This is a genomic window from Shewanella woodyi ATCC 51908, assembly GCF_000019525.1.
Classification (GTDB): domain Bacteria; phylum Pseudomonadota; class Gammaproteobacteria; order Enterobacterales; family Shewanellaceae; genus Shewanella; species Shewanella woodyi.
Map to the genome: position 1 here is coordinate 5,651,808 of NC_010506.1, position 115,343 is coordinate 5,767,150.

The following is a 115,343-nucleotide window of genomic DNA, read 5'->3' on the forward strand; positions in this document are numbered from 1 at the left end:
TTATGCACCCGCCTTAGAAGTAATAATGGTCTTAACGCGCGCAATGTTGCGACGCACGATTTTAAGCTGATGAGTCTGAGTCAACTGACCAGTGGCGTGTTGCATACGCAGATTAAACTGCTCACGCAGCAGACCAAGCAGTTCAGCGTTCAATTCTTCAACGCTCTTTTCTGTTAGTTCGCTCGCTTTCATTACATCACCGTCTTAGTTACAAAGGTAGTCTTAAGAGGTAGTTTGGCAGCAGCAAGAGCGAAAGCTTCACGAGCTAACTCCTCTGATACACCATCCATCTCATAAAGAACCTTACCTGGTTGAATCTGGCAAACCCAGTATTCAACGTTACCCTTACCTTTACCCATACGCACTTCAAGAGGCTTAGAGGTAATTGGCTTGTCAGGGAAAACGCGGATCCAGATTTGACCTTGACGTTTAATGTGACGTGTCATCGCACGACGTGCAGCTTCGATCTGACGCGCAGTCAAACGACCACGACCAACAGCCTTCAGACCGAAATCACCGAAGCTAACTTCAGTGCCGTTCGCAAGACCACGGTTGCGGCCTTTGAACATTTTACGAAACTTCATTCGTTTTGGTTGCAGCATTGCCAGCTCTCCTATTTACCGCGAGGCTTACGCTTCGGCTGCTGTTTCGGCTCTTCGTGTGCAGGTAGCACGCCGTCTAGAACTTCACCTTTGAAGACCCAAACTTTGACGCCAATCACACCGTATTGAGTGTGACTTTCTGCAGTCGAATAGTCGATATCAGCACGCAGTGTATGCAAAGGTACACGACCTTCACGATACCACTCAGAACGCGCAATCTCAGCACCGCCTAGACGGCCGCTAACTTCAACTTTGATACCTTTAGCACCAAGACGCATTGCATTTTGTACTGCGCGCTTCATAGCACGACGGAACATAACACGACGCTCTAGCTGCGAAGCGATGCCTTCGGCAACAAGCTTTGCATCTAGCTCAGGCTTACGGATCTCAGCGATGTTGATTTGAGCTGGAATACCAGTCAGCTTAGCAACTGCGTTGCGTAGCTTTTCAACGTCTTCACCTTTCTTACCAATCACAACACCTGGACGGGCAGTGTGAATAGTAACGCGAACACTCTTTGCTGGACGCTCGATAACAATCTTAGAGACTGAAGCTTGCTTAAGGTTCTTTTCAAGAAACTTACGCACTTCCCAGTCACTAGTTAAGTTATTGGCATAGTCTGACTTGTCAGCGTACCAGGTCGAGATCCAAGGCTTAGTGATACCCAGACGGATACCATTAGGATGTACTTTCTGTCCCATTGCTAACTCCTAGCGATCTGATACAACCACAGTAATGTGGCTGGTACGCTTGATTATGCGATCAGCACGGCCTTTGGCACGTGGCATGATACGCTTCATAGTTGGACCTTCATCGATCATAATGGCTCCAACTCTTAGCTCGTCAATGTCAGCACCTTCGTTGTGCTCAGCATTAGCGATTGCAGAGTCCAGTACTTTTTTAACAAGTACTGCAGCTTTTTTAGGGCTGAAAGTTAGTATTTCGAGAGCCTTAGCAACAGGCAGTCCACGGATTTGATCTGCAACCAAACGACACTTTTGAGGCGACGTACGGGCAAAACGATGTTTAGCTAAAACTTCCATCTTATTCCTCCCGTATTAACGCTTCTTCGCTTTCTTATCTGCAGCATGGCCGCGATAAGTGCGAGTTGGTGAAAATTCACCAAGCTTGTGGCCGATCATTTCGTCAGTTACGAACACAGGTACGTGCTGACGACCATTATGGACAGCGATGGTCAACCCAATCATATTAGGGATGATCATAGAGCGACGAGACCAAGTCTTAATAGGCTTTTTGTCTCCCGCTTCCATCGCTTTCTCTACCTTCTTCAGCAAGTGCAGGTCAATGAATGGACCTTTCTTGAGAGAACGTGGCATGGCGAATCCTCTTACTTTTTATTGCGACGACGTACGATGTACTTGTCGGTGCGTTTGTTACTACGAGTCTTATAACCCTTAGTTGGAACACCCCATGGAGAAACAGGATGACGGCCACCAGAAGTACGGCCTTCACCACCACCATGTGGATGGTCGATTGGGTTCATTGCAACACCACGAACTGTTGGGCGTACGCCTCTCCAGCGTTTAGCACCTGCTTTACCTAACTGGCGTAGCATGTGTTCGGCATTACCAACTTCACCCATTGTCGCGCGGCAATCAACCGGTACTTTACGCATTTCGCCAGAGCGAAGACGTAGAGTAGCGTATTCGCCATCACGAGCAACAACTTGTACATAAGTACCTGCTGAACGAGCGATCTGAGCACCTTTACCAGGCTTCATTTCAACTGCGTGTACAACACTACCTACTGGGATGTTGCGTAATGGCAAAGCGTTACCCACTTTGATTTCAGCATCGATACCAGACTGGATCTTATCACCAGCTTGCATGCCTTTAGCAGCAAGGATATAACGACGCTCACCATCAGCATACAAAACAAGTGCGATGTTAGCTGTGCGGTTTGGATCATATTCCAAACGCTCAACCTTTGCAGGGATACCGTCTTTGATACGTTTAAAATCAATGATACGGTAATGCTGCTTGTGTCCACCACCTACGTGACGAACTGTGATACGGCCAGTATTATTACGGCCACCACTTTTTGACTTCTTAGCCAACAGGCCAGCAAAAGGTTTACCCTTATGCAGGTCAGTATTCACCACTTTAACTACGTGACGACGACCGGCAGAAGTTGGCTTACACTTAATAATTGCCATGATAATTCTCCTTTGCTTACTCAGCGCCGACGAAATCGATTTCAGCACCGGCAGCTAGAGTAACATAGGCCTTTTTCCAATCTACACGACGACCCATACGGGCACCGGTACGCTTGGTCTTACCTTTGTTAACTAGAGTGCGAACTGAATCAACTTCAACTTCGAACAATTGAGCTACTGCAGCCTTAATTTCAGCTTTAGTTGCGTCGATAGCTACACGGAAAACTACCGTGTTGTCATTTTCTGCACAAACAGTACTCTTTTCAGAGATATGTGGTGCAAGAATAACTTTTAGCAAACGTTCTTGGCTTATCATCCCAGCATCTCCTCGATTTGCTTAACAGCATCGGCAGTTACTAGTACTTTGTTGAACGCGATTAGACTTACTGGATCGATACCAGCTACGTCACGTACGTCAACTTTGTACAAGTTGCGAGCAGCCAAGAACAAGTTCTCGTCAATTTCTGGAGTAACAATCAACACGTCTTCCAGGTTCATTTCAGCCAGTTTAGCTTTAAGCTCTTTAGTTTTAGGAGCTTCAACACCAAACGACTCAACCACGATTAGACGGTCTTGACGTACCAACTCAGAGAAAATGCTTTTCAGCGCTCCGCGGTACATCTTCTTGTTTACTTTTTGGCTGTGATCTTGAGCTTTAGCAGCGAATGTTACGCCACCGCCACGCCAGATTGGGCCTTTAACAGTACCAGCACGTGCACGGCCAGTACCTTTTTGGCGCCATGGCTTTTTGCCAGAACCAACAACTTCTGCGCGAGTCTTTTGAGCACGAGTGCCCTGACGCGCGTTTGCAGCGTATGCTACAACTACCTGATGAACCAGTGCTTCATTAAAGTCACGGCCGAAGGTAGTTTCGGAAACTTCAAGAGCACTTTGTGCGTCTTTCAATACCAATTCCATTACTATCTCCTCAGACCTAAGCTTTAACGGCAGGCTTGATGATCAGGTTGCCATTTGTGGCTCCCGGAACAGCACCCTTAACCAATAGCAAGTTACGCTCTGCATCTACACGTACAACGTCTAGATTCTGAGTGGTAACACGCTCTGCACCCATGTGGCCTGACATTTTCTTACCTTTGAAAACGCGACCAGGTGTTTGGTTTTGACCGATAGAACCGTTGGATCTATGTGCCAGTGAGTTACCGTGTGTCATATCTTGTGCATGGAAGTTCCAACGCTTAATACCGCCTTGGAAACCTTTACCTTTAGATTGACCTGTAACATCAACTTTCGCTACGTCAGCGAAGATATCAACATTTAGCTCAGCACCAACTTCAATGCCTTCGCCTTCATCATCTGCCAAACGAACTTCCCACAAACCACGACCGGCTTCAACGCCCGCCTTAGCAAAGTGACCAGCTTCTGGCTTAGTGATGCGATTAGCTTTTTTAGTACCAGTAGTCACTTGAAGTGCACGGTAACCGTCAGTCTCTAAGGTTCTCACCTGAGTTACGCGGTTAGCTGCGATTTCAATTACTGTTACTGGGATAGAAGCACCATCTTCAGTGAAGATGCGTGTCATACCCACTTTACGACCGATAAGACCGATAGCCATCTCTCAAACCTCTTCTAAGCTCAATTAACCCAAGCTAATTTGAACGTCAACACCAGCTGCAAGATCTAGACGCATAAGTGCATCTACAGTCTTCTCAGTTGGCTCAACGATATCAACAAGACGCTTATGAGTACGAAGTTCGTACTGATCACGCGCATCTTTATTAACGTGTGGAGAAGTCAAAATGGTATAACGTTCTTTACGCGTTGGTAGTGGAATTGGACCACGAACCTGTGCGCCTGTACGCTTAGCAGTTTCAACGATTTCCGCAGTAGACTGATCGATCAAACGATGATCAAATCCTTTTAAGCGGATACGGATTCTTTGGTTCTGCATTGACCAGAGCTCCTAAAATGGACACATAAAAAATCACCCTCTAGCTTCTTCTATTTAGAAAAGCAGAGCGAGATGATTTAACCGTTCGACTCACAATCGGAGTCGCTGTATTTTTTAACGTCAAACCTTAAAGGTAGACAAAGTATTTCGCCTAATGGTTAAGGCGAGGGGCTATTATACTGATTTCTATTACCAGATCAACCCCGTTGTTTGAATTAACAACAAGTGTCATTAACTCACTATTTAGCTGGCGGCATTATACGAGTATTTACTGAATATACCAGCTTGTTTTTATTTATTTTTACGCATTCGTCTTCTCTACACATAAATAGTTCAGACATATAATTTAGGCATAAAAAAAGGAAGCCGAAGCTTCCTTTTTGGATGTTTAGTAAAGAGTATCGCGATTAAGCGATGATCTTAGCTACAACACCAGCACCAACTGTACGACCACCTTCACGGATTGCGAAGCGTAAACCTTCGTCCATCGCGATTGGGCAGATTAGCGTTACAGTCATCTGTACGTTATCACCAGGCATTACCATCTCTACGCCTTCTGGCAATTCGATAGTACCGGTTACGTCAGTTGTACGGAAGTAGAACTGTGGACGGTAGCCTTTGAAGAATGGAGTGTGACGTCCACCTTCTTCTTTAGACAGAACGTAGATCTCTGACTGGAAAGTTGTGTGTGGAGTGATTGAACCTGGCTGTGCAAGTACTTGACCACGCTCAACGTCTTCACGCTTAGTACCACGTAGAAGAACACCACAGTTCTCACCAGCACGACCTTCGTCAAGAAGCTTACGGAACATCTCAACACCAGTACAAGTAGTCTTAGTAGTATCTTTGATACCAACGATTTCTACTTCTTCACCAACTTTGATGATACCGCGCTCAACACGACCAGTTACAACTGTACCACGGCCTGAGATTGAGAAAACATCTTCGATTGGAAGAATGAATGCACCATCAATTGCACGCTCTGGCTCTGGAATGTAAGTATCTAGTGCTTCTGCAAGCTCAAGAATCTTAGCTTCCCATGCTGCGTCGCCCTCAAGAGCTTTAAGTGCAGAACCTTGGATAACTGGTAGGTCATCACCTGGGAATTCATACTCAGAAAGAAGTTCACGAACTTCCATCTCTACTAGCTCTAGAAGCTCTTCGTCATCAACCATGTCACACTTGTTCATGAATACGATGATGAAAGGTACGCCAACCTGACGAGAAAGCAGGATGTGCTCACGAGTCTGTGGCATTGGACCATCTGTAGAAGCAACTACTAGGATCGCGCCGTCCATTTGAGCAGCACCAGTGATCATGTTTTTAACATAATCGGCGTGACCAGGACAATCTACGTGTGCGTAGTGACGTGATGGAGTGTCATATTCGATGTGAGAAGTATTAATTGTAATACCGCGCTCACGCTCTTCTGGAGCGTTATCGATCTGTGCGAAGTCACGAGCTTCACCACCGTAAGTCTTAGTCAATACAGCTGAGATAGCTGCTGTAAGAGTAGTTTTACCATGGTCGACGTGACCAATTGTACCTACGTTTACGTGCGGTTTACTACGTTCAAATTTTTCTTTAGCCACGATATATTCCTTTCTTTTCAGAAATGCTCGGCTTATAACCGAGCAATAGCAATTAATTTATTTACAGTTATGAAGTCCGGGCTATTAGCCTCGTGCTTCCATAACCGCTTTTGCAATGTTCTGCGGTGCGTCAGAGTACTTCAAAAACTCCATTGAGTAAGAAGCACGTCCCTGAGTTGCACTGCGCAAATCAGTTGCATATCCAAACATTTCAGATAGAGGTACTGTAGCGTGAACAAGTTTGACGCCGGCAATGCCGTCATCCATACCTTCGATCAAGCCACGACGACGGTTCAAGTCTCCGACCACATCACCCATATAATCTTCAGGCGTTGTGACTTCAACTTTCATGCAAGGTTCTAATAGTACAGGATCAGCTTCTAAAGCGCCCTTCTTAAAGCCCATTGAACCTGCAACCTTGAAGGCCATTTCGTTCGAGTCCACATCATGATATGAACCATCAAACAAAGTAACTTTCACATCCAAAAGAGGGAAGCCAGCGATAACGCCACTCTTCATCTGCTCTTGAATACCTTTATCAACTGCTGGGATGTATTCTTTTGGAACAGCACCACCAACAATCTCGTTGGCAAATTCGTACCCAAAGCCCTCTTCTTGAGGCTCTAGTTTCAACCAAACATGACCGAATTGACCCCGACCACCTGATTGACGAACAAATTTACCTTCGACTTCTACACTTGAGCGAATAGTTTCACGATAAGCGACTTGTGGTTTACCTACGTTACACTCAACACTAAATTCACGACGCATACGGTCGACAATAATATCAAGGTGTAACTCACCCATACCCGAGATCAGTGTTTGACCAGATTCTGGATCTGTTTCAACACGGAAAGAGGGATCTTCAGCTGCAAGTTTTTGCAACGCAATACCCATCTTCTGCTCATCGGCTTGAGATCTTGGTTCAACGGCTATCGTAATAACAGGCTCAGGGAAATCCATACGCTCTAAGATGACTTTACGACTCATGTCACAAAGCGTATCACCTGTAGTTACGTCCTTAAGACCAATAGCTGCCGCGATGTCACCAGCGCGAACCTCTTTAATCTCTTGGCGGTCATTAGCGTGCATCTGCACCATACGACCTATGCGTTCCCGCTTTTCTTTAACTGAATTGTAAACAGCAGCCCCGGTCTCCAATACACCCGAATAAACGCGCATAAAGGTTAACGTACCGACAAATGGGTCTGTTGCAATTTTAAATGCCAACGCAGCAAAAGGAGCTTCATCGTCCGCTGGACACAAAACTTCTTCCTCTTTCTCATTGACGCCACGGATTGCGTGGACCTCAATAGGAGATGGCAAGTAATCAACAACAGCATCGAGTACCGCTTGCACACCTTTGTTCTTAAATGCAGAACCACAAGTAGCAAGGACTATCTCGTTAGCTAGAGTACGTTGACGCAATGCAAGCTTGATCTCTTCTTCTGATAGCTCACCTTCTTCAAGGTATTTATCCATCAGATCTTCAGAGGCTTCAGCTGCAGCTTCAACGAGATATTCACGCATTTCAGCCGCTTTATCAGCAAGCTCAGCAGGAATATCTTCATAGACGAATGTCGCACCTTGATCAGCTTCAGACCAGTTAATAGCCTTCATCTTGATAAGGTCGATAACGCCTTTGAAATTCTCTTCTGCACCAATATTCATTTGAATAGGTACACAAGTTGCTCCCAGACGGTTACGGATCTGCGAAATCACACTGTCAAAATCAGCACCAGCACGATCCATCTTATTGACGAATACGATGCGAGGAACATGATACTTATCAGCCTGACGCCAAACAGTCTCAGATTGTGGTTCAACACCGGACGAACCACAGAAAACAACTACAGCACCATCAAGTACACGCAGCGAACGTTCAACTTCAATTGTGAAGTCAACGTGACCTGGAGTATCGATGATGTTGATACGGTGCTCAGAATATTGAGCCTCCATACCACGCCAGAAAGTGGTTGTCGCAGCTGAGGTGATAGTAATACCACGCTCCTGCTCCTGTTCCATCCAATCCATGGTGGCAGCACCATCATGAACTTCACCGATCTTATGAGACATACCGGTATAGAACAGAACACGTTCTGTCGTTGTGGTTTTTCCTGCGTCAACATGAGCACAGATACCGATATTTCGGTAGCGCTCAATCGGAGTTGTACGAGCCACGTTTAAACCCTCTTAACTAAGGCAAACGCCTTAGAGATGTAGAATATGGAGCTGGCTATTGCCAGCTCCATCAGATTACCAGCGGTAATGAGCAAACGCTTTGTTTGCTTCTGCCATACGATGCACGTCTTCGCGCTTCTTAACAGCAGTACCTTTGTTTTCTGAAGCGTCTAGCAATTCACCGGCTAGACGTAGAGCCATAGATTTTTCACCACGCTTACGTGCAGCTTCAACCAACCAACGCATACCCAACGCGTTACGACGAACTGGGCGTACTTCACATGGTACCTGGTAAGTAGAACCACCAACACGACGAGATTTAACCTCAACTGATGGGCGAACGTTTTCCAGGGCTGCTTCAAGGATCACTAGATGATCTTCGCTTTTCTTTTCAGCGACAGTATCAAGTGCCTTGTAAATAATCTTTTCTGCAGTCGACTTTTTGCCGTCCTGCATAATGACGTTGATGAACTTAGCCAACAACTCACTATTAAACTTTGGATCTGGTAGGATTTTACGTTGTCCTACAACGCGACGTCTTGGCATAACAATTTCTCCGTATGCTTCAGGGACCCCAAAACTGGAATCTCAATATTATCTAGCTTGGCCTTACTTAACGGAAAACGTTAAGACTTAGGACGCTTAGCACCGTACTTTGAACGACCTTGACGACGTTCGCTTACGCCAGCACAATCTAAAGCGCCACGTACAGTGTGGTAACGCACACCAGGTAAGTCTTTAACACGACCACCACGGATTAGGATTACACTGTGTTCCTGCAGGTTGTGGCCTTCACCGCCGATGTACGAAGTTACTTCGAAACCGTTAGTTAGACGCACACGAGCTACTTTACGTAGTGCAGAGTTAGGTTTTTTTGGTGTGGTTGTGTATACGCGAGTACAAACACCACGTTTTTGTGGACACGCATTCAACGCAGGCACATTAGTCTTGTCGACTTTTGGCGCGCGAGGCTTACGTACCAACTGGTTTACAGTTGCCATGTATAGCTCCGAATCAGTTGATAAACTCAACAGTAAGGTGTGAAAAATCTATATCCCACAGGTGTGGGACGCGAAATTTTAGAAAGGTAATGCTCATCTGTCAAGAAATAGACAAGTTTTAACCAATATAAAGTAAAAAAAAGGCGCTAAACGCGCCTTTTTTACAATCTATTTACTTTTGAAGTACTAAATTAATCAGAACTTCCAGCTAGATTGAGTAGATCGGCAAGGTTCTGCTCTGCTTCACTCGCGCTAATAACTGGTGCTGCTTCGGTATCTGTACCTGTTGCAGTTTCAGCGTTACGCTTCTGATGGTATGAGTAACCCGTACCAGCAGGGATCAGACGACCCACGATCACGTTCTCTTTAAGACCGCGTAGCTTATCACTCTTACCGCCTACTGCCGCTTCTGTCAGTACGCGTGTGGTTTCCTGGAACGATGCTGCTGAGATAAATGACTCAGTAGCTAGAGACGCCTTGGTAATACCAAGAAGCTCACGCTCGAAGGTTGCTGGCTGCTTACCTTGTGCTTCAAGTTCGCGGTTAGCGATCTTCACACGTGATACTTCAGCTTGCTCACCTGCTAGGAACTCACTGTCACCTGCGTTGGTGATCTCACACTTACGCAGCATTTGACGAATGATAACTTCGATGTGCTTATCGTTAATCTTTACGCCCTGTAGACGGTATACGTCCTGAACTTCATTAACGATGTAGTTAGCTACTTTATGAATACCACGTAGACGTAGAATATCATGTGCAGCTTCAGCACCATCAGCAATAACCTCACCACGTTCGACTTTCTCACCTTCGAACACGTTTAGGTTACGCCACTTAGGGATCATCTCTTCATAGTGATCACCACCATCAGCTGGTGTGATAACTAGACGACGTTTACCCTTAGTCTCTTTACCGAACGAGATTGTACCTGAGTGCTCAGCAAGAATTGCAGGCTCTTTAGGCTTACGCGCTTCAAACAAGTCGGCTACGCGAGGTAGACCACCGGTAATATCACGAGTCTTAGACGATTCTTGTGGAATACGCGCTAGCGCGTCACCAACGTTAATTGGTGCGTTATCGTCTTGAGCAACAATCGCGTTACCAGGTAAGAAGTATTGCGCAGGAACTTCAGTTCCAGGGATCATCAGATCGTTGCCATCGGCACCGATTAGACAGATCGCAGGACGCATCTCTTTACCCGCACTTGGGCGTTGACCCACTTCCATTACCACGATAGAAGATAGACCAGTTAGCTCATCTGTTTGACGTGTCATAGTGACACCTTCAATCATATCAACGAACTTGATACTACCTGCTACTTCAGAAACGATTGGGTGAGTATGCGGATCCCAGTTAGCGATAATTTCGCCAGCTGCAACAGCATCATCTTCCAACTTCTCAAGTACAGTACCGTAAGGAACCTTATAACGCTCTTTCTCACGACCAAGCTCATCGATAATCGCAAGCTCTGAAGAACGAGAAACGATAACCAACTTGCCTACGCTGTTTGTAACGTACTTAGCATTGTGCAGCTTAAGAGTACCAAGGTTCTTAACTTGAACATTGTTCTCAGCTGACGCTCGAGATGCAGCACCACCAATGTGGAAGGTACGCATCGTAAGCTGTGTACCAGGCTCACCAATTGACTGAGCAGCAACAACACCAATAGCTTCACCTTGGTTGATGATATGGCCACGAGCCAAGTCACGACCGTAACAGGCAGCACACACACCGAAGTCTGTATCACAGCTAATTACTGAGCGAACGATCATCTCATCGATAGAGTTCTCTTCGACGATGTCACACCATGCTTCGTCAAGCAGTGTATTGCGTGGCACAAGTACTTCTTCAGTACCAGGCTTAAGTACATCTTGAGCAACAACACGACCAAGAACGCGTTCACGTAACGGCTCAACAACATCACCACCTTCAATAAGTGGTTTCATTGTCAGACCTTCGAACGTGCCACAATCTTCTTCGATGACAACTAAATCTTGTGCAACGTCTACTAAACGACGAGTTAGGTAACCAGAGTTAGCCGTCTTAAGTGCCGTATCCGCTAGACCCTTACGAGCACCGTGAGTAGAGATAAAGTATTGAGATACGTTCAGACCTTCACGGAAGTTAGCTGTGATCGGAGTCTCGATGATAGAGCCATCCGGCTTAGCCATCAGACCACGCATACCCGCCAACTGACGAATCTGTGCAGCACTACCACGAGCGCCCGAGTCAGCCATCATATAGATGCTGTTAAACGACTCTTGCTCTTCCTCTTCACCATCACGGTTAATCACTGTCTCTGAAGACAGGTTAGCCATCATCGCTTTAGAAACTTTCTCGTTCGCACTTGCCCAGATATCGATGACCTTGTTGTAACGCTCACCAGCTGTTACTAGACCTGATTGGAACTGCTCTTGAATTTCAAGAACTTCCGCTTCAGCGTCAGCAACTAGCGTGTACTTCTCATCTGGAATAACCATATCGTTGATACCTACAGAGGCACCCGACACAGTTGCATAGTGGAAACCGGCATACATCAATTGGTCAGCAAAGATAACAGTATCTTTAAGACCTAGTTGACGATAACAAGTGTTCAATAGCTTAGAGATCTGCTTCTTACCCATGTTCTGGTTAACCAGATCATAAGATAGACCTTTCGGCAAAATGCGAGAAAGCAGTGCACGACCAACCGTAGTATCAACGATACGACGTGATTCAGTGCGCTCACCGTTCTCAGCAATTTGAGTCTCTGTTACACGTACTTTAATGCGAGCATGGATAGCAGCAACTTTAGTACGGTAAGCCTTCTCGACTTCGTCGATAGACTCAAACGCCATACCTTCACCTTTACCGTTTACACATTCACGGCTGGTGTAGTACAGACCCAATACAACGTCCTGTGACGGTGTGATAACCGGCTCACCGTTTGCTGGTGATAGGATGTTGTTGGTAGACATCATAAGCGAACGTGCTTCTAGCTGAGCTTCCAGCGTTAGCGGCACGTGAACAGCCATTTGGTCACCATCGAAGTCGGCGTTGTATGCCGCACAAACCAAAGGATGAAGCTGAATTGCTTTACCTTCAATCAATACTGGCTCAAATGCCTGGATACCTAGTCTGTGCAGCGTTGGTGCACGGTTAAGCATCACTGGGTGTTCACGAATCACATCATCTAGAACATCCCAAACTTCAGGAACTTCACGCTCTACCATCTTCTTAGCAGCTTTGATCGTAGTCGCTAAACCACGGCCTTCTAGCTTGCCATAGATGAAAGGCTTAAATAGCTCAAGTGCCATCTTCTTAGGAAGACCACACTGATGTAAGCGAAGTGTTGGACCTACGGTAATTACCGAACGACCAGAGTAATCCACACGCTTACCTAGTAGGTTCTGACGGAAACGACCTTGCTTACCTTTGATCATATCGGCCAAAGATTTAAGCGGACGCTTGTTAGAACCCGTAATAGCACGACCACGACGACCGTTATCTAGCAGGGCATCAACAGACTCTTGCAACATACGCTTTTCGTTACGTACGATGATGTCTGGAGCAGCTAGGTCTAACAGACGCTTTAGACGATTGTTACGGTTGATCACACGACGGTAAAGGTCGTTAAGATCAGAGGTAGCAAAACGTCCGCCGTCTAGTGGTACTAGAGGACGTAGATCTGGTGGCAGAACCGGTAGCACTTTAAGGATCATCCACTCAGGCTTGTTACCTGACTGGAAGAATGCCTCAATAAGCTTAAGACGCTTAGTGATCTTCTTACGACGAGTCTCAGAGTTAATTGATGGCAACTCTTCGCGCATCATATCAATCTCTTTTTCAAGATCGATAGCACGTAGCAATTCTAGAACTGCTTCAGCACCCATCTTAGCTTCAAACTCATCACCGTACTCTTCCAATGCATCCAGATAGTTTTCTTCTGTTAGCATTTGGCCACGTTCAAGACTGGTCATGCCAGGCTCGATTACAACGAAAGATTCGAAGTAAAGTACACGTTCAATATCACGAAGTGTCATGTCTAGCATCAAACCGATACGAGACGGAAGCGACTTCAAGAACCAAATGTGTGCAACTGGGCTAGCGAGATCGATGTGACCCATACGCTCACGACGTACTTTAGTCTGTGTAACTTCAACGCCACACTTTTCACAGATCACACCACGGTGCTTAAGACGTTTATACTTACCGCATAAACATTCGTAATCTTTTACTGGACCAAAAATACGCGCACAGAATAAGCCTTCACGCTCAGGCTTAAAGGTACGGTAGTTAATGGTTTCTGGCTTCTTAACTTCACCAAATGACCAAGAGCGGATTAGATCTGGCGACGCTAGTCCGATCTTAATGCCGTTAAACTCTTCGGTCTTGCTTTGCTGTTTCAGAAACTTTAATAAGTCTTTCACGTTTCTCTCCTGAAGGAGTTAAACCGGGTGCCCTGCTATTGCAAGGCACCAATTTATTGCCAAACTAGTGTGTCACTAGTTTTAGTCTTGATCCAACTCGATATTAATACCGAGTGAACGGATCTCCTTCAACAATACGTTGAAAGACTCTGGCATGCCTGGTTGCATCTGGTGGTTACCGTCGACAATATTCTTATACATATTGGTACGACCGTTAACATCATCAGACTTAACAGTTAGCATCTCTTGAAGCGTATAAGCGGCACCGTATGCTTCTAGTGCCCAAACTTCCATCTCACCGAAACGCTGACCACCAAACTGAGCTTTACCACCCAATGGCTGCTGAGTAACAAGACTGTAAGAACCCGTAGAACGAGCATGCATCTTATCATCAACCAAGTGGTTAAGTTTTAGCATGTACATGTAACCAACAGTTACCTGACGCTCAAACTCATCACCGGTACGACCATCAAACAATTTGCGCTGACCAGTAGTAGGAAGACCAGCTAATGCTAGCATCTCCTTGATCTCTTTCTCTTTCGCGCCATCGAATGCTGGAGTCGCAGTCGGGATACCACCTTTAAGGTTCTTAGCAAGACGAACCACTTCATCATCAGTAAATGAATCGATATCGACGCGCTGCTGCACCTCTTCACCTAACTCATAAACTTCTTTGATGTAGCCACGAAGTTCAGCAAGTTCACGCTGTTCTTCAAGCATTGCAGCGATCTTATCACCGATACCTTTAGCTGCTGCGCCAAGATGCACCTCAAGAACCTGACCGATGTTCATACGCGATGGTACACCAAGTGGGTTCAGTACGATGTCGATTGGGTTACCATTCTCATCGTAAGGCATATCTTCAACAGGGTTAATCTTAGAGATAACACCCTTGTTACCATGACGACCCGCCATCTTATCACCAGGCTGGATTGTACGCTTAACTGCTAGGTAAACCTTAACAATCTTAAGTACGCCAGGTGCTAAGTCATCACCTTGAGTGATCTTGCGACGCTTAACTTCAAACTTCTTATCGAAGTCAGCTTTAAGCTCGTCATGCTGCTCAGCAAGCTGCTCTAGTTCAGTCTGCTTACCTTCGTCATCAATGCTTTGAGAAAGCAGTTGTGAACGTGGAATAGCATCCAATTGAGCTTCGTTGAAGCCAGCACTCAGTAGAAGGTTACGTGCACGTCCATAAACACCCTCTTCGAGGATCTGGAACTCTTCAGTCAAGTCTTTCTTAGCTTGACGAACATGCATCTCTTCAATTTCAACAGCACGCTTATCTTTCTCAACGCCGTCACGGGTAAATACCTGAACGTCAATGATAGTACCTTTAACAGAGTTAGGTACGCGTAGAGAGCTGTCTTTAACATCAGAGGCCTTCTCACCGAAGATAGCACGGAGAAGCTTCTCTTCTGGAGTCAGCTGAGTTTCACCCTTAGGTGTCACCTTACCAACCAGAATGTCGCCACCCTTAACTTCAGCACCGATATAAACGATACCTGATTCATCTAGCTTAGAAAGCGCAGATTCACCAACGTTTGGAATATCAGCTGTGATCTCTTCACTACCCAACTTAGTATCACGAGCGATACATGAAAGCTCTTGAATGTGGATAGTGGTGAAACGATCTTCTTGAGCTACACGCTCAGAAATAAGGATCGAATCCTCAAAGTTGTAACCGTTCCAAGGCATGAACGCGATACGCATGTTCTGACCAAGAGCCAAATCACCCAAATCGGTAGATGGACCATCAGCAAGAACGTCACCAGTCACAACTGGATCGCCCATCGCACAACAAGGACGTTGGTTAATACAGGTGTTCTGGTTAGAACGCGTGTACTTAGTCAAGTTGTAGATATCGATACCAGCTTCGCCTGGACGTAGCTCAGATTCGTTAACCTTAACAACGATACGACTTGCATCAACATAGTCGATGTAACCGCCACGCTTAGCAACGACAACAACACCAGAATCAACAGCAAGTGTACGCTCAATACCTGTACCTACTAGTGGCTTATCAGCCTTTAGTGTTGGTACAGCCTGACGTTGCATGTTCGCACCCATCAAGGCGCGGTTAGCATCATCGTGTTCTAGGAACGGAATAAGTGATGCTGCAACTGAAATGATCTGCTGTGGCGATACATCCATATATTGGATATCTGCAGCACCCATAAAGGTTGAATCACCTTTATGACGACAAGCGATAAGCTCATCCATCATGCGGCCATTTTCGTCTAAGTCGACGATAGCCTGTGCAATAACGTAACGGCCCTCTTCGATTGCTGATAGGTAATCGACCTGATCAGTAACCACACCATCAATAACCTTACGGTAAGGTGTTTCAAGGAAACCATAAGAGTTAGTACGCGCAAAACTTGCTAACGAGTTAATTAGACCAATGTTTGGACCTTCAGGGGTCTCAATTGGACATAAACGACCGTAGTGAGTTGGGTGTACATCTCGAACTTCAAAACCAGCACGTTCACGGGTCAAACCACCTGGACCAAGAGCCGAAATACGGCGCTTATGTGTCACTTCTGAAAGTGGGTTGTTCTGATCCATAAACTGAGACAGCTGAGAAGAACCGAAGAACTCTTTAACTGCTGCAGAGATTGGCTTAGCGTTGATAAGATCTTGTGGCATTAGCTCATTAAGATCACCAAGGCTTAAACGCTCACGTACGGCACGTTCTACACGAACTAGACCAACACGGAACTGGTTTTCAGCCATTTCACCAACACTACGGATACGACGGTTACCCAAGTGATCGATATCATCAACTTCATCATTACCATTACGGATAGTGATGATGTTCTTCATTACAGCAACGATATCTTCTTTAGATAGAATGCCAGTACCTTCGTCATCATCGATACCGAGACGACGGTTGAACTTCATACGACCTACTTTAGATAGATCATAACGCTCTTCACTGAAGAACAAGTTCTGGAATAACGCTTCTGCAGCATCTTTGGTTGGTGGCTCGCCAGGACGCATCATACGGTAGATCTCAACCAACGCTTCAAGGCGGTTAGTTGTAGAATCAATACGCAATGTATCTGACATATAAGCACCATTATCAAGCTCGTTGATATACAGTGTGCTTATCTCTTTGATACCAGCCAAAGAAAGCTTAGCAAGATCTTCAAGTGTCATCTCTGCGTTAGCAGAAACCAATACTTCGCCAGTATCAGGATCAATATAGTCTTGACCTGAAATCTTACCAACGATGTAATCTACTGGCACTTCAAGCTCAGTGGTATTGCTCTTCTCAAGTTGACGAATATGACGTGCAGTAATACGACGTCCTTTCTCAACGATGATAGTACCTTCAACATCTTTAATGTCGTAGCTGGCAGTTTCACCACGTAGGCGCTCTGCAACAAGGTCCATCACTAATGAATCTTTCTTGATCTTAAAGTTAACGCGATCGAAGAACAGATCCAAAATATCCTGAGTAGAGTAGTCTAGTGCACGTAGGATGATTGAAGCCGCAAGTTTACGACGACGGTCAATACGTACAAATAGTGCATCTTTAGGATCGAATTCGAAATCTAACCAAGAACCACGGTAAGGAATAATACGTGCGTTATAAAGCACCTTACCTGAAGAGTGGGTCTTGCCGCGGTCATGATCAAAGAATACACCAGGTGAACGGTGTAGCTGAGAAACGATAACACGCTCAGTACCATTGATAACAAAGGTACCGTTTTCAGTCATCAGAGGGATATCCCCCATGTAGACTTCTTGCTCTTTAATGTCTTTGACTGTGCCAGGTGCTGCTTCACGGTCATACAGAACCATACGCAATTTAACGCGCAATGGTGCAGAGTAAGTTACGCCGCGGATTTGACACTCTTTCACATCAAAAACAGGTTCGCCTAGCTTATAGCTAACGTACTGTAATTCTGAGTTACCAGAAAAACTTTTGATGGGAAAAACGCTACGGAAAGCGGCTTCAAAACCACGCTCACCTGTAGGATCTTGATCGGTGAACTTTTTAAATGAGTCCAACTGTATAGACAAAAGATAAGGAATATCCAAAACCTGTGGACGTTTACCAAAATCTTTGCGAATACGCTTCTTTTCAGAATAGGAGTAAACCATGGGTTTCCTCTGATTGCGAGATGTGACCAAGACTGAACCAACCTAAATGTTGAGACAGCACGTTTGCCCATCACCGTTGATGGCAAGAACCTAACCAGTAATCTCTGCTAGGAACTGCAAAATCTGGCGATAAACGGTGAATAAAAAATCGCCTGCGCATACAGCGCAAAAAAGGCCGACGGTTAAAAAACCGCCAGCCCTCGCCTGATTGCTCAGGCTAGTAAGTTAAAATTTAACTTACTTGATTTCTACTTCAGCACCAGCTGCTTCTAGCTCAGCTTTAAGAGCTTCAGCTTCAGCTTTCTCTAGGCCTTCTTTAACTGCTACTGGAGCAGATTCAGCCATAGCTTTAGCTTCTTTCAGGCCAAGACCTGTAGCGCCACGAAGTGCTTTAATTACTGCAACTTTGTTTGCACCGAATGAAGTCATCATAACGTCAAATTCAGTTTGCTCAGCAGCAGCAGCACCGCCTTCAGCACCGCCAGCAACAACAGCAGCTGCAGCAGATACGCCGAACTTCTCTTCCATTGCTTCGATTAGTTCAACAACTTCCATTACAGACATTTCTGCAAAGGCTTCTAAGATTTGGTCTTTAGTGATAGACATAACAAAAAATTCCTAATGTTCTGAATTTAGGCAGCAAGTTTAAACTTAAGCTGCTTCTTCTTTTTGATCGCGAAGTGCGGCCAGTAGACGTACAAATTTGCCAGCAGATGCTTCTTTCATAGTCATCATCAACTGAGCTAATGCTTCGTCGTACGTTGGCAATTTCGCTAAACGATCAATATCGGCTGCAGGGATTACTTCCCCTTCAAAGGCTGCTGCTTTAATTTCAAACTTCTCTTGTGCAGTTGCGAAATCTTTAAGAAGACGCGCTGCAGCACCTGGGTGCTCATTAGAGAATGCAATTAAAGTAGGACCAGTAAACGTATCGCTTAAGCACTCAAAATCAGTACCAGCTACAGCGCGTTTAACTAGAGTGTTACGAACAACTTTAACGTAAACTCCGGCTTCACGAGCTGCTCTACGCAGTCCGGTCATTTCACCTACAGTTACACCGCGTGAATCGGCTACAACTGCAGATAAAGCACCTTTGGCAGCTTCGTTGACTTCAGCAACAATCGCTTTTTTGTCTTCGAGTCCTAATGCCATTGGCTTTACTCCTGGATTCTATCTAGGGAATTCCCTAGCAATTACCATGCTAAACACCTAAATGTTTAGCGACTTACGGTGCTTATCCAGTAGAAAAAATCTTTCTGGGGTCCGACACCGTCTACGTAGGAGATTAAGTTAACCTTTAGGTAACACCTACGGTCTTGGACGGAAGCCTACTTTCATCACTCAGTGACGAAATAGGCCCCAACCCACAAAGTGCGCGCATTATAATTTAATACGCCCGCTTTGTAAAATTTATAGCGCTTTAGCCAGAGTAGCCTGGTCAACCGCAACACCTGCACCCATAGTGGTAGAGATGCTTACTTTCTTAAGGAAAACACCTTTAGCTGAAGCTGGCTTAGCCTTCACAAGAGCACCGATTAGGGCTTCTAGGTTTTCTTTAAGTTGAACAGTTTCAAAATCCACTTTACCGATAGTAGTGTGGATAATACCGTTCTTGTCTGTACGGTAACGAACCTGACCAGCTTTAGCGTTCTTAACAGCTTCAGCAACGTTAGGCGTTACAGTGCCAGTCTTAGGGTTAGGCATTAGACCACGTGGGCCTAAGATCTGACCAAGTTGACCAACAACACGCATTGCATCTGGAGATGCAATAACTACGTCGAAGTTCATCTCACCAGCTTTAACTTGTGCAGCAAGCTCGTCCATACCAACTAGCTCAGCGCCAGCAGCAGTTGCCGCTTCAGCGTTAGCACCTTGGGTGAATACAGCAACACGAACTTCACGACCAGTACCGTGTGGTAGTACAGTAGCACCACGAACGTTTTGGTCAGATTTACGTGGGTCAACACCAAGGTTAACAGCAACGTCAACACTTTCTACGAACTTAGCAGTAGCTAGTTCTTTTAGAAGTGCAACAGCTTCATTGATATCGTAGTTTTTAGTTACTTCTACTTTTTCGCGGATCAAACGAGCGCGTTTAGTTAGCTTTGCCATTATATTAGTCCTCTACTACCAAACCCATTGAGCGCGCAGTACCTTCAATTGAGCGAGTCATCGCTTCAATATCAGCACCAGTCATATCAGCCGCTTTAGTTTCAGCAATTTCCTGAACAGCGCTACGCTTGATAGTTCCCACTTTCTCAGTGTTAGGACGGCCAGAACCAGACTTCAGACCAGCTGCTTTAAGCAGTAGGAAAGATGCAGGTGGCGTCTTAGTTTCGAAAGTGAAAGAGCGATCACTATATACAGTGATAACTACTGGAATTGGCATACCTTTCTCGAACTTTTCAGTACGAGCGTTGAATGCTTTACAGAATTCCATGATGTTAACACCCTTCTGACCCAATGCAGGGCCGACTGGTGGCGACGGGTTTGCAGCACCGGCTGCTACTTGTAGCTTGATGTAACCATCAACTTTCTTAGCCATGAGTATTTCCTCAGTATGGGTACAAACGCTATTGACGAAATGTCAGTTAGCTCCCCGAAAATAATGGGTGCAGATTCTATAACAAATCTGCACCCAGTCCAAATGTTTTTTGTACTTAATTTAATCAGCTTTTTTCGATCTGACCGAAGTCTAGTTCAACCGGAGTAGAACGACCGAAGATCATGACAGAAACCTTAACGCGGTTCTTCTCATAATCAACCTCTTCAACAGTGCCGTTGAAGTCAGCAAAAGGACCATCAGTAACGCGTACGACTTCGCCTGGCTCAAAGATAACGCGATGCGTTGGAGTCTCAGTAGTCTCTTGTAAGCGTTGAAGAATAGCGTTCGCTTCTTTGTCAGAGATAGGTGCAGGACGATCTGATGTGCCACCGATGAAGCCCATTACACGTGGAATGCTCTTCACTAAATGCCAGCTTTCGTCATTCATCTCCATCTGTACTAGTACATAACCTGGAAAGAATTTACGCTCACTTTTACGTCGCTGACCGGCACGCATCTCTACAACTTCTTCTGTAGGGACGAGTATTTCGCCGAAATACTGCTCCATGCTGTGCATCTGAATATATTCATGCAGAGTCTTAGTTACACGGCCCTCATAACCAGAAAATGCCTGGACTACGTACCATCTTTTTTTAGCTTCAGTTGCTTCAGTCATTCGAAATGCCTATACGCCTGTAATAAAATTAACAATTCTCAGTAGTACCGCGTCCATTCCCCAAAGGATTAACGCTAGTACACCGGTCGCTGCTAATACAATAAATGTTGTATTTAGCGCTTCTTGACGCGTAGGCCAAACTACCTTACGTACTTCTATTTGTGCTTCACGAGCAAAAGTTAGCGCCTGCTTGCCCTTTTCAGTTTGTAATGCAATGAATCCAGCAATAACAAAAGCTACTACCACACTGATTGCACGAACCAAAACACTGGCTTCGCTATACATCTGGTTGCCTACAATAGCGGCAGCCAATAAAATAACGACTAGGGCCCACTTTACGATATCCAGAGAGTTACCCTGGCTTTCAGTATTTGTTGTCATCGATTAGTTCCGTTACTCACTACGACCTGAGCTTGCGTTTAGCTGATGGTTATAAGGAAACTCATCAAGCCACTATAGTTCCGAGCCTACACTCTCAATTGCTAAATGTAAGCTCAGAGGGTCAAAAATCGGCCATAGATTGTATTCTTATTCTAGCTACGAAGCAAGAATACAAGCGTTGTCTTGGTCAGAATATCCGTAAAAAAACAAAAAAGGAAGCCGAAGCTTCCTTTTTGGATGTTTAGTAAAGAGTATCGCGATTAAGCGATGATCTTAGCTACAACACCAGCACCAACTGTACGGCCACCTTCACGGATTGCGAAGCGTAAACCTTCGTCCATCGCGATTGGGCAAATTAGCGTTACAGTCATCTGTACGTTATCACCTGGCATTACCATCTCTACGCCTTCTGGCAATTCGATAGTACCGGTTACGTCAGTTGTACGGAAGTAGAACTGTGGACGGTAGCCTTTGAAGAATGGAGTGTGACGTCCACCTTCTTCTTTAGACAGAACGTAGATTTCTGACTGGAAAGTTGTGTGTGGAGTGATTGAACCTGGCTGTGCAAGTACTTGACCACGTTCAACGTCTTCACGCTTAGTACCACGTAGAAGAACACCACAGTTCTCACCAGCACGACCTTCGTCAAGAAGCTTACGGAACATCTCAACACCAGTACAAGTAGTCTTAGTAGTATCTTTGATACCAACGATTTCTACTTCTTCACCAACTTTGATGATACCGCGCTCAACACGACCAGTTACTACTGTACCACGGCCTGAGATTGAGAAAACATCTTCGATTGGAAGAATGAATGCACCATCAATTGCACGCTCTGGCTCTGGAATGTAAGTATCTAGTGCTTCTGCAAGCTCAAGAATCTTAGCTTCCCAATCAGCTTCGCCTTCAAGGGCTTTAAGTGCTGAACCTTGGATAACTGGTAGGTCATCACCTGGGAATTCATACTCAGAAAGAAGTTCACGAACTTCCATCTCTACTAGCTCTAGAAGCTCTTCGTCATCAACCATGTCACACTTGTTCATGAATACGATGATGAAAGGTACACCAACCTGACGAGAAAGCAGGATGTGCTCACGAGTTTGTGGCATTGGACCATCTGTAGAAGCAACTACTAGGATCGCGCCGTCCATTTGAGCAGCACCAGTGATCATGTTTTTAACATAATCGGCGTGACCAGGACAATCTACGTGTGCGTAGTGACGAGTAGGAGTGTCATATTCGATGTGAGAAGTATTAATTGTAATACCGCGCTCACGCTCTTCTGGAGCGTTATCGATCTGTGCGAAGTCACGAGCTTCACCACCGTAAGTCTTAGTCAATACAGCTGAGATAGCTGCTGTAAGCGTAGTTTTACCATGGTCAACGTGACCGATAGTACCAACGTTTACATGTGGTTTATTACGTTCAAATTTTTCTTTAGCCATGGTATTGCCCCAATCAGAGATCTTGGTGATTAAACCGCGTACAACAAAAAATCCGATGCATTTAAAGGCATCGAATCGATTAATTTTTTTGCGTAACTAGGAATTTTAACAGGTTGGCGCTGAAAGGGTAGTTTTTAATAACCTAACCCCTTTTCAGGGGGCACTCTTTATTGAGTGCATTCAGCGAATATTGGAGCGGATGGCGGGAATCGAACCCGCGTTATCAGCTTGGAAGGCTGGAGTAATACCATTATACGACATCCGCGCAACCTACTAAGGTTACCTAACTACTTAGAATATGGTGGAGGGAGAAGGATTCGAACCTTCGAAGGCTGAGCCGTCAGATTTACAGTCTGATCCCTTTGGCCACTCGGGAACCCCTCCAGGGAAATGGTGCCGGCACCAAGAGTCGAACTCGGGACCTACTGATTACAAGTCAGTTGCTCTACCAACTGAGCTATGCCGGCGTGTCATTTCGGTAGCGGATATTATGGAAATGTCGGCATAAGTGCAATAGCTAAATTGAAAAAAAATGAAAATAATCGTTTTTTAATGTTTTTTCGGTTACAAAATCAGCTCTACGTTTATTATTCCACCACGAAAACGTCAGCAGCAGAAACATCGAGTTCAAACTCGTGTTTATTATTGTTCATGATTATCCGTTAGTGTACTGTGCCTCCTCACAGGAGAGAAAACTAATGAAATCCGAAAATCAAATTCACACTGCACTCTATCTTGCGTTTCAACGATCGCAGTGGGCCGAATTAAGAGAATCGGTACCTCTTACATTAAATGAGCCTGAGCTTGCTAATCTTAGAGGTATAAACGAAAAGCTATCGCTTACTGAAGTTACCGATATCTACCTTCCTCTTAGCCGTTTACTTAACCTGATTGTCGGTGCTAAACAAAAACGAGGACTCGTACTTAATGAGTTTTTAGGAAGAAAACCACCTAAGCGCCCCTATATCATCAGTATTGCCGGTAGTGTTGCAGTTGGAAAGAGTACAACGGCACGTATACTTCAAGCGCTTTTAAGTCAGTGGCCAGAACACCCTAGAGTTGATCTTGTGACGACTGATGGTTTTCTCTACCCATTAGCAGAGTTAAAGCGTAGAGGTCTACTTCAACGTAAAGGTTTTCCTGAAAGCTATGATATGAAGTTATTAGTAGAATTCATCTCCAACATAAAAGCAGGAGCCCCTTATGTAGAAGCTCCTCTCTACTCTCATGTTAGCTATGACAGAATCACAGATGATCACCAGGCGATTGAAAGCCCGGATATTTTGATCATTGAAGGGTTGAATGTTCTTCAAACAAGCCAAGATGCAGCAGTGGGGACACAACAACCTTTCGTGTCAGATTTCGTCGACTTTTCTATCTATGTTGATGCCCAAGAACAACTGCTGAAAAAGTGGTATATAGATAGGTTTTTACAGTTCCGCGGGGGGGCATTTAGTGATGAAAACTCCTACTTCCACCACTACTCTAAGTTGAATGACAAAGAAGCAAAAATCACTGCGGCAAATATTTGGGATAGTATCAACGGCCCCAACCTAAAGCTCAATATAGAGCCCACTCGAGACCGTGCCCATTTGATCTTACAAAAAGGCGATGACCACTTGATGAGTCAAGTGCTACTTCGTAAATAGCGTTAACAGAAGTGTCTATTCGGCACTTCTTAAGCTTATCTCACCACCAACAAAAGACTCTACTCCCTTATCAGTTTTCAATAAGATGGACCCTGTTTTGTCGATACCTTTGCAAACTCCATCAATACGCTGCTCACCCATTAAGAGTTTTACATGCTTACCATCAAAGATGTCAGCCTCTTTCCAGCGAATTAAAAATGCCGATAACCCCTCTTTTTCAAATAAAGTAAGATCTTCATTGAGCTGGCGCTGCAATGAGATTGTTAACTCGGTTTTACTCGGCACGACTCTGCTTTGAGAAAGATCACTCCATGGTTGATCAATCTTATCTCCTTGGGCACGAGACATAGACATATTAATCCCGATCCCAATAACCAGATGACACTCAGTATCGGCCTGACCATTCATCTCAACTAACACACCGGCTAATTTTTTATTATCAAGATAGATATCATTTGGCCACTTCACACCTAGGCCATGGATCCCGAAATTATTGAGCACTTTAACCAAAGAGCAGGCAACCACCAGACTTAATCCAGTAGCTTGAGCCATCCCTTGGGATAAGTTCCAGTACATAGAGCAATATAGATGGCATCCATAGGGAGAAACCCAAGTTCTTCCACGGCGACCTCGTCCTGCCGATTGATACTCAGCAACACAGATATCACCGGAAGATAGCTCCTCACAATGCTTAAGCAAAAAAGCGTTCGTACTGGGGATCTCATCGTAATAAAAACAACGTTGTGTAACAGCCTCTTTTAATAGAGTTTCATCTATCAAAGAGAGTGAGTTAGCTAATTTATATCCCTTTCCTTTGACGCTAAACACCTCGACACCATACTCCTCTAACGCACTAATGTGGTTAGCGATGGCAGTTCGAGACACCCCAAGCTTTGCAGCTAAAGCTTCACCAGAAACAAACTGCTCAGAATCGAGTACAGACAAAATCTCACGTTTACGCTGCCATTGATCAATCATTAATTAACTCCCTTTCACCTTGTGCGCCAATTACTCTGGGTTCAGCCTCTAGAGTGACAGAAAAGAGGGTATAGATCTTCTCAATAATGTATCTTGCCAAACACATTACATCATCACCTGTTGCCCCCCCCTTATTAACTAAAACAAGAGCTTGCTGTTCATGTACTGAGGCTTTACCAATAGCGAAGCCTTTTAGACCTGCGTTATCGATCAACCAACCCGCCGCTAATTTTGTGCCACCATCAACAGGGTAGCCAACAATAGTCGGATATTGTTTTTGCAGTGCTAAATACCGTTCAGTGCTAATGATGGGATTTTTAAAAAAGCTTCCTGCGTTTCCTAACACCTTAGGATCGGGAAGCTTTGACATACGAGTTTCACAGATACAGTTAAATACCTGCAATGGTGTAACAGTTTCAATATCAAACCGAGCTAAGGGACCATAGTCTAATTTAGGCTGCCAACGCTTACTCAGCTTAAAGCCCACGGAGGTAATAACAGCTAAACCCTTTAACTCTCTCTTGAAGATCGAGTCTCGATAACCAAAATCACACTCTGCTGCGTTGAATCGTTTCAACTTCCCATCAGTAAGGTCAAGATATTCAACCCAGTCACAAACATCAACAAACTCAACACCGTAGGCACCTATGTTTTGAATCGGTGCGGCCCCGACAGTCCCAGGGATCAAAGCTAAATTTTCTAAACCTGAAATACCAAGCTTAAGGCAGTACTCAACCAACTCATGCCAATTTTCACCTGCCTCTACAGTAAGAAGGTAACAACTGCTGTCTTCACTAACCTCAACACCTCTCGTTAAAATACGTACAACCGTACCGAGATAATCTTCGGTTAATAAAATATTACTCCCACCACCAAGCACAAAAAATTGCTTACCAGCTTGATGAAGTCCAAGGCAAGTTTCAACCAAACCCCCTTTGGAATCAGCATTAATAATTGAGACACAAGCATGCTCAATAGCAAAAGTATTGTAAGCCTTCAAAGAGTGGAGTTGTTCAGCAGACATAAAGAGATAGCTTCAGATCTAAAAATACTATTGTAACGTATTTCGCTAAGAGAGAATATTCACAGAGTCATTTAGAAGAACTATGCGGTTAGAATCCCCAAGAAGCAGCTATAGAACCCGTTCTCACTAATAATACCAATCAGTATAAGAAGTTGATCTACTCAGAGTGTCTTTTCGCAAACTAATTCAAGGCGAATGGATGAGATAATGGTTATTCCCTTGTGAGTTCATTCAACGCAGAAGTAGGCAGCCAAAAACACTCCTTTCAGGCGAGTTTTAGCGGTGCTGATACAGTGTTAACGAGCTTAACCGTAGAATAACTATGCTCTTCACTCGTTGCCTTGCCTCAGAACCGCTAAACTCTCCCTGAGCGATCAAATCTTTATACTGATTGGTATAAATACATGGCTATCGCCATATGAACGACCAACGGCCGCCAAAAATGGCGAAAATGCCATTAGTCCATGGACATAATTAACCGCCACACTGCGGTAGCTGCTTTGGACTGCATGTGAAGTAAGCATTGCACGTACGTGCTTAAGTAGAATAAGTCACCTGATATCGTTTCCGGTAAGTTCGAGCTAATGGCTATTATTTAAAAAGCCCCAAACGCAAATCCTCTTCTATGCCATCCATTGCAGTCAAAGATAAGTACTTCCTGTACAAAAAAGCCATCTACTCTTCTCATATACAGCGGGCTAGTTTCTTCACTGTTAAATCAGGGGGGGCCGTATGGAAATGACCTACTCTCACATGGGGGTGAAAGTAAGCTGTTTTGAATACGCAGTATTCAGGCTTGCTTGAACGCGGAGAAGCTTGCCTTCGTAGCGGGGGAGCCCGCTCAGCGGTGGGCGACCGCCATGGATGGCGGAAGTGTCGAAGTAGCTATTTTGTCATCTGCAACAAAGGCGCCTTTCAATGTCCAGCTACGCTAAAGCTTCGCGCTCATAAACACATCGCTAGCGCGATATTCGCCCTACTCCACATGGCTATTGAACCTCACTAAGTTCGGACTCTTCATTTCCCCATGTTCGAGTGGTCATCCTTCCAGGCTAAAAACGAAAAAAGCCCTAGCGTTTTCTGCTAGGGCTTTTTCGTGTATTAGGCGCCTGGAAATGACCTACTCTCACATGGGGAGACCCCACACTACCATCGGCGCGATTGCGTTTCACTTCTGAGTTCGAGATGGGATCAGGTGGGACCACAATGCTATTGTTTCCAGACTAATTGGGTAAACTTAGAAAGCTTTAAATAATTGTCTCAAACTTAAATCAAGTTCGTATTCTTTTGTGCTTATGAAGTAATCACACTAGCTACTCATAAAACCCATCTGGGTTGTATGGTTAAGCCTCACGAGTCATTAGTATCAGTTAGCTCAACGCCTCACAACGCTTACACACCTGACCTATCAACGTCCTAGTCTCGAACGGCTCTTTAGAGGAATTTAATTCCTAGGGATGACTCATCTTAGGACTCGCTTCCCGCTTAGATGCTTTCAGCGGTTATCGATTCCGAACGTAGCTACCGGGCAATGCTATTGGCATAACAACCCGAACACCAGCGGTTCGTCCACTCCGGTCCTCTCGTACTAGGAGCAGCTTCCTTCAATCATCCAACGCCCACGGCAGATAGGGACCGAACTGTCTCACGACGTTCTGAACCCAGCTCGCGTACCACTTTAAATGGCGAACAGCCATACCCTTGGGACCGACTTCAGCCCCAGGATGTGATGAGCCGACATCGAGGTGCCAAACACCGCCGTCGATATGAACTCTTGGGCGGTATCAGCCTGTTATCCCCGGCGTACCTTTTATCCGTTGAGCGATGGCCCTTCCATTCAGAACCACCGGATCACTATGACCTACTTTCGTACCTGCTCGACGTGTATGTCTCGCAGTTAAGCTGGCTTATGCCATTGCACTAACCGTACGATGTCCGACCGTACTTAGCCAACCTTCGTGCTCCTCCGTTACTCTTTGGGAGGAGACCGCCCCAGTCAAACTACCCACCAGGCACTGTCCTCAACCCCGATTCAGGGGCCAGAGTTAGAACATCAAAGCTACAAGGGTGGTATTTCAAGATTGCCTCCACAAGAACTAGCGTTCCTGCTTCAAAGGCTCCCACCTATCCTACACATGTAGGTTCAATGTTCAGTGCCAAGCTATAGTAAAGGTGCACGGGGTCTTTCCGTCTAGCCGCGGGTATACGGCATCTTCACCGCAATTTCAACTTCACTGAGTCTCGGCTGGAGACAGCGTGGCCATCATTACGCCATTCGTGCAGGTCGGAACTTACCCGACAAGGAATTTCGCTACCTTAGGACCGTTATAGTTACGGCCGCCGTTTACCGGGGCTTCGATCATGAGCTTCTCCGAAGATAACCCAATCAATTAACCTTCCGGCACCGGGCAGGCGTCATACCGTATACTTCCTCTTGCGAGTTTGCACAGTACTGTGTTTTTGATAAACAGTTGCAGCCACCTGGTATCTGCGACTCCCAACAGCTTAGAGAGCAAGTCTCATCACCGTCGGGAGCGTACCTTCTCCCGAAGTTACGGTACCATTTTGCCTAGTTCCTTCAGCCGAGTTCTCTCAAGCGCCTTGGTATTCTCTACCCAACCACCTGTGTCGGTTTGGGGTACGATTCCTGCTAACCTGAAGCTTAGAAGATTTTCCTGGAAGCATGGCATCAACTACTTCAGTCCCTTAGGACCTCGTCATCAACTCTCAGCCTAATGTTCACCCGGATTTGCCTAAGTGAACAGCCTACAGCCTTAAACGCGGACAACCAACGCCGCGCTAGCCTAGCCTTCTCCGTCTCTCCATCGCAGTTAGCAGAAGTACGGGAATATTAACCCGTTTCCCATCGACTACGCCTTTCGGCCTCGCCTTAGGGGTCGACTCACCCTGCCCTGATTAACATTGGACAGGAACCCTTGGTCTTTCGGCGAGGGAGTTTTTCACTCCCTTTATCGTTACTCATGTCAGCATTCGCACTTCTGATACCTCCAGTGTGGGTTACCCCTTCACCTTCAACGGCTTACAGAACGCTCCTCTACCGCTTGCACCCAAAGGTGCAAACCCGTAGCTTCGGTGTATTGCTTAGCCCCGTTAAATCTTCCGCGCAGGCCGACTCGACTAGTGAGCTATTACGCTTTCTTTAAATGATGGCTGCTTCTAAGCCAACATCCTAGCTGTCTAAGCCTTCCCACATCGTTTCCCACTTAGCAATAACTTTGGGACCTTAGCTGACGGTCTGGGTTGTTTCCCTTTTCACGACGGACGTTAGCACCCGCCGTGTGTCTCCCGAGTAGTACTCATTGGTATTCGGAGTTTGCAAAGGGTTGGTAAGTCGGGATGACCCCCTAGCCTTAACAGTGCTCTACCCCCAATGGTATTCGCTCGAGGCGCTACCTAAATAGCTTTCGAGGAGAACCAGATATCTCCCGGTTTGATTGGCCTTTCACCCCCATCCACAAGTCATCCGCTCATTTTTCAACATAAGTCGGTTCGGTCCTCCAATTGATGTTACTCAATCTTCAACCTGCCCATGGATAGATCACCGGGTTTCGGGTCTACACCTTGCAACTAAACGCGCAGTTAACACTCGGTTTCCCTACGGCTCCGCTATTCGCTTAACCTCGCTACAAAATGTAAGTCGCTGACCCATTATACAAAAGGTACGCAGTCACGGTCTCAAGAACCGCTCCCACTGCTTGTACGTATACGGTTTCAGGTTCTATTTCACTCCCCTCACAGGGGTTCTTTTCGCCTTTCCCTCACGGTACTGGTTCACTATCGGTCAGTCAGGAGTATTTAGCCTTGGAGGATGGTCCCCCCATGTTCAGACAAGATGTCACGTGTCCCGTCCTACTCGTTTTCACGTAAAGTTAGTTTTCATGTACGGGGCTATCACCCTGTGCCGCTGAGCTTTCCAACTCATTCCACTAACACCCTCTACGCTTAAGGGCTAATCCCCGTTCGCTCGCCGCTACTAGGGGAATCTCGGTTGATTTCTTTTCCTCCGGGTACTTAGATGTTTCAGTTCCCCGGGTTTGCCTCATTAACCTATGTATTCAGTTAATGATACTTACTTATGTAAGTGGGTTTCCCCATTCGGACATCGTTAGCTCAAATGCTTGTTACTAGCTCGCCAACGCTTTTCGCAAGTTACTACGTCCTTCATCGCCTCTGACTGCCAAGGCATCCACCGTATACGCTTAGTCACTTAACCATACAACCCAAATAAGTTTCACAAGAAAACAAACTCTACCAAGCGGGTAAGCTCAGTCGTTGTATCGCAACTAATGGTGTTTACTTTCGCCAAAAGAATACTCATGAATTCATTACCCTAAGGTAAATCGTTCGGCACTTGATTTAAGTGTTTGAGAACTCAATTATTTATTTCGCATTAATCGTTAAATTAATACTATCAGCTTTCCAAATTTTTAAAGAGCGGGCTTAAAAAAGCCAAAGATAAAGTGTTAGTTTATCTTTGGCATCTCTATCCATGAGCAGTAAATGGTGGAGCTATGCGGGATCGAACCGCAGACCTCCTGCGTGCAAGGCAGGCGCTCTCCCAGCTGAGCTATAGCCCCATTTACATGCAGTTGAGAATATATAACGTGACCAAATCGAGTAAGCCAAGACTTAAAAGATTTGGCGAAGCCAATTCGAGTGAGACAAGGCTTGTAGTGAGGACGTTTAGCCTGCTAAACGACGAACTACATAACGCAGTATCACGAAGAATTGGTGGGTCAGAGTGGACTTGAACCACCGACCTCACCCTTATCAGGGGTGCGCTCTAACCAGCTGAGCTACAGACCCATTTATACTTGTTTCTTCACTCAATCACTGCGTTGCTTTTCATCGTTCAGTCGTCGTGTAGTAAACTACACGTCCTCCCTCACTCTTCAAGCGTCTTGTGCTAGAGCGAATTAACGTCGTCTAAATAGACACGTATATTTCTCTTTCTTTCTATCAAGTAATCTGTGTGAACACTCAAGCACACGGATGTGCTGTGTGCAATAAACGCACGGATGCAGTTTATTGCCAACTCAGGTATCGAGTTAGTCGTATAGGTAAGGAGGTGATCCAGCCCCAGGTTCCCCTAGGGCTACCTTGTTACGACTTCACCCCAGTCATGAACCACACCGTGGTAAACGCCCTCCCGAAGGTTAAGCTATCTACTTCTGGTGCAGCCCACTCCCATGGTGTGACGGGCGGTGTGTACAAGGCCCGGGAACGTATTCACCGTGGCATTCTGATCCACGATTACTAGCGATTCCGACTTCATGGAGTCGAGTTGCAGACTCCAATCCGGACTACGACCGGCTTTCTGGGATTAGCTCCACCTCGCGGCTTCGCAACCCTCTGTACCGACCATTGTAGCACGTGTGTAGCCCTACTCGTAAGGGCCATGATGACTTGACGTCGTCCCCACCTTCCTCCGGTTTATCACCGGCAGTCTCCCTAAAGTTCCCACCCGAAGTGCTGGCAAATAAGGATAAGGGTTGCGCTCGTTGCGGGACTTAACCCAACATTTCACAACACGAGCTGACGACAGCCATGCAGCACCTGTCTCACAGTTCCCGAAGGCACCAATTCATCTCTGAAAAGTTCTGTGGATGTCAAGAGTAGGTAAGGTTCTTCGCGTTGCATCGAATTAAACCACATGCTCCACCGCTTGTGCGGGCCCCCGTCAATTCATTTGAGTTTTAACCTTGCGGCCGTACTCCCCAGGCGGTCTACTTAATGCGTTAGCTTGGGAGCCCAGTAACTAAGTTACCAAACTCCGAGTAGACATCGTTTACGGCGTGGACTACCAGGGTATCTAATCCTGTTTGCTCCCCACGCTTTCGTACCTGAGCGTCAGTCTTTGTCCAGGGGGCCGCCTTCGCCACCGGTATTCCTTCAGATCTCTACGCATTTCACCGCTACACCTGAAATTCTACCCCCCTCTACAAGACTCTAGTTTGCCAGTTCCAAATGCAATTCCCAGGTTGAGCCCGGGGCTTTCACATCTGGCTTAACAAACCGCCTGCGTACGCTTTACGCCCAGTAATTCCGATTAACGCTTGCACCCCTCGTATTACCGCGGCTGCTGGCACGAAGTTAGCCGGTGCTTCTTCTGCGAGTAACGTCACAGCTAACGGTTATTAACCGTTAACCTTTCCTCCTCGCTGAAAGTGCTTTACAACCCGAAGGCCTTCTTCACACACGCGGCATGGCTGCATCAGGCTTTCGCCCATTGTGCAATATTCCCCACTGCTGCCTCCCGTAGGAGTCTGGGCCGTGTCTCAGTCCCAGTGTGGCTGATCATCCTCTCAGAACAGCTAGGGATCGTCGCCTAGGTGAGCCATTACCTCACCTACTAGCTAATCCCACCTAGACTCATCTAATCGCGAAAGGCCCGAAGGTCCCCTCCTTTCCCCCGTAGGGCGTATGCGGTATTAGCAGTCGTTTCCAACTGTTATCCCCCACGACTAGGCAGATATCTAGGCATTACTCACCCGTCCGCCGCTCGACAGCAAAGTAGCAAGCTACTTTCTGTTTCCGCTCGACTTGCATGTGTTAGGCCTGCCGCCAGCGTTCAATCTGAGCCATGATCAAACTCTTCAATTAAAGTTTTTTGTTCTCATCCGATTAAGAATGAAGAACGGCTCAATGAATTATACTGTTTACATAGTGAACCGAACTAAGTTCGATTCTATGAACACTCATTCATCGAGTAATATTTTTGATTGCTTACATCCCGAAGGACAAGAAAGCAATTTCGAATAACTCAACACCTGTGAGTGTCCACACAGATTACTTGATAAATTGTTAAAGAGCGTTGCACTTAATTGTGCTGCCGTTGACGCTAGGTCGTTGGCTTGAGGAGGCGTATTCTACACTCTCCGTGGTTGGCGTCAAGCGCTTATTTTAAGAAGTTTTTCAAGCGATGATTTCTTAAACAGAAGAGATAAATACTCTTATATGTAAGCCACATCTACGAACCACTTAAACTGCTTTCTACCTGATGAATACGTTTCACTGTTTCATCACACTGTGACCGTTACTTTAGGCTAGAAGCCTGCTGCGCCGTCTCAGTGGTTGCGCATTATAGGGATGCCAGAGAAGAGCGCAAGCCCTATTTTCAACATTTATGCTCACTCGATGAACTTTTATACATTCCCCCTCTGTTTTGTCCAAATAAAAGCCATTTCTATACTTTATCTATATAGAAACCTTACTCAAGGAGTCGCTCAAGTTCATTTTTTCGGCAATAGACTAGTGTAATAGTAAATAATTCATTACCATATACCTGCTATTAACAGTTATTTATCAATTCTTCAGAGATCATATATATGCAAAAGCCATTTCTTATCGTTTTGATTATCGCAATAGTAGGCGCATTTGCGTTTACTCAGTTCGCAGACCTAAATGCCGCTATCGCCTTCTTCACTGGTGCAATTATCGCAAGTGTTGTATTCGCACTTCAGGGCAAATCATCTCCAGCTGCTAACAATGCTACAAGTGTTGAGCAGTATACAGGCCCTACTATGACTCTTTATGTTGGCAACCTGCCATACCGTGTACATGAAGGGGAAGTAAAAGAACTATTCGGAAAATATGGGCCGGTAAACTCAGTTCGTTTGGTACGAGATCGTAAAACTGGTCGTCGTAAAGGATTTGGATTTATTGAGATGTCAGAAGCTGGCGCCAAGAAAGCCATGAACAAACTTAATGAATTCGATTTCCAAGAACGTACATTAAAAGTGAGAGAAGCTAAATCACAAGATGCTGATAAAAGTGAACGCCAGGAAGCTGGAGCTTAATTTTTATTTAGCTTATACCCAAACAACTTCAAGATGCAGGGTTCAGCATGTCGAGAAGTGACAGAGTTCAAGGCATGAAATAGTAGGACTAGTTATTCTAATTCAATATTTCATAACACAGAAAAATGTTGCTTCTCGCCAAGCCCTTCGGGAGTTCCCATAGAATCACTGCACTGCGTTAGTGATATCAATAAGGGAATAACCATTATCCTCAATCACTGCCTTGTTCAGCTATCCTACGGGAGCTCTGAAACGAGCACCTTGAGGTAGCTTGGGTGTATTTAAAATCATTAGCCTGTTTGGGCTTTCGAGTATGTTGAAAAACCAAATTCGGCTAATAACTTTTTAAGCCCTTCACCAACCTCCGACGTATATAGTGCAATCATCTCTTTAGAATGACCTTTTCTTTGACGCTTATTTAGCGTGCTCTCTTCTTTTATCAAAGTAGAAACTCGCGCCGCAACCGCTTTTCCTGAGTCGAGAAGCAAAACCCCATCACCTAAGTACTGTTGGATCTCATCTTTAAGAATAGGAAAGTGAGTACAACCTAATACCAGTGTATCTATACCCGACACTTTAATAGGAGATAGTAGTTGTGCAATCTCACCTTGCAGTATCTGCTTACCGGATGCTTTTCTCTCTGCAAGTAGCACAAGTTCCGATGAACCATAAAGTTCAACCTGACAGTTAGCCGCAAACTCTTGAATTAAACTGTGCGTATAACTTCTTTTAATCGTGCCAGGAGTCGCAAGTAATCCTATATGCTTTGCTTGAGAATATAGAGCGGCGGGTTTAATTGCCGGCACAACACCAACCACAGGAATGGTTAATGCCTCTCTCAATACAGGCAAAACTAAAGTGCTCGCGGTATTACAAGCTATTACGACTAATGAAGCACCAAGTTGCGCAACAGTTGCTGTTATCAGGGCTTCACATCCATCGATAAGCTCTTGCTCCTCTAATTCACCGTATGGAAGACGCGCATTGTCGAACAGGTAGCAGTAGTTTTGATCAGGTAACACTCTCCTAATTTCATCTAGGATAGATAAACCTCCTACACCTGAATCAAAAACTAGTATGGGTCCTGACAATTCCACTCTCCGCTATTAGTGATGGTCGCTATATTAGAATTTTCACACAAGAATCTGGAAATCGGAAGCTAGAAACTGGACTTCCTTGCTCTCTAGTATAATAATTCGGCCCCAAATCAAACCAAGGGTGATCAATAAATGAATTTAGCAGCAATGGATCCTAATACCTATGATGCGCAACTCGAAGAAAAACGTATCAAGCTGGAAAACATATTCACTGACTTTGATACACCGAATTTAGAAGTATTTAGCTCTGAGCAAGCCCATTATCGTATGCGTGCAGAGTTCCGTATCTGGCATGATGGCGAAGATATGTACTACTACATGTTTGATAAAGCACTTAATAGTAAGGTTCGCTGTGATCAATTTTTGCCTGCCAGCAAATTGATCAATGAGATGATGCCTGCGCTTATCGCTGAATTAAAGCCAAACCCTTTACTTAGACACAGACTGTTCCAGATTGATTTCCTCTCAACCTTAAGTGGTGAGATTCTAGTTTCTCTGCTTTACCATAAGCAACTCGATGAACAGTGGGAAACAGAAGCAAAATCTCTGAAAGAGAGATTAGCCAGCAAATTTAACGTAAATATTATTGGCCGCGCACGTAAACAAAAGCTGATCTTCGATAAGGACTTTGTGGTTGAGTCACTACAGGTGAATGGTGAACAGTTACAGTATCATCAGATAGAGAACAGCTTCACTCAGCCTAACGGCAAAGTATCGGTTAAGATGCTCGAATGGGCCATTGATGTCACCAAGAACAGTTCAGGTGATCTATTGGAGCTCTATTGTGGTAACGGTAACTTCTCTATCGCGCTGGCACAAAACTTCGATCGTGTGCTGGCCACTGAGCTTGCTAAACCTTCTGTTGAATCTGCACAGTACAATATCAAGATAAACAAGATTGATAACCTTCAAATTATCCGTATGTCAGCAGAGGACTTTACCGATGCAATGGCGAAAAAGCGCAGCTTTAGGCGGTTAGAGGGGATCGATTTAGATAGCTATAACTGCAACACCATCTTTGTTGACCCGCCACGTGCAGGTATGGACCCAGATACAGTAAAACTCGTACAAGGTTATGAGCGTATTGTTTACATCTCATGTAACCCTAATACACTTATCGACAATTTGGTTGAGTTAAGCAAAACCCATAAGATCACCCGCTTTGCGCTATTCGATCAGTTCCCATATACAGATCATATGGAGTCAGGGGTTTTCTTAGAGAGAAAATAGAGCAGCATAGATAGCTAATTAAATATAGAGTTAGCGACCTAGCACTCAATAAAAAAGGGCCTTAAAGGCCCTTTTCTATATCTCTGGATTACTTATCCATCTTATGCTGTAGCGCTTCAGATCCCTTAGCGACCATACGAAGCTGTATCACCAATCTGTCAGCTAATATCTTACGATCCACTCGCTTCATATCCAGTGCTGCCGCTCCGGCATTAAATACAAGTGTAACTAAAGCTTCAGCCTGTGCACGGGCAAGTTCAGGACTTCGTTTTGCCGTCGCTTCGGTATAGTGAGCTAGCTCTGAGATAAAATGCTCAATTTCACGGGCAACCGCCGCACGAAATGGAGCCGAAGTACCAGAACGTTCGTGTAGCAAAATCCTGAAGACGTTTGGATTAGACTCAAGCACTTCCATAAAAGTATCAACAGAGATCCGAATAACACTCCCACCGGCTTCAGCGCGTTGACGCCCTTTACGCATCATCTGACGTAGGGTCAAACCACCTTCGTCGACCATAGTAAGGCCCAGCTCATTCATGTCCTTAAAGTGACGATAGAAAGAGGTCGGCGCAATTTTGGCTTCGCGTGCAACCTCACGCAAGCTCAGACTTGAGAAACTCCGCTCAGCATTCAGTTGATTAAACGCTGCATCGACTAATGCTCGGCGTGTTTTCTCTTTCTGCTGTGCTCTAATGCCCATCATAGCGGTTCCGCAAATTAAGTGTGAACACAAGATCATACATTTTTTGCTACCAAAACACAGCCCTTAGATCACCTTTCTACCTTGACCAATCCCGTTTCAGCAGCTAAATTAGCGTACAGATGTACGCTCAAAGTTTAACTGGATAATAATAATGACGAAACCTCCACTCATCTGGACAAATGTAGCCCTTTTCACTATCACCTTTCTTGGTGCAGCAATACTCGTTCCTTGGTACGGTCTAACCTATGGTTATGGCATTTTAGAATGGCTTGCCTTTATCGGCTTCGCTTTTGCCAGTGGCCTCTCAATCACGGCTGGTTACCACAGACTCTGGTCCCACAAAACCTATAAAGCGAAAGCACCTGTTCGCTTTCTTTATGCTTTAGGCGGCGCCTTAGCCCTACAAAATAGCGCACTACATTGGTCATCAGATCATAGAGTGCACCATAAGCATGTCGACAATAATGACAAAGACCCCTACTCAGCCAAAATGGGCTTTTGGTATAGCCATATCGGTTGGATGCTCAGAGAGTATCAGGCTCAGCGGTATCACGACTATAAAAACGTCCGTGATCTACAAAACGATAAAATAGTGATGTGGCAGCACAAACACTACCTAGCGCTGGCGTTAATAATGAATATCGGTCTACCCGCTTTTATTGGCTGGCTCAACGGTGATATGTTAGCCATGTTATTGATGGCTGGACTGCTAAGACTGGTTGTTGTACACCACTGTACTTTCTTTATTAATTCACTGGCTCATGTGTGGGGTAGCCAGCCATATACTGATAAAAACACAGCCAGAGACAACGGCGTAATTGCGCTGCTCACCTATGGTGAGGGGTATCATAATTTCCACCACATCTTTGAGAATGACTACCGTAATGGTATTCGTTGGTGGCAGTACGACCCAACAAAATGGTTAATAAAAGCCTTAAGTTGGGGCGGACTTGCTAAAGACCTACGTGTAACACCGCAAGAACGTATAGAGAGTGCCAAGCTACAGATGCAACTTAAGCGGACGCAAAACCGTATCGCCCTGCTCCCCAATGGCGATGAACTACTCGAAAAGCTACAAGCTGAATATGAGCTTCTTAAGAGACACCTTGCTGATTACTATCTGGCTAAAAAAGAGTTACTTGAAGCTAAGCGACAGCAACTGGCGAATCAACACCTCATGCAAAAAGTGGATGAGTTAAAGCTACGCTTTCAAACACAACAGAAGAACTGGCAACTGTTAATGGCGTCATACGCATAGTACCTGTCGTATAATACCAAGTTGTATATGAGGGCTCCTATTGATAAAGAGTCCTCATTTTTCTCTAAATTTCCCCGTCCTTATCACTGTGTTGCAAACAGAACACTTGTCTTGATTGAAGTGGCCTAACGATAGGTCTATTATGGCTGATTAACCGAATCACTATGGACTTTGTGCCAATGCTACAATCAGAAATCAAGCTTACCGAGTACAGTCATGGCGCTGGCTGTGGTTGTAAAATCTCTCCAAAAGTCCTCAGCACAATACTGGCGTCTCAGCTGCCCCTTTTTGAAGATCCAAACATTCTGGTCGGTAATCAAACGCGAGATGATGCTGCCGTCTATAAGCTTAATGACGAGACAGGCATAATTAGCACGACCGACTTTTTCATGCCAATTGTCGATGACCCATTTACCTTTGGTCGTATTGCAGCCACCAATGCCATCAGCGATATCTATGCCATGGGTGGCACTCCAATGATGGCGATCGCCATTTTAGGCTGGCCAATAAACACCTTACCAGCAGAGGTCGCACAACAGGTCGTTGACGGCGGACGTCAAGCCTGCGCCGATGCGGGTATTATGCTCGCTGGCGGCCACAGTATCGACTCACCAGAGCCAATATTTGGTCTAGCGGTATCGGGCCAAATTCCATTGAGTGAGCTTAAGCAAAACGACACGGCTAAATCAGGTGATAAGCTTTACCTAACAAAGCCATTAGGAATAGGCATCTTAACCACAGCTCAAAAGCAGAAAAAGATCGCTCCAGAAGATACTCAGATAGCTGTAGATGCCATGTGTCAGCTGAATAAAGTTGGGGCTTTAGCCGCTAAGATCTCAGGCGTGAATGCGATGACAGATGTTACTGGCTTTGGATTAGCTGGCCACCTTATCGAGATGTGCCAAGGCGCAAAACTCAATGCTCAAATATCGGTTCCTACATTACCTTTGCTACCAAAAGCCGAAAAATATCTTGAGTTAGGCTGCATTCCTGGCGGTACCCATAGAAATTTCGAGAGCTATTGTGAACATTTACCTCAATTAACTGATATTGAAAAAGCCATTATCTGCGACCCTCAAACCAGTGGCGGCCTACTCCTATCAGTCTCAAGTGACGCTGAAGCAGAGCTCACGGCTTTGCTCAAAACCCACGGTATCACCGCTAACTGTATCGGAACTCTGACACATTCCGAGCAACCCACCTTAGTGGAACTGATCTAATGAGCAGGAACATCATCCCTAAAACGACCTATCAAGAGATCATGCTCAGCGGACATCCGATGATAGACGTTAGGGCACCGATAGAGTTCGACAAGGGGGCATTCCCCTCGAGTTCGAATTTTCCTCTGATGCAGGACAGTGAGCGTCAGCGTGTAGGAACCTGTTATAAAGAGCAGGGACAAGATGCCGCTATCGCATTAGGCCACTCTTTAGTGAATGGGAAGGTGAAGCAGCAAAGAGTTGATGCCTGGCTAGCGTTTATCAAACAGCACCCAGATGCATATCTCTACTGTTTTCGTGGCGGCTTACGCTCTCAACTTTCGCAGCAATGGATCAAAGAAGCTGGTGTTGATATCCCCTATGTCGAAGGTGGCTACAAAGCCATGAGACAGTACCTCATTGAGGTGATAGATAACGCACCAGCCAAGCAGCCAGTGTTTATCCTTAGCGGGATCACCGGCAGTGGTAAAACAGACTTCCTCCTGCAAAGATCTGAGGCGGTCGACCTTGAAGGTTATGCACACCACAGAGGCTCAAGTTTTGGCCGCTACCATGAGGGGCAACCGACTCAAATTAACTTTGAAAATCAGCTTGCTGTCGCTTTACTTAAACATCAAGAGAGAAAAGAGCAGTGTCTACTTGTCGAAGATGAGAGCTTTTTGATTGGACGTTCGGCTATCCCTAAAGCATTTTATGAAGGGATGCAGAACGCCGATATTTTAGTACTCGAGGAGCCAGAGGAGACTAGGCTAACCCGATTACTCAATGAATACGTACACAAGATGCACTCAGGTTACGTGGAAAGATTAGGTGAAGAAGCGGGTTTCACGGCCTTTAGCGAGTACTTAAGTCAGAGCATCACCAGTATTAAGAAGCGACTCGGTAGCCAGTTGCATGATGAGTTTCAAACCATCATCTCCAAAGCATTGAATATGCAATTACAACAAAATGACACTCAAGGTCATCTTGAATGGATATCACTGCTGCTTACTCGATACTACGATCCTATGTATCAGTATCAGCTCGAACAGAAACAGGAAAGGGTCATCTTCAAAGGCTCACATCAAGCGATGCATGAGTGGTTAGATCACTATCGAAACAGGTAAATAGCTCAATCGAAATAGGTAACAAGCTCAACAATAGCCCTCATTTAAGGGCTATTTTTTTAGCTTTTTAACCCAAAAGTGACATGCAGACTGCCGAAACACTTCGTTTCTCAGGCAGATAAATAGCAACACTAAAAGATTACTGCTAGCAAGTATCATAAACAGAGTAGGAATGTCCCACGTCAGTAACTGCAGTACGACTATCGCCAATATTGCCGATGTGATCATAAAGAGTGCATTAAGAATATTATTAGCAGCAATTACCTGAGCACGCTCAGACGCTTTAGCTTTAGACTGAATAAAACTATACAGGGGAACGATATACACACCACCACTGACTCCAATCATAAAGAGATCAAACATCAAACGGTAATGCTCTGCGCTCATCACAAAACTGCTAGCTTGATACAGTGACTCAACCCCAGCAGGTATCGCCAACACAAAGTCGATACCAAACAGAGTTAGGCCACATAAGCCTAATGGGACAATGCCAAGTTCAACTTTCCCTTTAGAAAGGCGCACAGAGATAAAGGAGCCAGCAGCAATACCAACTGAGAAGAGTGCCAGCAATACCGACACAACACTGGGATCGGAAAAGAGAAACAAGCGGGTAAAATTAGGAAACTGAGTCAGATAACTAGCACCAAGAAACCAGAACCAACTGATACCTGTAATAGCCGCCCAAATATCGCGCTGCTGGAATGCCCATTTAAGCGTTTGCCAGTTTCCTTTCCTAGGCTGTTTATCCGCATCGATATCTGCGGGTAAATCGGGGATATTCCAACTGGCAAGCACACCGATTGCTGCAAAAAGAACAACTAACCCCGCACTAATACCGACTCCTTGGTCACTGGAAACCAAAACACCGGCACCAACAGTGCCACATAAAATGGCAAGAAATGTACTCACCTCCACCCAGGCATTACCACGAACTAGCTCCTCCGGCTTCAATGTCTGAGGCAAAAGTGCATACTTCACAGGTCCAAAATAGGCAGATTGCGTTCCCATCAGAAAGAGTAAAAACAGCATAGCGAGATAGCTTTGACTGAAAATCGCTAACGCAGCGAACGACATGAGTACAAGTTCAACCAGCTTAATCCGCCTGATAAGCCAAGCTTTATCTTTAACATCAGCCAGTGAGCCTGCATGGGCTGAAAACAGCAGAAAGGGAAGAATAAACACGGCCGCAGCGATATTAACAAACAAGTTTATCGACATAGGTAACTGATCGACACTGGCATAAGCCACCATCAGAAGCAGTACGTTTTTATACACATTATCGTTTAATGCACCTAGGCATTGAGTAACAAAATAGGGGAAAAAACGTCTGCTAAATAACATCAGCCTTAGGTGTGCTCCGCTCTAAAATAGCTCATGAGTAACCTAGGCTCTCCCTCACCAAAATAATCGGTTTCAAAACCTTGTTCAGTAAAGCCAGACCTTAGGTAGAGGGCTTTGGCTGGATTGTCGGGAGCCACAGTTAAATTGATCTGATTAATATCACTCGCCAACGCATTAATAAGCTGCGATATCAGTTTTGACCCAACCCCTTTTCCACGAGCAATATCCGCTACAGCAACCGATAAAAGCCAGCAGACATTGGGTTTATCGCTTGTAGACGCCAGTAGATAACCGACAATATTACCTTGATTATCTTTCGCAACCCAAAAGCCATTCGGCCAGCAGTCCAGTGCTTGCCTAAAGAAAAAGTCTGGGTAGGAGTGGCCATGAAAGCAGCTTTGCTCTAACGCATCAATGGCTCGAAGATCCGACTTATGCGCCAGAGATACCTGAACGAAATCACTCATTAATCAGGATCTGATCCCACTCCAGTTGAGGGGAACCAACCACGATAAAGTTAGGATTTTCTAGGCTTTCTCTTTCGTTATAGGTGAGTGGCTGCAAGCTGATATCCATAATCTGACCGCCAGCCTCTTCTACGATGATCTGCGCAGCGCCAGTGTCCCATTCGCCTGTCGGGCCGATGCGTACATAACAATCAGCTTTGCCTTCGGCAATGAGGCAGCTTTTCAGAGCGGCTCCACCGAGCACAATAAGATCGCAGTGCTTAGAGTGGCTAAACAGTTTAAGGACAGATTTTGGATCCTGACGGCGGCTCACGGCCAACTTTAAAGCGGGATCTTTACTCTGAGGAAGTTGGTGACTCATAATGCGGACTTCAGATCTCTCGTCACGCTTATAGGCACCTAAACCCGCTATCGCGTAGTAGCAAACTTCAGTCATCGGTACATAAACAATCCCCATGATAGGGCGATTATGTTCAACTAACGCGATAATCACCGAGAAGTCTCCACTGCCAGCGATAAACTCTCCAGTGCCATCTAAGGGATCAACTAACCAGTAGCGATCCCAGTGCTGACGTGTCGAAAAAGGGATGTCGGCATCTTCCTCAGATAAAACGGGAATATCCGGAGTTAACGATTGCAGTGCTGAGGTGATAATATTGTGCGCGGCAATATCAGCCGAAGTGACAGGTGTGTTGTCTGACTTGGTCTCTTTCTCAAACGTCCCTTTAAGATAGATATCACGGATCTTCTTCCCCGCAACCATAGCGATCTCAATGGCCTGCTCTACATAATCTTCTGGCTTCATAACTGCTCCAACAGCCTATAACTACTTACAGATTTAAAAAGAGTAAATTTTCTTGCTACACCATTACAGTTTTAGGTATTTCAAAGCTAAAAACAAGGCACTTACGCTTCGAGATTCAGAAAAATCCTCCCTCTCTAGCAAACTTTGCCACTTCTCGATCGGCCAAGGGGCTAGCTCAATAGGCTCTGGCTCATCCCCTTCGAGTTGGCTTTCGTAGAGATCTTCAGCAATGAAAATCTGCATCTTACTGGCAAAGTAACCGGGAGCTAGACTCAGTTCCATCAGGTGGGTTAGCTTTTTAGAACCGTAACCTATCTCCTCTTGCAGCTCACGATTAGCAGCCTCATGGGCCTCTTCACCGGGATCAATCAAACCTTTGGGGAAACCTAGCTCGTAGGAGTGAGTACCAGCGGCATATTCACGACCCAGCAATAAAGTGTCGCGATTCAACACAGGGACGACCATCACAGCGCCACGATTATTGCCCTTCATTCTCTCATAATGGCGCTCAACCTGATTAGAAAACTTCAGGTGCACCTGCTCAATTTTAAACAAACGACTCTGGGCAACAATCTCTGCGCCTAAAATCTCTGGCTTCTTGTTATTCATGAAAGTCCCTGACTAAAATTGATATTTCAGTATAATCTTACTACATATACTCAAATTTCTTCAAAGAACGCAAATTGAATTAAGATAATAAAAGAGATGTTCACTGCATGCGTTTCAACAGCTGCTGATGACAAACTCAAATAACCCCACAAAAAAAGGATTTGAACACGTCATATGTTTCCCTGGAATGAGATAGATACAGTCTTACTCGATATGGACGGCACCCTACTCGACCTTCATTTCGATAACCACTTCTGGTTAAACCTGGTACCGCAAGAGCTCAGCCGACAAAGGGGTATCGATACTGAAGAAGCCATCAAGCTAGTTGAAGCCGCCTACGAAAAAGTATTTGGCACCTTGGAGTGGTATTGCCTCGATTACTGGCAGAATGAGTTACAGCTAGATATCTTAAATCTGCATAAAACCTTAGTAGACAGAATCCAGTTAAGACAGGACAGCATGCCCTTTCTTAAGGCCCTTGGCGCAGAGAATAAATCCCGCATCTTAGTCACCAATGCCCATCCCAACAGCCTAGCCTTAAAGCTCGAACATACAGATCTAGCACTTGGGCTAGATCAGATGCTTTCAAGCCATGAAACCGGGTACCCCAAGGAGCATCCGTACTTCTGGCAGCATCTCTTTATGCAATTCTCCTTGGACCCATCACGTTGCCTGTTTATCGACGACAGCGAAGTGATTTTACAAGCGTCCAGAGATGCAGGTGTTGGCCATCAACTCGGGATCACTAACCCAGACAGCCAGAAACCCCATAAAGTATTTAGCGACTTTCCCGCTATTGGGGATTATCACCTTCTGCTCGATGACCTGTTAGCAAAATAAGCTTTTGGCGTTCGAATGAACGCCAATGACATTTTCTATACATAACGCTCCCTTTGTTTTCTACCAAATAATAAAACGATTTTTCACCACAGAGCGCTTCACGGAGATCTCGGAGAAAAGCTGGAGTTTGCTATTGATTTTCTCCGCGGCACTCCGTGGTAAGCAGCTTTATTTGTCTATTTGTTATAATGATGCAAAATTCTCAACTACGTTGGTTGTATCGTCCTTACTAGGTGATAAAAACTACCTAAATTTAGTAAGATAGCTAAAACGCAACCAGTAGTTGACAAAATAACAACTGAGCTTGCTAGTCTGCAACCACCTAGTTTTCTAAGCTGACGACTCAATTAAACATCAGGGAAGTATCTTATGATTTTAGCGGAAAAGATTATCAGGTTAAGAAAACAACTAGGTTGGTCGCAGGAAGAATTAGCCGAAAAAATGGCTATATCTCGACAGTCAGTATCTAAATGGGAGAGCGCTAATAGCATTCCAGATTTAAATAAAATTATTAAACTGGCCGACATTTTTGAGGTTTCAACTGACTTCCTACTTAAAGATGAATATGAAGCTAATAGCTACAACGATGAACCTAAACCATCAAACCTTAATCAAGTCAGCTTAGAGCAAGCCACACAGTACGTTAACAGCAAAATACAGGAAGCAGCACTGATAACGAAAGGCGTTATTTTATCTGTTTGCTCTGCCATACCACTATTCTTCTTTCTGGCAATGGCAGAGACCCAACGAATGGGTATAACCGATGATGCAGCGACCACTATCGGATTGGTATGCGTGCTGATGTTAGTTGCAACAGCAGTCAGCTTTTTTATAAAAACCAACCAATTTAAAAATGAAACCGCTGCGATTGAAAACCAAGATTTTGAGCTAGCTTATGGCGTCCACAGTATTTTTAGTGAGCGACTAGCAGCATATCAACCTAGGTATAACCGCAGCTTATTCATCGCCATTAGCCTGTTTATTTTCAGTTTTGTACCATTGATAGTCGTTAACCAGTTTTTTGATACTTCGGGAATGGTGCTAATGATGATAGCCGTCCTACTGTTAATGGTATCAGCAGGGCTATTTTTCATCATCCCAGCATCAACAAAGCTCGATGCATATAACCATATTCTGCAAGATAAGGGAGCAGACACAGAGCAAACCAAACGCAACAAGCGTGCAGAAAAACTAGCCGCTTTTTATTGGCCATTATTAATAGCAATCTTTCTAGGATGGAGCCTTTGGACCATGGACTGGGGCACCACTTGGATCATTTGGCCAGTAGGCGCAATACTCTTCGCCGCCTTAGTGGGTTTAATGGAATTGCTAGAGAAGCCTCAAAACAACTAAATCAACCAATTTCAGCAAGAGCGTGGCTCCACCTAACGTTAATGGCGTTCGAATGAACGCCAATGACATTTTTATCCGTTAGCCGTCATCCCAAACTCCCTCTTGTTGGTAATAGTAGGATCTAGCTTGATAGCTTTTAGCTAAGTTTGTATTAAGTTGGGTTATTGAAGGTCATACCTACAATTGGTACCTATCGCTTGCAGCGTGCTTATGTGCAGCTACTTCTACGAGACGGTGAGTGAAGCAGGGCTTCAAGCTTACGAACGAGAAGCATGGATGCTGAACTGGCACTTAGATAGGGATATCGTTGTAAAATATATCCCTATACGCTCTGCGATTTCATCCTTGAAATCGAAGCTCGTAGCCGCACCTACACCTGTTCATTTGTCTCTTCGATTTATCTTTACTTGGTAGGGTTCCATAACTGATTTTTGCCCCAAAATTGGTTAGCATTCAAATGAAGGCTGATTACATTTCTTGATTAATATTCAGTTGTTTTGTTATTTGGTGGTCTGTTTGAAGGTCTCACCTTCATTACTGTTTATTGCTTGCCGCAGGCTTATGTGCAGCTACTTCAGTGACACGACACGAGTATATCCCTATAGTCTCGGCCGTGATGTCTGATGTGAATGGATTCACAAATGCCGTGGTGACATGGATGTCATAGAACGGCCATGTCACGGATGGTCACTGCCGCATCTACACCTGTTTATTTGTCTCTTCGATTTGGCTTTATCTCTTTATGCATTAGTGACAGTAATTTGCCCTATGCAGTACTGACCTTTTTGTAATACTTTTCCTCATCAGTTAGCAAGGTATGGGTTCCGTCTAGCGACAACCTTTTAGTTAACCAATGTTTGCACTTTTATACAGTAGTATCGGTTTAGTGCGGTAAATCTCTAAGTTTTTGCGCAATCAGTTCACGGTTTGTTGTTGAGTGAAAATAAAAATAGATGTAAATTCAAGTAACTAAAAACGCGCTGGCTCGGTTTGCAGGAGATACGAGGCAAACAAAGTGTGCGACTAAGTTTTGTCCTAGAGTGTATTGGATACAATCTTAAGCGTAAGTGTTTAATAAGCTGTTATTAATTAACTTTTCAGGTATTTTACTGTGCACGCTTTCTCAACATGGCTTGGCAAAACGCGCAAGCCGTATATACAAATGTTAGCAGCCTTAGGATAGTCATGCTCAATACGGATAGAGTTTATTCAAATGATAAACATAGTGCTTTTAGTGGCACTGTAAAATGGAAGCCTGTTAAATCTATTTGGTTTTTGACTCATCTCTTAGCAACTATTTTAATTGCTCCATTTGTTTTGTCTTTTTCCGCCTTTTTTGTCTTTTTAATCCTTACAGCTATTACATTATGTTTTGGGCATTCGCTAGGAATGCATAGATTGCTAATTCATCGCTCATATGAATGTCCTAAATGGATGGAGTATTTGTTTGTATATTTGGGTGTGTTAGTTGGAATGGCAGGCCCAATAGGCATGATGATTCAACATGACCTTCGTGATTGGGCGCAAAGACAAACTCAGTGTCATGATTACTTATTACATGGCTCAAAAATACTAAAGGATGGTTGGTGGCAATTAAATTGTGATCTTGTACTAAACAACCCTCCCGAATTTAATATAGAAGAATCGGTATCCTTAAATAAGTTTTATCAATTCATAGAAAAAACGTGGATGCTTCAACAATTAGTCCTAGCCATTCCTTTATTTCTTATTGGTGGTATACCTTGGTTAGTTTGGGGCGTTTCTGTTCGAATTGTAATATCTGTCGGTGGTCATTGGCTCATTGGTTACTTTGCCCATAATAAAGGCGATAAAACTTGGGAAGTTGAAGGAGCTGCGGTACAAGGCCACAATATTAAAGTAGCGGGTTTCCTTTCAATGGGAGAAGCGTGGCATAACAATCATCATGCTTATCCGGGTTCCGCAATGTTAGGCTTGTACAGTGACGAACCAGATCCAGGGTGGTGGGTTCTAAACGCTTTACATAATCTAAGAATCGTTAAAAACATTAAATTGCCAAAGCAGCTACCAGCTAGGTCAGAATTAGTCAAAGTTTCTGATAATATTGACAGTCGAGTTGAACGAGTGCCTGAGGACTGCGAAGTCGCAAAGTTTATACGAAAAGGCAGCTAACACATATGAGCCTCCCGCCAGTCAATAGGCGAGCTTAACTAGTTTGGCTGCTTGTGCAGTCAAATTTAAATCAATCAACAAATTCATCCACTTCGCATGTCGGTGCGCTGTCAAATCATCGTTTACAGCAAACACATATAGAGGCTCTCTTATTACGATCTTATCGCAGCCTGACGCAGTCCAATCCTTTGGAATATCAGGGGCACTAGACAGTTATCGGTTAACCCTAAGATGGCACTATTCAAGTCTCAGGTGCTTATAGCACAGTTAGTTTCAGGCTCATTTAGGGGGTAAACGACTTTGTTGATTGTATTAATTAATGCGCGCCAATAAGGTGTCTAATCAAGTCTATGTAGCTTAAGTCGCACTTGGCATAGTGATGATGGTGAGAAATTATTATTTCATTAGCCACATCATTCACAGTCATGCTCGCTTCTCTTTTTAAGAGTATCTAGTTAGACGTTCAGCTCACCTTATTGCGCGACTTATCCTTTCAAAAATCGTTGTTCATCAAACACCGTTTTGTTTTTCAGCATGAAGTAGACACAACGTCCAAGCTTATGAGCTAGCGCAGATAGTGCTTTGGCTTTGCTCATCCGTTTTTGTAATCGGTTAAGATAGTTACGCGCTTTATCATTACCACGAAGGTAAAGCACTGCCGCTTCAGAGAACGCCCATTTCAAGTGCGCATTACCGATTTTATTGCCGTTGGTGCCGTAGGTTTTACCAGCTGACTCAGCTTTGCATTTCACTAAACGAGAGTATGAGGCAAATTTTTGAACTGATTCAAACCGAGTGACATCACCGATTTCATAAAGGATAGTCAGCGATAAAATCTTACCAATACCTGGAACGGTTTTAAGTAATTCAAGATAAACGGGATTATGGTTTTTGGCTTGTTTCTCAATAAACCATTCAACCTGAGCGAGTTCCTTGGCATAGCAATCGAGAAGTGCCATGTCTAAGTCTATATTTCGCTGTACGATAGGGTCTTTATATTGTTGACGTAATTTTTGTCTTGCGGAAATGTTTTTAAGATTTAACTCTGTCGCAGGTAAGTTGTACTGGCTGTTTGTATTAACAACATGAGCTTTGAGCATGGCACCGTGACGGACTATCTTCATTCTGCGACGTAGTAGGTCGCGGGCAGCACGCATTTCGTTAGGGTAGTTGTAAGCGATTGGGAAGTTACCACCACGAAGTAGCGACGCTATTTTAAAGGAGTCGATTTTATCGTTTTTGGTTTTACCTCCGTGAATAGCCTTCATATACAGGGCATGGCCTAAGACAAAGTCGATGCCAAGTTCAGCACACCAATCAGAGACCCAATACCAGCAGTGCATGCACTCAACGCCGACTATGACATTACCTATATATGGTTCAAGTATGCGCAACAGGTCACCTTTGTCTGCATCAATCTTTTTATGTACAGCAACTTTCCCTTTAGAATCAATAATGCAGACATAAAGTAAGCGCGCATGTAAATCAATTCCACAGTAGTATGGATGTGAGTTATTATAAAATCTCATTGAGCTTTCTCCTGTTGGTTTCGTCACCTTCAGCATACTGCTAATGCGGTTTGCTAGGGAGGAGGCTCAATGATTATCAAGCTAATTAATAAGGACAAAAAACAGTTGGCTGTTTTCGTTCCTCAACATTTTAGCCAACAATTTTTTGCACATTATTAGGGCGTTATGTGAACAATCAAATAAGGAGAATTAGATGTTCAAATGGATTACTTTAAGCCTTAGCTTTTTCTTTTCCACATTAGTATTAGCTAATAGCACAGAAGTTAAACTAGAGCATTTTGCCAAAAACTACTTTGACTTATGGGTTGCAACACAAGCCCCCGATGCATCCAAAGAGGATATTGAAAACTATTTAGCTTTACTAACTCAAGATATTGGTCATCAACACCTACCTTATGATTCTGATGACATTCGACAACCTGATGGCAAAGAAAATATGAGAAAAGGTATGCTGTATTACCTTGGAGGGCATACTGAACATTCAGCAACTCTAATTTCGATTACAGTAGGTTACAATGTTGTCATTATCAAATATGACACCGTATCTAAAGGTATTCATCCTCAAACAAAAACAGAAGTTAGATTTTCTTACGATACAACTGAAGTTCTTGAAATTGAAAATGGAAAAGTATCAGTTATAAGAAAATATAGTGAGTAAGTTCACATAACAAGCGCAATCAGCCGACTCGCTACGCTCTCGGCTGTTGCGGCGTTACGGCTTATCTGATCGCCATAGCTCCCTTAATGGCAGCAGTCATTTTCAGAGCTTAAACTCTAACGCATTTTTGTCCAAAAACGTGTTTGATCACTTGAAGTAAAATCGAAGAGATACTTATGTCGAAGCCCGAGTCAGGTGTAGATGCGGCAGTGAGCTTCGACAGCAGGGCGAAGTTACACGAAGTGGAACTCTTTGAGCGAGAAATAGGGATATCGAACTGGCCGGTAAACATGGACGTTGTTTGAAGTCGTAGAGCCCACAGGGCAGAAAATGTTCCAAACATTTTTTCTGCATTTCCTCCATCCTTGGAGGTCAGATATGCTTGCGGAGTGTCGCAGAAGTGTTTGCACATCGGCCTGCTGCAAGCAATAAACACCAATTCAGCCATGGCATTCAGCAAACTAGCCAAATACCAAACTAGCCCAATGGAACTAGTAAAACTAACCCCAAAAGATACTTCAAACTTGCTATCCGGCAAGTAAGCTAAAGGGGTAAACGTCCTTGATAACTAATCGGATAATAACCTTGGCTATCTTTCTTACCCAAGAAGGCTAACGCTTTCTTCAGATCCGCTGGTTGTGAAGCGGTCTCTTTAATTTTGGCGCTTACCTGAACCATCTTCTCAGCTTTTACTAACACAGTGCCATCAAAGCCAAGCTGATTCATCTGCTCATCGGAGCGAACTTTGACGTTGCCATCTTCACAGCTCAGTCCAAGCTCGATGTCACCTAGTGGATAGTTGCCAAACTGGTTTTTGACCTGAACAGTATTAAGAAAAAGCTTGCCGTTTAGTTGCTCACATAAAGGAATACCTTGCTGGAGCGTATCCACAAACAGACTGATATCACCGCTGACTTCAGTGCGGAACGGTAAACGGGTATTACCTAGCAGAAAGCTACTTGGCGCCTCAAATCTTAACCCCTCGGCGTCAATACCTGAGCCAGAGAGCGACACTAACCCCTTGCCATTAACCGCCGTTCCACGATTACCGATAACCAGATCTAAATTCGCCTTACCTAAAAAGAGCCCCCAAGGGCTTAACTGCCACTGAACCAGCTCAAGCTGTCGTCTCTGGATGCTCAAGGTTTCAATTTTTCCTGACCAGATCGTTCCTGAAACACCAGATACACTGATATTATTTGGCAATGGGGCCAGTTTTACGGCAACACTGGCTGGAAACAGTGCGATGATAAACCCTAAGTAGATCACCACACCCAAAATAATCTTTTTCGTTAAATTCACTACTACACCTTAATAAAAACCATCAGCTCTTTATTGTTAAAGCTGGCTTACTGTGAAAGCTGGATTCGGCGAACCTTCACTAAACCAGGTAGATCCGACTCAGCAAGGTCAATACTATCAAGCGATAAACCTTTTCCCTGCACCAGATCATTGAGATAGGCTAACAAGGCATCAAATGGTACATCATCCATCCAGATCTGTATCTTATTTCCTTGAGGCTGCATACGTGTGATCTCAAGACCATAGGTACCTGCACTCTGATTCACGGCTGCACTCAAACTTCCTCTGAAACTGGTTTTATTGCCACTCTCTTTCAAACCAGCAATCTTATTCGCTGTCTGCTTGACATAATTTAAGGTGTTCTGCTGCGCCTGTAGGCCACGTTCAGCATCGAGCTCTGCATTGGCGATCGGCGTCCAGATCCCCCAATAGAGAATCCCTACCACGAGAAACACACCACATGTACCAACGAGTTGTTGTTCACGTAGCTCTAAACCACTCCACCAAGCTTTTAGATTATCCATCTTATTTGCTCCTCAGCGTTAAGGTGCTGGTCACTGAGTCTTCACCACTGTTCATCGCTCCTGAATCAAGCTGATAGGAGGCTGACACTATCGTCTTAAACTGCTCAACCTGGGCATAACTCTTAGCGATGACCTGCATTCTCAGTTCATTGCGGACGCTGTCAAAACGCAAGGTCGTAGGCTTTAGCTCTGGCACTTGAGTAAAGGCGGGTTCTAAGCCTTGAAGCATAGTGAAAAACTCACTGCCACCACTGCCTCCCTGCATGCTTCGCAGCTGTTTCTCCATCTGAGATCTCAGGTTTACAATTCTCGAACTGCCGGGCACCGCTCGCTTGTAGATAGCTTCACTTTCCGCTTTCAGTCTCGCCTGCTCTGTATTCATCTGATGAATATTGAGCCCTTTATTAACTAAACCAAGTACTAAGGCAACACCAATCACAATGGCGACATTACGCCAAAGCAGTAAATTTTTACCGTATTCACGCTTAGGGGTATAAACACCAGATAACAGATTCAGGGGAGCTGAAAGTATCCCTTTAGCCAGTACTAACATAGGCAGCTCAAGGGCTTGAGGCTTGATATCTGCACCAGCAAAGGCCAGTTCACTGTGTCCGGCAACGGTCACAGGTGTCTCTTGCCCTTCTGGTAACAATCTAGGCAGTAGCGTATCTAACCAGTCTTGAGTCAAACTCACACCAGAACCTTCACCGGTTCTAACCAGATACTCTTGGTTAAACTTAATCGCTGCCCACTGGCACTCATCAAGAGGAAGAGCTAAGCAGTCAGGCACAACATTCTTAACTTTAAGCCCAGCCTCATGTAACCAGCTTAACCAATCCTGCATCTGCTGATGTGCAACAACGGCAACACTCAGCTCGCCATCGGTACGTGGACCGGGGACAAAATGAAGCTCATCGACGTTTTCAGCTAGCGACTCCTCTAACATAAAAGGAAGCGCTTGAATGGCTTGGCGTTGCCCTTTTTCTGGCAACTCCACAGAGGTCAATGTGATCGCAGATGATGGCACCAACACATCCACAGGACGGTTACCGGCACGCTCAGTTAAGCTACTTAATGCACTGGCATCTTTTAGCTCACCTGAAGCGATGATCTCCTGCTCCTGCTCGGACCAAACCAACCAAGAGCATGCTTGATCTGAACTTGTTCCTAAGCGAATAAATAATCTTTCACTCACATTCATTCTCCACCTATCTTATGGCGCTACGGCGATAAGATCTCATTATTTTTATTCTGTTACTCAACAAATATAAAGTGGGCTATTTCTGCCCACCAAACTGTCGGGTTAATATCTCGAAACTCGAGCCGTCAGTCTTGATGATGCTCTCTAAACGGAACATAGCCGTATCGACCTTTGCCCCCGCTTCAAGACGGAAATATTTGCTATCAACCACAAAGCTCGATGATAACGCTGCGTCAGCAGCTAATAATCCTGCAACCGATGAGTTCTCTTTAAAATCTTCAATTTTTTCAAAACCATCGCCTGGGCGCTGGTTAATAATACTTTCTGCTTCACTGACCGACATCTTGTCATCAAACATACCTGCTAACAGTGCAGCTTGCTCTACCTCAATCGTATTCACGTTCAACAGCTGCTGTGTATTACCCGGTATCACACAGATATAGGGCAATAATTTAAGATAGATATCCTGAGAATACCCCATAACCGCTCTTAACTCACTGCGGTGACTCATCAAGGTATTTGCAGCACGATAGGGGACATTGCGCGACTCATATTCGGCATCTTCAGCGCCGAAAGGACTCGCAGTGGTATCCTCATCGAGATAATCTTTCAGGGTATGGGTCAACCGCTCGGCTGAAAACTCATCCATACCTAATGCCATTAATAAGCCCTGATACTGAATCGCCGCCAGTGGCAATTTAGGCTGACCGTTGCCATCTAGCTGGCCTTTAGTGTCGATAGACAGCGAGTTTAGGTTAAAACAAGCGCGCATATCGCTGATCTTACCGCCTATCTCACCGTGCTCAGCTGGAAAAACAACATCTGCTTGTGCCCAGTATTGTTGGCGGTGCACTCTGCCCTCAGCGTCTTCGAGATCTTGCTTTAATACCTTTTTGGTCAACTCTTCAGCTGAGAGTGCATACCAGTAAGCTTGATCGTATTGAGCCAAGTTTAATGTGCGGCGCATTGAGAGATGGTTACGGCTATTAATATTGGTTGCGATAACGGCCACCAGAGCCACAATCAGCAGCACCACAATCAGCGCAACGCCCCGCTGCTTACGGGGTAGCTTACCCATTAACCACCACCCTTTTCACGGCCATTCTCATCTTCACCGTTGTTAGTTCCACCGCCGTTATTACTACCGCCGCCGCTGCTACCACCGCTACTACTGCCACCGCCGGTGTTATTACTGCCGTCTTTATTATCGCCGTTGTTATTGCCGCCATTACTACCATTGTCATCGCCAGAACCCGCTTTGGCGCCAACTGGCAGTAAAAACTTACGCTGGATCTTGCCTACTCCCTCAAGTTCAATCTCCATGGCGATAGCCTTAGGTAGATTGGCTGCATCGACCTTTCGCTCCCATTTGTCTTCGACAAAGAAGGAGTATTCCACCGAGATCACATCGCGCATCACTATGGTTTTTATCGGATCGCTACCAAACTCAGGTTCTGGATAGGGGTAGTACCAACGCTCAAGATTATTTTCACTAACCACATAGACAACCGACTGAATGCTTCCTCTTGGTAAGATCCCATCGGGATTGAGCCAACCTATCCGAAAAAACACTAGGGCTTCTGATTCAGAATCTAAAATATCTGAACCCGTTTGAAAAACCGTTGTTCCGCGGCCACCCTCAAGTAAACGAGGAGAGCGTGCCACCATCTGACCAAAATCTCGCTCTAAAGCGCCAAATCCTTGCTGCATCGCCTTAAGCCTATTAGAGAAGTCCTTGGTTACTTCATCATTGCGCATCACATTTTGCAGCACGGCATTAGAAGCAAGGCCCAACATAGAGAAGATGGCGATGGCGATGATCATCTCAAGCAGGGTAAAACCTGCAGTTTTATTTATCTTGGTTGAGCACATAACTACTTACCTGAGCGACAATACGTTCATAACGTTCATCGTCACTGACACTGACTCGGATCATGCGAAACTTATCGTCTGTGGTCTTCACCACCTCTTTGCGCCAGTACCACTCTTTACCGGCTAACTCTGCTTGCCCATCTTTCTTACCAAGATCGGGAAATTTGGCCTCCAATCTGGCATCAACCATCACATTGTCGGCAACCCATTGAGCGTAAGTACGCTGCTCTAAAATGGGCATATTCGCCATCTGCTCACCTAAGCTTTTAGTGATAGAGACGGCAGCGATTGAAAACACGGCAAGCGCCACAATCACCTCAAGCAGTGTCATCCCTTTCGCTTTGCGGGAGCGAGAAGAACCAATAGAGGAACGAATATTAGTGCTCATCGAAACCATGGTCTCTCCCCTGAGTCATACGTCCCAATGCATCACCAACCACTAACGCCTCAACCTCTTTGCCAGTTTCATCTTCACTGACAAACATCAGCTCAAAAGCACTCATTTCTCCACTTGGAAACAGCAAGATCTGTGGCTCAGGAAACTTCTTCTTATCTTCCTCGGATTTTTCAATCAAAGGCTCCTCAAACCAGCTATCTTGCTCTTCATCATCTTGCACCAAAGGTAAACCATCGAGTACCAGATCGATCCTTACCCCGGGCTCCATCTCCCGCTCACCTAAGATCCTGTCTTGAGTCAGCGGTTTCCACTTGGCTTCGTCATAGACGACATACTTATAGCTATCATCTTCGATCACTATGCCAATAAAGTGTCCACTGAGTACCGTCTCATCCAGTACCATCTCAGTCGCTGCCATAAACTGCTGAGCCGTTTTCTCCAGCTCACGTTTTTTATCGGCGCCACTCATACTCATGGTCACAGCAGAAGCGGCCAGTCCCATTAAGAGAATGACCAATAACACTTCCATTAAGGTGAAGCCTTTTTGATGAAGAGTTCTCATCAAGTAGTGGCTCTCGGCGACGTCATAGGATCGGGATAAACAGAGATTCAGTGATTACTGAAAGTTCTGTAGATTCCAGTTTCCGATATCATCTTCCGTACCAGCCTGACCATCAGGACCTGCACTGAAGATATCAATTTTACCGTTCTCACCTGGGCTCAATAGCAGGTAGTCATTTCTCCACGGATCTTGTGGCAGACGCTTCACATAGCCATCTTCGCGGTAGTTACGTGGCTCAGGTGAACCAGTAGGCTTTTGAGTCAAGGCTTCAAGCCCCTGCTCAGTCGTTGGATAGATGCTGTTGTCCAACTTATACATATCCAAAGAGTTCTCTAACGCCACAATGTCTGAGATAGCTTTTTGAATATCGGCTTTATCCTTGTTGCCCATAAGGTTAGGTACAACCATAGAGGCCAGAATACCCAAAATAACGATCACAACCATCACTTCGAGTAGGGTAAAACCTTGCTGTTTTTTTCTTGCTTGCATGAACTACGTCCTCTTAATAAAACTGGGCTACACCATAAAGATGATGCAGAAAATATAGGGGCGACTAGCCACTAATCATGTTATTCAACTCTAAGATTGGCTGCAGAATTGCCAGCACGATAAACAGTACCACAGCGGCCATACTCACCACTAATAGAGGCTCAAAAACACCCAAAGCGATATTCACATTGGACTCAAACTCTCTATCTTGGTTATCGGCAGCGCGCTCAAGCATCTGCTCTAGCTGTCCACTCTTTTCACCCGAGGTGATCATATAGAGCATCATAGGCGGAAAAAGTTTCGTATTCGTCAGTGCAGCGCCTAAGCTGGTTCCTTCACGAACTCGCGCTGTTGCTTCCTCTACTGCCGCTCGAACTTTCACATTGACTAAGACCTCACTGGCGATACGCATCGCATCGAGCAGAGGCACAGAGCTGGCAGTTAAGATACTTAAAGTACGAGCAAAACGCGCCGTGTTTAATCCCTTACTCACCCTGCCTATAACAGGAAGTGTCAGTAGTAGAGAATCGTATTTCATCCTAAATTCAGGCTTAGTGAGCATACGCTTAAAGAGTACAAACAGCGCAAAAGCAGCGCCTAAAATGATAATGCCGTAGTCTCTGATAAAGTCTGAAGAGGCGATAAGCAGCAAGGTTGTCCAGGGGAGCTCCTGGCCCATATGCTCAAATTGACCAACAACTTGAGGCACTACCGCCGCAAGCAAGATAGCGATAACACTGATAGCGACAACGGTAAGAACCACTGGGTAGATCATCGCCTGAGTCATCTTGCTCTTTAACTGTTGGCGACGCTCGGTGTAATCGGCAAGTCGATTAAGTACAACTTCTAGGTGGCCAGATTTTTCACCGGAAGCCACCATAGCGCGGTAGAGATCGTCAAAGATATGGGGGAACTCGGCCATAGAGTCGGCTAAGTTATAACCCTCAACGACACGGGAGCGAACCGCCATGATCATGCTGGCGAGCCTATCTTTCTCACACTGCTGACCAACGGCTTTTAGCGCCTCTTCAACAGGTAAACCAGCCGCCACTAAGGTAGCAATCTGACGGGTAATAAGGGCGAGTTCAGCGACAGAGATCCCACGTTGAAACAGGCTTTTACCACCGGTTTTCGCCTTGGTCTCCTTCTCTACAACTGGCACAATCTCCAGCGGCATCAGGCGCAGTTCTCTTAACTGACCACGGGCATGACGCGCCGTATCAGCTTCCATCACACCTTTCTGCTGCTTTCCCTTATTATCTAATGCCTTATATTCAAACGCTGGCATAGCCTATCTCCAAATCTGAACAAAGCAGCAAAAGAGTGCAAATTTGTTTATCTGAAAAATCCATATTCACAGCCAACATGCTACTCCTCACGAGTAACACGTAACACCTCTTCCAAGGTCGTTCGACCTGCAAGAACTTTACTCATACCATCGTGTCGAATACTCGGCGTGCTCTTACGTATGTGTTTCTCGATGGCAAGCTCGCCTCGTCCAGTATGGATGAGTTCACGCACATCATCATCGACCACTAACAGCTCATGGATACCAGTACGACCACGATAACCGTTATGGCCACAGTTCTTACACCCTTCGGCGCGATAGATAACCCGAGTATCGTCAGCTGACATACCGAGTAGGTCGCGCTCACTTTGATCCGGTATATGCTCAGACTTACAATCTGGACACAAGGTTCGGATCAGACGTTGGGCTAGTACACCAAGTAGACTCGAGGAGACAAGGAAAGGCTCAACTCCCATATCTTGTAGTCGAGTGATCGAACCTGCTGCTGTGTTGGTATGCAGTGTCGATAACACCATATGACCAGTTAATGATGCTTGAACCGCAATTTGCGCCGTTTCTAAATCTCGAATCTCACCTATCATCACCACATCAGGATCTTGACGCAGAATCGCTCTCAATCCACGGGCGAAGGTCATATCAACCTTAGTGTTCACCTGAGTCTGGCCTATCCCCTCAAGTTCATACTCGATAGGATCTTCTACAGTCAGAATATTGGTATCTTTAGAGTTAAGCTCAGTTAAGCCCGCATACAGGGTGGTACTCTTACCTGAACCTGTTGGACCGGTCACCAAAATAATGCCGTGAGGCTTACGGATAAGCTCTTCAAACTGAACCTGCACATTGTGAGTCATGCCCAACTGCACAAGATCTAGGTTACCAGCATTCTTATCCAGTAGACGCAGTACCACACGCTCACCATGGCTAGAAGGCATAGTAGATACACGCACATCCACTGCTCGGCCAGCAATTCGCAATGAGATACGGCCATCTTGTGGAACGCGCTTCTCAGCAATATCCAAACGCGCCATCACCTTGATACGAGAAACCAGTAGCGATGAGAGTTTACGATTAGGTTTAAGCACCTCTTTCAAGACACCATCGACACGGAAGCGAACCACTAACTGCTTCTCGTAGGTCTCGATATGGATATCCGATGCTTCCTCTTTGATCGCTTCAGAGAGCAGAGCGTTGATCAACTTAATGATCGGTGCATCGTCATCACCCTCTAACAGATCTTCCGTTTGAGGTAGCTCTTCGGCCAGAGTAAACAGATCCATCTCGTTACCAATATCTTCCATCAGCTGCTGAGCTTCAGAAGAGTTAGCTTGATAAGCCATGGTTAGTTTAGTTTCAAACTCTGGTGCAGCCAGTTCAACAAGAGGCAAGTTACGACCTGTGTAGCGTCTCGCTTCGAGTAAAGCTGTAACAGGAGACTCGCTGGTGTGAAACAGGGTTAGCTCATCATCACGCTTATCGAGCACCACCTTGAAGCGGTGGGCATAAGCAAATGGCAGGCGCTCCTTACTGTTAGAGTGAAACACCTCATCGGTTTCACTCTCAGCGGTTAAGCCAAGCTCATCACTGACTTGAGCGAGTTCATCAATTTGTGTTGCTTGTGTCTCACTCATCATGACTATCTTCGCTGGCAGTATCGGTATCAGTCTCTTTATTATCTGAGATAGATTTCAGGGTAGAGTCTGTTTGACGCATCTTAGTCTCTAAACCTTTGCCCTCTTTGTAACGCTCAAGAATATCGTTCACTTCAGGAGGTAGGTAATCTGCTTGATTCCACTCTTCAAGAACAGGTACTTCGCTGTTTGGCATTAGGTTAATACCACGCTCCTGCTGCTCCATCTGTAGTGCTCTGAAATAGTTATATTTACGACCTGCGATGCCTTCCATGGTGATGCCATCACGAATAATCGTTGGCTTAATAAACACCATCAGATTTTTCTTTTTCTTACCGCTTGATGAGGACTTAAACAGGTGACCAATGATCGGGATATCACCAAGGAAAGGTACCTTCTGCACACTCTCCTGCACCTCTTCATTAATCAAGCCACCTAGCACAACGATCTGCCCCGAATCAGCCATCACAGTAGTGGTCAAACGGCGCGTAGCAAAGGTCACATCGACACCTGTTTTACCGTTAATGCCTGACACCTCTTGCTCAATGGTCAGCTTAACCGAGCTACCTTCGTTAATTTGCGGCACAACCTTGAGCTTAACTCCCACCTCTTTACGCTCAACGGTTTGGAATGGGTTACTGTTGCCGTTACTTGAGTTTTGCGCGCCCGTTAAAATAGGCACTTCATCACCAACAATAAATGACGCTTCTTGGTTATCTAGTGTCGTGATTGAAGGTGTCGCTAAAACATTTGATTTGGTATCGCTAGAAACAGCTTGGATCAGTGCACCGAAGTCACCCATGGCCACGCCCCACGCCATACCATTAACCTTGCCTAACGCTTGAGCTAGCAAGGTAATATCACCGGGAGTATCTGGATTATCGGTACAGGTTTGATTGTCGCCTGAACCACTACAGGTTTGAGAGGCTTTTTGATCTCTAGCATTCCAAACACCAGCACCAATCTCGCCGATAGTCGGGCCTAAATTATTAAACTGAGTACCACCACCTGCTGCGGTTGCCCACTGAACACCGAAACCGACATCATCGCCCTCTGAGACCTCAACGATAATCGCTTCAACCAAAACCTGTGCACGGCGAATATCTAACTGGTTAATAACACTTTCAATGGTACGCATCTGATCTGGCTCAGCACTGATCACCAAAGCGTTGGTGTCATCATGGGCCATAATGTTGATCTCATTACGGCGCTTCTTACCACCGGCTTGTCCACCGCCGCCATCTTTGTCGTTGACTAGCTTCTCAGCAAAACCTGTTAACACCTCAACCAGATCTTCGGCTTTAGCGTATCTGAGATAACGTACCTTAGTATTACCTGTGCTGGCTTGCTCGGCATCGAGTTTTTTCACTAACGAAACCACACGTAGGCGGCTCTTCTCGTCACCGCTAACGATGACGGCATTCATACGCTCATCAGCCACCACTTTTGGTGCCTGGCCAGGCATCTGAGATTTATTTCCGGTAGAGCGATATAAGGTATCGATAATGCGCACTATCTCGCCTGCAGAGGCGTATTCGAGTGGCACAACCTGAACTTCAGTATCACCTTGCTTATCGACGCGGCGAACAATCTCAACCAACTTATTCACTACGGCAGCACGGCCAGAGATCATCAAGACATTGGATGGGTCATAGTTAACCACGTTACCGCCACCGGCATTATCATTAAGCTGACGAAGTAGCGGAGCAAGCTGCTTAGCTTCTGTGTTGTAGAGGGCAACAATTCGCGTCACCATCTCATCGCCTAAGCCGGGAGTTTTATCATCGGCCACACGAATAGCGGCTGTTTTTGCATCTTTATCTTTGATGACCTTGATGATGTTGTTATCCATCTCGACGACGGCATAACCATAAACCTGAAGTACATTGAGGAAGAATTGATAATATTGCTCATCGTTGAGCAGATCGTAACTGCGGACATTGATTTTACCGCGCACAGTAGGATCGACAATGATAGTCCTATTAAGGTTCTTACCAACAATGTTGATAAACTCTTGAATATCAGTCCCTTTGAAATTAGCCGCATACTGCTCAGACCAAGCAAGTTGAGGAGCAAGTAAAGATGCCCCCATCACTAAACTTGCGATTAACTTCCTGCGAATATTCTTCTTATTCATTTTAACTTCCCATAAAGCTTAAGCTGTTTGCCACATGCGTCCCCGACGATAAACTAGGGTAAGCAAGTTTGCTCCTATTCACGAGCACTTGGCCAGGTTGGCGTGCGGCGAATTCTATTATTTCTTATATTAACTTTTTCAGATCTTATACAGGTACTAAGGGAGACTGAACATTATCTCGACCAGCTGCCCGTCACGCTCCACCATCAAAGATATCTCGGTAAGCTCTGGCAACTGTGCCATCACCTCTAATGCCTGAGTCATCTCAGTAAGATCATAACCATTGATCGACTTTGCCAGATCATTAGCTCTAAAACCCGCTTGTTTAAACAGATCTCTGTCTTTTCCTGCATTTAAGCGGTAACCCTGAAGCTGACCTTCCCTCTGTACCGGGGAGATAGCTAAGTAATCTGTCAGCTTACTCGGATCGGCAAGGAGTTCATCTCTGGACTCCAAGATATCTTGGGCAACTTGTCTATTTTGGCGCTGATCAACTTTGCGCACAGACTTGGCTTGCTGAAGTTGTTTGTTAGCTTGACCGTTAGTCTCATATTTAAGACCGTCTAACATCAAGGTTTCATACCGACCACTGTTGGTTATTATGATGCGATCTGCGTACACCTCTTTGAGTGATGCGGAGGTACCCTTAATCTTATCGCCTAAGCTATAGGTATTTTGACTACCACTCGATGCGATAACTGCTAAGCCTTTTTGCTGTGCAGTCGACGCCACAACACCCGTCAATTGAATCGACAGTGAGGTCTTAGGCGCATCGGTGATCTGCTCCTCTACAGGTGCAACTTTAGGTTGACTAGAGGCTTCATCGGCCTTGCCAAACAGAGACAGTGCCTGCAGTTGAGCAACACTGACACTCTTACCCGCACTGACACTTGCAGGGGTAGGACGCCAGTTTGTGGTTGGCTCGGAGGTAGGAACTAACTTCCATGTAATTTGAGCAAACAGGTAGAGTACAATAATTAAACCGACCCAAAAAACGCTTGTGCTCAGAGGCTTATGCGGGATGTCCGCCGCCTTGCTTATAACTTTATCTAATAAATCCATATAATGTGGACCCTATATACAGGCCTCTGTTCTGATTACGATAATTTAGCGAATACTGACTCATGCTAACCTACACTGTTAACGGCAACAAGCCCACAACATTAGCTTTATTGGCGAAAAGAGCCCAAATATGCTAACTTTACGCGCCATAAAAGGGTGTGAGGCCGATCGCTATAATAGGTTATTGCCAGCATGATTAGCGATTTTAATCTCCAGCTTGTGAGCTCACCCATCTTTAATATCCCTATGGAGACTCAATGAGTAAGTCTGCCGATGAAATTACCTCTATTCGCCTAGACAAATGGCTTTGGGCCGCACGTTTCTATAAAACTCGTGCTATCGCGAAGGAGATGATTAATGGTGGTAAAGTTCATTACAATGGCCAACGTGCTAAATCCAGCAAGCTTGCTGAAGTGGATGCTGTCATCAGGTTAAGACAGGGATATGACGAAAAAGAGATTGTCATAAAAAAGCTGTCAGAACAGAGACAAAAAGCGGCAATTGCACAAACTTTGTACCAAGAAACACCAGAAAGCGTAGCGAAACGTGAAACCTATGCTGAAGCCAGACGATTAAATGTGCTAAATAACCCCGCGCCTGACCATAAGCCGGATAAAAAGCAGCGCCGGCAACTAATCCGCTTCAAAGAGAGCTAATATCGAGCTCACCATTGAAGTCACGATTAAAGGCCATATATTAAGCAATATCTGGTAACAATATAAGTTAACCGACTCGCGCTATACGAATAGTGCTATAGCAAATAGTTTTATACCGAATCACATTGTGAGATTGAGATCTAAATGAGTAAAGACAATTTACACCGCTACCTGTTTGAAAATGCCGACGTCCGTGGTGAGTTGGTGCAGCTTGAGCAGAGTTACCAAGAGGTACTCTCGGCTCATAATTACCCTGCGCCAATCCAGAATCTGCTAGGTCAGCTGCTTGCAGCGACTTCACTATTGACCGCCACACTTAAGTTTAACGGTGATATCAGCGTTCAACTACAAGGTGACGGCCCAGTCTCTCTGGCTGTGATCAATGGCAATAACCTACAACAGCTTCGTGGTGTCGCACGCTTCAAAGGCGAGCTAAGTAGCGATGGCGATCTGCAGCAACTGTTTGGTAAAGGCCATATGGTGATCACCTTAACTCCTACCGAAGGTGAGCGTTACCAAGGTGTCGTAGCACTAGACAAGCCCACATTAGCGGGCTGTCTTGAGGAGTATTTCGCTCAATCAGAGCAGCTTCCGACCTCAATTACTCTGTTTGCCAACGGCAAACAAGCGGCAGGTATGCTACTACAGGTACTGCCAACAGAGGGCGATCATAACGCTGAGTTTGAACACTTAGAGCAGCTTACTGCAACCGTCAAAGCTGAGGAGCTGTTTGAGCTAGAAGCAGAAGAGGTACTACACCGCTTGTATCATCAAGAGGAGGTTCGTCTATTTGAACCTGTAGCAGTCACCTTCTCATGCACCTGCTCTAGAGAGCGCAGTGCATCGGCAATACGCACAGTATCAAGAGAAGAGATTGAGTCTATTCTGGCCGAACAGGGAAAGATTGAGATGGGTTGTGAGTACTGCAACACCAACTACAGTTTCGACTCTATTGATGTGGCAGCTATCTTCAGCAACACACAAGCGCCAGAGACTAAGCAGTAAGCTACTCAGTAACATTCAATAGTTATACCAATCAGTATAAGAAGTTGATCTACTCAGAGTGTTTTTTGGCAACCTAGTTCAAGGCGAATGGATGATAGAATGGTTGTTCCCTTGTGAGTTCATTTAACGCAGAAATAGGCAGCCAAAAACACTCCTTACAGGCGAGTTTTAGCGGTTCTGATTCTGCGTTAACGAGCTTAACCGTAGAATCACTATGCTCTTCACTCGTTGTCTTGCCTCAGGACCGCTAAACTCTCGCTGAGCGATCAAATCTTTATACTGATTGGTATTAATAAAAATGCAGCTCAATGAGCTGCATTTTTTTATCTGTCTTTAGCTAAATCGGTTTAAAAGATTAATAAAGCACCATAGTCAGGTAACCCAGAACCAGTACGATCATTGAGGTTAAGGCATAAGGCACCGGATAACCAACCGCAGGCATATCACTTTGACATGCGTCCTGAGCCCCCTTCATCGCAGGAGTACTGTTACGTCCGCCAGCACAGGCTCCCGCCAATATTGCAGGATTCATTTTGCGGAAGTAGAGACCATATATCCAAGCAAGCAGAGGAGGCACCAATGCCGCCGTTAAGCCCAGTGCGGCTATCTTAATCACCACAATACCTTGGAATGATGCCAATATCTTTGGTCCAACCGTTGCCGCTAATACCGCGACAAACAAGCTCAGGCCGATATCTTGCAAGAAACTACGAGCTCCCTCACTCATCGGGCCGCCAAATGCAGGGTTACGTGTACGCAGGAAGGAGAACACGATACCAGTAAGCATACAGCCAGCCGAAGTACCGAGCGCAAATGGAATTCCCCCCAAAGTCACACTCATGTGGCCGCAGACATAACCAATCAGTAAAGAGAGCGCGAGATAGAAGGTCTCTGTGAGTGTGCTTTCAACAATGGGATTGCTATTTAACCTCTTCGCCGCTTGTTGAACACACCAGTCAGACCCCGCCACTCGGATCACATCTCCCATCTCAACCACAGATTGCGGTAAAACAGGGAGCTGATGCCCTTGCCTGAACAGCGCCTTGAGATAGATACCAAATCCGACCTCTTTACTAATCTCTTCGATGGTTTTTCCAATAAATGCCGACTTACCTAAGTGAATATCTGCCACTTCAATATCGACATTGCGCGCACGCGGCTCATCGACCTCGACACCCACTCTCGACTCGCCACCTTGAATCAGCTCATGGTAATCACCTCGAATCCCGATAATATCGCCTAGCTCAAGCTTAGGATTATCGGCTGCATCAATCACCTCATCACCACGAACCAGTTTAAGGATTGCCGCATGAGGGTATTGATGAAACAGGCTTTCAACACTTTGCCCCACAAGCTCTTGGTGCTCAACTCGATAGGCACGAATATCTAAAGGCAACACACCCAGGTTAGAAAAACCGTTAGTGCTAGGCAGCGCCTCTGTGTCTCCGCCAGCCCCAAACTCAGCTTCAGCATCCTTACCAGCTTTAACGGGATCGATTCCGAACATGGCAGGCAGATACTTGATAAGTAAAATAATAAATACGCTTGAAAGGATATAACTAATGGCATAACCCGCAGCGATATTGGCACTGACCTGATCGAGTGTCATGCCTGCAGGTGCTTTAAATGCCCCGGACGTAATAGCAGACTGAGCCACTCCCATCACAGCAGTTACGGTATAACTACCTGATATGATCCCCGCTGCATAGCCAGGCGCTAATCCCAATAATTTGGCTCCGAAGAAGACAATAAGAAAATTACTGAACACCACGATAAGACCGATAACCACAAAATCTAAGCCTCCCCGCGCTAATCCAGAGAAAAACTGCGGCCCAACCTTCATTCCGATGGCGTACATAAACATCATCAAGAAGATATCGGAAACTAGTCCCGGCGCATCGATCCTCAAACCATAAACTGAGAATGCCGTGAGCGCGATACCAACTCCCACTACGAGTGTGCCCGCGGTCGAGCCTAGGTTGATCCCCTTAATGGAGATCTTCCCTAGGGGATAACCGATAGCGATACTCAGGAAGAGAAATACGAAGGGGTTGTGAGCAATATAACCAAAGATAAAACTAAACAATTCTGAAATATTCATAATCGTTTCCCGTAGGCCTATATTATCCATATAGGCTAAAACCAGAGCGATTTATGCCACTGCACTCCTCGCCCTGTCCACCATATCTAAAAGCAGTTCACCAACAGATGATCTCAGCCTAACCGTGATTGAAACCTGCAGATTCCGCTTCATCACTGCTATGTGAAATAGGATGTTTTGCAAAAAAGTCGACACAATGCTGCAGATCGGCCACCAAGAGATCGGCTTGATCCCGACTAAAGCCATGACGAACTAAGATACGCATAATCACTAAATCTTCCCGCTTTGGCGGCATCGCATAGGCGGCAATTTGCCAACCACGGGAGCGGATCCGATCGGAAAGGTCAAATAGGTTAAAGCCTGGTTCAACCCCCTCTTTCAACGACCAACTCATGGCAGGAATACCACCTTGGCCATCATAGATAATGTCAAACATCCCCATCTTCTCGATCTCTCCTGAGAGGTAGATCGCAGTGTCATAGCAAGCTTGATGTATCTTGCGATATCCCTCTCGGCCTAAACGCAAAAAGTTGTAATATTGCGCCACGATCTGACCGCCAGGACGGGAGAAGTTCAATGCAAAGGTCGGCATATTGCCACCTAGATAGTTCACATTGAAGATAAGATCTTTATCCAGTGCTGACGCATCACGCCAGATCACCCAGCCCACCCCTAACGGGCTCAAACCAAACTTATGTCCGGAAGCATTAATAGACTTAACTCGAGGCAAGCGGAAGTCCCACTCAAGGTCTGGATCGCAAAATGGTGCTAAGAAACCACCACTGGCAGCATCAATATGCATGGGGATATCTAAGCCAGTGTCTTTTTGTAGCTGATCTAAGGCTTCATGTACCGCCTTAACTGGCTCATATTGGCAGGTAAAGGTAACACCAAGTGTGGGCACTACACCTATGGTGTTTTCATCACAGCGTTTAATCACCTCTTCAGGCGTCATGATGAGGCGATCACCCTCCATCGGGATCTCACGTAGCTCAATATCCCAGTAGCGAGCAAACTTATGCCAACACACCTGCACTGGACCACAGATTAAATTTGGCTTATCCGTTGGCTTACCTAGCTTTCTCATCTTTTCACGCCAAGCCCATTTCAGCGCCATTCCACCTAACATGGCGGCTTCACTCGAACCCGTTGTGGAGCAACCTAAGGTGTTCTCCGCATCCGGTGAGTGCCACAGATCTGCCAACATATGCACACAGCGAGCCTCAAGCTCAGCCGTCTGAGGATATTCATCTTTATCGATCATATTCTTATCGATACATTCATCCATCAGCTTGTGCACTTCATCTTCGACCCAAGTCTGACAAAATGTCGCCAGATTCTGTCGCGAGTTACCGTCCATCATGAGTTCATCGTGAATAACCTGATAAACATGGCGAGAGTCATGTTCCTGTTCAGGCATTTTGTACTTTGGCATAGATAGGGCCAGGTCAGCTGACGAGTAGATGTCATCGAGAAGGTCATCTCTAACCGTATCCTTGGAATGAAGAGGCATAAGGTTAACTCCGTTGAATTAAAACAAATTTAAAATTCTAGGTTGACGCTGCAGACGCCAAAGAAGGTATATAGAAAAGTCTTCGTACGAGCTAAAACGATACTATTCCTGCTAGCAGAGCTCGTCAATCTAGTGAAGTGTAAAGTTTGATTAATTAAAAATAACCATATACAACAGAGCTATAGACCAGTTCTAGGCATGCAATATGCACTCTTGTTAGAGTCCAAAACAAAATTTCAACCTTACGACTGACACTGCCTACCTTAATGACACTTTACTGACTAATCTTTTTTACCATTTTCACAAACTTCCTCACACATTCTTTTGCGCTTACGTTACAATCGTGACATAGCGCAAAGACGCACATTGATAAGAATTAATAAATCAAGCTGGCAAAGACTGGCACTCAATTCCGACCTCAATCATGGAGACCTTACTAATGGCGGATGGAACACCTCGTACTCACCGTAATCCTCAGGCAGCACAACTCATCGAAATCGCGCTATCACGCGGAGAAGGTGAACTCACAGCCAACGGAGCACTCGTCGCTAAAACCGGAGAACGCACCGGACGCTCGCCTAACGATCGATTTATTGTTAAAGAGCCGAGCTCTGAAAATGATATCGACTGGGGCTCAGTTAATAAGCCTTTCGAGCAGGAGGCATTTACTGCACTGTGGAACCGAGTTGAGGCCTATTTAGGTGACAAAGAGCTGTTTGTCTCTGAACTGGAAGTAGGTGCAGATGATGCACATTACCAGCCTATTCAGGTCACCACAGAAACCGCATGGCATCAGCTTTTTGCCCGTAACCTCTTTATTGTTCCAGAGGAGTTTAACTCAGCAGATAAGCCCGTTTGGCAGATCATCAATGCCCCTGGTTTTGAGTGTGTTCCCGAGCGTGATGGTACCCACTCAGATGCAACAGTGATCCTTAACTTTGCTGAGCGTAAGGTACTACTTGCCGGACTTAAATATGCCGGTGAGATGAAAAAGTCCATGTTCTCTGTACAGAACTTCCTCCTACCAGCAAAAGGCGTGCTCCCAATGCACTGCTCGGCTAACGTAGGCAAAGAGGGCGACACCACGCTATTTTTCGGCCTTTCAGGCACAGGTAAAACCACACTGTCAGCCGATCCTAAGCGCTTCTTAATCGGTGACGATGAGCACGGTTGGGCACCTGGCGGCGTCTTTAACATCGAAGGCGGCTGTTACGCTAAATGTATCGACCTTAGCCAGAAAAACGAGCCAGTGATCTGGAATGCAATCCGTTTCGGTACTGTACTTGAAAACGTGGTGATGGATGAGAACCGCATCCCGGATTACACCAACTCGACATTGACCGAAAACAGCCGTGCAGCTTACCCGCTTGAGCATATCGAGTTACGTAAAGCGGAAAACCGCGGTGCAGAGCCTCACGCAGTTGTGTTCCTAACCTGTGATGTCTCCGGTGTGTTACCTCCCGTTTCTATCCTAACTAAAGAGCAAGCTGCTTATCACTTCCTCTCTGGCTACACTGCAAAGGTAGGCTCTACTGAGATGGGCTCTAGCTCTGCAATTCAGTCAACCTTCTCTACCTGTTTCGGTGCCCCCTTCTTCCCACGTCCGGCAGGAGTTTATGCCGAGCTACTGATGAAGCGCATCGAGTCTTTCGGCAGCCAAGTGTACTTAGTTAACACTGGCTGGACAGGCGGTCCACACGGCGTAGGTAAACGTTTCGATATTCCCACAACTCGAGCGATTGTCGATGCCATCGTTAGCGGTGAGCTAAAAGGGGTTGAAACTGAGCACCTTGAGAAGCTTAACCTGCACGTTCCTGTTGCTGTGCCAGGTGTTGAGACTCAGCTGCTTAACCCTGTCAACACATGGGCAGATAAGGCGCAATATGCCGAGTACGCTCAGCAGTTGGCCGATAGCTTTACGGCTAACTTTGAGAAGTATCAAGTACCAGATTCGATCAAGCATGCCGGACCTAATGCTTAATAAGGTCTTTTTATTAGGTTACTTGTGATCTGATAGTTTGTTGATTTTTGTAAGATGAATCCCAGTTTAGCTTAGGTTGTGCTGGGATTTTTTATGCCTATGGTTTGATATTATTCATACGTGATGTTTAAGAGTGATACTTGGCTAAGAGTTTTGAACACGTTACTTCATTGTAATTTATCGCTTCCCAGCGGGGTATGTGCAGGCACTTCTGTGAGACGCTGTAAAGCTCTACGGTTTCAAATAACGTCCATGTTAAACAGCCAGTTCGGCGTCCCATCCTCTCGTTCGGGTCGTTAAGGGGTTACTCTCCAACTTGGCTCTGTTTGAATATGGTGACCAGATATGGTGTGGATGATATCAGTAGCGGCTTGCTGTTTTAGTCGCGGAAAATATTCAGCCATATAGTGTCGATGGGCAGCTTCACTTTCCCAGTAGGTTGTTACAAGATAGCGATCGGACTCATCATTAAACTGCCAGAGTTGCCCTCCTAACATGCCTTCAACCTGTTGCATGCCTGGATTCCAAAGCGTTTTCTGCTCTTGAATAAACTCATCAAGCTTGTCGGGATCTATGTAGCAGTCTGCGATGCGAATAAACCCACAGCTAGCTTGATTTTTACCTCCTTGATTAAAAGCTGGAATGCAGATCACAGCTGACAGATAGGAGACTGAGATATGGCTATAACTGCCAACTTGATTGGCTCTCTCAGCAATGGGGTCATGGGCAGCACTCATAAAATCTTTCACGCTCTCCATGTCTGTCCAACGAGCTAGAATGACAGCTATATTGGTTTCTTGCTCCCAGCCACCAAGTTGGGAGATAAACCCCTCACAATGTGCAGTCTCCAACCAAAGGCGCTGACCTTTCGAGAAGATATTCCTCTTGGCTTCGACAACCTCACACCGTATATATTTAGCTATCATATTTGCCTCCCAAATGGGGCTCCCTATGGTAAGGAGCCAATCAGCTAATTTGTCGGTTGGTCACAGGGAAGATCAGACATAAGATCACAAGCCTCACCACTAATAACAATAGGAACCTCTAGCTTATCATACTGATTTTCATAAGTTACTTTAATACTTAAACCCTCTATTGGTAAACCTTCAAGCGCTAATTGAGCATGTTTAGCAAAAGGGTCAATCTCCTCAACAATTAGAGCAGGGCCAGCTTGATCATTTAAAGGCCAAACTTCAATATGACCAGAATCAGCCCCTTCCACACTCCATCTAACATCCAAGGTTTGGTACTTATCATGAGAGTAACTTCTGATCCCTTTTAATTTGGGGGCAGCGCCTCTTGGGTTTGGTACCTCAATCACTCGGCTAGCACTCCCAAAAGTATTGCTAGCAAGCAGGTTTAATGAGATAAACTCAGGATCGGCGGGCAGAGTCTCCCCCTGCGTCACTACATCAAAAGGAGATACCGCGAGATCTATTTGACCAGCCTCATTGCCCAACTCAACATCTTCATACAACCTCGCATCAGACATCAAATGGATATCTAATTTAGGATCACCATCAGGCATCCTATCTTCACTGCATCCATCTTGTCTCGGATGGCCTGTCTTAGCATCCCAGTAATAATGAATAATATTAGCCGTATGCCTATGTGTTTTTGTGATTAAGTCGTATTCAAACTCAGGGGTAGTTTTCGCAAAGATCTTTGCAATATAGGGAGCTGGGTCTTCAGGGTTAACTCCTCCTTCAGCCACCACCTCTATGGTAAAATCATCATCGGTATTATTGGCGGCCACTTGAAGCTCACCAAGATAAACCTGACCATTGGCATTGAGTACAGCACTAAAGTTAACCTGTCTCCCACTCGGAATTAACAGCCGCCTGCTTGAATTACTCGGAATTGATACCTGAGTGGAAGCTCTCAACCCCGGCCTTGAATTTGAAGCCATATCTGCATTAAGTCCAACTTTACATTCGCCACTCACCTCACCTGTGACAGTAAGATTAATAACTCTGGTCTCCGGAGCGACATCGACATTCCACCAGCTAAAGTGAGGGACACTCGCCCGTAAAGCGAAACCAGTTGGTGATCTTTTCGAATCCACCACCTCACCATACCCGTAGTTCTGCCAGAGACCGCTATCTTCCTCTAAATGCCATAACTCGATCCTGTCTCCAGTTACAACTGCGCTGCCATCGACATGCTGAGCGACATAGATGGGCAGCTCAATAACCGCCTCAACTCCGGGAGCTAGATTCAACTTATCTCCCCCCTGCTCAAAGTGAAACTCAGTCGTCCCATAAGTGGCAATTGGACTCGTTTCATCAAGCCCTGGATATAGCCCCTCAAAGTTACCGGGAAACAGCTTTAATCCATCGGGGTTGGCAGTATTCAATGGGGTAATGGTGACATAAACTTCCCCACTCACTCTATTTCCATCCCCATCAACAAGCCCGTTTGCAGGCAACATAAGATAAGCCCCATCGGTCGTAAAAAGCTCAGCTTCCCCCTCAGCTTCAATTACTATAGGTAATTGACGCTGCAAAACTGGTAGCTGAAATTGATTCTCTCCTTTCTCTGCAAGGTCTTGAATCACCTTAACCTGATTGCTATACCCCAGCTTTTTACTGGATAAGATAAGCGGAAAGTTTAGCTTGCCATAATCGACCTCAAAATGAGCTCTCCCTTCGCTATCAGTCTCCACCTCCAAAACAAAATCTTGGCTACTTAAGGTCAACTTCACCGCCTCTAAGGCTCGATAGTTCTGATCTATGATGAGCACAGATAGTGAGGTCACTTCACTAGCTGGGTTTGCAGGAGGCTGCGTGGGGGTAGATGGTGCTGGTTCAAGCTGCTTTGAATCATGACAGCCCCCTAAAAGGGCCATGAAAATGAGTAAAACAGTTAAAGACAATAATCCTTTCATCTTGTACTCCTATCTATTATCCGAGGAGTAACCATGCTGCAGTGAACGTATTAAAGCTTGAAACTAACTTGAAACAAGTTGATTTAAGGTGAATCTGTTTATTTTTAGAGCGTTATTCTTTATCTTGATCTTTAAGAAGAGTTTTCGGTCATAACCTTTATCTATGATTTACACCTTTGGGCACTGCCATCTAAATACTAAAACACATCAGTTATATGTAAACGATGGACTCATTTCACTCGAAAACAGACAGTTTTTACTTCTGCAACTTCTAGCTAAATCTGGTAATCAGGTGGTGTCCCGTGATCACCTGCTTGAAAATTTATGGCCAAAGCAGATAGTCAGTGATACCTCCCTATCTAGGCTTATCTCAGACACCCGAAAATTGATTGGTGATGATGGCAAGTCACAACATATCATCAAGACCTGTCGTGGTGGTGGCTTTATGCTAGTCCCTCCCATCACCATGAGCGATACAGAGCAGCCAACTCTAACATCTAGAAGAGGTATCGCTGTTTCAGTCTCGCTCCTAGGCTTATTGCTGTTAGCACTCACCTACTTAGGCTATAACGCGATTCCTCAAAAGTCAGACAACTACCAGCTTATTATCACCATACAACAGCAGTTAGATATCACTAAAACCGCTTTTATCGCCCAAACAAAAAGGCGTAATGAGCTCGGAAAAACGCTAGGAATTGAAGCTGGAGGAGATATTTTATGGGAGCAAGTGTTTAGCGCCGCATATCCAGATCTGACCAAACGACAAAAGTTTATCTTCGATCAGATCCGCGGGATCACCCAAGGAGCCATGTACAACGGCAATCAAGCTATCGCAGATATTTTACAGCAAAACCCAGATCTGAAAAATCAGATTGCGAGCCTTGGTCCACTACTAAGTCACCTAAACTACTGGCTAGCAAAATACCAACAAGTATTTCTGCAAAGGGAGGATATGTGCCTCCTCTATGTTGGTAGAGAAGATGGCGTTCCCTTCCCCAGTAGAGTCGATAAAGATGTCGCCGATTGGTTAGCGGCAAATAAATCTTAGCCCCTAGGTTTCCCATCTCTAAAAAGTTAAACAAGCCTATCATAAGGTAAAGCAGACTTGACTTTATGTTTTGGTTAAATTATCTTCACAGGTAAAGGGTGCTTTACATCATATGTATCCACCTAATTTGAAGAACATCGCTAGAGACTTATGGAGAGAGACAATGAAAACGATTTTAAATGCGATCTGCTCTAAGGGCCTACCTTCACGGGATATTAGAAATGCCAATAAGGTAAACATACTCGCGCTACTATGGGCGTTCAGCCTAATGCTCACCTCGTACCTGTCCACACAAGCATGGTTTACTGAAATCCCGATCGCTATCGCCTTCCTGCTCCACACAGGGATAGGCATAACCATGGTATTTTCCTACCGACACTTTCTTATCGAACTCGATGAGATGGAGCGCAAGATCCAGCTAGATGCTTTAGCACTTTCTGTCGGCGTGACCATTATCAGCTTCTCAAGCTATTCAATCTTAGATAAAAATGGCATCCTTCCGGAGTTAGATTCGGCCTACCTTATTGCACTTATGGCATTAACCTATATGGTCGGCATTATCAGTGGCAGACTTAGATACCGCTAGCCTTAGGATTTTAGAAAGATGAAAAACCGCTTAAAAGTGCTCCGCGCTGAACAAGACTGGACCCAAGCTGATTTAGCCGAGAAACTCGATGTTTCCCGACAAACCGTCAACGCTATTGAGAAGGGAAAGTATGATCCCAGTTTGCCGTTGGCGTTTAAATTAGCCAGGCTTTTTGATACTCCGATTGAGGCCATTTTCGATGATGAAGTTAGGATAGATTCAGATAAATCTATGCTATCTCTCACAAGTTAGGGCTCTTGTCAGATAACAAGTTTCAAATATCTTTTTGGTTGAGTTAGTTTTGTATTTAATTACTTTTAGGTAAGCATGGCTTCATTGATGTTTATTGCTTGCAGCAGGCCTAATGTGTAAATACTTCCGTGGGACACTATAAATATGTCCCTATACGCTCGACGGTGGCATCCTTGCCACCAACGCCCACAGCCGCATTCACACCCGAGTGTTTATCTCTTCGAATGAAGCCAATTGGCTACGACCCCTTTGTTTTAAACCCTATTTTCAAGGCTACTTACCAACGTTTAGTCGCGGCCGGAAAACCAAAGAAAGTGGCCATTATTGCCTGTATTAGAAAAATGGTTGTAACGTTAAACTCGATGCTAAAAGATGGTGTAATGTGGGAAGCGCCAAAAGCTCAAATTTAGCTATTGACGCCATAGTCTCTTGTTAAATGCTGGTAGCCTCTGACTCTTCAACTGCTTTTAGTGTTTTTCCACTCTCAGTCTGCCAATGATGACGCCCATTAATCGCATAGCCAGCTATTATTGCAGCAGCCTGTGATGGGCTAGTGAAAAGACGATCTCTGGTAAACCGAAGAATACCGTCACTACCTTTTACCACTGCACCTGAATCAATTAATTCTGCACGAAGTTTTTGATAGCCTGTTGAAAGACTATCCCTAATTTTATCAGCTACCATTGAACCGGATAACACTACGATACCCTCATCAGTTAACACTGCCTTTGCGGATATTCCCTTAACCTTTAAGCTAAAATTGCTGTTATTTGAAGCAAGAGCACTTTCTTCATGCGCTTGATTTTCAAGCGACTTAGGTACCTCATGTTGAGCTAATGACTCTAGTGCTTTGTGACCAATAACACCTAAAAGTACCCTGATATTTGATAGGAACTCTTCCATGGCATCACGATCACCTCGTGGTAATACAGGCTGTTGAGGTTCATTACCATTTAGAACAACGTATCTCTCTGCTGATTTAGCAAATTGCACTAGTCTAGATTCAAGGTATTTGACATGAGATTTAGTTAGATTTTCATCTTTATTTGTGAACAAAACTACTTCATTCCAGAAGTCTTTGGTAGCAACATGGCTTTGTAAACGATCCAGAACATTCTCTGCTTCCCCAATATAAACAGCTGAGTTTCCAGAAGTTTCATCCACTCCAAAAAGAAAATATACACCCGGCTTTTTTGACTCTTCCCAGTCAGACAAAGACTTCACCTGAGTTCGAGGTGCAGATATTGCTTGTCCAGTCCAGTTAACAATTTCAGCATGCCTGATCCCGGAAATCGAACCATCATCTAGATATATTCTAATTGTTCTACCAATACTCATATAGTTCTCAATTTTTCAATAAGGCATTTAACGCCCACAGCAGCGGCGCGTTCACGCGTCCGACTGGCTGTGCTTGTTAGCTGCTGTTTACTGAATTGGTATTATATTAAATAGCTCATTTAACCTGGACTCTACCCTAGCTCTAAGCTCTTTATCTTTTTCACACTCTGCCATAAAGCTTTCCATCGCGCATATAACATCATTTGTGAAAGATCGCACACCAATAACAACGAGGGCTGAGTTAATCTCAGGTTTGTAAGCATGCCGACCGCCATCGTGATATACAAATTTTATTGTAGTCGTATCTTTTTCATGCAGTTCTGAGGTGGCGCCATATGTATGTAGGAACGAACACCTAGCCGCATAAACATCTTTGCCATTATATTTGTACGTTTGTTCTGGATGGCAACGTAGGTAACGATCAACCCAAGTAATAAAATCAATTCTCGTAACTCTAGCTTTATCGATTGGGCGAGAAAGGCTAGCTAATGAGTCTATTGATATAAAACACATAGCGAGACTTGGTGTAATTAGCCCTGATTCATCGCAAACTCTAATCTGGGAAGCAAGATTAGGAATTGCACTCCAATTTAGATCGTCCTTATTCAATAATTTCTCCGATACTCTTCTACTGGGAAGCTAACATTTGTATACACGACTTGCGCGTTTTGCCAAGTTCTCTCGGGAAAGCGTGCACGGGCATCAACACTATATACCTCATTAATACAACGTATTGAGACATGCATAGCTAAATTGTATCCCATACACTCTCGGACAAAACTTAGTCGCACACTTTCATCTTACGAGAATTCGAAAGCCACCCACAACAAATCAATAACATAGCGCTAACTAAACAAGCTTTCAACTTAGCCTGCCATTAAAGTTGTCAACTCGTCGATCTCACTGCCACTTAATCTGCTTTCGGCCAGTTAATGTGGTTATTTATCGACAAAATAATGGATTTCAGGCAGGGCTAGTAAGCTCAACCTATTGAAGAAAATTGAATTAAATGAAGAGTGATGTATGTGGGGGAAGTTAAGTTACACCTGACGATTAACCATCTTCAAGATACTTGCAACACTGGGCAAAGTGTCGTCGACGCTTTTGAAGGTGCTCACAAAAAGATGTTAATTCTTGCGTGTTGCCAACAGGGCCGTGAAACAGTTCGCCAAACTCTGAGGTGAGCTTTATCCAGTTGTCCGATGAAATATGTAACCTCGTCAGTATCTTTGTGCTGTTAGCAGAGATAGAACCTCGCTTATCATTACGGATAATTCTACCTGTTTCATCAACCAATTCTAAGTAATCTTTTAGGGCAAAATTGATGCCTTTAGGTTGATTAAGCCGCTCATCTCCAATAAAGGGCAGTAATTGAGTAGGTTGCTCACCTTTCAACGCAGCATTTACTCTAAGTTGTATACTCGTGTGGTCTGAACTCTCAAGCGTATCAGCCATTTGGGCTCGAATAGGGTTGAGCTCAACATAAGCCATACAGGCCAGCACCGCAGCTTCATCAAGCAGAGCCTGACTCTTAAACCTTCCCTCCCAGAAACGGCCTGTACACTTGTCCTCCTTATTAGCCATACGAGCAATTGGCTCATTAAGACACCTCATAAACCAAGATATATCACATAAGCGTGAGCGGTAAATGCCAACAAGGTGTTTTAACTTAGCAACTTGATACTCTTCTATCACTTCACCCTTAGCAAACCTTTGAGTCAACTCGGTACCGTTAAACAGTTGATGCCACTGCTCTACTACCGTTCTATCTGACCATCTATTCACTGTTTCAATGTCAATATACAGCACGACATGTAGATGATTCGACATCACCGCATAAGCCGCTACATCAATAGCAAAAATATCACCTAACTTGAGTAGCAGAGACTCAACCCAATCACGCCTATAATCATAATTCTTTCCCGTAAGCTCATCATTTCCAAATAGACAGGCACGGCGTGTCACTCTTGAGCAACAATGGTACCAAGACGTGTCTTCAATGCTCATTTGTGTTCTTCTGGGGCGGGGCATATTAACTTCCTACTTCTACCAATAACCAAAGTTTAGTAGGCGGATGAAAAACGCACAATTTATTGTGGGTGGCCCTATTTATTCTCGCAGCAAAGCGCCCTAGTAGTGAGCTTGTGAACGACCTCGTAGGCACGCAGGCCGCCCTAGCTGGGCGAAGCCCGCCCTGCTACGTAATCACTCTGACCAAACTGCAAATTCATTTCCACTTGGATCGCTAAAGTGGAATCTTCTTCCACCTGGAAATGAAAAAATAGGCTTAATTGTTTTACCACCTGATTTTTCAATCTTTGCTTGAGTTTCCTCTAGCGAATTACTATAAAGCACAATTAGCGGGCTTCCATTCTGAGTAGAAACAACTAATTCTGATTTAAAAAAGCCTCCATCAACGCCCTGCCCCCCAAAGCTACAATAATCTGGGCCATAATCCACAAATGACCAATCAAACACCTCACTAAAGAAGGCTTTTGTTGCTTCAATATTTTTTGCGGGGATTTCAATATAGTTAATTTTATTGTGTTGAGTCATTTCGGTAGTTTCATCCTTTATCTCACCTAAATTATTTGCGCTTGTGCTAGCAATAAATAAAGACAGCACCAATGCTAGAATATGTTTCATAAACCATCCTGATCACATGAAAAATATGAGGCTGAATTCCAAATAGAACTCTCAATAAGCGCTATCAGAACATCCATAGAAAACATTACAAAGTAAGTCATTACTAATTAATAAACTAACGACTCAGCAGTAGATAATCAACACTCTCCAAAACCGTTTTTTGCTTTTCACTGGCAGCGAAGCGCCCTAGCAGTGAGCTTGCGAACGATCTCGTAGGCACGCTGTGCCGTCCTAGCAGGGCGAAGCCCGCTCTTCTTCCAAGATAAAAGCATATTTATGTGAACAACAGCTCAAAAAAACAGGTTGAAGCTAGCTCAAGTCGTTATTACACATCAATATAAGTGAATAATCACTTAAAAATAATAACTAAAAATGCAAATGAATCGTCGTAAATTTCTCTGTGGCAGCTTAGGTGCCAGCCTATTAACCCTTGGTTGTAGCAGTTCAAACACAGCTACAGAGCTACTATCTAGCAGTTCAACCAACAGTAATGGCATTGCCGAAGACCAGCCTATCCCGCTTAACTTCAATGAGAACCCGCTAGGTATAGCGCCTAGAGCTCAACAAGCGATCAACAAGGCACTGCCTCAAGTTTGGCGCTATCCAGATAAAGCTCGCAGTGACTTAATGGCAGGCTTAAGCCAGTCGCTATCATTGAGCAACTCACACCTTATTTATGGTAATGGATCTTCAGAGGTCCTAAAGATGGCACTCGATGCATTAGCACAAACCAATTGCCAGTTGGTTATGCCAGATCCTAGCTATGGAGTGATCATCGACTATGCACAGGCACGTGGGATCCCTGTGGTCAAAGTCAAACTCGATAGCCAATGGCAGACAGACTTAGCAGAGGTGCAAGCTAAAGTTGAAGCACATAAGGGACCATCCATTGTTTATCTATGTAACCCTAATAATCCAACTGGAGTTTTGCTCCCCCAAAGCCCTTTGAACCAGTGGTTAGATAAAGCCTCATCTCAACTGAGTTTTATTATCGATGAAGCCTATGTCGAATATGTTAACCAGCCTGAATTTGTCTCTGCCGTTGCGCGGATACAGCAGGGGCAATCCAATATTGTCGTGTGTCGTACCTTCTCAAAAATCTATGCCCTAGCAGGTTTGCGTGTCGGTTATGGCATAGCACATCCAACTCTCATTAACGCCATGCAAGCTCAGGCAAGTATTGATAACGCTAACCTACTGGGTTGTGTTGCCGCAACGGCTTCACTAATAAGCCCCGAGTGGCTCGAATTAAGTCTTAAATCGAATCATCAGGCTAAAGAGTTGGTTTATCAGCAACTGGAGAGGCTGGGCTTAGATTATCTGCCAAGCGAGACCAATTTTATTTTCCATAAAGTAACAGGAGATAGTCAGCAATATATGGAGCGCATGGAGCAGGCTGGTATTTTAGTCGGACGCCCTTTCAATCATGGTGAGGGCTGGAATCGTTTGTCCATTGGTACTCCAGCTCAAATGCAATACTTCTGTAAAACCTTGGCAAAATTCCGCCAGCAGGGCTGGATCTAATCACTGTCCAAGTGATGTTTGCTTACTCTCTTAATGAAACACCAGCCACATAATGGCTTGGTGTTTCACATCATCTTAAATATACATCTCCAACTCGAGAATAGCTTAGCCTCCTGCTAGAGTCCGAATGCCAGAAACTTCAAAGAAATGTCTATTTATGTAAAGCCCCTTTATTTTTTATCACATTTATATTACTTATTTATCTAGTTATCGGAATTAACACTATAGAGTTAAGCCCGCTGTCACTAACTGTATGAGTTTGTCCGAGGATGAACAGTAAATGATCAAGACTCAAGGGATATAAGATGAACCTCAATACCAGAAGCTTGCTTTCACTCCTGCTATTTGTAAGTTTAGCCATGCCGCTCCAAGCCGCTGTTAAGCCCTACTCTAAAGTGGGCAGCTCGCCAATCCAAGCAAGTATAAAACCCTACACAGCAGGGTTAATCATGCGCGGAAAATATGATGGTACCAAGTGTGAAACGCCTAGAGGTAATATGGCGGCGGGTTATTGTCAGGTTTACTGGAAAGATATAGAACCTGTAAAGGGACAATTTAACTGGAGCGTAATCGATAGGGCTGTCACCGCAGCCAAAAGTTACAATGCTGCACAGGGCCTCACTGACAAAGATGGCTACAAGGTGATGATACGTATTCGTACTGGCGTGTACGCCCCAGACTGGGTAAAGAGTGATCCCAACGTAGGCAAGATCTCATGGCAGTTCAAGAACTCAAGCCCTAAACAGACCTTCCAACTCCCCCTATTTTGGAATACACCCTATCAAAATCACTATGAAAACCTGATGCAAGCAGCTGCTAACCGTTATGACAATGAGCTAAGTATAGGCGGAGTTGCGGCATCCATGTGTATGACTGTTCACACTGAAATTATGTGGAACCGTACAGGAAGAAAGGAGGTTCGGGCCGCTAATATGTCAACCATGCGCGCCCTTGGCGATAAGAGCTATACCAATGAGAAAGACTATGCCTGCCTGCAACGCCAAATACAGATCCATTCGAACACCTGGCAAAAAACACCAACCCTGTTTGGAAGCCACCTGTACCAAGTTTACAACTACAGTAACGGTGGTAAAAGCAGCGATTACAACAAAACTAAACAGCTTTTTAATGAGTGCCGCTCAAGTAGTAAGTTAGGTAAACGCTGCGTATTGGGTAATAACAGCCTGCGCCACGATGAGGTTAACAACGACGGCTCAGTCAATCAGCTGCTTTTTGAAATTGCTCAAGCAGGCGATCCTGTCTATTTCCAAACCAATGTATTTAAGAGTGATCGTAAAAAGCGCTTTGGTGTCGATGAGCTAAAAGGTGCCATGGATAATGCCGCTAACTGGGGAGCGGTTGCAGTAGAGATACCTATGGCTTGGGATTGCAGTGATTACTTCAATAAAAGTGGTTGTAGCTCAGCCACGGTTAAGCAACGTCAGGGTGAGTTCCACAGCTATCAAAACAGATTGAAAGACAATGTTGTCAGAATAAGCCCCGTAAAAGAAACCAAGTAAAAACGGACAAGCTGTTACCTTACTTAACAGCGCTCAATAGAGCGACCATGAATGATAAACATGGACGCTCTAGTTCCAGATACAACTCCAAATTAGCTCTTTGACTTCATTACTATTTTACCAGAACAATCTGGCTATAAATTTATCTCTCAGCCCCTAACCTCAACATTACATATCGCATCCTCCCTTATTGATGAAGGTTTCAAAGTAAGCAACCACTCACATTATTCTCTTTTATTTTTGTCGTATTTATAATATATATAGATAATCGACGGAATTAGAAGTCTGCAGTTGAGTCCGTTGTTACTAAAAATAAGCTTGCCTAAAGGGCAACACTAAATAACAAGACTCATGGGGATACACTATGAACCTCAGCACTAAATCATTGCTTTCACTGCTGCTATTGGCAGGTTTAAGCACTTCAATCCAAGCTGCAATTAAGCCCTACCCTTCAGGGTTAATCATGCGTGGAAAATATGACGGCACTAAATGCGAGGCACCACGAGGCAATATGGCTGCCGGATATTGTCAGGTCTACTGGAAAGATATTGAGCCAGTGAAAGGCCAATTTAACTGGAGCGTGATTGATAACGCTATAACCTCAGCTCAGACCCACAACTCAGGAAAAGGCGTTTCCAATAAGGATGGCTATAAGGTAATGATCCGGATTCGTACTGGCGTCTATTCACCAGACTGGGTTAAGAATGATCCAAACGTGAATAAGATTACTTGGTACTTTAAAGATACCAGTGCTAACCAAACTCACCAATTACCCCTATTTTGGAACTCCCCCTACCAAAACCATTATGAAGATCTAATGCAGGCAGCTGCCACTCGTTACGACGATAATGACTCTGTAGGTGGTGTAGCGGCCTCCATGTGTATGACTGTACATACAGAGATAATGTGGAATCGAACGGGTCGTAAGGAGGTACGCTCAACGAATATGTCAGCCATGCGCGCACTTGGTGGAAATCGCTACACCAATGAAAAAGACTATGCCTGCCTGCAGCGCCAAATACAGATACATGCTGACAACTGGCACAACACGCCAACCCTATTTGGTAGTCACCTTTATCAGGAGTATAACTACAGCAATGGAGAGAAGAACAGTAACTACAATAAGACTAAACAACTCTTTGATGAATGCCGAAACAGTAGCAAGCTAGGGAAGCGCTGTATATTAGGTAATAACAGTCTGCGCCATGATGAAGTCAACAATGATGGCTCAATCAACCAGCTCCTGTTTGAGGTTGCACAAGCAGGGGATCCGGTTTATTTCCAAACCAATGTATTTAAAGACGACGCAAATAAGCCTTTCGGCGTCAATGAACTCAAGGGAGCAATGAACAATGCTGCCAATTGGGGAGCAATATCGGTAGAGATGCCCATGGCTTGGGACTGTAGTAATGTTCATAACAAAACAGGCTGCACCCAAGCAGTAATAGATCAACGCCAAAATGAGTTTCACACCTATCAGGCCAGATTGAAGAATAACTTCCGCCCTGCCGATGCCACAGACACCAACCGCTATGTTCGAACCCGCCATAATCTCTCTGGTGCTGGTTGGGTACATAACTCAGGTGCGCTGAATCAACTGTCCTCCACCAGCAGTGGTGAAGTATGGGGACTTTCAGGCCAAAGTATTTGGTTTCGCCCTAGTCAACATGCTAGCTGGCAAAGGGTTTCGGGGGCTCTCACCCATATTCAAGTTGCAGGGAAAGGACGCGTGGTTGGCGTTAATACCCATGGCAATCTATACCAAAGAGATCGCACCAACAATCGTTGGACAGGTCTTAGCCGCCCATCACTTAATAGCGGTGAGAAGCTGGTAACTGTAGATACCACCGATAATGGCATATTGTGGGCAACCACCTCAAACAACCGTATCTTCAAACGCACTGCCGCCGGCAGCTGGTCCCGTATCAACGGCGGCCTAAAGCAGATATCGGTTAATGATAATGGCAGCGAAGTTTGGGGCATTGCGCCTAACAACTCTATCTGGCGTTGGAATGGATCAGGCTGGAGTAAGATAGGCGGCAGCCTGAAGCAAATTTCGGCAGGCACCCATGGTAATGTCTGGGGAGTAAACAGTAACAATACTGTTTATTATCGTGATGGAAGCCGTTGGCAATCACTCGGGCAAATGAAAACCGTATCTGCCAGATAACGACCCCCTATTAACAGTTCAAAAAATTTAAGGCCGGTTTCAACAACCGGCCTTTTTAATGGCTGCGGCAATACCATGCCCTATGTGCTCACTTTGTAATAGCTATACCTCTAAACAAGTCAATTAAAGCTTAGAAAATATAATCAGCCTTCATTTCAAGGCGGTTCAAATATGTGGCCAGACTTTAGCTCCCCCCCCTTGTGTTAACTCGCATTTTAATGAAATATGTCTGACGAGTTTGATACCGAAACGAATACCTACACAGATAACAATAGCGGTACTAACAAGAATAACAGTGACAATAACAAGACTAATAAAGGCCATGGATATGCGTTTAGCCCCTCTATCAATCATTACTCTACTAACGATCAGCGCAAGCAGTACCACCAGCACATTTGCCACTGCAAATGATACCCAAACAGCCACAGATAACACTCCCAAAACTGCCACACCACAAATTGCCAACAGTTACATCAACGATAAAATATTGCCACCTGCTATCGAGTGGCATGGCAAGAGTGAAGAGCTGCTACTCGGCGCCGACGCTGAATGGGCGACTCCCTTCGAACAACATGGTCTAAAAACCAGCCCGAGCTATGATGAAACCTTTATCTGGTTAGATAAGCTGATCGCCCAGAGCGATAAGCTGAAGAAAGTGAGTATAGGTAAGAGCCCACAAGGACGAGATATCTGGATGATTATCGCCTCACAAGAGGGTGCAGCCACACCAGAGACATTAGCTAAAAATGACAAACCCAGCGTACTGGTACAAGCAGGGATCCACTCAGGTGAGATCGATGGGAAAGACGCAGGCATGATGCTACTGCGTGATATTATCATTGGTGATAAAGGCGAGTTGCTGAATAAGACTAATCTACTCTTTGTGCCCATTTTCAGTGTTGATGGCCATGAACGTTCGACACAATACAATCGTGTTAACCAACGTGGGCCACTGGATATGGGCTGGCGAACTACAGCCAACAACCTCAACCTGAATCGAGATTACGCTAAAGCTGACTCACTAGAGATGCAGCACATGCTAAGAACTATCAACACTTGGCAGCCAGATCTTTATATCGATGTACACGTAACCGACGGCATCGATTATCAATACGATGTCACCTTCGGTTATAACCTACCCCAAGGTTTGAGCCCCGCCAGTTATAATTGGCTCGAAAAGATCTATCGACCAGCAATAGAAGCCGATTTAACATCTCAAGGCCATATTCCAGGCCCCCTAGTCTTTGCTATCGATAACACAGATATCACTAAAGGAATGTCGCTATGGAATGCCAGTCCGCGCTACTCTAACGGTTATGGTGATGCCCGCCACCTGCCCACTATTTTAGTCGAGAACCACAGCTTAAAACCCTTTAAACAGAGAGTACTTGGCACCTATGTGATGCTAGAGTCCACCCTCAAGACTGTTGGACAACAAGCCACTAAACTCAAAGCGGCCATCCGCAAAGATAAGTTTAGTTACTCTCCTATGGTGACCTTAAGCTGGAAAGAGAAACAGCAAGACAAAGGTTGGGACTTTAAGGGGATCGATTACCACTTAGAGAAAAGTGAAATAAGCGGCAATGAGGTCGTTCGCTGGACAGGTGAACCTAAACTTTACCCAGATCTCCCTGTTATCGGTAACACAGTCGCCGATGTCCGAGTAAAAAGAGCGAGCGCCTATTATATCCCCGCTCAATGGACTGAGGTCATAGCCCGCTTAGAGAACCATGGTATTCGTCTAACTCGCACCGAACAAGAAACAGAGATGGCACTGGAGCAGTATCAATTTACTCAGCCTGAGTTTGCCACTAAGGATTATGAAGGGCGTCAACGTGTCGATGCGCAAGTCACTAAGCACTCAATAAAGACAACTCTTCCCGCCGGTACAGTGAAGATAGATACTAAACAGCCATTGGGGGATCTGGCCATCCTGCTACTGGAGCCACAATCACCAGACTCACTGTTTCAATGGGGGCTGTTTAACCCTATTTTCACCCGCACTGAGTATATTGAAAACTACGCAGTAGAGCCTTTAGCGAGGCAGATGCTTGAAGAGAGCCCCGCACTGCAGGCAGAGTTTGAGCTGGCATTAGCCGATCCTCTATTCGCCACCAATCCAAAAGCTAGGTTACGCTGGTTTTACGAGCGCAGCCCTTATTACGATGACCAATATATGAAGTATCCAGTGTTAAGACAAAAATAGGACAAAAGTAACAGCAACCGATATCTTTCTTAATTGCAGTCATACAATGGGAGCGGTGAAAGCCTCTCCCATCTCCTATACCAATCACCTACCAACAGTTATCTGCAGACAATCATAATTACTCGTTTATAACCAGCAAGTTATACTCCACCCAGCAGACCCACGTCACAAATTCAGCACAAATCGATAAATTAAACAGCAGATCTCATTGAGCGGCATCACGCAAAACGCCCACCAAGCATCACCACTCACAGCTTTTTAATAAACCTGACAAATATCATGGTTATTTTTCAAAGTGTGATCTCGATCTCGCGTTCATTTATTAACCATTGATTTAGATCAACATGCGAAAAATATACAGGTTTAACTTGAAGGGACATTGTTATTAACAACTGATTAGCAATGAAATAAGAAAAATAATCAAAGTAAATGATGATTTAAAAACTGTGAGTTAATTTAAGTGCAATTAGAGGTATATAAAATGGAATATGCTCGAAATGTGCGGCGATGCTTATCGATACTGCTCCCACTCATCGCGGTGGTCAGCCTATCATGGACATCTACGGCAAATGCAGAAGCAAAAGCGCTGGTGTTAAAACCTTTCAAACAACTAAGTGATGAGAGCTCTGAGTGTGCCGCTTGTCATAAAGAGAAAAATCCCTCCATCTATGCACAATGGGGACGCTCTAAGCACTATGGGGCCAATGTGGGTTGTTATGAATGTCATGCAGCCGATAAAGGTGACAAAGATGCGATAAAGCATGAAGGTAGACTTATCTCGGTTATCGTCTCACCTAAAGACTGTGCTCAGTGCCATAACCAAGAGGTTGAGGAGTTCACCAAGAGCCACCATGCTAAGGCTGGTAAGATCATGGGCTCCCTAGATAACTTCCTTGCTGAAGTCGTCGAAGGCGCAATGACCTTTAATGGCAAGTCACCCGCAGCAGTTAATGGTTGCTGGCAGTGTCACGGCTCAGAGGTAAAAGTGCTGCCTAATGGCGATCTTGACCCAACCACTTGGCCAAACACAGGTATTGGTCGTATCAATCCAGACGGATCTATCGGTGCCTGTACCGCTTGTCACCAACGCCATGAGTTCTCTATGACTCAAGCTCGTCGTCCCGAGGCCTGTGGTAAGTGTCACTTAGGTCCAGATCACCCTCAAAAAGAGGTTTATGATGAGTCTAAGCATGGTATTAACTTCTACGCCAATGTCGATCGCATGAACTTAGACTCCTCTAAGTGGATTGTCGGTGAAGACTATGATGCCGCACCAACTTGTGCCACCTGCCATATGTCTGCCACACGCGAACAAGCCGTGACCCATGATGTTGGCGACCGGATCAGTTGGACCTTACGTCCAGCGGTTTCAGAGAAGATCGATGCTAAAGCGATAGCTCAGGGACACAAAGTGAAGAGCTGGCAAGATAGACGCGCCGATATGCAGGATGTATGTCAGTCCTGTCACACCAAATCGATGACAGATAGCTTCTATCAGCAGTTTGACTCTTTAGTTAATCTCTATAATGACAAGTTTGCCAGCCCTGGCAAACGACTAATGGGTATGTTGAAAGAGCAGAAGATGCTTACGGAGACCGCCTTTGATGAGGAGATAGAATGGACCTGGTTCTTCCTCTGGCACCATGAGGGACGACGTGCCCGTCACGGCGCCGCCATGCAAGCACCGGACTATGTACAATGGCACGGCATGTTTGAAGTTGCAGAACGCTTCTACATAGAGATGGTTCCTCAATATCTTGAGGTAGTAGAGAAAGCGGAGCATGAGGGTAATACCCAAGGTGCAGAAAAGGCGCGCAAACTTCTCGATGAGATCTTAGCTCGCCCAGAGCATGCCTGGTTTACTGGTAATGAGCCAGATGAGGTTAAGGCAGCCCGTAAAGCAGCCCAGAAAGAGTTTAAAGCTCGCTACCTAAGTGAAAGTAAATAGCAACCGAGTTAGGGGGTAATGATCGCCCCCTTTCTCCCCCAACTGAGGAGACTCTAGTGAATAACAAAGGGGAAAAAACTCGGTGGCAACGACTGTGGAGCTGGTTAAAGAGGCCATTAGCTTTGGGCATTCCCATCGGGGTGTTTCTATTGGTGCTAGGCGCAACATCGTTTCAAGGCATGATGGTGGTATCTAACCAAAACGCTTTCTGTTTTAGTTGTCACCTTAAGATGGACACGATAGTGCAGGAGTATAAGGCTTCATCCCATTTTGGTGATGGAGAGACTATCCCAGCTACCTGCTCTGACTGTCATGTTCCTCATCCTTTTATCGATAAGATGATCGTCAAGACCATAGCGTTGAAGGATGTTTACCATATGATGGTTGGCACCATTACCAAAGAAAACTTTGAAGAGCATAGACCGGCCATGGCCGAGAGTGTTTGGGAAGATTTCAAGAAGAATGACTCAGCTAACTGTCGTTACTGTCACCAAGGTGAAAACTTTGATTTAGCCAAGCAGCCACAACGTGCACGACTAAATCATGAGAAGATAGCCGCGAGGGGGGAGACCTGTATTGATTGCCATCAAGGGTTAACTCATAAGCGGATTGTTAAGCGTTAGGTATCACAAGATAAACTTAAGCTGTGATAACAGCCCTTATCTCCAACAAAGGCCGCATTCTCCATGCGGCTTTTTATCTTGATTGGTATTATCATTCACTTTCAAGCACTCCCCCCTCAGAAGTAGGGGAAAGTTGAAGCCAAAATAGCGGGTTATCAAGCTCTGTGGAATTCGATAGCAGAGGGTTGGTCAGTCTGGCTAATTTAGCCTGATGGTATTTGCCCAATGGAAATACTCCGCGGGTCGCAGGGTGCTGTCGAACAAACTCAAAAATATCTCCCCGCTCGACCATGGCATTAAGTCCCTGCTCCAACCGCTTAGCTAACTGCATATTTCTCTTGTTAAGAAAAACATACATGGGCATAGGATAGGTGAGCAGTAGATTATCTACCGCTACCATATCTTGATTCATACTATGCTCTAGCTCGGCGTGAACCTCTCCGATCCCTCGAGGAAAGTAGTCACAACGTCCTTGCCTCAACATAGAGTACATGGACTCAAATTTTGTCACCCTTTCCACTCGGTAACCATTTTGTTCGAGCACATAACTATCTGGCCAGTGAGTTCCCTGACAAGCAGTGAGTTGTTTTAGCTGCTCAGCACTCTCTAGTGCGAGAAATTTTTGATATTGTGAGCGGTGAACAACAGGAACACGCATCCCCAATAGACCAGCCATCAAGGGGATACGAATAACATGGTATCGCTTTTCTCTTTTAGGATCTGTCCCTGCCCAAAATATCGTTAACTGATCTGACTCCAGTGCATTTAAGCCACGATTTTGGGTATATGAAGAGCCAGTTTCAACTAACTTGGCAACCCCATATTCACCTTGAGTCTCCTTGAGCACCTCAAAGATAAGATCAACATAGTAATGATAGCTGGCATCATCTTCAGACTGAGGGGATTGGATCAGCAGAGCTTCTGCTGACCACGTCAGGTGGGCGTACAACAACACAGCTAGACCTAATACAATTCGCATAAACAACAGGTGCTGATAAATAAGTATCTTTAGCTTATAACACACACCTGAATAATGATCATTGAAAAAGCAGTTTCAGTGCAATTTACAACTTATAGCCTAGGGATTATTTATCGCAGAGATTGAATAAACCAGAGGTACTCGTTGATCATTATGCTTCATCGCGTAACGGGTATGTTGTTTACCGTTTTTATCTGTCACTAACTCTTTCTCAAGGTTTGCAAACGCATCATAGGGACTAAAATCAAACTCGTTATAGCGTTTAATCTCAAGACCAGCAGCAATAAGTGCATTGAAGACCTCTGAGATTGGATGAGGCCAGCTCACTAAAGTCTCTTTCTCACCGCTACAGTTCTCTGTGTATGTCCCCTCTTCATCGACATCGGGCTCATCTTGTGCAAAGTAGCTATAACCGTCAAACAGAGCCTCAAGAGGATGAAACTCAGCCATATAAAACTCACCACCAGGCTTTAAACTCTGCTTGATCATTTGGGCCCATCTGTTCAAATCAGGCAACCAACAGATAGCACCATATGAGGTAAACACAATATCAAACTGACGCTCAAGCTTGTCCGCCGCACTATAGAGATCGCTACAGATAAAGTTGGCTTCTAACTGGCTCTTTACTGCCAACTCTCTTGCCTGCTCGATAGCAACTGAAGAGAGATCGATTCCAGTCACCTCTGCCCCCTCCCGAGCCCATGAGAGAGTATCTAAGCCAAAATGGCACTGTAGATGTAATAAACTCTTGCCCTTTACATCTAGCTCTTCAAACTCAATTTCCTGTAAGGCACTATTTCCAGAGAGAAAACCGTCAACATCATAGAATTTTGAACCAACATGAACCTTGGTACGTTTATCCCATGCGCTTTTATTTACTGCTAAATAGTCCATCTTAAAATTCCCAAGTTACCAATTTCTCAATATAGGGAAATTCACTAAACAGTTAGTCCATTTTCCCAGCAATTAAGCACATAAGCTAACATACTATTCAGAAAAAACTAAATAACACAATAAAAACATATGGATACATTTTTGGCACAAACCCTGCTAATGAATACGCATACAAAAACTCAAATATAAAATGAAATCCGTCTTAAAGGTAACTCACCACAAGGCTTAGGATCATTTAAAAAGGAATTGAACAATGACATTACGACCTATTGCAGCAGTCAGCCTTACGGCATTACTTCTATCAGCTTGTATTATTAATGTGAACGGAGCAGGCAGAGCACCTACCGAACATACTCACCAATCACTTCAATTAGATAGTAATGGCCTAAATGAGTTGGTGGCCGAAACTGGTGCTGGTGCCTTAGAGATTCAAGGCGTTGTTGGCCTATCTCACATCAAACTTGAAGCAGATATCTACACCTATGAAGGAATAGATCCCATACTCACTCTTGAAAAACGTGGCGATACCGCACGTCTAGTAGCCGATTTTGACAGTTACAAGGTTTCAGGAAACTCTCCCTATATTGATCTGGTTGTTAAAGTGCCAGCAGAGATGAAAATGGATATCGACGATGGCTCTGGCAGTATCAAAATTCAGGGCTCAAGTGCGGATATAGATGTAAAAGATGGCTCTGGCAGTATGGAGATTGAAGGAGGAAAGAACCTGAATATCGAAGATGGCTCAGGCTCTATCACGCTGTCCGATGTCAACGGTAACATCACACTGGATGACGGTTCAGGTTCAATAGAGATTATGCAAGTTAACGGTGATGTTAACGTTAACGATGGCTCTGGAAGTCTCTCTATCAAAAAGGTTCAGGGCTTTGTCACCATAGATGATGGCTCAGGCAGCATCGATGTAATGGATACTAAAGGTTTGAAAATTATCGAAGCTGGCTCAGGCAGTCTCAGCTTCGATAACATCGATGGCAAGGTTAGCCTAGAGCAATAATACCAACTTCCCGGCGCAGCGACTTATGCCAATCAATATAAGGGATTGAATGAGTTGCTGCCCACCCCATCACTTTTTTGTGCTACTTGGAACTGTAGGAATTGATGCAAACAGAAGTTCACTATTGGCCAGCGCGTACCGAACAATCAGTGCCCCACAGAAAATAAACACACTCCATCGCAACACTAAGGTTTGCCAGAGCAGATCAGGATCCATCACTTTACCTATCTCACTTCCCACCAAAAGTAAAAACAGTATAAGGTAACTCAAGCCCCTTACTTTAGGCTCTAAGGAATACAGAGGAATAAATTTTGTAGCAGTATAAGCACAAATAAGCCCAAGTATCGCTCCCATCACCACATCTATTGGCCAATGGGCTCCCACCATAACTCTTGAGATACCGACTAAACTGGCAAGCATAATTAACATGAACTTCAACTTGTTACAGTTAACAGCTAGAAAAATAGTACCTGCAAACAGAAATGCGGTGGCGGTATGGCCTGAAGGAAAGCTCAAATGATGACGAACCTCTCCAATGATATTTAAGGAATCCAATACATCTGCAGGTCTTGGGGCTTCAAAATACTGCTTTAATAGTGGAACAAGTATTAAAGAGAGAATGGAAGCACCAATCACGCGAATGGTCATCTCTGGTCTTAGAGTTAGGTAACACAAGACTAAGGTTCCCAATGTAGAACCATGGCCCAGATCGGTAACAATGGCTAATAGCCACAGGGGGAAAAAATCAGATAATCCATTGATAAGATTGAATAGATAAAGGTTTGTTTCTGAGTTTAGGGTAACTATATGTAAAACAAACAACGAAAAAACTAATAGCTGAAATCCATTTCTTTGTGTATTAAAGTCAAAAGAACTTTCCTTTCTTTTGACCTCAACCAAAGAGGTCATTACGTATCTCCAGCAGCTTAAGCAAAATAGGCTTAGTAAAAAAAGACGACACCAACTAGTACGCCCAAAATGAATAATCTGCTGCTAGTTAAAACGACTTATGTAAAAACTTTTTAATCTCGTATTATTTTTTTGTAAGTCTTAAGCACTGATTAGCGTCGAAACTATAGCAATTTGTGACAGTGATCAACCTTTTAATAGCATAGCATACTGAATGATATGAAAGGTCATATTGAAGGGAGTGTCACACCTATATGGAGGGCTCTATGATCATTGCTTAATTAACATGATCATAGAGTAAAACAGGAGCTAGTTAACTTGGTTTTTTAACAGGTTTGGTGGAAAACTTCTCAGCCAGAAACGTAAAATAAGTAAGCCTGATAAAAGAATAAATGACCAACGAATAACCTGAACTTGCCAATATTGAGGAAAGTCATCGCCGTTTTTAAACTCACTGATCACAATAGTCGCAAACAACACTAGGTAAAGTTTCACTCTGACAGAGCTTGATAGAACAATTAAAGGCACAAACTTTACCGCACCATAGGCACATAAAAGTCCAACAAACGCGCCCATAACAACATCTTCAGGCCAATGCGCACCAACCATAATACGAGAACCGGCAACGAATGCAGCCGCAACGACCACTACCCCCTTTAACCAATGTTTACTCGTTGATAGAAAGATAATCCCTGCCAGAAGAAAAGCGGTAGCTGCATGACCAGAGGGAAAGCTATGCTCATGTCTAACCTCTCCGATAATATTCAGGTAATCCAATATGACAGCAGGCCTAGGAGCATCGAAGTATTGCTTAAGTAGCGGAACCATAACCAAACTAAGCACTGCAGCCACAACGACTCTGCAACATAGCTCGGGGCGAGAAACCAGATAACATAAGATCACAGCACCTAAAGTTACCCCATTACCCATGTCTGTCACACTTGCTTGCAACCAAGCAGGTATGCTTGGACTAAGTCCATTGATAAAATTAAAGACACTCAGGTTCGACGCTTCATTAATCGTCAATAGATGCAGCACAAAAACAGCAAAAAGGAGCAGATGAAAGCCCGACCCTTCAAAGTTATCTTGTAGAGAGGAAGTGAACCTTTTGCCTTGTGGCTCTCCCTTGAGTTTTTGTAACAAAGAAGCCATCGCTCCTCCCAAATTGCACGTCTATACATATCGATTTGGAGATATGTTCAGCCCTGCATAATCAATAAGCTATCCCTAAAGTGAATTGTCCTTTTGCCCTAAATGAGGGCGATAATGATACTTAAAGCACAAAGCTTACCGACTCTATGTGACAACTTAGAGATCAAAGGCCATCGCATCAGGCCAGCAGACTAACTCAACAAGAGTGAAAAAAGTGTGAAAGGAGTGCACTACATAGAGATAAATCAGTTTAAACAGGCAGGTATTTATCTAATATGCGCACTGGCGCGGATTTCAGAGTTTTAGCACTTTGACCATAAGTTAAACATTACTAACCAATCTATAGAAATATATATATATTTCTATAGATTGGTTAGCTGTTAATAGGGACAGCTTGATAGAAGTTGTGATCTACATTAGTGAGTGATTAACGCCAATTTTCTCTTTCTACTCCAAGATTTTATCTCGAGTTCACGCTTTAATGCCCCAGAGCGGTCACCGACTAGCTCTCGATATACTAGCTTAAGCGGTCCTTTGCCTCTTAGGTATTTAGCCGCCTTAGGCCCACCGCTCTCATGTTCACTAAAGCGGCGTTCAATATCGACAGTCACCCCAGTGTAGAGATGACCATTGGCACACTCGATCATGTACAGGTACCACTTAGACTCGCTCACTAATACCACCTCTTTGACAAAGATAACCATTAGCACACTCGATCTCATTCATACGCTAATACCACTTAAACTCGCTCACCTATTTATCCAAGCCTTTATCTAAGCCTAATAGCCCAAGAAAGAAGGCGTACTCCTGTGCCGTGTCTTGATAGCGACGGTAGCGCCCACTTTTACCGCCATGGCCCGCTTCCATATCCACATGAAACAGCAGCAAGTTATCATCGGTTTTATAATCACGTAATTTGGCCACCCACTTAGCAGGCTCAAAATATTGCACCTGTGAATCATGTAAACCTGTAGTCACTAAAAGATGCGGATAATCCTGACGTTCGATCTGATCATAGGGTGAATAGCTGAGCATATAGTCAAAATAGGCCTTCTCATTCGGGTTGCCCCACTCATCATACTCATTAGTTGTAAGCGGGATAGACTCATCGAGCATAGTCGTCACAATATCCACAAATGGCACATGGGCAGCCACGGCAAAATACCGCTCAGGCGCTTGATTAATAACAGAGCCCATGAGAAGACCACCAGCACTACCACCTGCAGCAACAACCCGTTTACTATCCCCATAACCTTGTTCAACGAGTCCTTTAGTCACATCGACAAAGTCATTAAAGCTATTTTGCTTATTCAACATACGACCATTATCATACCAAGGGCGCCCCAACATCTCTCCACCTCTCACATGGGCGATGGCGTAGACCATACCCCGGTCAAGCAGACTTAGTATCGAACTATCAAAATCTGGTTCGATTGTATGGCCATAGGCACCATAACCATATTGGTATAACGGGTTTGAGCCATCTTTGTTGAACTTATCTTTACGGTAAACCAAAGTAACAGGCACCTTGGCCCCATCTCTGGCATCAATAAACAGACGCTCCGCCTGGTAAAGTTCACTATCAAAGTCCCCTAACACTCGCTCCTGCTTAAGTAGCACTCGCCCTTCTCCTTGAGTCAGATCATATTCATAAATTGACTCAGGCGTTGTGGGGCTGGAGTAGTAGATGCGCAGTTTGTCGCTCTCTTGGCTAGCATTGACATCCAAACCAACCACGTAGGCAGGATCGTTAAACGCCAAGTGATAGGCACCTTGCTCACCAAACGGGCGGATCTGAATATGGCTTAATCCCTGATCACGACTCTGCACTATCAGATAACCTTTCAGGAGCAAAATATCTTCGATACGCACATCAGGATCCGCGGCTATCACCTGCTGCCACTTGCTTTTATCGGCAAAATGACTCTCACTAGCTTTCATTAACCTGAAGTTTTCAGCCTGCCAGTTAGTCAAAATAAAGTACTCATTGCCCAGCTTAGCGACTGAGTATTCATGGCCCTCTTCACGAGCTAGCAGTGGTGTGAACTGACTAAGTGGCTTATCGGCATCGAGCACAGAGATCTCACTAGTCACTGTGCTCTCATGGTGAAGTACAATGCGGCTCTCATCTAAGCTCTTACCAAGTGCAATATAATAGGTGTCATCTAGCTCCTCATACACCAAAGTATCTTGGGCTTGAGGTGTACCGAGTCGATGACGGAATACTTGGTTGCCCAGTAATGTTTGTGGATCTTTTCTGATATAGAAAACGTGTTGGTTATCATTAGCCCACACCAGTCGTCCATCGGTTCCCTCCAGAATATCCTCAAGGAGCTCACCACTTTCGATGGTTTTAAAGTAGATCTTGTAGATGCGGCGACTTAACAGATCTTCGCCAAAGGCCAACATAGACTCATCAGGACTGACATGAACTCCACCAAGACCATAAAAATCTTGCTTATCAGCTCTAAGATTCACATCTAGTAAGATAGATTCATCACCACCTAACACCTTACTTCTAGTAATAATTGGGTACTCAAAGCCTTGCTGATAACGACGAGAATACCAATGAGAATGCCACTTGTAAGGCACGCTTGACTCATCTTTATCTAAACGGCCAACCAGCTCATCAAACAGTGTTTTTTGCAGTGATTCGTAGGGTGCAAACTGTGCTTTTTTATAGCTGTTTTCCGACTCCAAATGAGCGATAATTTTAGGATCTTTACGATCGTCATCACGCATCCAGTAGTAATCATCACTGCGTTGTACGCCGTGCAAATTAAGTTCATGGGGAATTTTGTCAGCAACAGGTGGCTGAGATGAAATCACATCTGTCATAGAGGTACATCCAACAAATAGGGTTAATAGCACTAATATAGGCAAGTATATGGCCGCAGAACTAACAGCAAATTTGTTAATCATTACTCATCCTTGGGAAACAACTTATCGTTAGCCTGCTCGAGTCTAAGTTCGATAACTTGATAGGTAAAGTAAAAGCGTACACTTGTCATTATTATAAAATTAGCGCACCATGTTCGCGCTCACTATCCGCTCAACAAAAACGAAGATAGATGAGTAAATTCTCAGGGCGGGGTGAAACTCCCCACCGGCGGTGATAGCGCTTAAATTAACCTAAGCCTTAAGCCCGCGAGCGCCCAAATCAACTTAACATTGAAGATGTAAGCTGATTTGGGGTCAAGCAGATCTGGTGAACTCTATCTGATACATATATAGAACACTCCAGAGCCGACGGTAATGAACCGTATTACTCAGATAACACACTAGTAGTACAGTACTAAGTCCGGATGAAAGAGAATATAAGACAAAAGCTAACGTTACCCTCTCGGTGACGCTTGCTCACTTGCCTCTTATTGTACGTTTGCAATGGCCAGCTTTTTTTAAGTTTAGCTATGCAGCGTCATTTTCTGCACGCCCTGATTCTGGAAAACCCAATGTTGTTTATTAAGGATTTTAACCATGAATCAGTCATTACTTACCCCTTTCGGCACAGCCATTGAACGTGTTGAAGCAGCGCTTACCTCCCTTAGACAGGGACAAGGTGTTCTCGTTGTCGATGATGAAGATAGAGAAAATGAAGGCGATCTTATCTATTCGGCACAATCTCTAACTAACGAACAGATGGCACTGCTAATACGAGAGTGTAGCGGTATCGTTTGCCTCTGTTTAACCGATGAACGTATCAAACAGTTAGATCTCCCCCCTATGGTCGAAGATAACTCCAGTCAATACGGCACAGCGTTTACCGTGAGCATAGAAGCAAAAGTGGGCGTAACCACAGGTGTTTCGGCAGCGGACCGCGTGACCACAATTAAAGCAGCTATCGCAGACAACGCAGTACCAGAAGATCTGGCTCGCCCAGGCCATGTCTACCCACTTCGTGCTCAATCTGGGGGTGTATTCTCCCGCCGAGGACATACGGAAGGCACCATAGATCTCATGTTACTGGCCGGTTTAAAACCTGCAGGTGTACTGTGCGAAATCACTAACCCAGATGGCACCATGGCTAGACTGCCCGAAATCATCCAATTTGGTCAGCAGCATAATCTACCAGTGCTAACCATAGAGGACATTGTTGAATATCGTAAAGTAACCATGGAGAAGGCGAGTTAACTTTAGGCTGAATCAAAGTTAGTAAATACTGTGGCTAAACACACAAATGATTAGCCACTTTAACTTAACAATAAATTAAATTACCGCAATTTGTTTACCCAAGATAACCATATGAAATATATGGTTATATCGCTACTTTCCCCCTAACATCTAAAAAAAAATAATACGACAGAAATTAAATCCAATAAAAATAGTATGTTACAATTAAAGTTCGGTATATGAAAAATCGTGACTTAGATTAGACTTTGGTGAAATAGGGATGACAGATACATTTTGCTATGATATTTATCCTAACCCAAATATCGCCTTAAACTGGCTGACACTTGAGTCAAATTCACTTATATCCAGAACTCGACTCCGTTGTAATAGGTCTCACCCCCATGGCATCAAGACATATTTTGTAATGGGCAGCTTGTCACCAAAACAGAGTAAAACTTCAACATAACACGCAGGGAGCAGGTTGAATGGCATCAGTGATAAACCGGATAAGTTTTAAAAATAAACTGCTCCTGTTTGCAGCAATACCTATGTTGCTTCTCTCTCTATTTGTTTCTATAACCATGTCCGGACTATTGGACAGCTTCCAGACAGCTCAAAAAAACACACTAACGATAGAGGTCACTCTCGAAATAGAGAACCTACTCTTTGAGTTACAAAAAGAGCGTGGACTTACAGCAGGCTTTATTGGTAGCCAAGGTGAAAAATATCAACGGCGCCTCCTCGAACAACAGCAACAAACAGATCTGCAGCTTAATCAGCTTCTGACTAACAGTGCCTTAGGAGAGATGCTCAGCCAAAATACAGAACGTTCACGGGTATTGTTCGAGAACTTCCAACGAATCCAAGCGATTGCCCTTCAATTACCCGATATACGACAAAACGTCCCTCAACTAGGAGGGTCACCTTTTCAATATTTCTCAGAGTTTAATTACCGTCTGCTGATCTTTATCTCTCAATTACAGGTACATACCCAAGATCCCCTGCAGTCTAGCGCCTATAATGATCTACTTAATGTGTTGAACATACAGGAGTTAGCAGGGCAGGAACGAGGATTAGTCAATCAGTTACTCTCAGCCAAGCTGATGACATCTAACACCATTATCACCATCCACGCCATTGAAAATGAGCTAGATGACTCAATAAACCAGCTGCTGTCCACCGCAGACGCTGAACATAAGCAGTCCATTCGAAAGATACTGTCCAACGACACTCATACTCAATACTTGGTGATGAGACAAAAAATAAAGTCACAGATCCACTTGGTAGGATTAGCACAGGAGCTAAACCTTCTACTGGGTTACGGTGGCTTAATCCATAACTTTAAAAACTATCTACTCAGGGGCGACCTTAATTATTTCGAGCAGTTTCAAAGTGACGTTCAGCAACTTAAAAATAAGCTATCCACTATAGAGCAACAACACCTTTTAACTCCTTTACAAAGAGCATCCATAACTCAGATCAGAGAGACAATTGAGGAGTATCAAGAAAACATTTTCCTTTTGAAACAGCTCAAACTGCAGGGGATCACAATACAGGAGCAGGACAAATTGGTTCGAGTCGATGATGGGCCGATGCTAGCTTCACTCTCCAAACTTCAACTACAAACCCCTAAGGTCGATAGTGAAAACTGGTGGCAAGTAACCAGCAAGCGCATCGATGATCTACACCAACTCAGCTCCACTATCTCAAACAGAATCGAGAAGTTAAGTGCGCAACAGAAAAATGACTCACTGCTTTTCCTCGCCGTAGGAATAACTGTCACCCTCATCAATATTTTACTTCTGTTTATTCTAGGTCGCACTATGGTGAGGAACTTAGTTGGTAGTGTCTCAGCCATAGCTAGAGATATGCAGAAAATGGCCCAAGACCCCCATCTGGATCTGACGGTTACCGTAGAGGGAGATGATGAGATAGCCCAGATGTCCCAATCACTCAACTTGATGTTAAAGGAGCGACTAAAAGCCAATAATCAGCTGAACTTAGCTGCTGCCGTATTTAACTATTCAGCCGAAGGGATAATGGTCACAGATAAAGATAACTGTATCGAATTGGTTAACCCCGCCTTCACCCAGATAACGGGATACACATTAGAGGAGGTCAAAGGTAAGAAACCTTCGATGCTTAAATCGGATATGCAGCCCACTGGTTACTACCAATCCATGTGGTCATCTCTGGAGCAGAGTGATAAATGGGAAGGAGAGGTGTGGAATAAACGCAAGAATGGACAGGTATATCCCGAATACCTTGCTATCACGGTCGTGCGCGATGAAGCAGGCAATATTGTCCAACATATAGGTTTATTTCTTGATATCAGTAATCGTAAGAAGTATGAGCAAGATATCTGGTATAAAACCAATTACGACGCACTAACAAACCTCCCCAATCACCACCTCTACACTACAAGGTTGCAGCAGGAGATACTTCAGAGTAAACAGAGATCATCACAGCTAGCCATCTTATTTATCGACCTAGATAGGTTCAAATATATTAATGATATTTATGGCCATAACTTAGGGAATGAGTTGCTTCGTCTGGTTGCTGCAAGATTAGAATACCTGCTAGATAAGCATGATTTTGTTGCCCGCTACAGCGGTGATGAGTTTGTGATCATTAAAACTCAGGTCGAAACTGAGGAGCAGTTAAAGAAGTTCACTAAATCAGTGCTTAAACATATCTCTTCACCTTTTGATCTTAGCCATAACGAGTTGATGATCTCAGCGAGTATCGGTATCTGCCTCTATCCTGATAACGGTGACGACCCAGAGCTTTTAACTCGAAATGCCGAAACAGCCATGTATAAAGCCAAAGGGGATGGCCGTAGTAACTATCGGTATTTCTCCCCTGAGATGAATGCCAATATGTTGGAGCGGATTGAGCTGGAGCAACGCCTCAGACGAGCTGTGCTACAAAAAGAGTTTTGCCTTAATTACCAACCCATAGTTACCCTTAACGATCGCAGTATTATCGGCGTTGAGGCCTTAATTCGTTGGCAAGATCCTAAGTTTGGATTGATCCCGCCGGATCAATTTATCCCACTTGCCGAAGAAACAGGCCTAATAGAGCCAATAGGAGAGTGGGTGCTCGAGCAGGCACTCATCGATCTTCACAGTTGGCATAGTCAGGGTTATATGATCAATATGGCGGTCAATGTCTCAGGCAGGCAACTTATCAATGGTAATCAGATCTCCTTTAATCGTCTGATATCTAAGTTACTGAAAAAATACGGTATAGATGCAAAATACCTGCATATAGAGATCACCGAATCTATGTTAATGGAGGACAGAGAGCAGTGCCTACATGCATTAGAGGCGATTCGTGATCACGGCATGGATATCTATATCGATGACTTTGGTACTGGCTACTCCTCCCTCAGTTACCTGAAAAGCTTTCCTATCTCTGTGATAAAAATAGATAAGAGCTTTGTCGACAATATGCTGGAGTGCCCATCTGATGCCAATCTGATTAAAGCCATTATTATGATGGGGAAAAGTTTAGAGCTTAAACTTGTGGCTGAAGGAATAGAAACCGAGAAACAGCTGGCATTTTTACGCAGTTTAGGTTGTGACTTTGGTCAGGGATATCTCATCTCACGCCCATTGCCAAATCACGAGCTAAGCAATTTACTGACACTGAGGCTAACGCCAACATTAAAGCATGAACAAAATCTAGAAGAGTATCTAAACATCTAATGAAATAGAGCTAAGAAACAAGCCTAATGCTTCTTAGCTCAACCATTTCTTAACTTAGCCTATTAGCTTAAGCGCCTTCGCCAGTCATCACACTTTCTGATTCACTCACCGCCATCTGCGCCAAATCTTTATCAACGAAGAACAGGGCCTTACCATCTTCACCCACTAAACGGATCTTATCGACAACTGATTTGAACAACTTCTCCTCTTCATGCTGCTCAGATACATACCACTGCAAGAAGTTGAAGGTAGAATAGTCTTGATTTGTAAACGCGGCATGGGCTAGATCATTAATTTTTCTAGTGATCATCTGCTCATGTTCATAAGTGTACTCAAACAGAGCCAGCAGAGAGTTAAACTCAGCTTGCGGTGCTTCAATAGCACCTAACAGTGGCATACCACCTGTTTCACTCACGTAAGTAAATAGACGATGCATATGCTGCATCTCTTCATCAGCGTGAGCGCGCATAAATTTGGCAGCACCTTCGAAGCCTTTATCTTCGCACCAAGCGCTCATCTGTAGGTAGAGGTTAGAAGAGAAAAACTCCACATTAATCTGAGCATTTAATTGATCTATCATAGTTTGTGCAAGCATTGTTCTTCCTATCTACATATATTTAAACGATTAACCCTATGCTGGAGCGGTAAAATTCACCTTACCAACATTTCAATATCATCTGGTCAGTAAGAGTCCATTGTCATAAAGAGGGGCTCAAAAATCAATAAAATTTACTTAAGTTGCTGTTTTACAAATACAAATAATTCTCATTAATCTCACTTTGATTGAAATTACACCTCAACCGCAACATTTACTAACCATTTCATACAGACCTATTAACACTTGGTTCCTAGAATTAATTCCTAGTATTTAGTTCCTAGTAATGAATACCTCAAAACAGACTAAGAAAGAGAGCTAGAAAACAGACTCTCTAAGTGACTGGAAAAATTATGAACCTGACCCGAATAAGTACCCATAACCCAGCAGGCACTTTAGTCACTCTTCTGTTGATCGCCATCTTTAGTCTACTGGCTATCGCCAAGCTCCCGATCCAACTGTTACCAGATATTCAGCAGCCTCAGATATCTGTTTTTAACAACTGGCGCTCTGCCGCTCCCCAGGAGATGGAATCAAATATCATCGAACCTCAGGAAAATGTCTTAAGGCAAGTTCCAGGTGTAATAGAGATGAGCTCAAACATCTCTCAGGGTTTCGGGGCCGTCACCCTCACTTTTGAAGTTGGTAGCAATATGCAGGAGGGGATGATTAACGTCATTAATGCATTAAATCAAACACCTCCCCGCCCACTCGATGCCAACGAGCCTTTTATCAATGTTGGCGGCGGTCGCGGAACACCCAACCTAGCTTCTTTGCTTATCCGTATGGCGCCAGATAACCCAGCCACTGAGTTTGGCCAATATCAAAAACTCATCGATGATGTGGTCGAGCCTAGACTCAGACAGATCTCTGGCGTTGGCTCAGTACAACTACAAAGTCGTCAGCCCAAAGAGTTACACATTGAGTTTGACCCCTACCGCGCAGCTGCACTGGGGATCACATTAGATCAGCTCAGAAATACCCTCTCCCGGGCCGCGGATATCTCCGGAGGCACTGCCAATGTAGGTCGCCGCCAGTATACGGTTCGGTTTATCGGTCAATACACTCCAGAGAATTTAGGCGAATTGATCGTCACCTACAATGAGGGTCGACCTGTCTACCTCAATGAGTTAGCCGATGTCAGTATCTCCACAGCTGAAGTGCAGGGGTTCACGAAGCGAAACGGCTATACAGCCTACTACATGACACTACAGGGAACCTTCGACGCCAATACAGTAACAGTACTTGAGGGGGTCAATAAAGCCATTGCAGAACTAAATGAGGGTGCCCTAAAGGATGCAGGCTTAGTGATGGATCTCTCCTTTGATGCCTCGATTCATATTAAGCGAGCTATTCAGTTGGTGAAAGGAAACCTAGCCATAGGAGTGCTACTAGCACTGGTTATTCTCTTCGCGTTTCTAAGAAACTTCCGCGCCACCTTAATGATTGCATCCACCATACCTGTCGCCCTTTTAATCGCTTTCTTCTCACTAGAAGCAATGGGACGCACGCTTAATGTTATCTCCCTTGCAGGGCTCGCATTTGCCGTTGGCTTGGTACTCGATGCCGCCATCATAGTGCAGGAGAATATCGTGCGGCTCATACAGCAAGGCCGCACGACACGAGAAGCTATCGAGCAAGGTACAGCTCAAGTAAAAGGTGCGCTGATGGCTTCAACAGCCACAACCGTTGCCATCTTCCTGCCCATTCTATTTATGCCTGGGGTCGAAGGTCAGCTATTTTCAGATCTGGCACTAACTCTCTCAGTCGCAGTCGTCTCCTCCTTTATTAGCGCCATCACTTTAATTCCAGTGTTTAGCTTGCTGTGGCTCAAATTCCCTAAACCAGCGGATAAGAAGCAGCTCAAACAAGATCTCTGGTCTAAGTTAACTCAGCTCATAAAGCTGCTTACTGGCAACAAAAAGCGAGCGGCAGCTTGGTGTGGACTGCTTATCATTGGCAGTGGCGCACTAACTTTCACCTTGATGCCACGCCCCGACTTTCTCCCTCAGGCTAGATCGGACGGCATATTTGCCTTCTTCTCTCTGCCACCGGGATCGAACGTAAAAACCTTAGAGAAAGAGGTTGGCGATACCATCATAGAAAGACTCAAACCTTACTATGACAAGGTAAAAGCTCCTTATATCAAAGGTTACAACTTCTCCATGTATTCAGCGTTTAATATCTTGTTTATCTACCCAGAGGATCCATCTCAAGCAGATGAGATGATCAAGCTGCTCAATGATGAGATCTTAATTGGTTTGCCAGATACTCAAGCATTCACTAACCGTGGTTCACTGCTGCAGTTTGGCTTTAATGGTGGACGGGCAATCAACATAGATCTTCAGGGACCAGATATGGAGGCGCTGATGGCCTCTGCAGGAACAGGAATGAAGCTCATCACTGATGCGCTTCCCGGCGCGGTCGTGCGCCCACAACCAGGCCTTTCTATGGCACAGCCTGAGCTACAGCTTATCCCCAATGAACGTAGATTAGCTCAAGCTGGTGTCGACAGAAATCAAATCGCCAACGCTATTCGAGCTTATACCTCTGGGCTCTTTGTCGGAGAGTATTTTGACGGTAATGAGCGTATGGATATCTTACTGAAAGGGCCTAAATGGCAGGTTCCTGAACAGTTGGCTGCAACACCGGTATTCACCCAGGCAGCTGGGATACAAACCATAGGAGAGCTTGCCACCATTAAGCGCACCGTCGGCCCGACTCAACTGCAAAGGGTAAATGGAAAACGTAGCGTCAGTTTACTTATCTTCCCACCAGCTGATATGTCACTGGATGAAGCATTGGAGATTATCAATGACAAAGCTGTGCCAGAACTCAAAGCCAGCCTACCAGATGATAGCTCCCTTAAATTCCGTGGCAGTGCAGATAAGCTAGATCAAACCATTAAAGATATGGGGGCAAACTTCCTACTGGCAGTAGTTATCCTATTTCTCTTAATGTCAGCGATGTTCAAATCTACAAAAGACAGCTTACTAGTACTCCTCTCTATGCCGCTGGCTATCTGTGGTGGAGTAGTAAGCTTAAGAGTGCTTAACCTGTTTAGCTTTCAAAGCTTAGATCTACTGACCATGATAGGTTTTATCATTCTACTTGGCCTAGTGGTCAACAATGCCATCTTGTTAGTCGACCAAACCCGTCAAGGAACCCGAGATGGCTTAGATATCGATAGTGCTATCTATCAAGCAGTCTCTACTCGTGCTCGCCCTGTTTACATGAGCACCTTAACCTCCATTTTTGGCATGCTTCCCCTAATGCTGGTACCGGGTGTCGGTAGTGAGATCTACCGAGGTCTAGCGGCGGTTATTGTCGGCGGCATGACATTCAGTGCGCTCTTTACGCTTATCCTGATCCCTAGCCTACTGCGCTTAACTCATCGGGAAAAAGCAATACCAGTTTCAGACACGTTTAATGTCTCTGTTGCAACAACTCATACCGGAGTCAAGTGATGAAAACCCTTATCCCAACCCTACTGTGCTTTACACTTCTCTCTCCATACACTGTGATGGCAGAAGAAGAAAAACAGGAGACGCCACCTCGTCTGGTTAGCGTCGTTCAAGTGGAAAATCGAGCACTATCACCAAAAATCATGGTAATAGGTTCAGTCCACTCAAGAAACAGCGCCGAGCTGACCTCTGGCATAGACGGTAAACTCGACTGGGTACAAGAGGCTGGCACCTTAGTCAAAGCCGGCGAGGTCGTAGCTAGACTAGAACAGACCAGATTGATACTGCAAAAAGAGCAACAACAAGCTCAAATTGAGTATGAACAGGTGAGCTTAAAGCGTCTGGAACGTGAATACAGCAGACTTAAAAAGCTAATAAAAAGCAAAAATGCCTCAGAAACAGAGTTAGATAAGGCGCAATCCGATCGCGATCTTGCCGCAGCAAATCTGAAACTCGAACAGATAAAGCTAAAGATGATCTTAGACAACCTCGATAGAACTGAAGTCAAAGCCACTTTTGATGGCATTATCACCGAGCGTCAACATCAAGCTGGAGAGGATATTAGTCGCTCTGAATCAATCATCGCCATGACAGATCCCGACAATTTAGAGATCCGTCTACATGCACCACTAAAACACAGTAAGCGAGTCAAGAAGGGCGATGAACTCAATATCTATCATAGCCAAGGCGAGTTCCACGGTAATATTCGCAGTCTTATTCCCGTATCTGACGTACGCTCACAGACTTTCGAAGCACGTATCGATCTCCCAATCGAGATGCATGATGCCTTCAGTGTCGGCGAGCTTGTTTCACTCGCCCTGCCTATCGCACCTAAACAGCTCACCACTTTAGTGCCAAGAGATGCCATCATTTTAAGATCCACTGGCGCCTTTGTATTTAAAATCGATCTCGAGAATAAAGCGGTGAAGATCCCCGTAGAGCTTGGTGATGGCGAAGGAGAGTGGATTGCAGTAAACGGTCAACTCACCGACAGTGACTCTGTGGTTATCCGCGGCGCTGAAACACTACAAGATGGCCAAGTCGTCCAGTTTCAAGCAATCCCAGGAAGTAAGGTCGCAACGGCAGGCTAATTGATTCCAATTAATATCCAGATTGCTCGCTCAGCGAGACTTTAGCCCACAGGATTGTGGGCTTTTTTGTCTCAGTACAAATAACTATCGTTAAAGAATCGGTATAAGATCATAGTCTTCTCCCTTGAGCATGGCATAATGTCAGGCAACTTTAGCTTTTCGAACCCAGTCTTATACCAATCGGTATAAAGATGTGATCGCTCAGCGAGAGTTTAGCGCTTCTGAGACAAGGCAACGAGTGAGGAACATAGTTGTTCTACGTTTAAGCTCGTTAACGCAGAATCAGAACCGCTAAAACTCGCCTGTAAGGAGTGTTTTTGGCTGCCTACTTCTGCGTTGAATGAACTTACAAGGGAATAACCATTATGTCATTCATTCGCCTTGAATTAGCTTGCCAAAAAAACTCTGAGTAGATCACTTTCTTATACCGATTGGTATTATTTACACTCTTTTGAAGGTAACCAGATGCCCACTAAAGCCGACCCCTGTTCTCAACCTAGTCTAATGCACCCTGATGAAGCGATAATCCGACTTCTTGAGCAGGTCGCACCTCTCGACGACTCTGAAGTGGTGCAACTCCCTCATGCCTTAGGACGTGTTTTAGCGGAAGATCTGGCTTCAAGTATCGATCTACCACCATTTAATAACTCAGCAATGGACGGTTATGCATTTCGCTTTGATGATCTAGCCCACAATGAAAGCTTGACCTTAATTGGTCAATCCTTTGCTGGACACCCTTTCGAAGGGGAGGTTAAACCCAACACCTGCGTTCGCATAATGACTGGCGCGCCAGTTCCTAATGGCTATGACACAGTGCAGATGCAGGAGAAGGTTGAAGCTAAAGAGGCGGATATTTTCATTGAAGCCCCTAAAGCCAAAGGCGCCAATATAAGATACCAAGGTGAAGAAGTTAAAATTGGTGGCAAGGTACTATTCTCTGGTACACAGATCGGCGCAGCCGAAATGGGCGTATTAGCAACCATAGGTGTCAGCCAGTTACGGGTGACCCGTCAGGTAAAAGTTGCCTTTTTCTCAACCGGTGACGAACTGCGACCAGTGGGCAGCGAACTTGCACCGGGTCAGATATATGACTCAAATCGTTATACGATTCAGGGCCTTTTAAGCCGCGCAAATATTGAATGGATAGATCTTGGTGTAATTGAAGATGATCCTGAAGCGATCAGACAAGCTTTCCGTCACGCCGCATCCTGCGCCGATATGGTATTAACCTCAGGTGGGGTCTCAGTGGGTGATGCCGACTACACTAAGCAGATTTTGGATGAAGAGGGTGAGATCACCTTCTGGAAACTGGCCATCAAACCCGGTAAGCCTTTCGCCTTCGGCCACTTAGGCAAGGCGATATTCTGCGGTCTACCAGGAAACCCCGTCTCCTCTATGGTCACCTTCTATAAATTAGTGTGGCCACTACTGCAGAAGATGCAGGGGTTACCACAAACTAAACCATTAACCCTTAAGGCTAAGCTAAATGGTGAGCTGCGTAAGTTTCCGGGACGTGTTGAGTATCAAAGAGGAGTATTAAGCCATAACGACCAAGGCGAAGCCGAAGTCACCATCACAGGGGGACAGGGCTCAGGTATGCTGACCTCAATGAGTTTAGCTAACTGTTTCGTTATCTTAGCCCAGGAACAGGGCAACACAGCAGACGGTACCTTAGTGACCGTAGAGCCTTTTAATTCAGTACTTTGCTAATCTATCCCCCAGGAAACAGTGATGAGTTCAACCACAGATATCGATGAGATTTTATCCGACAGTGAAATTCTCAGATACAGCCGCCATATCTCCATCAAGGCGATGGACTTTGAGGGGCAGGAAAAGTTAAAACTCGCCAAAGTCTTAGTGATCGGCGCCGGCGGACTAGGGTGTGCGTCGACACAATACCTCGCCGTTGCAGGTATTGGCTCCATGACCTTAGTTGACTTCGATACTGTTGAATTATCAAACCTGCAACGTCAGGTGTTACATCAAGATAAAAATATCGGCCAGCCTAAAGTCGAATCAGCTAAAGAAACACTTAGCGAGCTTAACCCACACCTTCAGATAGAGACCATCAACGCTGTACTTGATGATCATGAGTTCGATGCCTTAATTACTCAACATACTTTGGTGATGGACTGTACCGATAATGTTGCGGTGCGAGAGCAACTCAATAAAAGCTGCTTTGCTCACAAGGTACCACTGATCTCTGCCGCAGCGATCCGCATGGAGGGCACAGTGACAGTATTTGATTATCAAGGTGAAACGCCTTGTTACCACTGTTTCAGCAAGCTATTTGGTGAGCAACACCTCACCTGCGTCGAATCTGGAATACTAGCCCCAGTCGTCGGTATGATTGGCTGTCTGCAGGCAGTGGAAGCGATAAAGGTGATAAGTGGTATAGGTAAACCGCTTATTGGCAGAATATTGATGATCGATGCCATGACCATGGAGTTTCGTGAGATGAAATTAAGCAAACAGGCTAGCTGCAAGGTGTGCGGCTCATAGCTACAAGCTAAGTAGTTAATCTTTTAAGTGACTAATCTTTTAAGTGACTAGTCTTTAATGATGATATAGCAGTGAAACTCCCCATCACTGCATCTCTTAGTCTCAACATCTGATAAAGTATTTTATCTAACAGGAACCCTTTTATCTGATTCAGCCGTTATTAATCTCAAACCTCATTAATAACGCTACTCTTTCTGGAGAATCGACGGATATGATTAAAATCACCTCTCTGGCTTTAGTGATCACGGCAACCGTGGCACTTACAGCATGTAACCCAAACGAACAAACCTCCACCAAGGCTGATATAGAGCAAGCACCTTCAGCCGTTTCAATGGCAAATCCAGCTTCTGAGTACTGTGTTTCACTGGGTGGGAAACTAGAGATTAACAATGAAGCTGAAGGACAAGTTGGGATCTGCCACCTTCCTAGCGGTGAGAAGATAGAGGAGTGGACCCTCTACCGAAAAGCCAATAAACAAGAGGTTACAACCGCCATTGATATGGCCAATCCAGCCTCTACATATTGTGAGTCTCTACAGGGTAAACTTGCACTAGATACCGGTGTCTGTACCCTACCAAGCGGTGAAGCGTTAGATCAGTGGGATCTGTTCAGGCGCGATCATAAGCAGACAAAACCTGCTATGGGCATGGCCAATCCAGCCTCTACATATTGTGAGTCTCTGCAGGGTAAGCTTGCACTAGATACTGGTGTCTGTACTTTGCCGAGCGGTGAAGCGTTAGATCAGTGGGATCTGTTCAGGCGCGATCATAAGCAGACTAAGCCCGCTATCGGTATGGCTAACCCAGCTGCTAAGTATTGTGGGTCTCTGCAGGGTAAGCTGGCACTGGAAACCGGTGTCTGTACTTTACCAAGCGGTGAAGCGTTAGATCAGTGGGATCTGTTCAGACGCGATCATAAACAAACTGATCCCGTTAAAGAGCTGCTACCGATAACTCAATGATACCCACCAATATCATACTTATCAGCGAGCCAAGCACTTAAGGAGTATTAAACCTCCGCCACGGTTTACGTTTGAGAAAATATCACAGAATCTAGAGGGCTCGAACCCAGTGTTTGAGCTCACTTTAGACAGTCAGCACCATCAAGAGCAAAGCTATATGGTTAAAGCAAAGTTCTCGCCTCTCTAGCTGCCTATATCTCTGGCTTCGGCCATCAACAGTCCTTTCTCAACCCAAAGGTTAACGCTTATTCCCTTAACTTCGATATACAAGGGCTTCTCCCCTTTATCCACGTCCGGTAACACGCCATAGATCTGGGGATCATAGCCCACCTCATACAGAGTAACCTTCTTACCTGCAGCGGTTTGATATCTGATCTGAGCAGCCGTCACCCCTTGGATCGAACAGTAACGCCCACCTAACATGCTATTATTCTGCTGACTAAAAATTGATGAATTAACAATAGAAAAATCCAGTTGGGTAAAATAGTCCCGTAGCGGAGGAAGCTGCTCTGTTTTTAACTCTAAAGGCTTCATCTTAATATGATTCATCGCCACTTCATTGGCTATCAGGCCAATCTTTGATGGCTGCTGAAGGTAGAGATTCAAACTCATCATCAATAGCATCACCACACTTGCAGTAATCGCCATATAAACACTAGTGCGACGAGAAACCCCTAAAGCAGTATTACTCTCTTTAGGCCTTGCCTCCTCGGTATAACCACCAAGCAGGTTTTCGAATCTATCTAACTGCTCACTATCCAGCTCTTTCTGTTCGATATACTCTTTCGCAGAGGTTTTAAATAGGGAGTCTCTTGTCACATATTTTTTATTCATACTCTGACTCCGGAACGCTTACTGGGTCTGCTCTGGGAAATATCAGCCACTTTCTGCTTAATACGGTGTAGTCTAGACAGAATCGTTCCTCTGGGCTGCATCAACTCTTGTGATATCTGTGATGCAGTATAGCCATCGACAGCCCAAAGATAGAGCACTTCACGCTCGGCAGTATTCAGTCGTTCGAACACATGCTCGATCAGATTATGCTGTATCTCTAGCTCCTCAATGCAGGTCTCATCAAGCAAAATAGGCGCACTCTCTTCGATAGACTCGAATGCGATGGCATTATTTCGGCGGCAGTCATCGACAAATTGATTACGGATAATTTTGCGTATATAAGCATGGGAATACTCTACCGATTGACCACGGCGGATCCATTTTTCCAGTGAGGTTTGTAGCAGGTCTTCAGCACTTCGTTGCTCAGCAGTCAGACAAAAACAGTAACGAAATAGCCCCTGTAACTGCTCGCGGCTCAACATATCAAGCCCCCTCCAGATGAAAACCGCATACCCAACCTTGGGTGATCCCACTATTGAGTGCACTCATATCAACGCCGGATTCATTAATCTGGCCTAAGGTTCGTGACTGTTGAATATCTCCAAGCACACGATATAACTCAGAGGAGATACGCTGAACTTTAGGCTTAAATGGTTCGCGGTAAATAGCGAAAAAATAGTGTTTCTGAGGGGAGCGGATCTTTATCTCATCTTGTTCTTGCTGATATTTAAGCCAGATTTCATAAAGAGGGAATGGGGAGCTAAGTAGATGAACATCTGGACGCAGCAACATAATCAACGAAGCCTGCTGCAACTCAGTGAGTGAGGAGATATCAGACAAAGGCTGACAAGCTAACTTATCGGCGGCGTAATAACTTAACTGTATCAACCACTCAAGTTTTGCTAGATCAGCAAGGTACTCTAAACCTTCAAACTCCAAGCGTCTGGCTATAGTATCGGTGAGCAGCTCAGGAAAATGTTCACCATAAAGATTCAAGTTACTCAACTTCAACGGTTGTAGAACTTGATAACGCTGGGCCAGTTGCTCAAAACACACTTCACCCAATACCTGCTTACAGATAGGAAAGCTAATGCCTAAAGCGGCCGCTAACGCCTGCTTACTGTTATTTCGATATACAGATAAACGCTCAGCCTCTCTGCTGTTAACCAAGGAGAGTAACGCCTCATCGGCTCTTGATTTACTAAGAGCACAGACAAATGCTTCCTGCCACTCAGCTAAACGCATAACTTCCCCTAAAAGCTGCAGCGGCTTGAGTCACAGGTTTAGCTGATGCGAGAATGCTAGCGGCAATCTCCCTCTCTTGTAGTAGACGGGCCAAAGGAGGAAGATCGTTATCCCACTCAATCATACTAGGGATGGCACCATTTTTTTCGATAAACTGCTCAAATGCCTGCCACACCTTTTGATCCACAGCATGGTTATGAGCATCAAGCAGGAAGTCTTCTTTCTCATGGAATCCGGCTAAATGTATCTGCTTAACCCGCTCCACTGGGATCACATCCATAAATGTCTGCATCTCCTGATCCAGATTCTTAGCTGTCACATAGGCATTGTTAATATCCAGCAACAGGTAACAGTCTGCTTTGTCGGCAACGGCGGCGATAAACTCCCCCTCTGTCATCTCATTAAATTGGCAACTTAGATAGGTAGACACGTTTTCCAACAGAATTCTTTCACCCATAAACTCCTGCACCTGCATAATACGTTGACTTAGATGATCAACGGCCTCTTCGGTATAGGGCAATGGCAACAGATCCGGCACTTTAAAATCGTTATTGCCAGAGAAACTGGCGTGTTCGGAATACCAGATGGCTCCGGTCTCCCGCTTCAGTGCCTTAACCTGCTTTAGATAATCTAAATCTAGAGGAGATAGCCCTCCCAAGGAGAGCCCCACACTATGGAGCACTATGGGGTAACGCTCACAGACCTCCTGTAGCATTCGTTTATTCAATCCCCCCTCGACAAGCCAGTTATCCACCAAGACCTCAAACCAGGGAATACCTGTCTGCCCTGCTGCTAAAATCTCCTGCACATGAGGGAGTCGCAGGCCAATGCCTGCGCCCACTAAGTGATTATCTGACATTAAGACTTTGCCGGTTTAACAGCTTTAACCTCACCACCAGTTATCTTGTCGCAGGTTCCAGCAGGAACATAAACCCACTCATGGGCAAGATTGTCCTCTTTGGCTTGTCCTGCACAGCCATGACTGCCATCGAGCGCACCACAATCATTAGCTCCCGCCTTAGCAATACCTGCACATTTTTCCCATTCAGTCGGTTGATCTGGTACCGCATTAGCACTCACAGAAAGACCTGCCGCTAATATTCCCGCAACTGTTAACCCAAGCGCTTTATTTGAAGTTTTCATCAAGTTCTATCCTTTATAAAAAAGTGAAGTGTCATCTCTATAACGAATAGCAGGTATGTTTGATTGCATTATCTGAATATATTTTTTGCTAATACTAAATTAGTGAGCAAAGGAGAAGCTTAAGAGAGGAGGAAAACGAAGAGGATGCAAAAGGTAGCTTGGGTATATAAGCTCTTGGCTCCTCCTGCTGATAAGGAGGAGCCACGAGATGACTTAGCCGATAAAGCTGAGGTAGCCTTTCAAAATAATGGCATTGACGATATCGATAAAGAAAGCCCCCACAATAGGCACCACCATAAAGGCTTGAGGCGAAGGGCCAGTTCTGGAGACGAGCGCGCCCATGTTCATCACCGCTGTAGGCGTTGCTCCCATACCGAAGCCACAGTGGCCTCCGACCATCACAGCAGCATCATAGTTACTTCCCATAAATCTAAAGGTAATGAAGTAAGCAAACAGCGCTAGCGTCAGTGTTTGCACCAACAAGATAGCGAGCAGAGGCAGGGCAAGATCGAATATCTCCCACAGCTTAAGATTCATCAAGGCCATGGACAAAAACAGTGACAAAGAGACTGTACCCAATACATCAACACTCTCACTCTTGATCTTATAGCCATGGGAAAGCTCTGTAATATTCGCAATCACCACACCGAGAAAAAGTGCATAGACAAATTCAGGCATCTTCAGCCAACTGATATCCAGATAGGAGATAAGCGTTCCTATCCATTTGGCTCCTGCGACACATAACAGAAGAATAAACAGCACCTCAAGAATACTCTTAGCCGTAACCCTATCCTCCTCCAGTTGATCATAGGTTACCAATTCAGGATGATCTTTATGGTGGTTGCCCCCCACCCCATATGAGGAGACTAAGTTATTCTTATTGATTAACCTCTGGGCTACTGGCCCACCGATGATTCCCCCCATAACCAAACCAAATGTTGCAGCGGCCATGGCAAACTCAAGCGTATTGACGCCATAGTCTTCATAGAAGGTTTGCGCCCAAGCCGCCCCTGTTCCATGACCTCCGGAGAGTGTGATGGAGCCGGCAATCAGCCCCATAAAAGGCTCTAGACCTAACGCCGTTGCCATGCTGACCCCCACGGCATTTTGAACAAGAATAAACAGAGAGGTGACCCCCAAAAACATAAACACCTTAGTGCCGCCTTTGAGAAGCAACTTATAGCTGGCAGCAAGACCCACAGTGCTGAAAAACATCAACATCAAGGTGTTCTGCATCGAGAGGGTAAAGCGAATAGAGATCTGATTGAAGTGCAGTATAGTGATCACTGCGGCGACGATAAGACCGCCGACAATAGGCTCTGGGATATTATATTTTTTAAATAACGGCACGTGACGATTAATCGTATGCCCGATAAACAGAACCAAA

General features: G+C 44.9%; 97 protein-coding genes, 5 tRNA genes, 3 rRNA genes, 1 pseudogene and 1 riboswitch (2 of these 107 cut by a window edge). Of the genes and pseudogenes, 32 read left to right on the forward strand and 74 right to left on the reverse strand.

Annotation, left to right across the window (positions count from 1 at the left end; genetic code table 11):
- Nucleotide 1, reverse strand: partial view of a 30S ribosomal protein S17 gene (gene rpsQ / locus SWOO_RS24010; protein ID WP_012327254.1) — a 1-nt sliver only. 248 nt of this gene lie to the left of the window's left edge; a 1-nt sliver of its 249-nt coding sequence is all that appears in the window; only part of the start codon is in view: it crosses the left edge, with 1 base visible at nt 1; the stop codon falls past the left edge of the window.
- The gene (rpmC, locus tag SWOO_RS24015) at nt 1-192 is read right to left on the reverse strand and encodes a 50S ribosomal protein L29 (RefSeq protein ID WP_012144642.1); all 192 of its coding nucleotides are present in this window, start codon (nt 190-192) and stop codon (nt 1-3) included. Before rpmC ends, rpsQ begins: the two co-directional genes overlap by 1 nt.
- Complete coding sequence (gene rplP / locus SWOO_RS24020) at nt 192-602, reverse strand: 50S ribosomal protein L16 (protein ID WP_012327255.1); 411 nt, start codon at nt 600-602, stop codon at nt 192-194. Before rplP ends, rpmC begins: the two co-directional genes overlap by 1 nt.
- A gap of 11 nt (nt 603-613) precedes the next feature.
- Nucleotides 614-1,303: a 30S ribosomal protein S3 gene (gene rpsC, locus SWOO_RS24025; protein ID WP_012327256.1), complete on the reverse strand. Its 690-nt coding sequence runs from the start codon at nt 1,301-1,303 to the stop codon at nt 614-616.
- Nucleotides 1,304-1,312: 9 nt separating this feature from the next.
- The gene (gene rplV / locus SWOO_RS24030; protein WP_012144645.1) at nt 1,313-1,645 is read right to left on the reverse strand and encodes a 50S ribosomal protein L22; all 333 of its coding nucleotides are present in this window, start codon (nt 1,643-1,645) and stop codon (nt 1,313-1,315) included.
- A gap of 15 nt (nt 1,646-1,660) precedes the next feature.
- Nucleotides 1,661-1,939, reverse strand: coding sequence for a 30S ribosomal protein S19 (gene rpsS, locus SWOO_RS24035; RefSeq protein ID WP_006083596.1), 279 nt, complete (start codon nt 1,937-1,939; stop codon nt 1,661-1,663).
- Nucleotides 1,940-1,950: 11 nt separating this feature from the next.
- On the reverse strand, nt 1,951-2,778 hold the full coding sequence (rplB, locus tag SWOO_RS24040; RefSeq protein ID WP_012327257.1) for a 50S ribosomal protein L2: 828 nt from the start codon (nt 2,776-2,778) through the stop codon (nt 1,951-1,953).
- Nucleotides 2,779-2,794: 16 nt separating this feature from the next.
- Complete coding sequence (rplW, locus tag SWOO_RS24045) at nt 2,795-3,094, reverse strand: 50S ribosomal protein L23 (protein WP_012327258.1); 300 nt, start codon at nt 3,092-3,094, stop codon at nt 2,795-2,797.
- Entirely contained in the window at nt 3,091-3,696 is a 606-nt protein-coding gene (gene rplD / locus SWOO_RS24050) for a 50S ribosomal protein L4 (RefSeq protein ID WP_012327259.1), read from the reverse strand. The genes rplW and rplD overlap by 4 nt, the downstream gene beginning before the upstream one ends.
- Before the next feature lie 16 nt (nt 3,697-3,712).
- Nucleotides 3,713-4,351, reverse strand: coding sequence for a 50S ribosomal protein L3 (rplC, locus tag SWOO_RS24055; RefSeq protein ID WP_012327260.1), 639 nt, complete (start codon nt 4,349-4,351; stop codon nt 3,713-3,715).
- A gap of 24 nt (nt 4,352-4,375) precedes the next feature.
- Nucleotides 4,376-4,687: a 30S ribosomal protein S10 gene (gene rpsJ / locus SWOO_RS24060; RefSeq protein ID WP_005503530.1), complete on the reverse strand. Its 312-nt coding sequence runs from the start codon at nt 4,685-4,687 to the stop codon at nt 4,376-4,378.
- Nucleotides 4,688-5,094: 407 nt separating this feature from the next.
- Complete coding sequence (tuf, locus tag SWOO_RS24065; protein ID WP_012327261.1) at nt 5,095-6,279, reverse strand: elongation factor Tu; 1,185 nt, start codon at nt 6,277-6,279, stop codon at nt 5,095-5,097.
- 84 nt (nt 6,280-6,363) lie between these two features.
- Nucleotides 6,364-8,460, reverse strand: coding sequence for an elongation factor G (gene fusA, locus SWOO_RS24070; RefSeq protein ID WP_012327262.1), 2,097 nt, complete (start codon nt 8,458-8,460; stop codon nt 6,364-6,366).
- Nucleotides 8,461-8,535: 75 nt separating this feature from the next.
- The gene (gene rpsG / locus SWOO_RS24075; protein WP_012327263.1) at nt 8,536-9,006 is read right to left on the reverse strand and encodes a 30S ribosomal protein S7; all 471 of its coding nucleotides are present in this window, start codon (nt 9,004-9,006) and stop codon (nt 8,536-8,538) included.
- Between the two features lie 80 nt (nt 9,007-9,086).
- Nucleotides 9,087-9,461, reverse strand: a complete 375-nt coding sequence (rpsL, locus tag SWOO_RS24080; protein ID WP_012327264.1) for a 30S ribosomal protein S12 — start codon at nt 9,459-9,461, stop codon at nt 9,087-9,089.
- Between the two features lie 191 nt (nt 9,462-9,652).
- Entirely contained in the window at nt 9,653-13,870 is a 4,218-nt protein-coding gene (gene rpoC, locus SWOO_RS24085) for a DNA-directed RNA polymerase subunit beta' (RefSeq protein WP_012327265.1), read from the reverse strand.
- 81 nt (nt 13,871-13,951) lie between these two features.
- The gene (gene rpoB, locus SWOO_RS24090; RefSeq protein WP_012327266.1) at nt 13,952-17,983 is read right to left on the reverse strand and encodes a DNA-directed RNA polymerase subunit beta; all 4,032 of its coding nucleotides are present in this window, start codon (nt 17,981-17,983) and stop codon (nt 13,952-13,954) included.
- 237 nt (nt 17,984-18,220) lie between these two features.
- Nucleotides 18,221-18,589: a 50S ribosomal protein L7/L12 gene (rplL, locus tag SWOO_RS24095; protein ID WP_012327267.1), complete on the reverse strand. Its 369-nt coding sequence runs from the start codon at nt 18,587-18,589 to the stop codon at nt 18,221-18,223.
- 45 nt (nt 18,590-18,634) lie between these two features.
- On the reverse strand, nt 18,635-19,135 hold the full coding sequence (gene rplJ / locus SWOO_RS24100; RefSeq protein WP_012327268.1) for a 50S ribosomal protein L10: 501 nt from the start codon (nt 19,133-19,135) through the stop codon (nt 18,635-18,637).
- 258 nt (nt 19,136-19,393) lie between these two features.
- The gene (gene rplA, locus SWOO_RS24105) at nt 19,394-20,095 is read right to left on the reverse strand and encodes a 50S ribosomal protein L1 (RefSeq protein ID WP_012327269.1); all 702 of its coding nucleotides are present in this window, start codon (nt 20,093-20,095) and stop codon (nt 19,394-19,396) included.
- A gap of 4 nt (nt 20,096-20,099) precedes the next feature.
- The gene (rplK, locus tag SWOO_RS24110; RefSeq protein WP_012153448.1) at nt 20,100-20,528 is read right to left on the reverse strand and encodes a 50S ribosomal protein L11; all 429 of its coding nucleotides are present in this window, start codon (nt 20,526-20,528) and stop codon (nt 20,100-20,102) included.
- Nucleotides 20,529-20,652: 124 nt separating this feature from the next.
- Nucleotides 20,653-21,204 carry a transcription termination/antitermination protein NusG gene (gene nusG / locus SWOO_RS24115; protein WP_012327270.1) on the reverse strand — a complete coding sequence of 184 codons (552 nt, stop codon included), beginning with the start codon at nt 21,202-21,204 and terminating at the stop codon, nt 20,653-20,655.
- 9 nt (nt 21,205-21,213) lie between these two features.
- Nucleotides 21,214-21,585, reverse strand: coding sequence for a preprotein translocase subunit SecE (secE, locus tag SWOO_RS24120; protein ID WP_012327271.1), 372 nt, complete (start codon nt 21,583-21,585; stop codon nt 21,214-21,216).
- A 260-nt stretch (nt 21,586-21,845) separates the two neighbouring features.
- On the reverse strand, nt 21,846-23,030 hold the full coding sequence (gene tuf / locus SWOO_RS24125; RefSeq protein ID WP_012327272.1) for an elongation factor Tu: 1,185 nt from the start codon (nt 23,028-23,030) through the stop codon (nt 21,846-21,848).
- A 191-nt stretch (nt 23,031-23,221) separates the two neighbouring features.
- A tRNA-Gly gene (locus SWOO_RS24130) sits at nt 23,222-23,295 on the reverse strand.
- A 34-nt stretch (nt 23,296-23,329) separates the two neighbouring features.
- Nucleotides 23,330-23,414: transfer RNA gene (locus SWOO_RS24135), tRNA-Tyr, on the reverse strand.
- Nucleotides 23,415-23,421: 7 nt separating this feature from the next.
- A tRNA-Thr gene (locus SWOO_RS24140) sits at nt 23,422-23,497 on the reverse strand.
- Nucleotides 23,498-23,728: 231 nt separating this feature from the next.
- Here SWOO_RS24140 and coaA point away from each other — a divergent pair.
- Nucleotides 23,729-24,679: a type I pantothenate kinase gene (gene coaA, locus SWOO_RS24145; RefSeq protein WP_012327273.1), complete on the forward strand. Its 951-nt coding sequence runs from the start codon at nt 23,729-23,731 to the stop codon at nt 24,677-24,679.
- A 15-nt stretch (nt 24,680-24,694) separates the two neighbouring features.
- On the opposite strand, the gene birA is transcribed toward coaA, so the two are convergent.
- The 7 genes from birA to SWOO_RS24180 all read right to left on the reverse strand — a co-directional run bounded on the left by birA (nt 24,695) and on the right by SWOO_RS24180 (nt 33,305).
- Nucleotides 24,695-25,657 carry a bifunctional biotin--[acetyl-CoA-carboxylase] ligase/biotin operon repressor BirA gene (gene birA / locus SWOO_RS24150; protein WP_012327274.1) on the reverse strand — a complete coding sequence of 321 codons (963 nt, stop codon included), beginning with the start codon at nt 25,655-25,657 and terminating at the stop codon, nt 24,695-24,697.
- Entirely contained in the window at nt 25,650-26,681 is a 1,032-nt protein-coding gene (murB, locus tag SWOO_RS24155; RefSeq protein WP_012327275.1) for a UDP-N-acetylmuramate dehydrogenase, read from the reverse strand. The genes birA and murB overlap by 8 nt, the downstream gene beginning before the upstream one ends.
- Nucleotides 26,682-27,788: 1,107 nt before the next feature.
- Nucleotides 27,789-27,904: ribosomal RNA gene (rrf, locus tag SWOO_RS24160) — 5S ribosomal RNA — on the reverse strand.
- Between the two features lie 116 nt (nt 27,905-28,020).
- Nucleotides 28,021-30,915 (reverse strand): 23S ribosomal RNA (locus tag SWOO_RS24165).
- A gap of 288 nt (nt 30,916-31,203) precedes the next feature.
- Nucleotides 31,204-31,279, reverse strand: a tRNA-Ala gene (locus SWOO_RS24170).
- 152 nt (nt 31,280-31,431) lie between these two features.
- Nucleotides 31,432-31,508, reverse strand: a tRNA-Ile gene (locus SWOO_RS24175).
- Nucleotides 31,509-31,763: 255 nt separating this feature from the next.
- Nucleotides 31,764-33,305, reverse strand: a 16S ribosomal RNA gene (locus tag SWOO_RS24180).
- Together the 16S, 23S and 5S rRNA genes with 2 tRNA genes alongside form the textbook arrangement of a ribosomal RNA operon.
- A gap of 725 nt (nt 33,306-34,030) precedes the next feature.
- Here SWOO_RS24180 and SWOO_RS24185 point away from each other — a divergent pair.
- Nucleotides 34,031-34,501, forward strand: coding sequence for an RNA recognition motif domain-containing protein (locus tag SWOO_RS24185; protein WP_012327276.1), 471 nt, complete (start codon nt 34,031-34,033; stop codon nt 34,499-34,501).
- Between the two features lie 290 nt (nt 34,502-34,791).
- Here the strand turns inward: SWOO_RS24185 and murI are convergent, their stop codons facing one another.
- Complete coding sequence (gene murI / locus SWOO_RS24190) at nt 34,792-35,592, reverse strand: glutamate racemase (protein WP_012327277.1); 801 nt, start codon at nt 35,590-35,592, stop codon at nt 34,792-34,794.
- A gap of 138 nt (nt 35,593-35,730) precedes the next feature.
- On the opposite strand from murI, the gene trmA reads away from it, so the two are divergent.
- Complete coding sequence (gene trmA, locus SWOO_RS24195; RefSeq protein WP_012327278.1) at nt 35,731-36,828, forward strand: tRNA (uridine(54)-C5)-methyltransferase TrmA; 1,098 nt, start codon at nt 35,731-35,733, stop codon at nt 36,826-36,828.
- An 88-nt stretch (nt 36,829-36,916) separates the two neighbouring features.
- Here trmA and fabR read toward each other — a convergent pair whose 3' ends face one another.
- Nucleotides 36,917-37,528, reverse strand: coding sequence for an HTH-type transcriptional repressor FabR (gene fabR / locus SWOO_RS24200; RefSeq protein WP_041418397.1), 612 nt, complete (start codon nt 37,526-37,528; stop codon nt 36,917-36,919).
- Nucleotides 37,529-37,682: 154 nt separating this feature from the next.
- Between fabR and SWOO_RS24205 the strand changes: the two genes are divergently transcribed.
- From SWOO_RS24205 to mnmH, 3 genes are all read left to right on the forward strand, one after another.
- Nucleotides 37,683-38,789: an acyl-CoA desaturase gene (locus SWOO_RS24205; RefSeq protein ID WP_012327280.1), complete on the forward strand. Its 1,107-nt coding sequence runs from the start codon at nt 37,683-37,685 to the stop codon at nt 38,787-38,789.
- 179 nt (nt 38,790-38,968) lie between these two features.
- A complete protein-coding gene (gene selD, locus SWOO_RS24210; RefSeq protein ID WP_041417846.1) occupies nt 38,969-40,009 on the forward strand; it encodes a selenide, water dikinase SelD in 1,041 nt (346 codons plus the stop codon).
- A complete protein-coding gene (gene mnmH / locus SWOO_RS24215) occupies nt 40,009-41,115 on the forward strand; it encodes a tRNA 2-selenouridine(34) synthase MnmH (RefSeq protein WP_012327282.1) in 1,107 nt (368 codons plus the stop codon). The genes selD and mnmH overlap by 1 nt, the downstream gene beginning before the upstream one ends.
- 51 nt (nt 41,116-41,166) lie before the next feature.
- On the opposite strand, the gene SWOO_RS24220 is transcribed toward mnmH, so the two are convergent.
- The 4 genes from SWOO_RS24220 to nudE form a co-directional block, all read right to left on the reverse strand.
- On the reverse strand, nt 41,167-42,456 hold the full coding sequence (locus SWOO_RS24220; RefSeq protein ID WP_012327283.1) for an MFS transporter: 1,290 nt from the start codon (nt 42,454-42,456) through the stop codon (nt 41,167-41,169).
- A gap of 5 nt (nt 42,457-42,461) precedes the next feature.
- A complete protein-coding gene (locus SWOO_RS24225; RefSeq protein ID WP_012327284.1) occupies nt 42,462-42,923 on the reverse strand; it encodes a GNAT family N-acetyltransferase in 462 nt (153 codons plus the stop codon).
- Nucleotides 42,916-43,728: a 3'(2'),5'-bisphosphate nucleotidase CysQ gene (cysQ, locus tag SWOO_RS24230; protein WP_012327285.1), complete on the reverse strand. Its 813-nt coding sequence runs from the start codon at nt 43,726-43,728 to the stop codon at nt 42,916-42,918. The genes SWOO_RS24225 and cysQ overlap by 8 nt, the downstream gene beginning before the upstream one ends.
- 63 nt (nt 43,729-43,791) lie before the next feature.
- Entirely contained in the window at nt 43,792-44,337 is a 546-nt protein-coding gene (nudE, locus tag SWOO_RS24235; protein ID WP_012327286.1) for an ADP compounds hydrolase NudE, read from the reverse strand.
- Between the two features lie 174 nt (nt 44,338-44,511).
- On the opposite strand from nudE, the gene yrfG reads away from it, so the two are divergent.
- From yrfG to SWOO_RS24250, 3 genes are all read left to right on the forward strand, one after another.
- Nucleotides 44,512-45,177: a GMP/IMP nucleotidase gene (yrfG, locus tag SWOO_RS24240; RefSeq protein ID WP_012327287.1), complete on the forward strand. Its 666-nt coding sequence runs from the start codon at nt 44,512-44,514 to the stop codon at nt 45,175-45,177.
- A gap of 369 nt (nt 45,178-45,546) precedes the next feature.
- Entirely contained in the window at nt 45,547-46,530 is a 984-nt protein-coding gene (locus SWOO_RS24245) for a helix-turn-helix domain-containing protein (RefSeq protein ID WP_012327288.1), read from the forward strand.
- Nucleotides 46,531-47,715: 1,185 nt separating this feature from the next.
- Entirely contained in the window at nt 47,716-48,681 is a 966-nt protein-coding gene (locus SWOO_RS24250; RefSeq protein ID WP_012327289.1) for an acyl-CoA desaturase, read from the forward strand.
- A 485-nt stretch (nt 48,682-49,166) separates the two neighbouring features.
- Here the strand turns inward: SWOO_RS24250 and SWOO_RS24255 are convergent, their stop codons facing one another.
- Entirely contained in the window at nt 49,167-50,210 is a 1,044-nt protein-coding gene (locus tag SWOO_RS24255; protein ID WP_012323703.1) for an IS110-like element ISShwo5 family transposase, read from the reverse strand.
- Nucleotides 50,211-50,403: 193 nt separating this feature from the next.
- On the opposite strand from SWOO_RS24255, the gene SWOO_RS24260 reads away from it, so the two are divergent.
- Entirely contained in the window at nt 50,404-50,868 is a 465-nt protein-coding gene (locus SWOO_RS24260; RefSeq protein ID WP_012327290.1) for a nuclear transport factor 2 family protein, read from the forward strand.
- 176 nt (nt 50,869-51,044) lie between these two features.
- Nucleotides 51,045-51,173, forward strand: coding sequence for a hypothetical protein (locus SWOO_RS26415; protein WP_267864801.1), 129 nt, complete (start codon nt 51,045-51,047; stop codon nt 51,171-51,173).
- Between the two features lie 238 nt (nt 51,174-51,411).
- On the opposite strand, the gene SWOO_RS24265 is transcribed toward SWOO_RS26415, so the two are convergent.
- From SWOO_RS24265 to gspC, 12 genes are all read right to left on the reverse strand, one after another.
- Nucleotides 51,412-52,170 carry a type II secretion system protein N gene (locus tag SWOO_RS24265; RefSeq protein ID WP_012327291.1) on the reverse strand — a complete coding sequence of 253 codons (759 nt, stop codon included), beginning with the start codon at nt 52,168-52,170 and terminating at the stop codon, nt 51,412-51,414.
- 47 nt (nt 52,171-52,217) lie between these two features.
- The gene (locus tag SWOO_RS24270) at nt 52,218-52,694 is read right to left on the reverse strand and encodes a type II secretion system protein M (protein ID WP_012327292.1); all 477 of its coding nucleotides are present in this window, start codon (nt 52,692-52,694) and stop codon (nt 52,218-52,220) included.
- Nucleotide 52,695: 1 nt separating this feature from the next.
- Nucleotides 52,696-53,889, reverse strand: a complete 1,194-nt coding sequence (gene gspL / locus SWOO_RS24275) for a type II secretion system protein GspL (protein WP_041418399.1) — start codon at nt 53,887-53,889, stop codon at nt 52,696-52,698.
- An 82-nt stretch (nt 53,890-53,971) separates the two neighbouring features.
- The gene (gspK, locus tag SWOO_RS24280; protein ID WP_012327294.1) at nt 53,972-54,973 is read right to left on the reverse strand and encodes a type II secretion system minor pseudopilin GspK; all 1,002 of its coding nucleotides are present in this window, start codon (nt 54,971-54,973) and stop codon (nt 53,972-53,974) included.
- Complete coding sequence (gene gspJ, locus SWOO_RS24285) at nt 54,973-55,767, reverse strand: type II secretion system minor pseudopilin GspJ (protein ID WP_012327295.1); 795 nt, start codon at nt 55,765-55,767, stop codon at nt 54,973-54,975. The genes gspK and gspJ overlap by 1 nt, the downstream gene beginning before the upstream one ends.
- Entirely contained in the window at nt 55,745-56,164 is a 420-nt protein-coding gene (gspI, locus tag SWOO_RS24290) for a type II secretion system minor pseudopilin GspI (protein WP_012327296.1), read from the reverse strand. The genes gspJ and gspI overlap by 23 nt, the downstream gene beginning before the upstream one ends.
- Nucleotides 56,145-56,726, reverse strand: a complete 582-nt coding sequence (gene gspH / locus SWOO_RS24295; protein WP_012327297.1) for a type II secretion system minor pseudopilin GspH — start codon at nt 56,724-56,726, stop codon at nt 56,145-56,147. The genes gspI and gspH overlap by 20 nt, the downstream gene beginning before the upstream one ends.
- Nucleotides 56,727-56,780: 54 nt before the next feature.
- Nucleotides 56,781-57,215, reverse strand: a complete 435-nt coding sequence (gene gspG / locus SWOO_RS24300) for a type II secretion system major pseudopilin GspG (RefSeq protein WP_012327298.1) — start codon at nt 57,213-57,215, stop codon at nt 56,781-56,783.
- Nucleotides 57,216-57,279: 64 nt separating this feature from the next.
- Nucleotides 57,280-58,503 carry a type II secretion system inner membrane protein GspF gene (gene gspF / locus SWOO_RS24305; RefSeq protein WP_012327299.1) on the reverse strand — a complete coding sequence of 408 codons (1,224 nt, stop codon included), beginning with the start codon at nt 58,501-58,503 and terminating at the stop codon, nt 57,280-57,282.
- Between the two features lie 80 nt (nt 58,504-58,583).
- Complete coding sequence (gene gspE / locus SWOO_RS24310; protein ID WP_041418401.1) at nt 58,584-60,152, reverse strand: type II secretion system ATPase GspE; 1,569 nt, start codon at nt 60,150-60,152, stop codon at nt 58,584-58,586.
- Nucleotides 60,145-62,289 carry a type II secretion system secretin GspD gene (gene gspD, locus SWOO_RS24315; protein ID WP_012327301.1) on the reverse strand — a complete coding sequence of 715 codons (2,145 nt, stop codon included), beginning with the start codon at nt 62,287-62,289 and terminating at the stop codon, nt 60,145-60,147. The genes gspE and gspD overlap by 8 nt, the downstream gene beginning before the upstream one ends.
- A gap of 156 nt (nt 62,290-62,445) precedes the next feature.
- Nucleotides 62,446-63,351, reverse strand: coding sequence for a type II secretion system protein GspC (gspC, locus tag SWOO_RS24320; RefSeq protein WP_012327302.1), 906 nt, complete (start codon nt 63,349-63,351; stop codon nt 62,446-62,448).
- Between the two features lie 257 nt (nt 63,352-63,608).
- Between gspC and hslR the strand changes: the two genes are divergently transcribed.
- Nucleotides 63,609-64,007 carry a ribosome-associated heat shock protein Hsp15 gene (hslR, locus tag SWOO_RS24325; RefSeq protein WP_012327303.1) on the forward strand — a complete coding sequence of 133 codons (399 nt, stop codon included), beginning with the start codon at nt 63,609-63,611 and terminating at the stop codon, nt 64,005-64,007.
- 144 nt (nt 64,008-64,151) lie between these two features.
- Nucleotides 64,152-65,012, forward strand: a complete 861-nt coding sequence (hslO, locus tag SWOO_RS24330; RefSeq protein WP_012327304.1) for an Hsp33 family molecular chaperone HslO — start codon at nt 64,152-64,154, stop codon at nt 65,010-65,012.
- Between the two features lie 355 nt (nt 65,013-65,367).
- On the opposite strand, the gene SWOO_RS24335 is transcribed toward hslO, so the two are convergent.
- Together SWOO_RS24335 and SWOO_RS24340 are read right to left on the reverse strand one after the other, a co-directional pair.
- Complete coding sequence (locus SWOO_RS24335) at nt 65,368-67,113, reverse strand: aspartate:alanine exchanger family transporter (RefSeq protein ID WP_012327305.1); 1,746 nt, start codon at nt 67,111-67,113, stop codon at nt 65,368-65,370.
- A gap of 118 nt (nt 67,114-67,231) precedes the next feature.
- Entirely contained in the window at nt 67,232-68,626 is a 1,395-nt protein-coding gene (locus SWOO_RS24340; protein ID WP_012327306.1) for a glutamate decarboxylase, read from the reverse strand.
- Nucleotides 68,627-69,065: 439 nt separating this feature from the next.
- On the opposite strand from SWOO_RS24340, the gene SWOO_RS24345 reads away from it, so the two are divergent.
- Nucleotides 69,066-70,607 carry a phosphoenolpyruvate carboxykinase gene (locus tag SWOO_RS24345; RefSeq protein ID WP_012327307.1) on the forward strand — a complete coding sequence of 514 codons (1,542 nt, stop codon included), beginning with the start codon at nt 69,066-69,068 and terminating at the stop codon, nt 70,605-70,607.
- 296 nt (nt 70,608-70,903) lie between these two features.
- Here the strand turns inward: SWOO_RS24345 and SWOO_RS24350 are convergent, their stop codons facing one another.
- Both SWOO_RS24350 and SWOO_RS24355 read right to left on the reverse strand, forming a co-directional pair.
- Nucleotides 70,904-71,533 (reverse strand): DUF4937 domain-containing protein, encoded by a 630-nt coding sequence (locus tag SWOO_RS24350; protein WP_012327308.1) that lies wholly within the window; start codon nt 71,531-71,533, stop codon nt 70,904-70,906.
- A gap of 44 nt (nt 71,534-71,577) precedes the next feature.
- On the reverse strand, nt 71,578-73,494 hold the full coding sequence (locus SWOO_RS24355; protein WP_012327309.1) for a hypothetical protein: 1,917 nt from the start codon (nt 73,492-73,494) through the stop codon (nt 71,578-71,580).
- Between the two features lie 163 nt (nt 73,495-73,657).
- Here SWOO_RS24355 and SWOO_RS24360 point away from each other — a divergent pair, with 163 nt between their 5' ends.
- From SWOO_RS24360 to SWOO_RS24375, 4 genes and pseudogenes are all read left to right on the forward strand, one after another.
- Nucleotides 73,658-74,542 (forward strand): winged helix-turn-helix domain-containing protein, encoded by an 885-nt coding sequence (locus tag SWOO_RS24360; protein ID WP_012327310.1) that lies wholly within the window; start codon nt 73,658-73,660, stop codon nt 74,540-74,542.
- A gap of 163 nt (nt 74,543-74,705) precedes the next feature.
- The gene (locus SWOO_RS24365) at nt 74,706-75,128 is read left to right on the forward strand and encodes a hypothetical protein (protein WP_012327311.1); all 423 of its coding nucleotides are present in this window, start codon (nt 74,706-74,708) and stop codon (nt 75,126-75,128) included.
- Nucleotides 75,129-75,146: 18 nt separating this feature from the next.
- A complete protein-coding gene (locus SWOO_RS24370; protein WP_012327312.1) occupies nt 75,147-75,380 on the forward strand; it encodes a helix-turn-helix transcriptional regulator in 234 nt (77 codons plus the stop codon).
- 257 nt (nt 75,381-75,637) lie between these two features.
- Nucleotides 75,638-75,790, forward strand: a pseudogene (locus SWOO_RS24375) (IS110 family transposase); the annotation flags it as partial.
- Nucleotides 75,791-75,812: 22 nt separating this feature from the next.
- On the opposite strand, the gene SWOO_RS24380 reads toward SWOO_RS24375, so the two are convergent.
- From SWOO_RS24380 to SWOO_RS24395, 4 genes are all read right to left on the reverse strand, one after another.
- Nucleotides 75,813-76,718: a GIY-YIG nuclease family protein gene (locus tag SWOO_RS24380; protein WP_012327313.1), complete on the reverse strand. Its 906-nt coding sequence runs from the start codon at nt 76,716-76,718 to the stop codon at nt 75,813-75,815.
- 87 nt (nt 76,719-76,805) lie between these two features.
- Complete coding sequence (locus tag SWOO_RS24385) at nt 76,806-77,327, reverse strand: hypothetical protein (protein ID WP_012327314.1); 522 nt, start codon at nt 77,325-77,327, stop codon at nt 76,806-76,808.
- A 444-nt stretch (nt 77,328-77,771) separates the two neighbouring features.
- Nucleotides 77,772-78,749 carry a hypothetical protein gene (locus SWOO_RS24390; protein ID WP_012327315.1) on the reverse strand — a complete coding sequence of 326 codons (978 nt, stop codon included), beginning with the start codon at nt 78,747-78,749 and terminating at the stop codon, nt 77,772-77,774.
- Nucleotides 78,750-78,923: 174 nt separating this feature from the next.
- Nucleotides 78,924-79,274, reverse strand: a complete 351-nt coding sequence (locus SWOO_RS24395) for a VOC family protein (RefSeq protein ID WP_041418402.1) — start codon at nt 79,272-79,274, stop codon at nt 78,924-78,926.
- A 468-nt stretch (nt 79,275-79,742) separates the two neighbouring features.
- Here SWOO_RS24395 and SWOO_RS24400 point away from each other — a divergent pair, with 468 nt between their 5' ends.
- The 6 genes from SWOO_RS24400 (at nt 79,743) to SWOO_RS24425 (ending at nt 89,355) form a co-directional block, all read left to right on the forward strand.
- On the forward strand, nt 79,743-80,888 hold the full coding sequence (locus SWOO_RS24400; RefSeq protein WP_041418403.1) for a pyridoxal phosphate-dependent aminotransferase: 1,146 nt from the start codon (nt 79,743-79,745) through the stop codon (nt 80,886-80,888).
- A 305-nt stretch (nt 80,889-81,193) separates the two neighbouring features.
- Nucleotides 81,194-82,408 (forward strand): hypothetical protein, encoded by a 1,215-nt coding sequence (locus SWOO_RS24405; RefSeq protein ID WP_012327318.1) that lies wholly within the window; start codon nt 81,194-81,196, stop codon nt 82,406-82,408.
- A 364-nt stretch (nt 82,409-82,772) separates the two neighbouring features.
- Entirely contained in the window at nt 82,773-84,578 is a 1,806-nt protein-coding gene (locus tag SWOO_RS24410) for a tectonin domain-containing protein (protein ID WP_012327319.1), read from the forward strand.
- 328 nt (nt 84,579-84,906) lie between these two features.
- Nucleotides 84,907-86,784: a M14 family metallopeptidase gene (locus SWOO_RS24415; protein ID WP_041418404.1), complete on the forward strand. Its 1,878-nt coding sequence runs from the start codon at nt 84,907-84,909 to the stop codon at nt 86,782-86,784.
- A gap of 481 nt (nt 86,785-87,265) precedes the next feature.
- Complete coding sequence (locus SWOO_RS24420; protein ID WP_012327321.1) at nt 87,266-88,732, forward strand: multiheme c-type cytochrome; 1,467 nt, start codon at nt 87,266-87,268, stop codon at nt 88,730-88,732.
- Nucleotides 88,733-88,788: 56 nt separating this feature from the next.
- Nucleotides 88,789-89,355, forward strand: a complete 567-nt coding sequence (locus tag SWOO_RS24425; protein ID WP_012327322.1) for a NapC/NirT family cytochrome c — start codon at nt 88,789-88,791, stop codon at nt 89,353-89,355.
- Nucleotides 89,356-89,446: 91 nt separating this feature from the next.
- Here the strand turns inward: SWOO_RS24425 and SWOO_RS24430 are convergent, their stop codons facing one another.
- On the reverse strand, nt 89,447-90,334 hold the full coding sequence (locus SWOO_RS24430) for a transporter substrate-binding domain-containing protein (RefSeq protein ID WP_012327323.1): 888 nt from the start codon (nt 90,332-90,334) through the stop codon (nt 89,447-89,449).
- Between the two features lie 99 nt (nt 90,335-90,433).
- Nucleotides 90,434-91,228: a class I SAM-dependent methyltransferase gene (locus SWOO_RS24435; protein WP_012327324.1), complete on the reverse strand. Its 795-nt coding sequence runs from the start codon at nt 91,226-91,228 to the stop codon at nt 90,434-90,436.
- Between the two features lie 253 nt (nt 91,229-91,481).
- Here SWOO_RS24435 and SWOO_RS24440 point away from each other — a divergent pair, with 253 nt between their 5' ends.
- Nucleotides 91,482-92,240: a DUF4097 family beta strand repeat-containing protein gene (locus tag SWOO_RS24440; protein ID WP_012327325.1), complete on the forward strand. Its 759-nt coding sequence runs from the start codon at nt 91,482-91,484 to the stop codon at nt 92,238-92,240.
- A 69-nt stretch (nt 92,241-92,309) separates the two neighbouring features.
- On the opposite strand, the gene SWOO_RS24445 is transcribed toward SWOO_RS24440, so the two are convergent.
- From SWOO_RS24445 to SWOO_RS24460, 4 genes are all read right to left on the reverse strand, one after another.
- Nucleotides 92,310-93,062 carry a phosphatase PAP2 family protein gene (locus tag SWOO_RS24445; RefSeq protein ID WP_195742835.1) on the reverse strand — a complete coding sequence of 251 codons (753 nt, stop codon included), beginning with the start codon at nt 93,060-93,062 and terminating at the stop codon, nt 92,310-92,312.
- Nucleotides 93,063-93,458: 396 nt separating this feature from the next.
- Entirely contained in the window at nt 93,459-94,301 is an 843-nt protein-coding gene (locus SWOO_RS24450) for a phosphatase PAP2 family protein (protein ID WP_012327327.1), read from the reverse strand.
- 416 nt (nt 94,302-94,717) lie between these two features.
- Nucleotides 94,718-95,023, reverse strand: a complete 306-nt coding sequence (locus SWOO_RS24455; RefSeq protein WP_195742836.1) for a GIY-YIG nuclease family protein — start codon at nt 95,021-95,023, stop codon at nt 94,718-94,720.
- A 31-nt stretch (nt 95,024-95,054) separates the two neighbouring features.
- A complete protein-coding gene (locus tag SWOO_RS24460; protein WP_012327329.1) occupies nt 95,055-97,223 on the reverse strand; it encodes a S9 family peptidase in 2,169 nt (722 codons plus the stop codon).
- Nucleotides 97,224-97,376: 153 nt separating this feature from the next.
- A riboswitch (FMN riboswitch) is annotated at nt 97,377-97,622 on the forward strand.
- A 156-nt stretch (nt 97,623-97,778) separates the two neighbouring features.
- Here SWOO_RS24460 and ribB point away from each other — a divergent pair.
- Together ribB and SWOO_RS24470 are read left to right on the forward strand one after the other, a co-directional pair.
- Nucleotides 97,779-98,432 (forward strand): 3,4-dihydroxy-2-butanone-4-phosphate synthase, encoded by a 654-nt coding sequence (ribB, locus tag SWOO_RS24465; protein ID WP_012327330.1) that lies wholly within the window; start codon nt 97,779-97,781, stop codon nt 98,430-98,432.
- 464 nt (nt 98,433-98,896) lie between these two features.
- Entirely contained in the window at nt 98,897-102,121 is a 3,225-nt protein-coding gene (locus tag SWOO_RS24470) for an EAL domain-containing protein (protein WP_012327331.1), read from the forward strand.
- A 67-nt stretch (nt 102,122-102,188) separates the two neighbouring features.
- On the opposite strand, the gene ftnA is transcribed toward SWOO_RS24470, so the two are convergent.
- Nucleotides 102,189-102,716: a non-heme ferritin gene (gene ftnA, locus SWOO_RS24475; protein ID WP_012327332.1), complete on the reverse strand. Its 528-nt coding sequence runs from the start codon at nt 102,714-102,716 to the stop codon at nt 102,189-102,191.
- 353 nt (nt 102,717-103,069) lie between these two features.
- Here ftnA and SWOO_RS24480 point away from each other — a divergent pair, with 353 nt between their 5' ends.
- From SWOO_RS24480 to SWOO_RS25680, 5 genes are all read left to right on the forward strand, one after another.
- Entirely contained in the window at nt 103,070-106,183 is a 3,114-nt protein-coding gene (locus tag SWOO_RS24480) for an efflux RND transporter permease subunit (RefSeq protein ID WP_012327333.1), read from the forward strand.
- Nucleotides 106,183-107,271, forward strand: coding sequence for an efflux RND transporter periplasmic adaptor subunit (locus SWOO_RS24485; RefSeq protein ID WP_012327334.1), 1,089 nt, complete (start codon nt 106,183-106,185; stop codon nt 107,269-107,271). The genes SWOO_RS24480 and SWOO_RS24485 overlap by 1 nt, the downstream gene beginning before the upstream one ends.
- A gap of 465 nt (nt 107,272-107,736) precedes the next feature.
- On the forward strand, nt 107,737-108,981 hold the full coding sequence (gene moeA, locus SWOO_RS24490; protein ID WP_012327335.1) for a molybdopterin molybdotransferase MoeA: 1,245 nt from the start codon (nt 107,737-107,739) through the stop codon (nt 108,979-108,981).
- A gap of 21 nt (nt 108,982-109,002) precedes the next feature.
- Nucleotides 109,003-109,773 carry a molybdopterin-synthase adenylyltransferase MoeB gene (moeB, locus tag SWOO_RS24495; protein ID WP_012327336.1) on the forward strand — a complete coding sequence of 257 codons (771 nt, stop codon included), beginning with the start codon at nt 109,003-109,005 and terminating at the stop codon, nt 109,771-109,773.
- Nucleotides 109,774-109,984: 211 nt separating this feature from the next.
- A complete protein-coding gene (locus tag SWOO_RS25680; RefSeq protein ID WP_012327337.1) occupies nt 109,985-110,734 on the forward strand; it encodes a putative hemolysin in 750 nt (249 codons plus the stop codon).
- Nucleotides 110,735-110,917: 183 nt separating this feature from the next.
- On the opposite strand, the gene SWOO_RS24505 is transcribed toward SWOO_RS25680, so the two are convergent.
- From SWOO_RS24505 to gltS, 6 genes are all read right to left on the reverse strand, one after another.
- Nucleotides 110,918-111,568: a hypothetical protein gene (locus tag SWOO_RS24505; RefSeq protein WP_012327338.1), complete on the reverse strand. Its 651-nt coding sequence runs from the start codon at nt 111,566-111,568 to the stop codon at nt 110,918-110,920.
- Nucleotides 111,565-112,050 (reverse strand): RNA polymerase sigma factor, encoded by a 486-nt coding sequence (locus SWOO_RS24510; RefSeq protein WP_012327339.1) that lies wholly within the window; start codon nt 112,048-112,050, stop codon nt 111,565-111,567. Before SWOO_RS24510 ends, SWOO_RS24505 begins: the two co-directional genes overlap by 4 nt.
- A 1-nt stretch (nt 112,051) precedes the next feature.
- The gene (locus SWOO_RS24515; protein WP_012327340.1) at nt 112,052-112,813 is read right to left on the reverse strand and encodes an HvfC/BufC N-terminal domain-containing protein; all 762 of its coding nucleotides are present in this window, start codon (nt 112,811-112,813) and stop codon (nt 112,052-112,054) included.
- Nucleotides 112,800-113,672: an MNIO family bufferin maturase gene (gene bufB, locus SWOO_RS24520; protein ID WP_012327341.1), complete on the reverse strand. Its 873-nt coding sequence runs from the start codon at nt 113,670-113,672 to the stop codon at nt 112,800-112,802. The genes SWOO_RS24515 and bufB overlap by 14 nt, the downstream gene beginning before the upstream one ends.
- Nucleotides 113,672-113,956, reverse strand: a complete 285-nt coding sequence (locus tag SWOO_RS24525; RefSeq protein WP_012327342.1) for a BufA1 family periplasmic bufferin-type metallophore — start codon at nt 113,954-113,956, stop codon at nt 113,672-113,674. Before SWOO_RS24525 ends, bufB begins: the two co-directional genes overlap by 1 nt.
- Nucleotides 113,957-114,169: 213 nt before the next feature.
- Nucleotides 114,170-115,343, reverse strand: partial view of a sodium/glutamate symporter gene (gene gltS, locus SWOO_RS24530; RefSeq protein WP_012327343.1) — the 3' portion only. It continues 50 nt past the right edge of the window; only the last 1,174 of its 1,224 coding nucleotides appear in the window; its start codon lies beyond the right edge, outside the window; the stop codon is at nt 114,170-114,172.

Bases quoted from the DNA above. Each gene is read 5' to 3' on its own strand.
- rpmC (WP_012144642.1), bottom strand. From the start codon at position 192: ATGAAAGCGAGCGAACTAACAGAAAAGAGCGTTGAAGAATTGAACGCT.
- rplP (WP_012327255.1), bottom strand. From the start codon at position 602: ATGCTGCAACCAAAACGAATGAAGTTTCGTAAAATGTTCAAAGGCCGC.
- rpsC (WP_012327256.1), bottom strand. From the start codon at position 1,303: ATGGGACAGAAAGTACATCCTAATGGTATCCGTCTGGGTATCACTAAG.
- rplV (WP_012144645.1), bottom strand. From the start codon at position 1,645: ATGGAAGTTTTAGCTAAACATCGTTTTGCCCGTACGTCGCCTCAAAAG.
- rpsS (WP_006083596.1), bottom strand. From the start codon at position 1,939: ATGCCACGTTCTCTCAAGAAAGGTCCATTCATTGACCTGCACTTGCTG.
- rplB (WP_012327257.1), bottom strand. From the start codon at position 2,778: ATGGCAATTATTAAGTGTAAGCCAACTTCTGCCGGTCGTCGTCACGTA.
- rplW (WP_012327258.1), bottom strand. From the start codon at position 3,094: ATGATAAGCCAAGAACGTTTGCTAAAAGTTATTCTTGCACCACATATC.
- rplD (WP_012327259.1), bottom strand. From the start codon at position 3,696: ATGGAATTGGTATTGAAAGACGCACAAAGTGCTCTTGAAGTTTCCGAA.
- rplC (WP_012327260.1), bottom strand. From the start codon at position 4,351: ATGGCTATCGGTCTTATCGGTCGTAAAGTGGGTATGACACGCATCTTC.
- rpsJ (WP_005503530.1), bottom strand. From the start codon at position 4,687: ATGCAGAACCAAAGAATCCGTATCCGCTTAAAAGGATTTGATCATCGT.
- rpsG (WP_012327263.1), bottom strand. From the start codon at position 9,006: ATGCCAAGACGTCGCGTTGTAGGACAACGTAAAATCCTACCAGATCCA.
- rpsL (WP_012327264.1), bottom strand. From the start codon at position 9,461: ATGGCAACTGTAAACCAGTTGGTACGTAAGCCTCGCGCGCCAAAAGTC.
- rpoB (WP_012327266.1), bottom strand. From the start codon at position 17,983: ATGGTTTACTCCTATTCTGAAAAGAAGCGTATTCGCAAAGATTTTGGT.
- rplL (WP_012327267.1), bottom strand. From the start codon at position 18,589: ATGTCTATCACTAAAGACCAAATCTTAGAAGCCTTTGCAGAAATGTCT.
- rplJ (WP_012327268.1), bottom strand. From the start codon at position 19,135: ATGGCATTAGGACTCGAAGACAAAAAAGCGATTGTTGCTGAAGTCAAC.
- rplA (WP_012327269.1), bottom strand. From the start codon at position 20,095: ATGGCAAAGCTAACTAAACGCGCTCGTTTGATCCGCGAAAAAGTAGAA.
- rplK (WP_012153448.1), bottom strand. From the start codon at position 20,528: ATGGCTAAGAAAGTTGATGGTTACATCAAGCTACAAGTAGCAGCCGGT.
- nusG (WP_012327270.1), bottom strand. From the start codon at position 21,204: ATGACTGAAGCAACTGAAGCTAAAAAAAGATGGTACGTAGTCCAGGCA.
- secE (WP_012327271.1), bottom strand. From the start codon at position 21,585: ATGACAACAAATACTGAAAGCCAGGGTAACTCTCTGGATATCGTAAAG.
- tuf (WP_012327272.1), bottom strand. From the start codon at position 23,030: ATGGCTAAAGAAAAATTTGAACGTAATAAACCACATGTAAACGTTGGT.
- coaA (WP_012327273.1), top strand. From the start codon at position 23,729: ATGAAATCCGAAAATCAAATTCACACTGCACTCTATCTTGCGTTTCAA.
- birA (WP_012327274.1), bottom strand. From the start codon at position 25,657: ATGATTGATCAATGGCAGCGTAAACGTGAGATTTTGTCTGTACTCGAT.
- murB (WP_012327275.1), bottom strand. From the start codon at position 26,681: ATGTCTGCTGAACAACTCCACTCTTTGAAGGCTTACAATACTTTTGCT.
- SWOO_RS24185 (WP_012327276.1), top strand. From the start codon at position 34,031: ATGCAAAAGCCATTTCTTATCGTTTTGATTATCGCAATAGTAGGCGCA.
- trmA (WP_012327278.1), top strand. From the start codon at position 35,731: ATGAATTTAGCAGCAATGGATCCTAATACCTATGATGCGCAACTCGAA.
- fabR (WP_041418397.1), bottom strand. From the start codon at position 37,528: ATGGGCATTAGAGCACAGCAGAAAGAGAAAACACGCCGAGCATTAGTC.
- SWOO_RS24205 (WP_012327280.1), top strand. From the start codon at position 37,683: ATGACGAAACCTCCACTCATCTGGACAAATGTAGCCCTTTTCACTATC.
- selD (WP_041417846.1), top strand. From the start codon at position 38,969: ATGCTACAATCAGAAATCAAGCTTACCGAGTACAGTCATGGCGCTGGC.
- mnmH (WP_012327282.1), top strand. From the start codon at position 40,009: ATGAGCAGGAACATCATCCCTAAAACGACCTATCAAGAGATCATGCTC.
- SWOO_RS24220 (WP_012327283.1), bottom strand. From the start codon at position 42,456: ATGTTATTTAGCAGACGTTTTTTCCCCTATTTTGTTACTCAATGCCTA.
- SWOO_RS24225 (WP_012327284.1), bottom strand. From the start codon at position 42,923: ATGAGTGATTTCGTTCAGGTATCTCTGGCGCATAAGTCGGATCTTCGA.
- cysQ (WP_012327285.1), bottom strand. From the start codon at position 43,728: ATGAAGCCAGAAGATTATGTAGAGCAGGCCATTGAGATCGCTATGGTT.
- nudE (WP_012327286.1), bottom strand. From the start codon at position 44,337: ATGAATAACAAGAAGCCAGAGATTTTAGGCGCAGAGATTGTTGCCCAG.
- yrfG (WP_012327287.1), top strand. From the start codon at position 44,512: ATGTTTCCCTGGAATGAGATAGATACAGTCTTACTCGATATGGACGGC.
- SWOO_RS24245 (WP_012327288.1), top strand. From the start codon at position 45,547: ATGATTTTAGCGGAAAAGATTATCAGGTTAAGAAAACAACTAGGTTGG.
- SWOO_RS24250 (WP_012327289.1), top strand. From the start codon at position 47,716: ATGCTCAATACGGATAGAGTTTATTCAAATGATAAACATAGTGCTTTT.
- SWOO_RS24255 (WP_012323703.1), bottom strand. From the start codon at position 50,210: ATGAGATTTTATAATAACTCACATCCATACTACTGTGGAATTGATTTA.
- SWOO_RS24260 (WP_012327290.1), top strand. From the start codon at position 50,404: ATGTTCAAATGGATTACTTTAAGCCTTAGCTTTTTCTTTTCCACATTA.
- SWOO_RS26415 (WP_267864801.1), top strand. From the start codon at position 51,045: ATGTCGAAGCCCGAGTCAGGTGTAGATGCGGCAGTGAGCTTCGACAGC.
- SWOO_RS24270 (WP_012327292.1), bottom strand. From the start codon at position 52,694: ATGGATAATCTAAAAGCTTGGTGGAGTGGTTTAGAGCTACGTGAACAA.
- gspK (WP_012327294.1), bottom strand. From the start codon at position 54,973: ATGGGTAAGCTACCCCGTAAGCAGCGGGGCGTTGCGCTGATTGTGGTG.
- gspJ (WP_012327295.1), bottom strand. From the start codon at position 55,767: ATGTGCTCAACCAAGATAAATAAAACTGCAGGTTTTACCCTGCTTGAG.
- gspI (WP_012327296.1), bottom strand. From the start codon at position 56,164: ATGGTTTCGATGAGCACTAATATTCGTTCCTCTATTGGTTCTTCTCGC.
- gspH (WP_012327297.1), bottom strand. From the start codon at position 56,726: ATGAGAACTCTTCATCAAAAAGGCTTCACCTTAATGGAAGTGTTATTG.
- gspG (WP_012327298.1), bottom strand. From the start codon at position 57,215: ATGCAAGCAAGAAAAAAACAGCAAGGTTTTACCCTACTCGAAGTGATG.
- gspF (WP_012327299.1), bottom strand. From the start codon at position 58,503: ATGCCAGCGTTTGAATATAAGGCATTAGATAATAAGGGAAAGCAGCAG.
- gspE (WP_041418401.1), bottom strand. From the start codon at position 60,152: ATGAGTGAGACACAAGCAACACAAATTGATGAACTCGCTCAAGTCAGT.
- gspD (WP_012327301.1), bottom strand. From the start codon at position 62,289: ATGAATAAGAAGAATATTCGCAGGAAGTTAATCGCAAGTTTAGTGATG.
- gspC (WP_012327302.1), bottom strand. From the start codon at position 63,351: ATGGATTTATTAGATAAAGTTATAAGCAAGGCGGCGGACATCCCGCAT.
- hslR (WP_012327303.1), top strand. From the start codon at position 63,609: ATGAGTAAGTCTGCCGATGAAATTACCTCTATTCGCCTAGACAAATGG.
- hslO (WP_012327304.1), top strand. From the start codon at position 64,152: ATGAGTAAAGACAATTTACACCGCTACCTGTTTGAAAATGCCGACGTC.
- SWOO_RS24335 (WP_012327305.1), bottom strand. From the start codon at position 67,113: ATGAATATTTCAGAATTGTTTAGTTTTATCTTTGGTTATATTGCTCAC.
- SWOO_RS24340 (WP_012327306.1), bottom strand. From the start codon at position 68,626: ATGCCTCTTCATTCCAAGGATACGGTTAGAGATGACCTTCTCGATGAC.
- SWOO_RS24345 (WP_012327307.1), top strand. From the start codon at position 69,066: ATGGCGGATGGAACACCTCGTACTCACCGTAATCCTCAGGCAGCACAA.
- SWOO_RS24350 (WP_012327308.1), bottom strand. From the start codon at position 71,533: ATGATAGCTAAATATATACGGTGTGAGGTTGTCGAAGCCAAGAGGAAT.
- SWOO_RS24355 (WP_012327309.1), bottom strand. From the start codon at position 73,494: ATGAAAGGATTATTGTCTTTAACTGTTTTACTCATTTTCATGGCCCTT.
- SWOO_RS24360 (WP_012327310.1), top strand. From the start codon at position 73,658: ATGATTTACACCTTTGGGCACTGCCATCTAAATACTAAAACACATCAG.
- SWOO_RS24365 (WP_012327311.1), top strand. From the start codon at position 74,706: ATGAAAACGATTTTAAATGCGATCTGCTCTAAGGGCCTACCTTCACGG.
- SWOO_RS24370 (WP_012327312.1), top strand. From the start codon at position 75,147: ATGAAAAACCGCTTAAAAGTGCTCCGCGCTGAACAAGACTGGACCCAA.
- SWOO_RS24380 (WP_012327313.1), bottom strand. From the start codon at position 76,718: ATGAGTATTGGTAGAACAATTAGAATATATCTAGATGATGGTTCGATT.
- SWOO_RS24390 (WP_012327315.1), bottom strand. From the start codon at position 78,749: ATGCCCCGCCCCAGAAGAACACAAATGAGCATTGAAGACACGTCTTGG.
- SWOO_RS24395 (WP_041418402.1), bottom strand. From the start codon at position 79,274: ATGACTCAACACAATAAAATTAACTATATTGAAATCCCCGCAAAAAAT.
- SWOO_RS24400 (WP_041418403.1), top strand. From the start codon at position 79,743: ATGAATCGTCGTAAATTTCTCTGTGGCAGCTTAGGTGCCAGCCTATTA.
- SWOO_RS24405 (WP_012327318.1), top strand. From the start codon at position 81,194: ATGAACCTCAATACCAGAAGCTTGCTTTCACTCCTGCTATTTGTAAGT.
- SWOO_RS24410 (WP_012327319.1), top strand. From the start codon at position 82,773: ATGAACCTCAGCACTAAATCATTGCTTTCACTGCTGCTATTGGCAGGT.
- SWOO_RS24415 (WP_041418404.1), top strand. From the start codon at position 84,907: ATGCGTTTAGCCCCTCTATCAATCATTACTCTACTAACGATCAGCGCA.
- SWOO_RS24420 (WP_012327321.1), top strand. From the start codon at position 87,266: ATGGAATATGCTCGAAATGTGCGGCGATGCTTATCGATACTGCTCCCA.
- SWOO_RS24430 (WP_012327323.1), bottom strand. From the start codon at position 90,334: ATGCGAATTGTATTAGGTCTAGCTGTGTTGTTGTACGCCCACCTGACG.
- SWOO_RS24435 (WP_012327324.1), bottom strand. From the start codon at position 91,228: ATGGACTATTTAGCAGTAAATAAAAGCGCATGGGATAAACGTACCAAG.
- SWOO_RS24440 (WP_012327325.1), top strand. From the start codon at position 91,482: ATGACATTACGACCTATTGCAGCAGTCAGCCTTACGGCATTACTTCTA.
- SWOO_RS24450 (WP_012327327.1), bottom strand. From the start codon at position 94,301: ATGGCTTCTTTGTTACAAAAACTCAAGGGAGAGCCACAAGGCAAAAGG.
- SWOO_RS24455 (WP_195742836.1), bottom strand. From the start codon at position 95,023: ATGAGATCGAGTGTGCTAATGGTTATCTTTGTCAAAGAGGTGGTATTA.
- SWOO_RS24460 (WP_012327329.1), bottom strand. From the start codon at position 97,223: ATGATTAACAAATTTGCTGTTAGTTCTGCGGCCATATACTTGCCTATA.
- ribB (WP_012327330.1), top strand. From the start codon at position 97,779: ATGAATCAGTCATTACTTACCCCTTTCGGCACAGCCATTGAACGTGTT.
- SWOO_RS24470 (WP_012327331.1), top strand. From the start codon at position 98,897: ATGGCATCAGTGATAAACCGGATAAGTTTTAAAAATAAACTGCTCCTG.
- ftnA (WP_012327332.1), bottom strand. From the start codon at position 102,716: ATGCTTGCACAAACTATGATAGATCAATTAAATGCTCAGATTAATGTG.
- SWOO_RS24480 (WP_012327333.1), top strand. From the start codon at position 103,070: ATGAACCTGACCCGAATAAGTACCCATAACCCAGCAGGCACTTTAGTC.
- SWOO_RS24485 (WP_012327334.1), top strand. From the start codon at position 106,183: ATGAAAACCCTTATCCCAACCCTACTGTGCTTTACACTTCTCTCTCCA.
- moeA (WP_012327335.1), top strand. From the start codon at position 107,737: ATGCCCACTAAAGCCGACCCCTGTTCTCAACCTAGTCTAATGCACCCT.
- moeB (WP_012327336.1), top strand. From the start codon at position 109,003: ATGAGTTCAACCACAGATATCGATGAGATTTTATCCGACAGTGAAATT.
- SWOO_RS25680 (WP_012327337.1), top strand. From the start codon at position 109,985: ATGATTAAAATCACCTCTCTGGCTTTAGTGATCACGGCAACCGTGGCA.
- SWOO_RS24505 (WP_012327338.1), bottom strand. From the start codon at position 111,568: ATGAATAAAAAATATGTGACAAGAGACTCCCTATTTAAAACCTCTGCG.
- SWOO_RS24510 (WP_012327339.1), bottom strand. From the start codon at position 112,050: ATGTTGAGCCGCGAGCAGTTACAGGGGCTATTTCGTTACTGTTTTTGT.
- SWOO_RS24515 (WP_012327340.1), bottom strand. From the start codon at position 112,813: ATGCGTTTAGCTGAGTGGCAGGAAGCATTTGTCTGTGCTCTTAGTAAA.
- bufB (WP_012327341.1), bottom strand. From the start codon at position 113,672: ATGTCAGATAATCACTTAGTGGGCGCAGGCATTGGCCTGCGACTCCCT.
- SWOO_RS24525 (WP_012327342.1), bottom strand. From the start codon at position 113,956: ATGAAAACTTCAAATAAAGCGCTTGGGTTAACAGTTGCGGGAATATTA.